Source organism: Paracoccus aestuariivivens (assembly GCF_009711225.1).
Lineage (GTDB): Bacteria > Pseudomonadota > Alphaproteobacteria > Rhodobacterales > Rhodobacteraceae > Paracoccus > Paracoccus aestuariivivens.
On record NZ_WMIE01000007.1, the window covers coordinates 57,439 to 170,211 of the forward strand.

114 protein-coding genes and 3 tRNA genes (2 of these 117 cut by a window edge) are annotated in these 112,773 nt (G+C 62.4%); 32 read left to right on the top strand and 85 right to left on the bottom strand.

Annotation, left to right across the window (positions count from 1 at the left end; translation table 11 throughout):
• The 7 genes from thrC to coxB all read right to left on the bottom strand — a co-directional run.
• Positions 1-1,227, bottom strand: the 5' portion of a protein-coding gene (thrC, locus tag GL286_RS12750; protein WP_155095958.1) for a threonine synthase. It extends 162 nt beyond the left edge of the window; 1,227 of the gene's 1,389 nt are visible here — the first part of the coding sequence; the start codon lies at positions 1,225-1,227; its stop codon lies off the left edge, out of view.
• A 9-nt stretch (positions 1,228-1,236) separates the two neighbouring features.
• Complete coding sequence (locus GL286_RS12755; protein ID WP_155095959.1) at positions 1,237-1,908, bottom strand: SURF1 family protein; 672 nt, start codon at positions 1,906-1,908, stop codon at positions 1,237-1,239.
• 100 nt (positions 1,909-2,008) lie between these two features.
• Positions 2,009-2,833, bottom strand: a complete 825-nt coding sequence (locus tag GL286_RS12760) for a cytochrome c oxidase subunit 3 (protein ID WP_155095960.1) — start codon at positions 2,831-2,833, stop codon at positions 2,009-2,011.
• Between the two features lie 33 nt (positions 2,834-2,866).
• Positions 2,867-3,448: a cytochrome c oxidase assembly protein gene (locus GL286_RS12765; protein ID WP_170295172.1), complete on the bottom strand. Its 582-nt coding sequence runs from the start codon at positions 3,446-3,448 to the stop codon at positions 2,867-2,869.
• The gene (locus GL286_RS12770; protein WP_246184941.1) at positions 3,445-3,720 is read right to left on the bottom strand and encodes a hypothetical protein; all 276 of its coding nucleotides are present in this window, start codon (positions 3,718-3,720) and stop codon (positions 3,445-3,447) included. The genes GL286_RS12765 and GL286_RS12770 overlap by 4 nt, the downstream gene beginning before the upstream one ends.
• Positions 3,714-4,631, bottom strand: coding sequence for a heme o synthase (cyoE, locus tag GL286_RS12775; protein WP_170295173.1), 918 nt, complete (start codon positions 4,629-4,631; stop codon positions 3,714-3,716). The genes GL286_RS12770 and cyoE overlap by 7 nt, the downstream gene beginning before the upstream one ends.
• 9 nt (positions 4,632-4,640) lie before the next feature.
• Complete coding sequence (gene coxB / locus GL286_RS12780) at positions 4,641-5,534, bottom strand: cytochrome c oxidase subunit II (RefSeq protein ID WP_155095961.1); 894 nt, start codon at positions 5,532-5,534, stop codon at positions 4,641-4,643.
• Positions 5,535-5,698: 164 nt separating this feature from the next.
• Between coxB and tldD the strand changes: the two genes are divergently transcribed.
• The gene (gene tldD / locus GL286_RS12785) at positions 5,699-7,120 is read left to right on the top strand and encodes a metalloprotease TldD (RefSeq protein ID WP_155095962.1); all 1,422 of its coding nucleotides are present in this window, start codon (positions 5,699-5,701) and stop codon (positions 7,118-7,120) included.
• A gap of 102 nt (positions 7,121-7,222) precedes the next feature.
• A complete protein-coding gene (gene dprA, locus GL286_RS12790) occupies positions 7,223-8,464 on the top strand; it encodes a DNA-processing protein DprA (RefSeq protein ID WP_155095963.1) in 1,242 nt (413 codons plus the stop codon).
• 20 nt (positions 8,465-8,484) lie between these two features.
• Here dprA and GL286_RS12795 read toward each other — a convergent pair whose 3' ends face one another.
• Both GL286_RS12795 and GL286_RS22535 read right to left on the bottom strand, forming a co-directional pair.
• Positions 8,485-9,693: an acyl-CoA dehydrogenase gene (locus GL286_RS12795; RefSeq protein ID WP_155095964.1), complete on the bottom strand. Its 1,209-nt coding sequence runs from the start codon at positions 9,691-9,693 to the stop codon at positions 8,485-8,487.
• Positions 9,694-9,804: 111 nt separating this feature from the next.
• A complete protein-coding gene (locus tag GL286_RS22535; protein WP_246184942.1) occupies positions 9,805-10,650 on the bottom strand; it encodes a hypothetical protein in 846 nt (281 codons plus the stop codon).
• On the opposite strand from GL286_RS22535, the gene GL286_RS12800 reads away from it, so the two are divergent.
• Positions 10,633-12,111 carry an OmpA family protein gene (locus tag GL286_RS12800; RefSeq protein ID WP_246184943.1) on the top strand — a complete coding sequence of 493 codons (1,479 nt, stop codon included), beginning with the start codon at positions 10,633-10,635 and terminating at the stop codon, positions 12,109-12,111. The two genes, GL286_RS22535 and GL286_RS12800, sit on opposite strands and share 18 nt — an antisense overlap.
• Positions 12,112-12,169: 58 nt before the next feature.
• Here GL286_RS12800 and phoB read toward each other — a convergent pair whose 3' ends face one another.
• The 7 genes from phoB to aroC form a co-directional block, all read right to left on the bottom strand.
• On the bottom strand, positions 12,170-12,859 hold the full coding sequence (gene phoB, locus GL286_RS12805) for a phosphate regulon transcriptional regulator PhoB (protein WP_155095966.1): 690 nt from the start codon (positions 12,857-12,859) through the stop codon (positions 12,170-12,172).
• Between the two features lie 3 nt (positions 12,860-12,862).
• Positions 12,863-13,585, bottom strand: coding sequence for a phosphate signaling complex protein PhoU (gene phoU, locus GL286_RS12810; RefSeq protein WP_155095967.1), 723 nt, complete (start codon positions 13,583-13,585; stop codon positions 12,863-12,865).
• A 22-nt stretch (positions 13,586-13,607) separates the two neighbouring features.
• The gene (gene pstB / locus GL286_RS12815; protein WP_155095968.1) at positions 13,608-14,405 is read right to left on the bottom strand and encodes a phosphate ABC transporter ATP-binding protein PstB; all 798 of its coding nucleotides are present in this window, start codon (positions 14,403-14,405) and stop codon (positions 13,608-13,610) included.
• Between the two features lie 21 nt (positions 14,406-14,426).
• On the bottom strand, positions 14,427-15,782 hold the full coding sequence (gene pstA / locus GL286_RS12820; RefSeq protein ID WP_155095969.1) for a phosphate ABC transporter permease PstA: 1,356 nt from the start codon (positions 15,780-15,782) through the stop codon (positions 14,427-14,429).
• A complete protein-coding gene (pstC, locus tag GL286_RS12825; RefSeq protein ID WP_155095970.1) occupies positions 15,779-16,969 on the bottom strand; it encodes a phosphate ABC transporter permease subunit PstC in 1,191 nt (396 codons plus the stop codon). The genes pstA and pstC overlap by 4 nt, the downstream gene beginning before the upstream one ends.
• Positions 16,970-17,032: 63 nt before the next feature.
• Positions 17,033-18,061, bottom strand: coding sequence for a substrate-binding domain-containing protein (locus GL286_RS12830; protein ID WP_155095971.1), 1,029 nt, complete (start codon positions 18,059-18,061; stop codon positions 17,033-17,035).
• 148 nt (positions 18,062-18,209) lie between these two features.
• The gene (aroC, locus tag GL286_RS12835) at positions 18,210-19,310 is read right to left on the bottom strand and encodes a chorismate synthase (RefSeq protein WP_155095972.1); all 1,101 of its coding nucleotides are present in this window, start codon (positions 19,308-19,310) and stop codon (positions 18,210-18,212) included.
• 423 nt (positions 19,311-19,733) lie between these two features.
• Between aroC and GL286_RS12840 the strand changes: the two genes are divergently transcribed.
• Both GL286_RS12840 and GL286_RS12845 read left to right on the top strand, forming a co-directional pair.
• On the top strand, positions 19,734-20,225 hold the full coding sequence (locus GL286_RS12840) for a BrnA antitoxin family protein (RefSeq protein ID WP_170295174.1): 492 nt from the start codon (positions 19,734-19,736) through the stop codon (positions 20,223-20,225).
• 185 nt (positions 20,226-20,410) lie between these two features.
• Complete coding sequence (locus GL286_RS12845; RefSeq protein WP_155095974.1) at positions 20,411-22,168, top strand: hypothetical protein; 1,758 nt, start codon at positions 20,411-20,413, stop codon at positions 22,166-22,168.
• 155 nt (positions 22,169-22,323) lie between these two features.
• Here GL286_RS12845 and carB read toward each other — a convergent pair whose 3' ends face one another.
• From carB to GL286_RS12895, 10 genes are all read right to left on the bottom strand, one after another.
• Positions 22,324-25,656: a carbamoyl-phosphate synthase large subunit gene (gene carB, locus GL286_RS12850; protein ID WP_155095975.1), complete on the bottom strand. Its 3,333-nt coding sequence runs from the start codon at positions 25,654-25,656 to the stop codon at positions 22,324-22,326.
• A 217-nt stretch (positions 25,657-25,873) separates the two neighbouring features.
• Positions 25,874-26,443 carry a hypothetical protein gene (locus tag GL286_RS12855; RefSeq protein WP_170295175.1) on the bottom strand — a complete coding sequence of 190 codons (570 nt, stop codon included), beginning with the start codon at positions 26,441-26,443 and terminating at the stop codon, positions 25,874-25,876.
• Positions 26,444-26,504: 61 nt separating this feature from the next.
• Entirely contained in the window at positions 26,505-26,729 is a 225-nt protein-coding gene (locus GL286_RS12860) for a DUF2798 domain-containing protein (RefSeq protein WP_155095976.1), read from the bottom strand.
• A 198-nt stretch (positions 26,730-26,927) separates the two neighbouring features.
• On the bottom strand, positions 26,928-27,647 hold the full coding sequence (locus GL286_RS12865; RefSeq protein ID WP_155095977.1) for a sulfate/molybdate ABC transporter ATP-binding protein: 720 nt from the start codon (positions 27,645-27,647) through the stop codon (positions 26,928-26,930).
• Between the two features lie 15 nt (positions 27,648-27,662).
• Positions 27,663-28,562, bottom strand: a complete 900-nt coding sequence (gene cysW / locus GL286_RS12870) for a sulfate ABC transporter permease subunit CysW (RefSeq protein WP_155095978.1) — start codon at positions 28,560-28,562, stop codon at positions 27,663-27,665.
• The gene (cysT, locus tag GL286_RS12875) at positions 28,555-29,397 is read right to left on the bottom strand and encodes a sulfate ABC transporter permease subunit CysT (protein ID WP_155095979.1); all 843 of its coding nucleotides are present in this window, start codon (positions 29,395-29,397) and stop codon (positions 28,555-28,557) included. Before cysT ends, cysW begins: the two co-directional genes overlap by 8 nt.
• Positions 29,398-29,400: 3 nt before the next feature.
• Entirely contained in the window at positions 29,401-30,378 is a 978-nt protein-coding gene (locus tag GL286_RS12880; RefSeq protein WP_155096090.1) for a sulfate ABC transporter substrate-binding protein, read from the bottom strand.
• Between the two features lie 452 nt (positions 30,379-30,830).
• Complete coding sequence (locus tag GL286_RS12885; RefSeq protein WP_155095980.1) at positions 30,831-31,193, bottom strand: cell division protein ZapA; 363 nt, start codon at positions 31,191-31,193, stop codon at positions 30,831-30,833.
• Between the two features lie 4 nt (positions 31,194-31,197).
• Positions 31,198-31,824 (bottom strand): hypothetical protein, encoded by a 627-nt coding sequence (locus tag GL286_RS12890; RefSeq protein WP_211596334.1) that lies wholly within the window; start codon positions 31,822-31,824, stop codon positions 31,198-31,200.
• 132 nt (positions 31,825-31,956) lie between these two features.
• On the bottom strand, positions 31,957-33,684 hold the full coding sequence (locus tag GL286_RS12895; protein WP_155095981.1) for a BCCT family transporter: 1,728 nt from the start codon (positions 33,682-33,684) through the stop codon (positions 31,957-31,959).
• A gap of 161 nt (positions 33,685-33,845) precedes the next feature.
• Between GL286_RS12895 and hisB the strand changes: the two genes are divergently transcribed.
• Positions 33,846-34,433 (top strand): imidazoleglycerol-phosphate dehydratase HisB, encoded by a 588-nt coding sequence (gene hisB, locus GL286_RS12900; RefSeq protein WP_155095982.1) that lies wholly within the window; start codon positions 33,846-33,848, stop codon positions 34,431-34,433.
• On the top strand, positions 34,433-35,062 hold the full coding sequence (gene hisH / locus GL286_RS12905; protein WP_155095983.1) for an imidazole glycerol phosphate synthase subunit HisH: 630 nt from the start codon (positions 34,433-34,435) through the stop codon (positions 35,060-35,062). Before hisB ends, hisH begins: the two co-directional genes overlap by 1 nt.
• A gap of 55 nt (positions 35,063-35,117) precedes the next feature.
• Here the strand turns inward: hisH and GL286_RS12910 are convergent, their stop codons facing one another.
• The gene (locus GL286_RS12910; protein WP_155095984.1) at positions 35,118-35,504 is read right to left on the bottom strand and encodes a DUF2147 domain-containing protein; all 387 of its coding nucleotides are present in this window, start codon (positions 35,502-35,504) and stop codon (positions 35,118-35,120) included.
• 165 nt (positions 35,505-35,669) lie between these two features.
• On the opposite strand from GL286_RS12910, the gene hisA reads away from it, so the two are divergent.
• The 3 genes from hisA to GL286_RS12925 are packed head-to-tail and all read left to right on the top strand — an operon-like array spanning position 35,670 to position 37,465.
• Positions 35,670-36,386 (top strand): 1-(5-phosphoribosyl)-5-[(5-phosphoribosylamino)methylideneamino]imidazole-4-carboxamide isomerase, encoded by a 717-nt coding sequence (gene hisA / locus GL286_RS12915; protein WP_155095985.1) that lies wholly within the window; start codon positions 35,670-35,672, stop codon positions 36,384-36,386.
• Positions 36,387-36,395: 9 nt separating this feature from the next.
• Entirely contained in the window at positions 36,396-37,157 is a 762-nt protein-coding gene (gene hisF / locus GL286_RS12920; protein WP_155095986.1) for an imidazole glycerol phosphate synthase subunit HisF, read from the top strand.
• Positions 37,154-37,465: a phosphoribosyl-ATP diphosphatase gene (locus tag GL286_RS12925; protein WP_155095987.1), complete on the top strand. Its 312-nt coding sequence runs from the start codon at positions 37,154-37,156 to the stop codon at positions 37,463-37,465. Before hisF ends, GL286_RS12925 begins: the two co-directional genes overlap by 4 nt.
• Before the next feature lie 52 nt (positions 37,466-37,517).
• On the opposite strand, the gene rnd is transcribed toward GL286_RS12925, so the two are convergent.
• From rnd to GL286_RS12940, 3 genes are all read right to left on the bottom strand, one after another.
• The gene (rnd, locus tag GL286_RS12930; protein WP_170295184.1) at positions 37,518-38,690 is read right to left on the bottom strand and encodes a ribonuclease D; all 1,173 of its coding nucleotides are present in this window, start codon (positions 38,688-38,690) and stop codon (positions 37,518-37,520) included.
• Positions 38,691-38,818: 128 nt separating this feature from the next.
• The gene (gene tgt, locus GL286_RS12935; protein WP_155095989.1) at positions 38,819-39,949 is read right to left on the bottom strand and encodes a tRNA guanosine(34) transglycosylase Tgt; all 1,131 of its coding nucleotides are present in this window, start codon (positions 39,947-39,949) and stop codon (positions 38,819-38,821) included.
• A gap of 44 nt (positions 39,950-39,993) precedes the next feature.
• The gene (locus tag GL286_RS12940) at positions 39,994-40,752 is read right to left on the bottom strand and encodes a GNAT family N-acetyltransferase (protein ID WP_155095990.1); all 759 of its coding nucleotides are present in this window, start codon (positions 40,750-40,752) and stop codon (positions 39,994-39,996) included.
• 112 nt (positions 40,753-40,864) lie between these two features.
• Here GL286_RS12940 and msrB point away from each other — a divergent pair, with 112 nt between their 5' ends.
• A complete protein-coding gene (gene msrB, locus GL286_RS12945) occupies positions 40,865-41,257 on the top strand; it encodes a peptide-methionine (R)-S-oxide reductase MsrB (protein ID WP_155095991.1) in 393 nt (130 codons plus the stop codon).
• A gap of 32 nt (positions 41,258-41,289) precedes the next feature.
• Here the strand turns inward: msrB and GL286_RS12950 are convergent, their stop codons facing one another.
• Complete coding sequence (locus GL286_RS12950; protein ID WP_155095992.1) at positions 41,290-41,745, bottom strand: outer membrane protein assembly factor BamE; 456 nt, start codon at positions 41,743-41,745, stop codon at positions 41,290-41,292.
• 112 nt (positions 41,746-41,857) lie between these two features.
• Here GL286_RS12950 and GL286_RS12955 point away from each other — a divergent pair, with 112 nt between their 5' ends.
• The gene (locus GL286_RS12955) at positions 41,858-42,379 is read left to right on the top strand and encodes a YceD family protein (protein WP_155095993.1); all 522 of its coding nucleotides are present in this window, start codon (positions 41,858-41,860) and stop codon (positions 42,377-42,379) included.
• A 1-nt stretch (position 42,380) separates the two neighbouring features.
• Here the strand turns inward: GL286_RS12955 and betA are convergent, their stop codons facing one another.
• The 3 genes from betA to betI are packed head-to-tail and all read right to left on the bottom strand — an operon-like array spanning position 42,381 to position 46,090.
• On the bottom strand, positions 42,381-44,033 hold the full coding sequence (gene betA / locus GL286_RS12960; protein WP_155095994.1) for a choline dehydrogenase: 1,653 nt from the start codon (positions 44,031-44,033) through the stop codon (positions 42,381-42,383).
• Between the two features lie 45 nt (positions 44,034-44,078).
• Positions 44,079-45,524, bottom strand: coding sequence for a betaine-aldehyde dehydrogenase (gene betB / locus GL286_RS12965; RefSeq protein WP_155095995.1), 1,446 nt, complete (start codon positions 45,522-45,524; stop codon positions 44,079-44,081).
• Positions 45,521-46,090, bottom strand: coding sequence for a choline-binding transcriptional repressor BetI (gene betI, locus GL286_RS12970; RefSeq protein WP_155095996.1), 570 nt, complete (start codon positions 46,088-46,090; stop codon positions 45,521-45,523). The genes betB and betI overlap by 4 nt, the downstream gene beginning before the upstream one ends.
• A 110-nt stretch (positions 46,091-46,200) precedes the next feature.
• On the opposite strand from betI, the gene choX reads away from it, so the two are divergent.
• The 4 genes from choX to GL286_RS12990 all read left to right on the top strand — a co-directional run bounded on the left by choX (position 46,201) and on the right by GL286_RS12990 (position 49,765).
• Positions 46,201-47,154, top strand: a complete 954-nt coding sequence (gene choX / locus GL286_RS12975) for a choline ABC transporter substrate-binding protein (RefSeq protein ID WP_155095997.1) — start codon at positions 46,201-46,203, stop codon at positions 47,152-47,154.
• A 160-nt stretch (positions 47,155-47,314) separates the two neighbouring features.
• Positions 47,315-48,166, top strand: a complete 852-nt coding sequence (choW, locus tag GL286_RS12980) for a choline ABC transporter permease subunit (protein ID WP_155095998.1) — start codon at positions 47,315-47,317, stop codon at positions 48,164-48,166.
• Positions 48,159-49,202, top strand: a complete 1,044-nt coding sequence (choV, locus tag GL286_RS12985; protein ID WP_155095999.1) for a choline ABC transporter ATP-binding protein — start codon at positions 48,159-48,161, stop codon at positions 49,200-49,202. Before choW ends, choV begins: the two co-directional genes overlap by 8 nt.
• Positions 49,203-49,540: 338 nt before the next feature.
• Positions 49,541-49,765, top strand: coding sequence for a hypothetical protein (locus GL286_RS12990; RefSeq protein WP_170295176.1), 225 nt, complete (start codon positions 49,541-49,543; stop codon positions 49,763-49,765).
• Here GL286_RS12990 and GL286_RS12995 read toward each other — a convergent pair.
• The 11 genes from GL286_RS12995 to GL286_RS13045 form a co-directional block, all read right to left on the bottom strand.
• Positions 49,762-50,673: a DMT family transporter gene (locus GL286_RS12995; RefSeq protein ID WP_246184944.1), complete on the bottom strand. Its 912-nt coding sequence runs from the start codon at positions 50,671-50,673 to the stop codon at positions 49,762-49,764. The genes GL286_RS12990 and GL286_RS12995 overlap by 4 nt on opposite strands.
• A gap of 112 nt (positions 50,674-50,785) precedes the next feature.
• Complete coding sequence (locus GL286_RS13000) at positions 50,786-51,526, bottom strand: YebC/PmpR family DNA-binding transcriptional regulator (RefSeq protein ID WP_155096001.1); 741 nt, start codon at positions 51,524-51,526, stop codon at positions 50,786-50,788.
• 69 nt (positions 51,527-51,595) lie between these two features.
• Entirely contained in the window at positions 51,596-51,841 is a 246-nt protein-coding gene (locus GL286_RS13005) for a ribbon-helix-helix domain-containing protein (protein WP_155096002.1), read from the bottom strand.
• Positions 51,834-52,028, bottom strand: coding sequence for a DUF4169 family protein (locus GL286_RS13010; protein WP_155096003.1), 195 nt, complete (start codon positions 52,026-52,028; stop codon positions 51,834-51,836). Before GL286_RS13010 ends, GL286_RS13005 begins: the two co-directional genes overlap by 8 nt.
• Position 52,029: 1 nt before the next feature.
• The gene (fumC, locus tag GL286_RS13015; protein WP_155096004.1) at positions 52,030-53,424 is read right to left on the bottom strand and encodes a class II fumarate hydratase; all 1,395 of its coding nucleotides are present in this window, start codon (positions 53,422-53,424) and stop codon (positions 52,030-52,032) included.
• Between the two features lie 84 nt (positions 53,425-53,508).
• The gene (locus GL286_RS13020; protein ID WP_155096005.1) at positions 53,509-54,063 is read right to left on the bottom strand and encodes a class I SAM-dependent methyltransferase; all 555 of its coding nucleotides are present in this window, start codon (positions 54,061-54,063) and stop codon (positions 53,509-53,511) included.
• Positions 54,064-54,127: 64 nt separating this feature from the next.
• A complete protein-coding gene (locus GL286_RS13025) occupies positions 54,128-54,607 on the bottom strand; it encodes an SspB family protein (RefSeq protein WP_155096006.1) in 480 nt (159 codons plus the stop codon).
• Positions 54,608-54,800: 193 nt separating this feature from the next.
• Positions 54,801-54,877 (bottom strand) — tRNA-Asp (locus GL286_RS13030).
• Between the two features lie 28 nt (positions 54,878-54,905).
• Positions 54,906-54,982: transfer RNA gene (locus GL286_RS13035), tRNA-Asp, on the bottom strand.
• 169 nt (positions 54,983-55,151) lie between these two features.
• Entirely contained in the window at positions 55,152-55,916 is a 765-nt protein-coding gene (locus GL286_RS13040) for a PRC-barrel domain-containing protein (protein WP_155096007.1), read from the bottom strand.
• 172 nt (positions 55,917-56,088) lie between these two features.
• Positions 56,089-57,219, bottom strand: coding sequence for an anhydro-N-acetylmuramic acid kinase (locus GL286_RS13045; protein WP_170295177.1), 1,131 nt, complete (start codon positions 57,217-57,219; stop codon positions 56,089-56,091).
• Between the two features lie 56 nt (positions 57,220-57,275).
• On the opposite strand from GL286_RS13045, the gene tyrS reads away from it, so the two are divergent.
• Positions 57,276-58,520 carry a tyrosine--tRNA ligase gene (gene tyrS, locus GL286_RS13050; RefSeq protein ID WP_155096008.1) on the top strand — a complete coding sequence of 415 codons (1,245 nt, stop codon included), beginning with the start codon at positions 57,276-57,278 and terminating at the stop codon, positions 58,518-58,520.
• A 60-nt stretch (positions 58,521-58,580) separates the two neighbouring features.
• Entirely contained in the window at positions 58,581-59,003 is a 423-nt protein-coding gene (locus tag GL286_RS13055) for a GFA family protein (RefSeq protein ID WP_155096009.1), read from the top strand.
• A gap of 73 nt (positions 59,004-59,076) precedes the next feature.
• Here GL286_RS13055 and GL286_RS13060 read toward each other — a convergent pair whose 3' ends face one another.
• Positions 59,077-59,670, bottom strand: a complete 594-nt coding sequence (locus GL286_RS13060) for a peptidylprolyl isomerase (RefSeq protein ID WP_155096010.1) — start codon at positions 59,668-59,670, stop codon at positions 59,077-59,079.
• Positions 59,660-60,169 (bottom strand): peptidylprolyl isomerase, encoded by a 510-nt coding sequence (locus tag GL286_RS13065; protein ID WP_155096011.1) that lies wholly within the window; start codon positions 60,167-60,169, stop codon positions 59,660-59,662. Before GL286_RS13065 ends, GL286_RS13060 begins: the two co-directional genes overlap by 11 nt.
• A 164-nt stretch (positions 60,170-60,333) precedes the next feature.
• On the opposite strand from GL286_RS13065, the gene GL286_RS13070 reads away from it, so the two are divergent.
• Positions 60,334-61,530: a phosphoglycerate kinase gene (locus tag GL286_RS13070; protein ID WP_155096012.1), complete on the top strand. Its 1,197-nt coding sequence runs from the start codon at positions 60,334-60,336 to the stop codon at positions 61,528-61,530.
• Positions 61,531-61,572: 42 nt separating this feature from the next.
• On the opposite strand, the gene GL286_RS13075 is transcribed toward GL286_RS13070, so the two are convergent.
• From GL286_RS13075 to GL286_RS13085, 3 genes are all read right to left on the bottom strand, one after another.
• On the bottom strand, positions 61,573-62,346 hold the full coding sequence (locus GL286_RS13075) for an isocitrate lyase/PEP mutase family protein (protein WP_155096013.1): 774 nt from the start codon (positions 62,344-62,346) through the stop codon (positions 61,573-61,575).
• Positions 62,343-63,416, bottom strand: coding sequence for a bifunctional transcriptional activator/DNA repair enzyme AdaA (locus GL286_RS13080; protein WP_155096014.1), 1,074 nt, complete (start codon positions 63,414-63,416; stop codon positions 62,343-62,345). The genes GL286_RS13075 and GL286_RS13080 overlap by 4 nt, the downstream gene beginning before the upstream one ends.
• Positions 63,417-63,576: 160 nt before the next feature.
• Positions 63,577-63,774 (bottom strand): hypothetical protein, encoded by a 198-nt coding sequence (locus tag GL286_RS13085; RefSeq protein WP_155096015.1) that lies wholly within the window; start codon positions 63,772-63,774, stop codon positions 63,577-63,579.
• 233 nt (positions 63,775-64,007) lie between these two features.
• Between GL286_RS13085 and GL286_RS13090 the strand changes: the two genes are divergently transcribed.
• Positions 64,008-64,937, top strand: coding sequence for a class I fructose-bisphosphate aldolase (locus GL286_RS13090; RefSeq protein ID WP_155096016.1), 930 nt, complete (start codon positions 64,008-64,010; stop codon positions 64,935-64,937).
• A 114-nt stretch (positions 64,938-65,051) separates the two neighbouring features.
• Positions 65,052-66,173: a signal recognition particle-docking protein FtsY gene (ftsY, locus tag GL286_RS13095; RefSeq protein WP_155096017.1), complete on the top strand. Its 1,122-nt coding sequence runs from the start codon at positions 65,052-65,054 to the stop codon at positions 66,171-66,173.
• A 49-nt stretch (positions 66,174-66,222) separates the two neighbouring features.
• Here ftsY and GL286_RS13100 read toward each other — a convergent pair whose 3' ends face one another.
• From GL286_RS13100 to hisS, 4 genes are read right to left on the bottom strand one after another with little or no spacing between them, the layout of a single operon-like run.
• Positions 66,223-66,591 (bottom strand): hypothetical protein, encoded by a 369-nt coding sequence (locus tag GL286_RS13100; protein WP_155096018.1) that lies wholly within the window; start codon positions 66,589-66,591, stop codon positions 66,223-66,225.
• 53 nt (positions 66,592-66,644) lie between these two features.
• Positions 66,645-67,322 carry an ATP phosphoribosyltransferase gene (hisG, locus tag GL286_RS13105; protein ID WP_155096019.1) on the bottom strand — a complete coding sequence of 226 codons (678 nt, stop codon included), beginning with the start codon at positions 67,320-67,322 and terminating at the stop codon, positions 66,645-66,647.
• Positions 67,319-68,386 (bottom strand): ATP phosphoribosyltransferase regulatory subunit, encoded by a 1,068-nt coding sequence (locus GL286_RS13110; protein ID WP_155096020.1) that lies wholly within the window; start codon positions 68,384-68,386, stop codon positions 67,319-67,321. The genes hisG and GL286_RS13110 overlap by 4 nt, the downstream gene beginning before the upstream one ends.
• On the bottom strand, positions 68,383-69,867 hold the full coding sequence (gene hisS / locus GL286_RS13115; protein ID WP_155096021.1) for a histidine--tRNA ligase: 1,485 nt from the start codon (positions 69,865-69,867) through the stop codon (positions 68,383-68,385). The genes GL286_RS13110 and hisS overlap by 4 nt, the downstream gene beginning before the upstream one ends.
• Positions 69,868-69,915: 48 nt before the next feature.
• On the opposite strand from hisS, the gene GL286_RS13120 reads away from it, so the two are divergent.
• Complete coding sequence (locus tag GL286_RS13120; protein WP_155096022.1) at positions 69,916-70,131, top strand: SlyX family protein; 216 nt, start codon at positions 69,916-69,918, stop codon at positions 70,129-70,131.
• 6 nt (positions 70,132-70,137) lie between these two features.
• Here GL286_RS13120 and GL286_RS13125 read toward each other — a convergent pair whose 3' ends face one another.
• The 5 genes from GL286_RS13125 to GL286_RS13145 form a co-directional block, all read right to left on the bottom strand.
• On the bottom strand, positions 70,138-70,626 hold the full coding sequence (locus tag GL286_RS13125; RefSeq protein ID WP_155096023.1) for a DUF4177 domain-containing protein: 489 nt from the start codon (positions 70,624-70,626) through the stop codon (positions 70,138-70,140).
• 118 nt (positions 70,627-70,744) lie between these two features.
• Positions 70,745-71,749 carry a DUF1254 domain-containing protein gene (locus GL286_RS13130; protein WP_155096024.1) on the bottom strand — a complete coding sequence of 335 codons (1,005 nt, stop codon included), beginning with the start codon at positions 71,747-71,749 and terminating at the stop codon, positions 70,745-70,747.
• Positions 71,750-71,896: 147 nt separating this feature from the next.
• The gene (gene gatB, locus GL286_RS13135; RefSeq protein WP_155096025.1) at positions 71,897-73,411 is read right to left on the bottom strand and encodes an Asp-tRNA(Asn)/Glu-tRNA(Gln) amidotransferase subunit GatB; all 1,515 of its coding nucleotides are present in this window, start codon (positions 73,409-73,411) and stop codon (positions 71,897-71,899) included.
• A 72-nt stretch (positions 73,412-73,483) separates the two neighbouring features.
• Positions 73,484-75,388: a monovalent cation:proton antiporter-2 (CPA2) family protein gene (locus GL286_RS13140; protein ID WP_155096026.1), complete on the bottom strand. Its 1,905-nt coding sequence runs from the start codon at positions 75,386-75,388 to the stop codon at positions 73,484-73,486.
• Positions 75,389-78,367, bottom strand: a complete 2,979-nt coding sequence (locus GL286_RS13145; RefSeq protein WP_155096027.1) for a hypothetical protein — start codon at positions 78,365-78,367, stop codon at positions 75,389-75,391.
• A gap of 189 nt (positions 78,368-78,556) precedes the next feature.
• On the opposite strand from GL286_RS13145, the gene GL286_RS13150 reads away from it, so the two are divergent.
• On the top strand, positions 78,557-79,357 hold the full coding sequence (locus GL286_RS13150; protein WP_246184945.1) for an SIMPL domain-containing protein: 801 nt from the start codon (positions 78,557-78,559) through the stop codon (positions 79,355-79,357).
• Positions 79,358-79,399: 42 nt separating this feature from the next.
• Here GL286_RS13150 and GL286_RS13155 read toward each other — a convergent pair whose 3' ends face one another.
• From GL286_RS13155 to GL286_RS13180, 6 genes are all read right to left on the bottom strand, one after another.
• Positions 79,400-80,698: an O-acetylhomoserine aminocarboxypropyltransferase/cysteine synthase family protein gene (locus GL286_RS13155; RefSeq protein WP_155096028.1), complete on the bottom strand. Its 1,299-nt coding sequence runs from the start codon at positions 80,696-80,698 to the stop codon at positions 79,400-79,402.
• 120 nt (positions 80,699-80,818) lie between these two features.
• Positions 80,819-82,423 carry a glucose-6-phosphate isomerase gene (gene pgi, locus GL286_RS13160; RefSeq protein WP_155096029.1) on the bottom strand — a complete coding sequence of 535 codons (1,605 nt, stop codon included), beginning with the start codon at positions 82,421-82,423 and terminating at the stop codon, positions 80,819-80,821.
• Between the two features lie 6 nt (positions 82,424-82,429).
• Positions 82,430-83,104: a 6-phosphogluconolactonase gene (pgl, locus tag GL286_RS13165; RefSeq protein ID WP_155096030.1), complete on the bottom strand. Its 675-nt coding sequence runs from the start codon at positions 83,102-83,104 to the stop codon at positions 82,430-82,432.
• Positions 83,101-84,552, bottom strand: coding sequence for a glucose-6-phosphate dehydrogenase (zwf, locus tag GL286_RS13170; protein WP_155096031.1), 1,452 nt, complete (start codon positions 84,550-84,552; stop codon positions 83,101-83,103). Before zwf ends, pgl begins: the two co-directional genes overlap by 4 nt.
• Before the next feature lie 81 nt (positions 84,553-84,633).
• Entirely contained in the window at positions 84,634-85,194 is a 561-nt protein-coding gene (locus GL286_RS13175) for an RSP_2648 family PIN domain-containing protein (protein WP_155096032.1), read from the bottom strand.
• Entirely contained in the window at positions 85,191-86,387 is a 1,197-nt protein-coding gene (locus GL286_RS13180; RefSeq protein WP_155096033.1) for an RSP_2647 family RNA methyltransferase, read from the bottom strand. Before GL286_RS13180 ends, GL286_RS13175 begins: the two co-directional genes overlap by 4 nt.
• Positions 86,388-86,502: 115 nt before the next feature.
• Here GL286_RS13180 and edd point away from each other — a divergent pair, with 115 nt between their 5' ends.
• The gene (edd, locus tag GL286_RS13185; RefSeq protein WP_155096034.1) at positions 86,503-88,305 is read left to right on the top strand and encodes a phosphogluconate dehydratase; all 1,803 of its coding nucleotides are present in this window, start codon (positions 86,503-86,505) and stop codon (positions 88,303-88,305) included.
• A gap of 18 nt (positions 88,306-88,323) precedes the next feature.
• Here the strand turns inward: edd and GL286_RS13190 are convergent, their stop codons facing one another.
• The 7 genes from GL286_RS13190 to GL286_RS13220 form a co-directional block, all read right to left on the bottom strand.
• Positions 88,324-88,830, bottom strand: coding sequence for a PAS domain-containing protein (locus tag GL286_RS13190; RefSeq protein WP_155096035.1), 507 nt, complete (start codon positions 88,828-88,830; stop codon positions 88,324-88,326).
• 75 nt (positions 88,831-88,905) lie between these two features.
• The gene (locus GL286_RS13195; protein ID WP_170295178.1) at positions 88,906-89,364 is read right to left on the bottom strand and encodes an arsenate reductase/protein-tyrosine-phosphatase family protein; all 459 of its coding nucleotides are present in this window, start codon (positions 89,362-89,364) and stop codon (positions 88,906-88,908) included.
• Between the two features lie 3 nt (positions 89,365-89,367).
• Positions 89,368-89,859: a UPF0262 family protein gene (locus GL286_RS13200; RefSeq protein WP_155096036.1), complete on the bottom strand. Its 492-nt coding sequence runs from the start codon at positions 89,857-89,859 to the stop codon at positions 89,368-89,370.
• Positions 89,856-91,166: a histidinol dehydrogenase gene (hisD, locus tag GL286_RS13205; RefSeq protein ID WP_155096037.1), complete on the bottom strand. Its 1,311-nt coding sequence runs from the start codon at positions 91,164-91,166 to the stop codon at positions 89,856-89,858. Before hisD ends, GL286_RS13200 begins: the two co-directional genes overlap by 4 nt.
• Before the next feature lie 148 nt (positions 91,167-91,314).
• On the bottom strand, positions 91,315-91,794 hold the full coding sequence (locus tag GL286_RS13210; protein ID WP_155096038.1) for a DUF2948 family protein: 480 nt from the start codon (positions 91,792-91,794) through the stop codon (positions 91,315-91,317).
• A complete protein-coding gene (murA, locus tag GL286_RS13215; RefSeq protein WP_155096039.1) occupies positions 91,787-93,070 on the bottom strand; it encodes a UDP-N-acetylglucosamine 1-carboxyvinyltransferase in 1,284 nt (427 codons plus the stop codon). The genes GL286_RS13210 and murA overlap by 8 nt, the downstream gene beginning before the upstream one ends.
• Positions 93,071-93,262, bottom strand: coding sequence for a hypothetical protein (locus GL286_RS13220; RefSeq protein ID WP_155096095.1), 192 nt, complete (start codon positions 93,260-93,262; stop codon positions 93,071-93,073). It lies immediately after the preceding gene.
• Between the two features lie 133 nt (positions 93,263-93,395).
• Here GL286_RS13220 and GL286_RS13225 point away from each other — a divergent pair.
• From GL286_RS13225 to GL286_RS13235, 3 genes are all read left to right on the top strand, one after another.
• Positions 93,396-93,470 (top strand) — tRNA-Thr (locus tag GL286_RS13225).
• A 463-nt stretch (positions 93,471-93,933) separates the two neighbouring features.
• Entirely contained in the window at positions 93,934-94,680 is a 747-nt protein-coding gene (locus GL286_RS13230; protein ID WP_155096040.1) for a sulfite exporter TauE/SafE family protein, read from the top strand.
• A 27-nt stretch (positions 94,681-94,707) separates the two neighbouring features.
• On the top strand, positions 94,708-95,058 hold the full coding sequence (locus GL286_RS13235) for a RidA family protein (RefSeq protein ID WP_155096041.1): 351 nt from the start codon (positions 94,708-94,710) through the stop codon (positions 95,056-95,058).
• Here the strand turns inward: GL286_RS13235 and lpxB are convergent.
• The 9 genes from lpxB to GL286_RS13275 all read right to left on the bottom strand — a co-directional run bounded on the left by lpxB (position 95,033) and on the right by GL286_RS13275 (position 105,148).
• Positions 95,033-96,196, bottom strand: coding sequence for a lipid-A-disaccharide synthase (lpxB, locus tag GL286_RS13240; RefSeq protein ID WP_170295179.1), 1,164 nt, complete (start codon positions 96,194-96,196; stop codon positions 95,033-95,035). The two genes, GL286_RS13235 and lpxB, sit on opposite strands and share 26 nt — an antisense overlap.
• Positions 96,197-96,284: 88 nt before the next feature.
• Positions 96,285-97,082, bottom strand: a complete 798-nt coding sequence (locus GL286_RS13245; protein WP_155096042.1) for an LpxI family protein — start codon at positions 97,080-97,082, stop codon at positions 96,285-96,287.
• Positions 97,079-97,864, bottom strand: a complete 786-nt coding sequence (gene lpxA, locus GL286_RS13250; protein WP_155096043.1) for an acyl-ACP--UDP-N-acetylglucosamine O-acyltransferase — start codon at positions 97,862-97,864, stop codon at positions 97,079-97,081. Before lpxA ends, GL286_RS13245 begins: the two co-directional genes overlap by 4 nt.
• Positions 97,857-98,336 (bottom strand): 3-hydroxyacyl-ACP dehydratase FabZ, encoded by a 480-nt coding sequence (gene fabZ, locus GL286_RS13255; protein ID WP_155096044.1) that lies wholly within the window; start codon positions 98,334-98,336, stop codon positions 97,857-97,859. The genes lpxA and fabZ overlap by 8 nt, the downstream gene beginning before the upstream one ends.
• 69 nt (positions 98,337-98,405) lie before the next feature.
• On the bottom strand, positions 98,406-100,511 hold the full coding sequence (locus tag GL286_RS13260; RefSeq protein WP_155096045.1) for a hypothetical protein: 2,106 nt from the start codon (positions 100,509-100,511) through the stop codon (positions 98,406-98,408).
• A complete protein-coding gene (locus tag GL286_RS22865) occupies positions 100,508-101,341 on the bottom strand; it encodes a DUF4159 domain-containing protein (RefSeq protein WP_343038893.1) in 834 nt (277 codons plus the stop codon). Before GL286_RS22865 ends, GL286_RS13260 begins: the two co-directional genes overlap by 4 nt.
• Positions 101,338-103,281 (bottom strand): BatA domain-containing protein, encoded by a 1,944-nt coding sequence (locus tag GL286_RS13265; RefSeq protein ID WP_343038894.1) that lies wholly within the window; start codon positions 103,279-103,281, stop codon positions 101,338-101,340. Before GL286_RS13265 ends, GL286_RS22865 begins: the two co-directional genes overlap by 4 nt.
• Positions 103,281-104,150, bottom strand: a complete 870-nt coding sequence (locus GL286_RS13270; RefSeq protein WP_170295180.1) for a DUF58 domain-containing protein — start codon at positions 104,148-104,150, stop codon at positions 103,281-103,283. The genes GL286_RS13265 and GL286_RS13270 overlap by 1 nt, the downstream gene beginning before the upstream one ends.
• Positions 104,147-105,148, bottom strand: coding sequence for an AAA family ATPase (locus GL286_RS13275; RefSeq protein ID WP_155096046.1), 1,002 nt, complete (start codon positions 105,146-105,148; stop codon positions 104,147-104,149). Before GL286_RS13275 ends, GL286_RS13270 begins: the two co-directional genes overlap by 4 nt.
• Positions 105,149-105,210: 62 nt before the next feature.
• On the opposite strand from GL286_RS13275, the gene GL286_RS13280 reads away from it, so the two are divergent.
• Together GL286_RS13280 and GL286_RS13285 are read left to right on the top strand one after the other, a co-directional pair.
• Positions 105,211-105,756, top strand: a complete 546-nt coding sequence (locus GL286_RS13280) for a DUF1285 domain-containing protein (protein WP_155096098.1) — start codon at positions 105,211-105,213, stop codon at positions 105,754-105,756.
• 1 nt (position 105,757) lies between these two features.
• Positions 105,758-106,513, top strand: a complete 756-nt coding sequence (locus GL286_RS13285; RefSeq protein ID WP_155096047.1) for a hydroxypyruvate isomerase family protein — start codon at positions 105,758-105,760, stop codon at positions 106,511-106,513.
• Here the strand turns inward: GL286_RS13285 and GL286_RS13290 are convergent.
• Genes GL286_RS13290 through GL286_RS13305 form a run of 4 tightly spaced genes read right to left on the bottom strand, consistent with a single transcriptional unit; the run spans position 106,510 to position 110,846 of the window.
• On the bottom strand, positions 106,510-108,849 hold the full coding sequence (locus tag GL286_RS13290; RefSeq protein WP_155096048.1) for an aldehyde dehydrogenase family protein: 2,340 nt from the start codon (positions 108,847-108,849) through the stop codon (positions 106,510-106,512). The genes GL286_RS13285 and GL286_RS13290 overlap by 4 nt on opposite strands.
• 7 nt (positions 108,850-108,856) lie before the next feature.
• Entirely contained in the window at positions 108,857-109,810 is a 954-nt protein-coding gene (gene deoC / locus GL286_RS13295) for a deoxyribose-phosphate aldolase (RefSeq protein ID WP_155096049.1), read from the bottom strand.
• Positions 109,811-109,828: 18 nt separating this feature from the next.
• On the bottom strand, positions 109,829-110,488 hold the full coding sequence (locus tag GL286_RS13300) for a DUF1523 family protein (RefSeq protein ID WP_155096050.1): 660 nt from the start codon (positions 110,486-110,488) through the stop codon (positions 109,829-109,831).
• A gap of 10 nt (positions 110,489-110,498) precedes the next feature.
• A complete protein-coding gene (locus GL286_RS13305; protein ID WP_246184946.1) occupies positions 110,499-110,846 on the bottom strand; it encodes a hypothetical protein in 348 nt (115 codons plus the stop codon).
• Between the two features lie 78 nt (positions 110,847-110,924).
• On the opposite strand from GL286_RS13305, the gene GL286_RS13310 reads away from it, so the two are divergent.
• The 3 genes from GL286_RS13310 to GL286_RS13320 form a co-directional block, all read left to right on the top strand.
• Positions 110,925-111,218: an FtsB family cell division protein gene (locus GL286_RS13310; RefSeq protein WP_155096052.1), complete on the top strand. Its 294-nt coding sequence runs from the start codon at positions 110,925-110,927 to the stop codon at positions 111,216-111,218.
• A 136-nt stretch (positions 111,219-111,354) separates the two neighbouring features.
• Positions 111,355-112,368 (top strand): pyruvate dehydrogenase (acetyl-transferring) E1 component subunit alpha, encoded by a 1,014-nt coding sequence (gene pdhA, locus GL286_RS13315; RefSeq protein ID WP_155096053.1) that lies wholly within the window; start codon positions 111,355-111,357, stop codon positions 112,366-112,368.
• A gap of 13 nt (positions 112,369-112,381) precedes the next feature.
• On the top strand, positions 112,382-112,773 hold the 5' end (the start) of the coding sequence (locus GL286_RS13320; RefSeq protein WP_155096054.1) for a pyruvate dehydrogenase complex E1 component subunit beta. 973 nt of this gene lie beyond the right edge of the window; the window shows 392 of its 1,365 coding nt (coding positions 1-392); its start codon is at positions 112,382-112,384; the stop codon falls past the right edge of the window.

Here is a 112,773-nt window from a genome sequence, read left to right on the forward strand (position 1 = left end):
GGCGGTCGAGAGCGTGATCATCGGGACGCCCTCGCGCAGGTGTTCGCGCGCGACCTTCACGGCAACGGCCGTATGCGGACAGATCACCTCGGCGGTTTCGCTCCGGATGGTTGCGATCATCACCGTCGTTTCGGCTTCGGACGCACGGCCCGAGACGAAGGTCTCGCGCAGATGCTCAAGCGCGCCCTGACTGATCGAGAAGCCGCCGGATTTCAACTCGTCCATAAGTTGCGTGACCGCAGCACCGTCCTGACCGTAAGCCAGCCACAATGCGCGTTCGAAATTCGAGCTGACCTGAATGTCCATCGACGGGCTGATCGAGGGTTCGACCGTTCCGACGCGGTATTCGCCCGTGCTTAGCGCGCGGTGCAGGATGTCGTTCTGGTTCGTCGCGACGATCAGCTTACCAATGGGCAGCCCCATGGCCTTGGCAATGGAGCCGGCAAAGATATCGCCGAAATTGCCTGTCGGGACGGTGAAATCGACCTCGCGAGCCGGAGCACCCAGACTGACTGCAGCGGTGAAATAATAGACGATCTGCGCCAGAACACGCGCCCAGTTGATCGAGTTCACACCGGCCAATCCCACCGCATCGCGGAATTCGTGGTCGTTGAACAGATCCTTCAGACGGGCCTGACAATCGTCGAAAGTGCCATCGACGGCCAGCGCATGCACATTGGCATCCGAGGGCGTCGACATCTGACGACGCTGCACTTCGCTGACGCGACCATGCGGATACATGATGAAGACGTCAACGTTGGAAAGACCACGGAACGCCTCGATCGCGGCCGAGCCGGTATCGCCCGAGGTCGCGCCAAGGATGGTCACGCGGTCGCCGGACTTCGCCAAGGCCAGCTGGAACAGCTGACCGATCAGCTGCATGGCGAAGTCCTTGAAGGCCAAGGTCGGGCCGTGGAACAGCTCCAGCAGATGATGTCCGGGGGCAAGCTGGACCATCGGCGCGCGGGCAACGTGGTCAAAACCCTGATAGGCCCGGGCGATGGCACCCTTGAGTTCATCCTGCGAGAAGCAATCGCCAACAAAAGGCGTGATGACACGCAAGGCGACTTCTTCGTAGGACAGACCTTCCAGTGCGGCGATTTCCTCGGCGGTGAAGGTCGGGATCTGCTCTGGCAGGTACAGCCCCCCGTCGCGGGCAAGCCCTGTCATCATGGCCTGCTCGAAATCCAGAACCTCTGCCCGGCCGCGGGTCGAAACGTAGCGCATCGTGATCCTCTAGAATTGTCGCTGCCTGATACGCCAGATCAGCGCAACTGTCATCCCTGCCCAGACCGCCGCGATCATGAACCATTGCATCGCGTAACTCAGGTGGTTGTTCGGGATGCCCTGAATCGCCACCGGAATGGGATCGACACCCTGAGCATCACCCCGAACTTCGGCCGCAACGACCAGCACCGGCTCGGTTCCCAATTGTTGCGCCATGGCGGGCACGTCGCGGGCGAACCAGATGTTCTCGGCCAGATTAGGTTCGGGCGTAGCCGAGCCCTTTTCGTCGGGCCAGTGCAGATTTCCGATCACGTCAAGCCGCGTGGCAGGACGCGGGGCGTGCCTGTGGTCCTGATCGACGAACCCCCGATCCAGCAGGATGCGCCGCCCGTCATCTGTCACAAAGCCCGAGACGATCTGATAGCCGCCGCCACGCTCTTTCGTGCCGGACAAAACGTCGATTTCCTCGCCCGTGGTCACGCCCGAAACCGTTACGGGCATGTATTTCATCGAAACATCCTCGATCGCGGGCAATGGCACCGCCACGCCCGTGATCTGGGTTTGGATCTGCGCCAGCATCGCCTCTTTCCATGCGAGTCGGTCAAGCTGCCAGAACCCCAGAAAAATCAGGATGCCGCATCCGAGAATTCCGATGAGCAAAGGAAATATGTAGCGTTTCATCAGTCGCGTTCTTGCGGAATTGCCGCGTCACTTAGGGAACGGGTCCCCTAGATAGAAAACGCGCGGGGATGTCCCGCGCGTCATTCGGAAAATCGTGGGATCAGCGACCCCAGATGTAGACGACGACGAACAGGAACAGCCAGACCACGTCCACGAAGTGCCAGTACCAGGCAGCGGCCTCGAAGCCGATATGTTGTTTCTGGGTCATCTGGCCGCGCATCAGGCGGATGAGGCAGACGAACAGGAAAATCGTGCCGATGATGACGTGGACACCGTGGAAGCCGGTCGCCATGTAGAAGGCGCCGGCATAGACCGTATCGGCCAACCCGAAAGCGGCGTGGCTGTATTCGTAGGCCTGCAGCGCGGTGAAGCACAGGCCTAGGATGACGGCGACGATCAGCCCGTTGATCGTGGTCTTGCGGTCACCTTCATGGACAAAGGCATGGTGCGCCCAAGTGACGGCCACGCCCGACAGCAGCAGGATCAACGTGTTGATCAATGGCAGGTGCCACGGATCGAAGGTCACGATTCCTTCGGGCGGCCAGACGCCGTCCTTGATCGGGCTATCTGGCCCCATCGGATACATGGCGTTCTTGATAAAGGCCCAGAACCAGGCGACGAAGAACATCACCTCGGACATGATGAACAGGATGAAGCCGTATTGCAGGCCGATCCGCACGACCGGAGTGTGTTCGCCCGATTCACCTTCAGTGATGACGTCCGCCCACCAGCCGAACATCACGTAAAGCACAGCCACGAAGCCGATCAGGAACATCCACGGCCCCTCGATCGGCGCGCCGAAGAAGGTGATGCCCTTCATCCATGCGACCGCGCCGGTCAGCATGACAAAGGCACCTATAGCGCCGAGGAACGGCCAGATCGAAGGCGGAAGGATCTGGTAGTCGTGGTTCTTTACATGGGCCATGGCTGCGTTCCGCTGTTGCTGCGTCTTGTTGCTTTAGTTGACGGGACGGTCCGTTTTCACTTCCAGCGCCGCCTGTTTCGGCGCTGCAGGCTCGGTCCGGTGGAAAGTATAGGACAGGGTAATATCGCGGATTCGCCCCGCGTCGCGATCATCGACCAGCCCCGCATCGACAAAGAAGCTGACCGGCATCTCGACCCGCTCGCCGGGTTGCAGGGTCTGCTCGGTGAAGCAGAAGCATTCGATCTTGTTGAAATAATATCCGGAAATATCGGGCGCGACGTTGTAGCTGGCAGTTCCGGTGATCGGCTGGTCCGTGGTGTTCACGGCCTCATAAAAGGCGATGGCGTTCTCGCCTATACGCAGTTCCATCTCGCGCTGCATCGGTCGGAAGGTCCAGCCCATATCGGGATCGACATTCGAATCGAAACGCACCCGGATCTTTTCGTCCAGCACCACGTCTGACGCACGCTCGGCGACGTTTGTGGTGCCGCCATATCCCGTGACCTTGCAGAACCAGTTGTAGAAAGGCACCGCGGCCCAGGACAATGCCCCCATCACGACCACAACGCCGATCAGCATTCCGACCGTCTTTGTGTTCGAGCGCGACTGGTTCACTGGCTAGCCCCTGGCTGCTGGCTCATGGCCTCGGCTGCAGGTGTTCCGGGTGCTGCGACCGGCGCCGTGCGTGCCGGAGGGTTCGGATCCTTCGGCAGAATCGAGGCGCGGGGCTGGTGGTCATACCCCTCCATCATGTCGCCGCTGGTGATCTTGGCGATGGACAAGCCAAAGACCAAGGCAACGAAGGCCAGCAACACGACCAGAAGGCCCAGATTCCGGCTGCGGCGGCGCTTGTGAAGTTCATGCTCGACCTGCGGCAGCATCACCATGCCCCCACCCAGTGCTGAACCAGAAGCGCAAGGAAATGCAGGAACAGATAGTACAGCGACAAGCGGAAATAGCGCTTTTCGACCTTGTGATTGTCGGCGCGGGATTGTTCGTCCGAACGGCGCAGGATCTGCCAGCCTCCCGCGATGAACAGCGCGTTCAGCACCGCTGATACCGCCAGATAGACCCCGCCACCGACCGAGGTGAATCCAAGCCAGATCGCGAAGGGCGTAAGCACAAGCGTGTAACCGAAGATATGACGGCGCGTGACCTTGCGACCATGCGTGACCGGCAGCATCGGCACACCGGCATTCGTGTAGTCGTTGTTCATGAACAGGGCCAAGGCCCAGAAATGCGGCGGCGTCCAGAAGAAGATCAGCGCGAACATCAGAAGCGACTCGATCCCGATACCGCCGGTCGCACAGGCCCAGCCGATCATCGGAGGGAAGGCCCCGGCAGCGCCGCCGATGACGATGTTCTGCGGTGTCGAGCGTTTCAGCCAGATCGTATAGACCACCGCGTAAAAGAAGATGGTGAACGCGAGGAAGCCGGCTGCAAACCAATTCGCGGCCAGCCCCAGCATCATGACCGACAGGCCCGACAAGGCGATACCAAGCGCCAGAGCATCGCCCTTGGGCACCAGCCCGGACGGAACGGGGCGTCCCGCCGTGCGCTTCATCACCGCGTCGATATCAGCGTCATACCACATGTTCAGCGCGCCCGACGCGCCGCCTCCAAGGGCAATGAACAGGATCGAGCAGAAGGCCACGAAAGGATTCATCGGCACGGGTGCGATCCACAACCCGACAAAGGCCGTGAACACTACCAGCGACATGACACGCGGCTTGAGCAGCGCGACATAGTCCCCGAATCCGGCCTCTGCTGGCCCCTGATATGCGTTGATGTCGGTCACATTCGGTCCTTATTCGACCAGCGCCAGCTTCACCGGCTGCGCAGGCAGGTAATCGGATGCATCAGCCGCGAACTCTTCTTTGGCACCCGCAAGCCATGCATCGTATTTCTCTTGGCTGACCGCTTTGACGACGATCGGCATGTAGGCGTGGTTGATACCACAAAGCTCGGAGCACTGGCCGAAATAGACGCCTTCCTTGTCCACTTCGAACCACAACTGCGCGATACGGCCCGGCACGGCGTCCTGCTTCACGGCAAAGGCGGGAATGGTCCAGCTGTGGATCACGTCGGTCGCGGTGACCTGCACCAGAACTTTTTTGCCGATCGGCACGACAACCGGATTGTCGGCGGCCAGCAGATATTCGTCTTCGGAGTAACCGGCATCGGCCAGCGCGTCCTTTTCCAGCATCAGCGCGTCGAATGCAACGCCGTCATTGGGGTACTCGTAGGACCAGTACCACTGGTGACCGATCGCCTTGATCACCAGGTCGGGATTGTTCGGCATTTCCTGGCTGCGAAACAGCGCCGGAAGCGAGAAGACGCCGATACCGACAAGGATCAGGACCGGAACCAGCGTCCATGCAATCTCGATTGGGGTGTTATGGGTGAAACGCGCCGGGACGGGATTCGCCCGCTGATTGTAGCGCAGGATGCAGATCAGCAGCAGCAAGCAGACAAAAATCGTGACCGCGGTAATGATATACAGCACGAAATGATCCAGCCATTGCTGGTCATGGGCCAGCGGGCTGGACGCGGGCTGAAATCCCATTCCCCCGTTATGCGGCTTGCCGATCACGGGCAGATCGCCCAGCACTTCTTGTGCAGCCGAGGGAAGCCCCGCAACTGCCGCAAGTCCAAGGCCCGTTCCCGCCGCCAGAACGCGGCGCATCGTCGCAAATGCCATTATCCCATCCCGTTGCCTACAATCCCGTCGGCGGGTCTCGGTCCTCCTGCCCAGCCGACATCGGTATAGGTTGACAACCATATCTTCCATTGTCGGGCAAGTCATACCTATCGACTTACGACCAAAAAACCCGTAGGCGAGGCCTTCTGGCAAAGGACTTTGGGATGACCGACTCGACGTTTTCGCCCTTTGAAACGCATCTGGACCGCAACCGGGCGTTGCAAACACTCAAGAACGCACTGGCCGGGGCCGATGATGGCGAGCTGTTTCTGGAACGCTCGCGCGCCGAAACGCTGGTCTTTGACGATGGCCGCTTGCGCACCGCCAATTATGATGCCGAGCAAGGTTTCGGATTGCGCGCCGTGCGCGGCGAAGTCACCGGCTACGCCCATTCCACCGAAATCAACGAAACTGCATTAACAAAAGCGGCCGAGACGGTCCGGCTTGCCGTCGGTGATGGCGGCGGGACTTTGGCTCTGCCCCCTGCCGGCAAGATCAATCCGCTTTACCCCGCCATAGATCCGGCCGAGGGGATCAGCTTTGCGTCCCGCGTGGCTATCCTGCGCGAGATCGACGCCTTTGCCCGCGATCTGGACCCGCGCGTGGTGCAGGTTTCGGCCAGCATCTCGACCTCGGTTCAGGAGGTTGCAATTCTGCGTCCCGAGGGCGGGCTTGCCACCGACATCCGCCCGATGGCGCGGATCAATGTCTCGGTCATCGTGGAATCGAACAGCCGCCGCGAATCAGGCAGCGCCGGTGGCGGCGGGCGGATTCCGCTGGACGGGCTGATCGCGCCGGACCATTGGCAGGCTCAGGTCCGCGAGGCATTGCGGATCGCGCTGGTCAACCTGCGTTCGGTTCCCGCGCCTGCCGGAGTGATGGATGTCGTGCTTGGTCCTGGCTGGCCCGGCATCCTTCTGCACGAGGCTGTCGGCCATGGGCTCGAGGGGGATTTCAACCGGAAAGGCCACTCGGCCTTCGCAGGGCTGATGGGCCAGCGCGTCGCGGCCTCTGGCGTCACGGTCATCGATGACGGGACCATTCCGGATCGTCGCGGCTCGATTTCGGTCGATGACGAAGGGAATGCCCCCGCCCGCAATGTCCTGATCGAGGACGGCATCCTTGTCGGCTATATGCAGGACCGCCAGAACGCCCGTCTCATGGGGGTCGAGCCGACCGGCAACGGTCGCCGTCAAAGCTATGCCCATGCGCCCATGCCGCGCATGACCAACACCTTCATGCTGGCAGGATCGGAAGATCCGGCCTCGATCCTGTCCGGACTTGACGACGGAATCTACGCGGTCGGCTTCGGGGGCGGTCAGGTCGACATCACCAACGGGAAATTCGTCTTCTCCTGCACCGAGGCCTATCGCGTGAAAAATGGCGTCGTGGGTGATCCGATCCGTGGAGCAACCATTATCGGCGACGGCGCGACCGCGCTGCAAAAGATCCGCGCCATCGGCAACGATCTGGCGCTGGACCCCGGCATCGGCAATTGCGGCAAGCAGGGTCAATGGGTTCCGGTCGGCGTTGGCCTGCCCAGCCTGATGATCGGCGGACTGACCATCGGCGGATCGGCGGCATAGGCAATCCGCCAGTTATTGTGGCCGGTGTCTTCGGGCGGCTAACCCATTTTTAACCAGATCCATGCCATCACCCGCCTGACGGGTGAGGCAAGGGCATGGATCATGGCAAGACTGCTTCAGGACAGACAGGTTTATGGTCCGCCCTCGGCCAATCCGGACAAGTGCCTGGCCAATCTGCGGCTGATCCGGTCGCGCAGGGTCGGGCCAGCCACCTTTCACCGCCTTCTTGCCGAACACGGCAATGCCGAGGCGGCGCTTGATGCCCTGCCCGCCCTTGCCCGTGCGGCCGGACTTGACGACTACGAACCCTGCCCCATCGAGGCCGCTTTGGCCGAGATGGATGCAGGACGACGCGCGGGTGCCCGTATGATCATCTGGGACGACCCTGACTATCCCGAGCGATTGCGCGAGATCACCGACGCACCTCCGGTTCTATGGGTTCGGGGAAAACTGTCGGTCCTTGAAAACCTGCCCGTCGCAGTGATCGGGGCGCGAAACGCCTCGTCCCTAGGGTTGCGCATGGCGCGGGGGCTGGCCATCGGGCTAAGCGAAGCGGGCGCGGCAATCATTGCGGGACTTGCGCGCGGCATCGACACCACTGCGCATGAAGCATCGCTGGGCAGCGGCACCGTGGCGGTCATGGCCGGAGGGATAGACCAGATCTACCCATCCGAAAACGCTGCTCTTGCCGAAGCCATTTGCGAAACCGGCTTTCTGGTCACCGAACAGCCACCCGGCACGGAACCTGTCGCCCGCCATTTTCCCGCCCGCAACCGGATCATCTCGGGACTTTCGCGCGCCGTCGTGGTGATCGAGGCCGCGCAAAGATCAGGCAGCCTGATCACCGCGAAAGCCGCATTGGATCAAGGCCGCGAGGTGATGGCAGTCCCCGGCCATCCGATGGATGCCCGCGCCTCGGGCTGCAATGCGCTGATCCGCGATGGTGCCACGCTGGTGCGCAATGCGCAGGACGTGCTGACCGCGCTCTCGGTGGACTTGCCAGAGCCATTCCCGCAGAAGTCGCTGGCACTGGTAGAAACCCCGTTGCCGGAACCTATCCGCGCGACAGGGCCAGACAGTAATAATAACGCCCGCAGACTGGCGCAGTTTCCGCAGGGGACGGTCGCGGGCCTAAAAGCGATCACCAGCAGTGATCGCGGCGGTCCCGCCCAGCTTGAGGCGCGTATCCTTGCCCGCCTCGGCCCCAGCCCAACGGACGAAAACCACGTGATCCGCGATCTTGGCCTGCCAGCGGCGGCGCTAGCCCCCGCGATCCTGTCGCTTGAGCTTGCCGGACGGGTCCAGCGCCTTGCCGGCGGGCGCATCGCGCTGGTGCAAGACTGACGATCCGTCCGACCTGTTGCCTAGAAGAACGCCTGCAAACCGGTGATCGCCCGACCAAGGATCAGCGCGTGAACATCATGCGTACCCTCATAGGTGTTCACCGTCTCGAGATTCGCGGCGTGGCGCATGATCTGGTAATCCTCCTGGATACCGTTGCCACCATGCATGTCGCGCGCGATACGAGCGATATCCAGCGCCTTGCCGCAATTGTTGCGCTTGACGATCGAGATCATCTCGGGCGCGGCCAAAGCCTCGTCCATCAAGCGGCCTACCCGCAGGCTAGCCTGTAGCCCCAACGAAATCTCGGTCATCATATTCGCGAGCTTCAACTGGAACAGCTGCGTATTCGCTAAGGGACGCCCGAATTGCTTACGGTCAAGACCGTATTGCCGCGCAGCCTGCATGCAGAATTCGGCCGCACCCAGAACCCCCCAACTAATGCCGTAGCGCGCGCGGTTAAGGCAACCGAACGGACCTTTCAGCCCCTCGACATTCGGCAGAAGCGCGTCCTCGCCGACCTCGACTCTATCCATGACGATCTCGCCGGTGATCGAGGCACGCAACGACAGTTTGCCGCCGATCTTGGGGGCGGACAGGCCCTTCATGCCCTTTTCCAGCACGAAGCCGCGGATCTTGCCGCCATGTGCCTCGGACTTGGCCCAGACAACGAAAACATCGGCAATCGGCGAATTCGAGATCCACATCTTGGAACCCGAGATCGTATACCCATCCGCCGTCTTCTTCGCGACAGTCTTCATTCCGGCGGGATCGGATCCGGCATCGGGCTCGGTCAGGCCAAAGCAGCCGATCCATTCGCCCGACGCGAGCTTCGGCAGATATTTGCGCCTTTGGTCGTCGGAACCGTAGGCATAGATCGGATACATCACCAGCGACGACTGCACGGACATCATGCTGCGATAGCCTGAATCGACCCGCTCGACCTCGCGGGCGACTAGACCGTAAGCGACGTAAGATGCACCAAGGCCGCCAAATTCTTCGGGAACGGTGACCCCCAGAAGCCCCATCTCGCCCATTTCGCGAAAGATTTCAGGGTCGGTGACTTCATCGCGGTAAGCTGCAATGGCGCGAGGCTGCAACCGGTCCTGCGCATAGGCGCGCGCCGCATCCCGCAGCATCCGCTCTTCCTCGGATAGTTGCTGATCCAACCGGAACGGATCCTCCCAATCGAAAGATCCCAGATCGGGGCTATCCTTAGGTTTCAACGCCATAACGTCCTCCTGCTAGGCGGGTCTTCGCCGGTTTCCCTTTCCTGAGCGGAATGCGGCTTGTTCGCAGCTTGGTCACAAGCTTGTTCAGGAACCGGGCATCCGTGGGTCGGTTTATGGTGCGACCGACTTTACGCGTCCATCGGAAAAGGAACCGACATGCGTCGCATATTGAAGACCACAACGGCCATTGTGACCAGCATCTCGCTGATCATCCCGCAAATCGTTGTTGCACAGGCAGATCCGCAGCAGCAGCAGATAATTCTGCAGCAGAAGAAGCAGCAACAGCAAAAAGAGCAGCAGGAAAAGCAGCAGCGTCAGCAAGAACGGAAGAAAGAACAACAGGCTGACAACCACAACGAAAAGCCGCGCCAACAAAACGCACAGCCGAAGCCGAATCGTGAGCAGCCCCGCAACGAGGCGCAGCAGAACCAGAAACCCAAGCCCCAGCGAGAAGCCCAGCCCGAACAGGCGCAAAAAAAGCCGCAGCACAAACAGCAGCCGCAACCCGAGGCTCAGCACCAGAAACCGAAGGCGCAGCGTGAGGCGCAGCCCGCGCAAGCGCATGAAAAGCCTGCCCCTCAACGCGAGAAACAGGCCGACACCCCCCCGAAGCCTCAGCGGCAGGAGCAACCCGAACCGCGCCGCCAAGATCAGCGCGAGGCGGATCAGCGCAACGCCCCAAAACATAACCCTCCAGAACGTCGCGATGCCGAGCAGAACGGAAATGCCGGCAAAGCTGCCGCCGCTGCGACGGCCGCCGCTGCGGCAAACGAAGCCGCGCGTCCGCGCAAACCGCAGCCCGACAACGCGCCCGCACCACAGCGGGAAATCCAGCGTGACGGCACACCTGAAACGCCTCGGGCGAATGGCGACGCGCGTCCGCGCCCAGCGAATGACGACGCCGCCCCGCCCCGCGACGCGGACGAATTGCGTCGAGCCATGCAGCAGAAAGAGCAAGGCGGCCAGCGCAAGCCCGACAACCAAAACCAGCCCCCGCGAGCAGAGAATGACGGTCGCCCACACGAAGGCAACCGTCGCCCCGAGCCCGAGCAGGCCACGCGGGACATCCAGCAACCGCGCGAAAACCTGACTTCGGACGAGTTGCGCCGTCGTCTGGATCGCGGAAATGGCGAGGCCAAGATCGCCCCGCCGGAAGCCCGCCATCGCCCCCAGAACGAAGTGGCCAAACGCGCCGCCGAGGATACGTCACAGGCAAAAGCCGCAGCGGCGCTTGCCGCTGTGGGTGGAGGCAAGGTCACCGAACGCAAGATCACCGAACAGAACGCCCGCCGTTCGGATCAGGACTTCCGGACTCCGATCCGCGACGGCTTGGATAATCGCAATCGCCGCCTGAGCGACGAAGAGTTGCGCCGTGATCTTGATCGCCGCGAACGCGAATTGCGCGAAGACGAGCAGCGGGCCGACCGTCGCGACCGTCAGCTTGATCGCCGCGACGAAGAACTCGAGCGCGCCCGCGAACGTGCCCGTGAAGACCGTCGCGACGAGGCACGCGACGATGATGACGACGATAACGATACGCTGAAAACCGTCGGCGCTTTGCTGCTGGCAGGCGCTGCCGGCATGGCTGTCGGCAAACTTCTGGACGGAAACCGGCAGGTGGCGCTGAACACCGGAGACCGTCTGGTGACGACCCTTCCCGACGGCAGCCAACAGGTCGTGCGCGACGACAACGCGCTGCTGTACCGCCCCGGTTCGGACGTCCAGACCGAGACCTTCCAGGACGGCTCGACCCGCACGACCGTGCTGCGCGCCGATGGTAGCCGTGTCGTCACGATCCGCGACGCGAACGCGAATATCCTGCGCCGCACATTAGTGCGTCCGGATGGTTCGCAAGTGCCGCTGATCAACGACACGGTTGCGCAGCCGGTGCGCGTCTCGACCCTGCCAGCCCCACAACCGGTCGAATATTACAACCGTCCCCTACAAGAGGACGAGTTGCGCACGGCCCTGCTGCGGGAGTCCGCGGCAGATCGCCGGTTCACCTTGGGTCAGGTCCGCGACATTCCCGAAGTCCGCTCGCTTGTTGCTCCGGTGAACGTGCCGCAAATCACTTTCGATACAGGTTCGGCAGCAATGAGCTCGGATCAGGCCGAGCAGCTTTCGACTTTGGGCAAGGTGATCCGTGACGCCGTCGATCAGAACCCGAACGAGGTGTTCATGATCGAAGGCTATACCGATGCCGTAGGATCGACTGCAGCGAACCTCGCGCTATCGGATCGTCGCGCGGAATCGCTGGCGCTGGCTTTGACCGAGTATTTTCAGGTTCCGCCGGAAAACATGGTCGTTCAAGGCTATGGTGAGCAGTTCCTGTTAGTCCCGAGCGACGGGCCACAACGCGAAAACCGTCGCGTTGCGGTGCGCCGCATCACCGACCTGCTGGAGCAAAGCGGTTCGTAGAACCGAAAGCCGCAGCCAGTTTCCGGAACGCAGTCTGCTGCGTTCCGGTTTTTTAGGCTCAACCCAAAGAATAACCCGTGCCACGCACGGTCCGCACCGGATTGTCGCCGCCGTTCACCATCAGCGCCTTGCGCAGACGACCGACATGGACGTCGATTGTGCGGGTATCGACATAGATGTCGCGGCCCCAGACCCGATCCAGCAACTGTTCACGCGTCCAGACCCGACCCGGCTTCTCCATCAATGTTGACAGCAGCCGGAACTCGGTCGGGCCAAGATGCAGCGTCTGTCCGCTGCGAAAGACGCGATGCTCTCCGGCGTCAAGGATGATGTCCTCGAAGGAAAGACGCTCGCCCATGGTGGCCGGACGGGTGCGGCGCAATTGCGTGCGCAAACGGGCCATCAATTCCACAACCGAATAGGGCTTCACGACGTAGTCGTCAGCACCGGTTTCCAGTCCGCGCACCCGATCCACCTCCTCGGAGCGCGCCGACAGCATGATGATCGGGATCTGGCGGGTGGCGGGATCGGCCTTGACGCGACGGCAGACCTCGATGCCGCTGACATTCGGCAGCATCCAGTCCAGCACGATCAGATCGGGCTGTTCCTCGGCGACAAGCAGCATGGCCTCGTCGCCGTTTTCCGCCATAACGACCGTAAAACCCTCGGCCTCGAGATTGTACTTCAGGACTTCACGCTGCGCGCCCTCGTCCTCGACGACCAGCACACAAGGTTGCGTCTGAGCCATGGATCAATCCTCGCCCTCGTTCAGGGTCGCACGGGTGACGCTGTCGCTTTTCGGGCGGGCGTCTTCGGGCAACTCGCCGGTCGCCAGATAGATGACCTGCTCGGCGATGCCAGTGGCGTGGTCGCCCATGCGTTCGATGTTCTTCGCGATGAAGTGCAGATGCATGCAGGCGGTGATGTTGCGCGGATCTTCCATCATGTAGGTCAGGAATTCGCGGAACAGCGCGTTATACATCTGGTCGACTTCCAGATCGCGCTTGCGCACATCGGCGGCCAGCGCCGCATCGCGCTGGATATAGGCGTCAAGCGCATCCTTCATCATGCCCTCGACGGTCTGGGACATGCGGCGCAGCGCCATGCCCGAGCTTTCGACGGCGGGCATATGCACAAGCACATGGCTGCGCTTGGCGATGTTCTTGGCGTAATCGCCGACACGCTCCAGAATGGTCGAGATCTTGATCACCGTCAGCGCGGTCCTCAGATCGGTCGCGCGCGGCGCGCGCAATGCGATCAGGCGGGCCGCCTCTTCGTTGATCTGCAACTCGAGTTCGTCAACGGCCTTGTCGCGGCGACGCACGTCCTCGGCCAGTTCCTCGTCGCGGGTTTCCAAAGCGATGGCAGCGTCGTGGATCGCGGTTTCGACCATACCGCCCATTTTGACGACCAGCGCCTGGACGGTCTCCAGATCGCGGTCGAAAGCCGACATGATATGACGTTCGGTAGTCATCGAAATTCCTTTCAGGACCGGCTCAACCGATGCGGCCAGAGATATAGCTTTCCGTGCGCGGATCGCGCGGTCGGGTGAAAATGTCGTCGGTGTCGGCATATTCCACCAGATTGCCAAGGTGGAAGAAGGCGGTCTTCTGGCTGACACGGGCGGCTTGCTGCATCGAGTGGGTCACGATCACGACCGAGAACTGCTCGCGCAGGTGGTCGATCAGATCCTCGACCTGACTGGTCGCAATCGGATCAAGCGCCGAGCAAGGCTCGTCCATCAGCAACACCTCGGGCTGGGTGGCGACGGCGCGGGCAATGCACAGACGCTGCTGCTGGCCACCCGAAAGGCCGGTTCCCGGCTCGGACAGGCGGTCCTTGACCTCGTTCCAAAGCGCGGCCCCACGCAGCGACTTTTCGACAATCTCGTCAAGCTCAGCGCGATTGCGGGCAAGGCCGTGGATGCGCGGACCATAAGCAACGTTGTCATAGATCGACTTCGGGAAGGGGTTCGGCTTCTGGAACACCATGCCGACGCGGGCGCGAAGCTGGACGGGATCGACGCGCTTGTCGTAGATATCCTCGCCGTCCAGCGCGATCCGTCCGTCGACGCGGCAGCTGTCGATCGTGTCATTCATCCGGTTCAGGCAGCGCAGGAAGGTCGACTTGCCGCAACCCGACGGGCCGATAAAGGCTGTCACGGTCTTGTCCAGAATGTCGACATCGACATCCTTCAGGGCGTGTTTCTCGCCGTAATGGACCTGCACCTTGCGGGCAGAGATCTTGATATCGGTCTGCTCCACGGCACGCTCCAGAATTCTCATGTCGTTCATATTGGTAACTCTCTTCTGGATTTACCACCGCCGCTCGAATTTGCGACGCAGGAAGATGGCGATTAGGTTCATGCACAGCAGGAAGACCAGCAACACGATGATGGCTCCCGAGGCGCGTTCCATGAAAGCGGGGTCGGCACGCTGGGTCCAGTTATAGACCTGTACCGGCAAGGCAGAGGCAGGATCGAACAGCCCTTCCATCGGTGCGGCCGGGAAGTTCTTGACGAAGGCAACCATGCCGATCAGCAGCAGCGGTGCGGTTTCGCCCAATGCCTGCGCCAGACCGATGATGGTTCCCGTCAGGATGCCCGGCATGGCCAGCGGCAGGACGTGATGGAAGACCGACTGCATCTTGGATGCTCCGACCCCCAGTGCAGCATCTCGGATCGAGGGCGGAACGGCTTTCAGCGCGGCCCGCGTCGCAATAATGATCGTCGGCAGGGTCATCAGCGTCAGGACCAGACCTCCGACGATAGGTGCCGATTGGGGCAGTCCCGCGAAGTTGATGAAGGCGGCAAGGCCAAGGATACCGAACACGATCGACGGCACGGCGGCGAGGTTCGAGATGTTCACCTCGATAATGTCGGTCAGGCGGTTCTTGGGGGCGAACTCCTCGAGATAGATCGAGGCGGCGACGCCAATCGGCACGGCCAAAAACAGGACAACCAACATCATGTAAAGCGAGCCGAGGATCGCGACACCGACACCGGCCGCTTCGGGACGTTGGTCCGAGGCATCGGGATTGGTCAGGAAGGACCAGTTCCACTCGGTCGAGAGCATTCCCTTGCCCTTCAGCGCATCGGCAAGCTGCAACTGGGCGGGCGAGGTATTGCTGTCACGCGCCGCGCTCTCCATCGAAACGCGGCCTTTGTAATAGCCGTCAACCCGACCGTTCACCAGAACGCGGGCGTCGATGGTCTGGCCGACCAGATCGGGGTTGGCCAGCACCCGATTGCGAAGCTGGGCCGACGCCTCTTTCGAGATCAGGTCCGACACGTCCTTCGCAGCGATGCCTTCGATGGTGATCCCGTTCTGGGTCATGACTGCCTGAAGCGACTGGTCCAGCAGCTTGCCGTAAGTCGTGGTCAGGACTTTCTTGATGTCCTCGGGGTTCCGGTTGCCGTTCTTGTCGAGCTGCGCCGCATCTAGCGTGACCGGAATTTCCAGATAGGTCTGGCGGAACGCTCCGATGCCATCGCTGAAGATCGAGTACATCAGGACGACCAGCGCGATCAGCGCGATCGCAATGGCGCTGAGGCCGTAGGCGCGGAAGCGTTTCTCGGCGGCGTTGCGCTTGCGGGTCCGCTCATCGACGACCAGCAACGAAGATTTCGATTGCGGTGCTGCGGCAGAAGCCGGGAAGGTTGCGTCGGTCATTCGTACTGCTCCCGGTATTTGCGCACGACGTAAAGGGCAACGATGTTCAGGCCCAACGTGACCACGAACAGCGTGAGGCCAAGGGCAAATGCGACAAGCGTCTCTGGTGCGGCAAAGTCGGTGTCACCGGTCAACTGGCTGACGATTTTGACGGTTATTGTCGTCATCGCCTCGAAAGGGTTCAGGTCCATGCGTGCGGCGGCCCCTGCCCCCAGCACCACGATCATCGTCTCGCCGATGGCACGCGACGCGGCCAGCAGGATCGCCCCGACGATGCCCGGAAGCGCGGCTGGCAGCACGACATTGCGCACCGTTTCGGACTGGGTCGAGCCAAGCCCCAGCGCCGCATCCCGCAGCGACTGCGGTACGGCGTTGATGATGTCGTCGGACAGCGAACTGACAAAGGGGATCAGCATGATGCCCATGACCAACCCTGCCGTCATGACTGACGAGCCCGAATTGCCCAGACCCAGCGGTTGGGCGAAGTAGTCCCGCAGCATGGGTCCGACGGTGATCAGCGCGAAAAGACCGTAAACAATGGTCGGGATACCGGCCAGGATCTCAATCATTGGTTTCGCAAAGCCGCGCATCCGGGGCGAGGCGTATTCGGACATGTAGATCGCCGCAAAAAGACCGATCGGGATCGAGACGGCCAGCGCGATAAACGAGATGTAAAGCGTACCCCAGACCAGCGGCAGGATGCCAAGCTGCGAGCCGCCGCCAAAGCGCGGCGACCATGTGGTTCCGAAGAAGAAGTCCTGCCACGGATACTGGCTGAAGAAGTTCCCCGTCTCGAACAGCATCGAAAAGACAATCCCGGCCGTGGTCAGGATGGCAATGCTGGAGCACATGATCAGCAATCCGCGCACAAAGCTTTCGACCGCATTGCGGGCGCGAAAATCGGGGGCGGTCCGCTGCAACGACCAGATCAGACCAACTGCGGCAACGGCCAATGCCACGCCTGCGACCAGAATGCGGTTCGCGCCGGGCTGCGCAAATAGCCAGATGGCGATCAGAAACAAGGCAGGCACCGCAGTATAAAGTGCGATGTTCCAGCCGTAATAATTAGTGCGCGAATGTAGCAGACGGGAATCGCCACCCGCTGCCGCAAGTACGCGGGAGCGACCGATGACGAAGCCGGCGACTGCCATGGCCAGGACGAGCAGCAAGGTCCAGGAGACAGGCATGTGAGCCTCGGATTACGGGATGAGGAAAGCGGCGCGGAGGACTACCTCCGCGCCGATCGGAACTTAGTTGGTCAGGGTCGTTTCGCTTGCGACAGCCGCTTGGGTCGCTGCAAGCTCGGGGTCCGAAACCAGACCGTAAGCTGCCAGCGGGCCTTCCGGACCGGCCAGCTCATCCGAGACGAAGAATTCGACGAATTCTTTCAGGCCCTGGATTTCGCCGATATGGGCTTTCTTCACATAGAAGAACAGCGGGCGCGAAACCGGATATTCGCCTTTGGCGATGGTTTCGGTCGAGGGCGTGACGCCAGCAAAGGTGCCGACTTTCAGCTTGTCGGTGTTGTTTTCATAGAAGGACAGACCGAAGACGCCGATACCGTTCTTGGCCGACTGGATGCGGGCCAGGGTTTCGGTGTAGTCGCCGTCAATATCGACAGATTTGCCATCGGTGCGCAGCGCCATGCAGGCTTCCTCGGCGGCTTCTTCGCCCAGTTCGGCCTTGAAGGCTTCGGCAGCGCCCGATTCCTCGCAACCGGCTGCGATCACTTTCTCTTCGAAAACTTCGCGGGTGCCGTGCTTTGTGCCGGGAACGAAGGCCAGGATTTCTTGATCCGGCAGATCGGCGCGGATCTCGTTCCACTTGGTCGCGGTGTTGTCGACGACCTTGCCGTCTTTCACGACCTTGGCGGCCAGAGCGTTGAACCAGTCGGCAGCGGTGTACTGGAAGTCATTGCCTGCGATGTCGCTGGCGAAAACGATCCCGTCATAACCGATGCGGACTTCCATGATGTCGGCCACGCCAGCGGTTTTACAGGCCTCGACTTCCGACGATTTGATCGGACGCGACGAGTTGGCGATGTCGATGGTGTTCTCGCCGACGCCTTCACAGAATTTCTTCAGACCAGCCGAGGAACCGCCCGATTCCACGACCGGAGTAGGGAAGTCCGTGTTCTCACCAAAGGCCTCGGCAACGATGGTGGCATAGGGCAGCACGGTCGACGAACCAGAAACCTGGATCTGGTCACGGGCAGAGGCGACGGTCGCCGAAGCGGCGATCATCGCAAGGGCCGACACGGCGAGTTTCGCGGATTTCATAGGATCACTCCTGAACATTTCCTGATGGCCGGGATCGGCCTGCCCGATCCCTTAGTGTCGTGATGCGACGCTTATGCGAAGGAAGTGTAACAGTATGATGACAATGCCACGGAGTCGGGCCGGACAGCAAGATTCCTGTGGAGAACCCTTATCCGATCCGGCCGCGTTGACCACCCGTCTGGGCGCGATCCAGCAAAAGGTGGTCCAGTATGACGCAAGCCGCCATCGCCTCGGCGATCGGAACGGCGCGGATGCCGACGCAGGGATCATGGCGGCCCTTGGTAATCAGTTCGATCTCTTCGCCCTTCTGGTTGATCGTCTGGCGCGGCGTCAGGATCGAACTGGTCGGCTTGACCGAGAAGCGCACGGAAATATCCTGACCCGTTGAAATTCCGCCCAGAATTCCGCCAGCATGGTTTGACAGGAACCGTGGCCCCTCATTCCCCATACGGATTTCATCGGCGTTCTCGGTGCCCGTCAAAGCAGCCGCAGCCATCCCCTCGCCGATCTCGACGCCCTTCACGGCATTGATCGACATCATCGCGGCGGCAAGGTCGGTATCAAGCTTGGCATAGATCGGGGCGCCCAGTCCCGCAGGACAGCCCTGAATCAACACCTCAAGCGCCGCACCGACGCTGTTCTGGTCCTTACGGATTGCGTTCAGATAGTCCTCCCATGCCGGAACCGCCGAGGCGTCGGGCAGGAAAAACGGATTGTTCGGGATCTCGGCCGCATCGAATTTCGTGCGGTCCAGATGCAACGCCCCCATCTGGACCATGTAACCGGTGATTTTCAGATCGGGGACCAATTCCCGCAGAACCGCCTGCGCGACACCGCCCGCCGCGACCCGCGCCGCAGTCTCTCTCGCGCTGGAGCGCCCACCGCCGCGATAGTCGCGAATGCCGTATTTCAGGTGATAGGCAATATCGGCATGACCCGGCCGGAACGCTTGGGCAATGTCGCCATAATCCTTGCTGCGCTGGTCGGTATTCTCGATCATCAGCTGGATCGGCGTGCCTGTGGTCTTGCCCTCGAATACACCTGAGAGGATTCGGACCTGATCTGGCTCTTGCCGTTGGGTGGTGAATTTCGAGGTTCCCGGACGACGCCGGTCCAGAAATTGCTGGATAAAACTCGCCTCTAGCGGGATTCCAGGGGGGCAGCCATCAACCGTAGCACCCAAGGCGGGGCCGTGGCTTTCGCCCCAGGTGGTGAAGGTGAAAACGCGGCCGAAGGTGTTGAAGCTCATGGTTCTGCCCCTTTTTTGGCTGCGATAAACGGGTCCGGAAGATCAGGCAACGGGAAATACCGCAAACCCCATGCCGAATTCCGACCTGACGATTCTGGCAGGTCCGAATTATTCCATTTTACATCATGTATTTGCTAAAATCTGAAGCGCGGCGCATGCTTTTGTGCGAATATGCGCCGCGCGACAACCGCCGTATTGCGGTTGAGAGACACCCGCTCTTTCGTGCTTGTGGTGGGGTGCGTCAGGGTGGTGAGGGAGGGCGCGGGCCGGAGACACCCGCGCCCTTTCCCTTTGCCCGCACAGCCCGTCCCCCGCGCGTACACAACCTGTACACCGCGCGTACACCGGCAACGCACTCCGCGTTCAGGGGTGGTTAACCAAGATTGTCGGATGATGTCGACGGGTTTGGGGCGGATGTGTGTGATGGTTAGCAAGGCGGAAGTACAGCGGCGGGTGAATTACCACTACATGGCGGATGCCATGCGGATGCTGGAATGGGATCTGCATCAGCGGCTGATGGCCGATCTGCGTATCCCCGAGGAATGGCACGAGATTGCACGTGACAAGGGTGAGCGGAAAAAGACCCGTGTGACAATCCGGTTGGATGACGAGATCGTGCGGTTCTTTCGCTCGACCGGGGCGGATTGGCAGCCTCGGATGAACCGGGTGCTGTCGGTCTGGGTCCATGCGCGGCTGGCGGGGTTGATCCGGGGGGCCGAGACGATGGATTACATGAAGCACCGGGTCGAGGAAGGGCTGGACGGCCCCCGCCCGCGCTGGGGCGATTTGCAACGGCTGGAGGACGAGGTTCTGGGTGATGAGGCCATGAACTGGGACGAGCCGGGTGTGCCGCTGGGCGAGGAACGTGTGGCCTCGGTCGTGCGGCGGGTGGAGTTGGATGGGCGGAAGGGGTGAGGTTTAGGGCAAACTATAGTGGCCCTTGACCTATCGCCAACTGGATCATGCCTTCACAATCCGGTAGACAAACCAACAAAGAGCAAACGCGCAACAGTTTGTATTTATTTAATAAATTTAATTGACCAGCCAATCGGCAGCGCATTACGCCACAGCCCGAAACGTGCGATTGGGGACATTACGGAATGCGCAGTATCGTGGAGTGGGAAGCCCTGACGGGCGCTGACAAATTAACTGCGGCAGAAGTTCGACTAATCGAAGCCGTACGCAAAGGACGGCCTTGCGCAATTGGCATAAAGGCCCCCACCGAGAAAACACCCGACAACCGTATCCGCGCTAATTTCTTACGCATGCTGATCCTGGGCGCGACGCCGGCGTGCGGACTGCACGAGAGCGGCGTTCAACTTGCAGGCGCGTGGGTGGACGGGAAGCTTGACCTATCGTTTTGTACCGTTCGAGGACAGGTATTGCTCCAAAATTGCACTTTTGCGGAGCGTCCGAATTTCAGCAATGCAAGGCTCGCCCAGTTTGATTTGATCGGCAGCGATTTGAGAGCAGGCCTGCTTGCAACTCATATGTGTGTCGAAGGCAGCTTCCACCTTTCTAAAATTGTGTCAGCGAGAACGGTTGATCTGCGCGGCGCCACAGTCAGAGGGAGGCTTGCTTGCTCCGATGCAAAAATTACTTGCGTAGGCCGCGAAGCCCTGAATTTTTCAAACGCCAGTATCGGAGCATCCCTGTTCCTAAGCCGCGTCAGAATTACCGGAGTGGTCAGACTTAACGGAGCTGAGATCGGGGGCCAACTCGAGTGCACGGGCGCGAGTTTCAACTCTGCAAGCAGCGACGCGAACGCCGCGTTAAACGCCGACTCGATGAAAGTCCGCCAATCCGTATTTCTTAGGAACATCACGGCCAAAGGTAGGGTCACGTTGTCAGCCGCAAAAATCGGTGGGATGTTGGGAATAACTGAAGCCGAATTTCACGCCGAAAAAGATTATGAGAAAGTCGCACTAAACTTGCAGTCCACACAAGCTAGGATCTTGTACATCCGCAAGCTGTCGATTCTTGAGGGTAAGTTAACGCTCAACGGCGCGCGTTTCGAAATTCTCACCGATGATGGGCAGTGGCCGCTTGAAAGGCATTCACTTGTTCTGAACGGGCTACACTACGAACGCATTGCTGGCAAGGCGGCTCCAACAACCGCCACTGCACGCAGGTCATGGTTAGAGACGGGTTCAACGCAGGATGATAGGTTTTTCCCGCAACCGTATACGCAGCTTGCAAAGGTCTTACGCGCAATGGGTCATGATACCGAAGCACGTAAAGTGCTGATTTGGCGTGAGCGAAGGTTGCGTTCACAAGCACGGCAAGACCTGTTAATTGCACGTGATGACACACGTTGGCCAGCGGCACACAGGCAATGGCAAATTCTCAATGCGGGCATTCATTGGATCGGCGACAAGCTGTTCGATGGGATCGCAGCCTTCGGCTACCGTCCATTTCAAACACTAATCAGCGCATTTATCCTGTGGTTGGTCGCTTCTTGCGTTGCACAATTTACTTGGAGCGAGGGCTCTTTTGCTCCGAATTCCGACGTGGTCCTCACATCGTCCGCTTGGCAAAATCTGCTTCTGGAGGACTGTATTCCTGAGATTGGGGAAGCAGCCAAATCGGAGTGCGTCGCCAATCCAGCGGATACGTGGTCGCGCGTGGGGAAACCGGGCATGGACTGGGAGTCATTCTCGTCATTGGGTTACGCTCTCGATCTGGTTGTGCCGGTACTTGACCTTGGGCAAACGTCTGCGTGGGCACCGTCGAAAGACCGCGGTCCATGGGGACGGGGATTATGGTGGGGACGGTGGGTGCTTCAAGCACTCGGCTGGATGATCGTTCTGGTATTCGCTGCCGCCGTTTCCGGGATCATGCAACGTGACCAAGAATAGAAATCCGGAATGCAGGTAAATACAGGGATGCTCGCCTTTTCGACAAATCGAGCGTCAGAACTCGAAGACAAAAAACCTTCATCAGCACACTGAAAGATAAAGGGCCTCTCAAGCGAGAGGCCCCTTCAGTTGTTCCTAGGATCGGTCTACGGGCATCACGCCTGCAGCGAACGCACCCCGACCTCACCTTCGCCACGCGACTTGATCGCCGCCACTGCCGCGATGCTGCCTGCGGCGGTGGTGTAATAGGGAATCTTGTCGTTCAGGGCGACGGCGCGGATTTCGCGCGAGTCGGCGATGGCTTGCGCACCTTCGGTCGTGTTCAGGACCATCACGATCTCGCCGTCCTTCAGGCGGTCGACGATGTTCGGGCGGCCCTCGAAGACCTTGTTCACGGTCTCGGTCTCGACGCCTGCCGCTTTCAGGAACTCGGCCGTGCCACGGGTCGAGAGCAGGCGGAAGCCCATCTCGGTCAGGTCACGGGCGGCGGTGGCGAAGGCCTCGGACTTGTCGGCATCCTTGACCGAAACGAAGACCAGACCGCTTTCCGGCAGTTGCGTGCCGGCACCCATTTGCGACTTGAGGAAGGCGCGGGCGAAGGTGCGGTCCCAGCCCATGACTTCGCCGGTCGAGCGCATTTCCGGGCCGAGGATCGTGTCGACGCCGGGGAAGCGGGCGAAGGGCAGAACGGCCTCTTTGACCGAGTACCAGGGCGTGTTCGGATCGGCCAGCGTCAGCGGGTCGGCGAAGGGCAGCGCGGTTTCCGGGCCGACATTGGCCGGATAGGCCTCACGCGCGGGGAAGTTCGACATCGGCTCGCCCGCCATCAGGCGTGCGGCGATCGAGGCGATGGCGCTGTCGGTGGCTTTGGCGACGAAGGGCACGGTGCGCGAGGCGCGCGGGTTCACCTCGAGGACGTAGATCACGCCGTCCTTGATCGCGAATTGCACGTTCATCAGGCCGACGACGTTCAGCGCCTTGGCCATGGCCACGGTCTGCACCTTGATCTCGGCGATGATGGCCGGGTCCAGCGTGTGGGGCGGCAACGAGCAGGCCGAGTCGCCCGAGTGGACGCCAGCTTCCTCGATATGCTCCATGATGCCCGCGACATGGACGTTCTTGCCGTCCGAGAGGGCGTCGACGTCAACCTCGATCGCGCCCGAGAGGTAGCTGTCGAGCAGGACGGGGCTGTCGCCCGAGACCTTCACTGCCTCGCGGATGTAGCGGTGCAGCTGGTCCATGTCGCGCACGATCTCCATCGCGCGGCCGCCCAGAACATAGGAGGGGCGGATGACCAGCGGGAAGCCGATGCGGCCCGCGATCTCGATCGCTTGCGCGTCGGTCGAGGCGATGCCGTTGATCGGCTGCTTCAGGCCGAGATCGTTCAGCAGCTTCTGGAAACGCTCGCGGTCTTCGGCCAAGTCGATCGCGTCCGGCGTGGTGCCGAGGATCGGGATGCCTTCCTCTTCCAGCGCATTGGCCAGTTTCAGCGGGGTCTGGCCGCCGAACTGGACGATGACGCCGTGCAGCGTGCCATTTTCCTGCTCGATACGCAGGATTTCAAGGACATGCTCAAGGGTCAGCGGCTCGAAATACAGGCGGTCCGAGGTGTCGTAATCGGTCGACACGGTCTCGGGGTTGCAGTTGATCATGATCGTTTCGTAGCCGGCTTTCGTCAGCGAGAAACAGGCGTGGCAGCAGCAATAGTCGAACTCGATGCCCTGACCGATGCGGTTCGGGCCGCCGCCAAGGATCACGACCTTTTTGCGGTCGGAGGGGCGGGCTTCGTTTTCCACGTCGCCCATCGCGGGGGCTTCGTAGGTCGAGTACATATAGGGGGTCTGGGCCTCGAACTCGGCGGCGCAGGTGTCGATGCGCTTGAAGACCGGATGCAGGTCATGGGCGCGGCGCGATTTGCGCACGGCGGCTTCCGACTGGGCCGAAAGGGTCGCCAGACGCGCATCGGTGAAGCCCATCATCTTGAGCTTGCGCAGCGCGTCCAGATCCTTGGGCAGGCCGTTCGCGCGAACCTCGTTCTCGGCATCCACGATCTCGCGCAGGCGCGACAGGAACCACGGATCAAACGCCGTGGCGTGCTGGATCTCGTCGTCGGTCAGCCCCTCGCGCATGGCTTGCGCGATCAGGCGCAGGCGGTCGGGAGTCTGAGCGCTGATCGCCTTGATGACGGCGGATTTCTCGGGCGCGCCGGGGATCTCGATCTCGTCGAGGCCGGTCAGGCCGTTCTCCATCGAGGTCAGGGCTTTTTGCAGCGATTCGTGGAAGGTGCGGCCAATGGCCATGACCTCGCCCACGGATTTCATCGCGGTGGTCAGTTCCGGCTTCGAGCCCGGGAATTTCTCGAAGGCGAAGCGCGGGATCTTGGTCACGACATAGTCGATCGAGGGCTCGAAGGACGCCGGGGTGACTTTGGTGATGTCGTTGTCGAGTTCGTCCAGAGTGTAGCCGACGGCCAGTTTCGCGGCGATCTTGGCGATCGGGAAGCCGGTCGCTTTCGAAGCCAGCGCCGAAGAGCGCGAGACGCGCGGGTTCATCTCGATGACGACCATGCGGCCGTCCTTCGGGTTCACCGCCCATTGCACGTTCGAGCCGCCGGTTTCGACGCCGATTTCGCGCAGCACGGCGATCGAGCCGTTCCGCATGTCCTGATATTCGCGGTCGGTCAGGGTCAGCGCGGGCGCGACGGTGATCGAGTCGCCGGTATGCACGCCCATCGGATCGACGTTCTCGATCGAGCAGACGATGATGGCGTTGTCGGCACGGTCGCGGACGACCTCGAATTCGTATTCCTTCCAGCCGAGCAGCGATTCATCGACCAGAACCTGCGCGACGGGCGAGGCTTCCAGACCCGAGCGCACGATGCGCTCATAGTCGTCACGGTTATAGGCGACGCCGCCGCCGGTGCCGCCAAGGGTAAAGGCGGGGCGGATGATCGCGGGCAGGCCGATCTCTTCCAGATCGGTCAGGGCCTGCGCGATGCCGGCCTTGATGTCATATTTGCCGTTGGCGAGCTTCGGCGCGGAAACGATGGTCGCGCGCGGGTTTTCCAGCCCGATGCGGTCCATGGCCTCGCGGAACAGCTTGCGGTCTTCGGCCATTTCGATGGCGGCGCGCTGCGCGCCGATCAGCTCGACGCCATAGCGGTTCAAGACGCCCATATCGGCCAGAGCCAGCGCGGTGTTCAGACCAGTCTGGCCGCCCATGGTCGGCAGCAGCGCGTCGGGGCGTTCCTTGGCGATGATCTTTTCAACGATCTCGGGGGTGATCGGCTCGATATAGGTCGCGTCGGCCATTTCCGGATCGGTCATGATTGTCGCGGGGTTCGAGTTGACCAGAATGACCCGATAGCCTTCTTCGCGGAGCGCCTTGCAGGCCTGTGCGCCGGAATAGTCGAACTCGCAGGCCTGACCGATGACGATGGGTCCGGCGCCGATGATCAGGATGGATTTGATATCGGTTCTTTTCGGCATGACGGCATCCTCGGGCTGGCGGCTGATAAATCGATCGGGGTTATAGCCATGGCAAGCCAAGGCGCAAGGGTCGCAAACGTCCTCGTGCCAAAAATCGCCTTCCTGTCGGGGACGGAAGTTATCGGCTGCGTCATGGCGGAGTGCCCCCCTTCGCGCAGAATCAAGACCCTAGAGTCGAGAGTGTGGGAACTGCAAGCGGAAAGGTTGCCGCGCGGGATCAATCCAATCCGTCATAGCGGCGGATGATCCAGACGAGGTCATAGACCAGCCACAGAAGCCCGATCATCCCGACCCGCCGCATGTCGCGCGCACGCCATGCCAGCAAGGCGGCCAGCACGCCCAGCGCCAGCCGCAACGGGTATTCCGGCCCCAATGCCCACAGGTGATCACTGCCCTTCATCAATGTGTCGATCAGGTCGAAGGCAAAGGACAGTGCGAAGAGACCGAAGAACCCTGCCCTGCGCCGCATGAAGAACTGTTCGCTTTCGGCATGGTCCGGCACGGCATCGGGATAAAGCAGCGTCGCCATCAGGAAATGCAGCGAGGCGTAGGACAGAACGAAGACATAGACCCCGAAATGCCATGCCCCGACATTGCGCAGGGCGAACTCCCACCACCAGAAATGCACCGCGCCCAGCAGCAGGACAACGGACCAGACAATCTGGGCGAACATCCCTTCGGTTCGGACAGGTTGTTGAAGGCGGCGCGACAGGCCCGACAGGACACGGGTGATCGCAAGGCCCAGAACCAGGCTGATCAGGATCTTGAGATGGGGAAAGGCGTCCACGGGCTGCTCCGCATCGTTTGAAAAGCAGCCTATGCGATCAGGTGAACCCGCCGAAACGAAATCAGCCGAGCAAACGACTCAGTCGTGCCGCAAGCGGAAACGCGATACGGCTGACGCCGAGTGTCAGGGCAAAGGCGATGGGCCATGCGATCAGAAACTGATGGGGCCAGCCGTGCAGCCATTCGGCCGTTGGTCCCAGCACGATCAGTGACATGATGCCCGACATCAGCAAGGCCATCATGCCGGTCATCAGGGCTTGGGCAATCAAAAGGGTTTTCCGGTCCATGTATAGCTCGTTCTCATAGGGGTGGCCGAGCGATCAGAACTTCACCACGGCAGCACCAGCATCAAAGGTTGGTGCCGTGGGTTCGCGCCAAGGCGCGACTAGATCCCGCCAAGCGGGGGCCGGAATAACCTGACCGACCTGAAATCTTTTCGACCCGACCCGGATAGAGCCGGGACGGATCGGGGTCAAGGAAATGGTTCAGGCCGCAATGAACTCGCGCACGAAAGGCGTGGCAGGACGGGCGCGGATGTCCTGCGGGCGACCAACTTGCTCGATCTTGCCCATGGACATGACGACGACCAGATCGGCCAGTTCCATCGCCTCGTCCTGATCGTGGGTCACGAAGACTGTGGTCAGACCGGTGGTGTCATGGATCTCGCGCAACCCGTGGCGCAATTCCTTGCGGACGCGGGCATCCAGCGCGCCGAAGGGTTCATCGAGCAACAGCATCCGCGGCTCGATGGCAAGGGCACGGGCCAGAGCGACCCGTTGGCGCTGACCGCCCGACAACTGGTTCGGGAAGCGACCGGCGATCTGCGGCAACTGGATCAGTTCCAGCAGCTTGGTCACGCGGCGTTCGATCTCGGCCTCGGGCGGACGGCTGCGGCGCGGGCGGGCGCGCAGACCGTAGGCGATGTTCTCGAATACGGTCATGTGCTTGAACAGGGCATAGCTTTGGAACACGAAGCCCGCGCGGCGGTCCTGCACCGACAGGCCGGTTGCGTCCTGCCCGTCAAACAGCACCCGCCCCGAGGTCGGGAACTCCAGCCCGCCAAGGATACGCAGCAGCGTCGTCTTGCCCGAGCCGGACGGACCCAGCAGCGCCACCAGCGCCCCCGAAGGGATGGGCAGGCTGACCGGATGCAACGCGGTCGTCGCGCCGAAGGTCTTGGCGATTTCGTCGATCTCGATATGCATGATCAGGCTCCGGAATTAATGGCGGCGGGTGGCGGCAAGCTGGTCGGCATGGCGCCATTCCAGCATGGTTTTCAGGGCAAGGGTCAGCAGCGCCAGCGCCGCAAGCAGGGCGGCAAGGCTGAAGGCCGCGACCGAGAGATATTCGTTATAGAGCATCTCGATGGTGATCGGCATGGTCGCGGTCTGGCCGCGGATCTTGCCCGAGACGACGGCGACCGCGCCGAATTCGCCCATGGCGCGGGCGTTGCACAGAAGCACGCCGTAAAGCAGTGCCCATTTGATATTCGGAAGGGTCACCGTCAGAAAGACCCGCCAGCCCGAGGCACCAAGGGTCAGCGCGGCTTCTTCCTCGGTGCGGCCCTGTTCGATCATCACGGGGATGAGTTCGCGGGCGACAAAGGGGAAGGTCACAAAGACCGAGGCCAGCACGATCCCCGGCAACGCGAAGACAATCGGAAAGCCCGAGGCCACCAGCCAGCCGCCAAGTACGCTGTTCGCACCGAACAGCAGCACCAGCGCAAGGCCCGCAACGACCGGCGAGACCGAGAACGGTAGGTCGATCAGCGTGATCAAGAAGGCTTTGCCACGGAAATCGAACTTGGTGATCGTCCATGCGGCAGCGATGCCGAACACCGCGTTCACCGGAACCGACACCGCCGCGACGATCAGCGTCAGCTTGATCGCCGACCATGCCTCGGGCTTGGTCAGCGAGGTGACTGCCGCAGCGGCCCCCTTGGCCAGCGCCTCGGCAAAGACGACGGCTAGCGGGGCCAGAACCAGCACCGCAAGTCCGCCTAGCGCGATGGCGATCAGGACCAGCTTGGTCAGCGGGCTTTCATCGGTCACCGGACGCCATTTCGGCGCGGCATGTTCGGCGGGGCTGAGCAAAGGCTCGTTGAGCGTGCTGTCATACATGGCCAATCCTCCGGCGGCTCCAGATCTGGATGAGGTTGATCACCAGAAGCATCGTGAACGAGATCAGCAGCATGGCGATGCCGATGGCCGCCGCGCCGTCATAGTCGAACTCTTCCAGCTTGATCACGATCAGCAGGGGCGCGATCTCGGTTTTCATCGGCAGGTTGCCCGCGATGAAGATGACCGAGCCGTATTCGCCAACCGCCCGCGCCAGCGACAGGGCGAAACCGGTCAGCGCGGCAGGCAGAAGCATCGGCAGGATCACCCGACGCAGGGTGTAGTACCGCCCTGCCCCCAAGGTGGCCGAGGCCTCTTCGACCTCTTTCTCGATCTCGGCAATGACCGGCTGCACCGTGCGGGTGACGAACGGCAGGCCGACAAAGATCAGCGCGATCAGGATACCCCATTCGGTATAGGCGATCTTCTGGCCCATCGACTTGGCAAGCCCGCCGAAGACGCCGTTCGGCGCATAAAGAGCCGTCAGCGCGATCCCCGCCACCGCCGTCGGCAAGGCAAAGGGCAGATCGACGACCGCATCGACCATACGGCGACCGGGAAACTCGTAACGTGCCAGAACCCATGCCAGCAGGGTTCCGAAGATCAGGTTGAAGACCGCCGCAATGAAGGCCAACCGGAACGAAAGATACAGCGCAGCCCAGACCCGTGGCGTGTTCACCGTGGACCAGACCCCTGCCGGACCATAGCTTGCCCCTTGGGCCAGCAGCGCTCCGACCGGCAGGATCACGATCAGCGACAGCATGGTCAGGGTAATCCCCATGCCGAGCCCGAAGCCCGGCATGGGGGATTTCTGCGCGCGGAACATCGCAAGCGCCATGGATTACATCCCCGTGTAGATTTGGTCGAACACGCCGCCGTCACCGAAATGCTCGGGCTGCGCTTTCTTCCAGCCGCCGAAATCGGCGATGGTCACCAGATCCAGTTTCGGGAAGCGCTTGACGTCCTCGGGGTTCGCGGCGCTTTCATCCCATGCGCGGTAGTAGTGCTTGAAGGCCAGCGCTTGCCCTTCCGGCGAATAGAGGAAAGCCAGATAAGCATCGGCCAGCGCCTTTTGCTCATCATCCGCAATGTTCTTGTCCACCACGGCGACCGGCGGTTCGGCAAGGATCGAAACCGAGGGCACCACGATATCGAACTGGTCATCGCCAAGTTCGTTCAGCGCCAGATAGGCCTCGTTTTCCCATGCCAGCAGCACATCGCCGATCTCGCGCTGGGTAAAGGTCGTGGTCGAGCCGCGCGCACCGCTGTCCAGCACCGGCACATGCTTGTAGATATCAGCCACGAATTGCTTCGGGTCCTTGCCGTTCTTTTCGGCCCAAGCCCAAGCGGCCAGATAGTTCCAGCGCGCCCCGCCCGAGGTCTTCGGGTTCGGGGTAATGACCTCGATGCCCTCTTTCACCAGATCGTCCCAATCCTTGATGCCCTTGGGGTTCCCTTCACGGACAAGGAAGACGATGGTCGAGGTATAGGGCGACGAGTTATGCGGCAGGCGGGACTGCCAATCCTCGGGCAGAAGGCCCTTTTCGGCAACCTTGTCGATATCCGAGGCCAAGGCCAGCGTCACCACTTGCGCCTTGAGCCCGTCGATCACCGAGCGGGCCTGCGCACCCGAGCCGCCATGCGAGGTTTCGATCGTCGGGGCCTTATGTCCGTCCGCTTCCCATTTGGCGGCGAAGGCGGCGTTCACGTCGCGGTAAAGCTCTCGCGTCGGATCGTAGCTGACGTTCAGAAGCGTGTTTTCTGCCTGCGCCTGACCACCTGCCAGCGTCAGCCCGCCCACGGTCAGCATCACGGCCATTGCACGACGGGCAGCAAAACCGAAGCAGCGATTCAGAAGGCTGGGACGCAGCGGCACACCCGTCATCGATTTGGTGCCGTCCTGAATTGTCACGCGGCCATCCAGATGGCGGCGGACGACGCGGCCATGGGCCAGTTGGGTGTCATTCACGCGAATCGTGCGGATCATGGCGATCTTCCTTCTCCCGGCGAGGTCCAAGCCTCATCGCCACAATTACGACAGGGTTAGTCGTTTATTTCAAGATAAAAGACGAATAAACCAATCGTTTTTATTGCGTCTTATTTTCAAAGGCTTAATTCGAAAATATCCAGCGGATGAGTCGTATTTGAAGGATCCCGGCGCAATGGAATGCCAGACCGGAGCGGAATTTGCGGAGAATCAATTTCTCTTTCAGGCATGAAAAAGCCGCGCATCCTGACGGAGGCGCGGCGATAATCCGGCTTAGCCGACACTTACCCGACGAGCTGGTCTTCGGCCTTCTGGGCCAGCGCCTCGGCGCGGGCCGCCAGTTCGGCCATGCCTTCTGACAGGCTGGCCGGAACCACGGGGACTTCGACCCGCTGTGGATTGTTCTTGAGACGGTGGATTTCCCGTTCCGCCGAGGCCAAGCGATCCTCGAGCGCGGTGGTGCGATCCGCCAGCATCAGCCCCGCAAGCAACAGCAACCGCGGCTCGGGCATCCGCCCCGCCTGCGACAAAATCGCCTGCGCTTCGGTATCCAGCATACCCGCCGCACGTTTCAGCAGACGTTCTTCGCCCTCTTGGCAGCTCAGGGTGTAGGATTTGTGTCCAATCGAGAATTCGACCTCGGCCATCGTCTTAGCCCCTTTGCTCGTCAGTCGCGTCACTCATCTCGGCGGGCTCGCTTTCCGCCGTCATGCCGGTATCAAGCGGCATCGGCGTTTCAACCACGGCGGGCCGGACCGGTTCGGGCGGCGGCGCAAGATCGGGCGCATCGCTGCCGGTCACTCCCAGCAGGCGATCCAATGTATCGACTATCTCGCCCAGCTTGCCGCGCTCGGCATTGCGCGCCGAGCGAAGCGATTCGATCTCGGCTTCGAGAGCGCGATAGGTCGCGCCGCTCAAGGTCGCGGGATCGGTATCGAACAGGCCGCGGTTCGCCGCTGACAGCGCCTCATTCGCGGCGACAAGATCAACGGCGCGATCTTCGGCTTCGGCCAGCCGTTCGTTCATCACCTTCAAGCGGGCCTCGAAGCCGGCAACCGTTGAACTGTGGCTGGCCCGCAAGGCGGCAAGCTCGTCGGACAGGCGCTGGTTCAGCGCCTGACTTTCGAGAAGCTCGGCCGGAGACGCGCTTTGCGATGCGCTGTCGGGCAGGATCGTCGGCACTGCCATCCGGAGTTCGGCCGTCCGGTCGATGAAGCTGTCGATCCGGTCCAAAGCCGCGATCAATCGCTTTTCGCTGGCATTCAGGTCGTCTTTCATCGGCCGGAATTCCTTTCGGGGTAGCTGGTCAAGGGCACGCGCTTGTGACTTTTTCGCATCGCTTGGCCTTTATGACAAGAACAGGCAAGGATTTGCATTGTTCCTTCGCGTTTTTGTGCCGCCGCATTGGGCTCAGGCATTTACGATTTCGCGCCTTTCCTCGATCAATCCGCGGATTATCGCCCAAACCGCACCCAAAAGCACGATCGTAAACGGCAATCCGGTCGAAACCGCCATGGCCTGCAAAGCGGTCAGACCACCGCCCAGAAGCAGCGCGATGGCGACCAGCCCCTCGAATCCGCACCAGAAGATCCGTTGCGGCGTCGGCGACTGGACTTTGCCACCCGAGCAGATGGTGTCGATCACCAGCGAACCGGAATCGCATGAGGTGATGAAAAAGACGACCACCAGCACGATCCCGACAAAACTGCTGATGGCGTGCATCGGGAGATGGCTGAGCATCTCGAACAATTGCAACTCCAGCGCCGCATTCGCGACCTGATCTATGCCGGCCTGAAACTGCGAGATCGCGGTCCCGCCCAGCGCTGTCATCCACAGGACCGAGATGAACGAGGGCACGATCAGCACCGCCAGCAGGAATTCGCGGACCGTGCGACCGCGCGAGACCCGCGCGATGAACATGCCGACAAAGGGCGACCAACTGATCCACCACGCCCAGTAGAAGGCCGTCCAGCCCTCGCGGAAGGCATCGTCCGTGCGCCCGAAGGGGTTGGCCAAGGGAACAAAGTCGCGGGTATAGGCGCCAAGATTGCCGAAAAAGCCCTTGAGGATCTGCACAGTCGGTCCGGTCAGGATGACGAACAGCAACAGCAGCAGCGCCAGCATCATGTTGGCCTGCGACAGCAATTGCACGCCCTTGTCGACCCCCGAGATCACGCTGATCGTCGCAATCGCAATGATGATCAGGATCAGAATGATCTTGGTGCTGGTACCGTCACCGATCCCGAACAGGAAATGCAATCCGGCCGTCGCCTGCTCGGCCCCGAAACCCAGCGAGGTCGCAAGGCCGAACACCGTGGCGAAGACGGCAAGGATGTCGATGACATGACCAGGCCAGCCCCAGACCTTCTCTCCGAAGATCGGATAGAAAACGGAACGCATGGTCAGCGGCAGGCCCTTGTTGAAGCTGAACAGCGCCAGCGACAGTGCGACCACCGCGTAGATTGCCCAAGGGTGCAGCCCCCAGTGGAAGATCGTCGCGGCCATCGCAAGGCGCCGCGCTTCCAGCGCATCGCCCGGCGCGCCGTTCAGAGGGGCGGAATCGATGCGGACCCCGTTCTCGATGACAGGGCCGGTAAAGGCGGCGCTGTAATGGCTTAACGGCTCGGAGACGCCGTAGAACATCAGGCCGATGCCCATGCCCGCTGCAAACAGCATGGCGAACCAACCCATGCGGCTGAAATCCGGCGTCGCGTGCGGCCCGCCCAAACGCACGCTTCCCAAGGGCGAAACGATCAGCGCAAGGCACAGCACAACAAAGACGTTGCCAGCCAGCATGAAGAACCAGTCAAGGCTGTTCGTCAGCCAGTTCCTGAGGCCGGTAAAGAACACCTCCGAACCACTGGGCTGGATCTCGCCGTTGATCGGGGCGTGAGCGGTGAAATATTGCAGCGCAAGCGTCAGCACGGTGAAGGTCACGATGGCCACGGCAGAAACGGTGAAGACCATATGATGGACGTCAAAGGGGATCACGCCCTCGCCCTGGATATTGTCCTGCCCGATCTCGTAATCGGTGTCGATGACTGCCGTCGGCCCTTCGGGAGCGGGAAGTGCTTCCTCCTCGGGGGAGGTTGCGTCTGCGGAGGAATCCTTGAACGTGCCGTCGGTCGGATCAGTCATGCGCTTTCCTCTTTGGGTCGTAGCAGCCAAGGAACGAATGCGGTCCCGGCATCGAAAGGGTCGGCTTTTCGACAGGTTATCATTGCATCCTAGTCCTGCTGCGACTTTTCAGTCAAAGGATGCTTGCCTATAAGGCTTGGGGTCCAGAACGGAGAAACCAGATGCGCCGCGCAACCATCACCCGCGACACGGCCGAAACCCAGATCGTGGTCGAGCTGGACCTTGACGGCACCGGCACATACGACAACCGGACGGGCGTCGGCTTTTTCGATCACATGCTGGACCAGCTTTCCCGCCATTCGCTGATCGATCTGACCGTCCGCGCCAAGGGCGATCTGCATATCGACGATCACCACACTGTCGAGGATGTGGGCATCGCCATCGGTCAGGCCTTGACCAAAGCATTGGGGGACAAAAAGGGCATCCGCCGCTATGGCAGCTTCCATCTGGCGATGGACGACAGCCTGATCCGCGCGGCGCTGGACCTGTCGGCGCGGCCCTTCCTGATCTGGAACGTCGATTTCCCGACCCAGAAGATCGGGACATTCGACACCGAACTGGTGCGCGAGTTCTTTCAGGCCCTTTCGACCCATGGCGGCATCACGCTGCATGTCGACCGGCTACACGGGTTCAACTCGCACCACATCGCCGAGGCCGCCTTCAAGGCCGTCGCCCGTGCATTGCGCGAAGCGGTCGAGCCCGATCCGCGCATGGCGGGCGTGCTGCCCTCGACCAAGGGGGCGTTGTGATGCGCGTCGCACTGGTCGATTACGACAGCGGAAACCTGCATTCGGCTGAAAAGGCCTTTGCCCTGATGGGCCGCGAGGCAGGAGCCGAGGTTTTTGTCACCAGCGACCCTGAACAGGTCGCGGCCGCCGACCGGATCGTCCTGCCCGGCGACGGTGCCTTTCCGGCCTGCCGCACCGCGTTGGATGCCGTGCCCGGCATGGTCGAGGTTCTGCGCGCCGCCGTGCTGGAACGCGGCGTGCCCTTCATGGGCATCTGCGTCGGCATGCAGATGCTGGCCGAAATCGGCCACGAATACCGCGACACAGATGGTCTGGGCTGGATCGGTGGCGAGATCGATGCGATCGACGCTCCCGGTCTGAAAGTGCCACATATGGGCTGGAATGACCTGACCGTCCTGCAACCACATCCGGTTCTGGAAGGGATCTCGTCCGGCGATCACGCCTATTTCGTCCATGGCTGGCAGTTTCAGGTCCGCGATCCCGCGCATTTGCTGGCTACCGTCGATTATGGCGGGCCGGTCACGGCGGTTGTCGGACGCGACAATATCGTCGGCACACAATTCCATCCCGAAAAATCTCAGGATGTCGGGTTGCGGATCATCGCGAACTTTCTGCGCTGGCGGCCATAAGCGGCATCGGAGCCGGGGGCGCTGCCCCCGGACCATTAATGCTTGATGAGCTAACCTATTTTAGTCGCGTCCAAGTCTGGGTTTTGCAGAAGACCGCGACGCAGCCGGAAACATTTAGCTTATCCCCCTCAAGTTGCATCTTCGATTTGTAGGTCTTCCCCGATCCGGGGTCCCAGATCGTACCGCCCGAGAACTTGCCGCCACCCTGATCCGACATATCCGCGACGATATTGCGGCCAGTATTCGGCGAGGAGATCGGCTTGCCGGCCTTGTCGAACGAGCGCACCAGCTTGCCGCACAGCTTGCCGCCACAATCCAAAAACTGGACATGGCCCACCTGTCCGTAATCATTGGGCTCGGTCTGATAGGTTCCGTCGATCCCGTCAGCCTGCACTGTAGCCGCGTATAGGACGATAGCGGCTGCAATGGCCGGTAGTTTCATTGTGATTTCCTCCCATTGGGCATGGCCCTGCGGAAATGATTGCAAGGCGGCACCGCTTCCGATCAAGCATGACGTGGCGTTGCGCCACAGGGGGCAAGGCTCGCCCTGCCTCTTTCCGTCCGCGCCGCTCTGTGGCAAAGGAGCGCGAAATACAGGAGAGACGCGATGATCCTATACCCCGCCATTGACCTCAAAGACGGTAATTGCGTGCGCCTTCTGCGTGGTGACATGGACGCGGCGACAGTCTTCGGCACCGATCCCGCAGCGCAGGCCAAGGCCTTTGAAGATGCAGGGGCTGAATGGGTGCATCTGGTCGATCTGAATGGGGCCTTTGCCGGTCATCCTGTCAATGCCGAAGCCGTCGAGGCAATTCTGGCCGGTATCGGCATTCCCGCGCAACTGGGCGGTGGCATTCGCGATATGGCGACCATCGAAAGCTGGCTCGAGCGTGGCCTGTCCCGCGTCATTCTGGGCACGGTTGCTGTGGAAAACCCCGCATTGGTCCGTGAGGCCGCGCTGGCCTTCCCCGGCAAGATCGCGGTCGGGATCGACGCGCGTGCAGGCAAGGTCGCGACCCGTGGCTGGGCCGAGGAAACCGACGTCAACGCAACCGATCTGGCGCGTCAGTTCGAAGACGCGGGCGTTGCCGCGATCATCTATACCGACATTGACCGCGACGGTGCGATGCAAGGCCCGAATATCGCCGCGACCGAGGCCTTGGCGCGCGCCGTGAACATTCCGGTCATCGCCTCGGGCGGGGTCAGTTCGATGCAGGATCTGCTGTCTTTGCGTGATACGCGCGTGATTGCGGGTGCGATCTCGGGTCGCGCGCTTTACGATGGCGCGATCAATCTAGGCGAGGCGCTGCGCGCGCTGGCATAAGGGGGCGAGATGCTCAAGACGCGGGTGATCCCTTGCCTCGACGTGGCCGATGGCCGTGTCGTCAAGGGCGTGAATTTCGTCGATCTGGTGGATGCGGGCGATCCGGTCGAGGCCGCTCGCGCCTATGACGCGGCGGGCGCGGACGAGATCTGCTTCCTCGACATCCATGCCACGCATGAAAATCGCGGCACGATGTTCGATCTGGTCACCCGCACCGCCGAGGCCTGTTTCGTGCCCCTGACCGTGGGTGGCGGCGTGCGCAGCCACAATGACGTGCGCGCGCTGCTGCTGGCAGGCGCTGACAAGGTCAGCTTCAACTCGGCCGCCGTGGCTGACCCGAATGTCATTGCCGAGGCAGCTGATCGCTTCGGCAGCCAATGCATCGTCTGCGCCATCGACGCCAAGACCGTCGCGCCCGGCAAATGGGAAATTTTCACCCATGGCGGGCGCAAGCCCACCGGCATCGACGCGGTCGAATTTGCACGCACCGTCGCCGCCAAAGGCGCGGGGGAAATCCTGCTGACCAGTATGGACCGCGACGGCACGAAATCGGGCTTCAACATCCCGCTGACCCGCGCGGTCGCGGACGCGGTCAATATCCCCGTCATCGCCTCGGGCGGCGTCGGCGCGTTGGAGCATCTGGCCGAGGGTGTCCTTGAGGGGCACGCCTCGGCGGTTCTGGCGGCCTCAATCTTCCATTTCGGCACCTTCACCGTGCGCGAGGCCAAAGAACACATGGCCGCCGCAGGCATTCCGATGAGGCTGACATGAGCGCGATCGATCGACTGGCCGCGACAATCGAGGCCCGCAAGGGCGCGGACCCCGAAACCAGCTGGACCGCCAAGCTGCTGTCCAAAGGCCCCGAGAAATGCGCCGAGAAGTTCGGCGAGGAAGCCGTCGAGGCGATCATCGAGGCCGTCAAGGGCGACCGCGAGAAGCTGATCAGCGAGGCCGCCGATTCGCTTTATCACCTGCTGGTGATGTTGGCCGCGCGCGATGTGACGCTGTCCGATGTCGAGGCCGAACTGGACCGGCGAGAGGGCCGCTCGGGCATCGAGGAAAAAGCCTCGCGGAAATGAAGAACGCCCGGCCTTGCGGTCGGGCGTCATCGTTTGGGTCGAACCGCGACGATCAGCTTGCGACCAACACGACCTTGACCGCTCCGTTCTTGGCGGAAAGGGCGATTTCGCCACCCGCCAGACGCAGCGCATCCTGACCAAAGACCTCGGCGCGCCAACCATGCAGCGCAGGCAGATCGCGCGCGCCCGAAGCGATGGCATCCAGATCCGAGGCCGAAGCGATCAAGCGCGGCGCGACGCCAGCCTCGTCCGACTTGGCTTTGAGCAGGACACGCAGCAACTCGGCCAAAGCGGCGTTACCCGGACGCCCCGGCTCTTCCGGTGCGGGCTTGGGCAGGTCTTTGGTTTCAAGTCCGGCTTTTACCGCAGCAAGGATTCCGTTCGCGATCTCGCCACGACGCGCATCGCGCAGCAGCAGCCGCGATTTGCCGAGATCATTTTCCGATTGCGGCTTGGTCGATGCCAGTTCGATCAGCGCGTCGTCCTTGAACACGCGGGCGCGCGGGATGTCGCGCTCTTGCGCGAATGTCTCGCGGAAACGCGCCAGTTCACGCACCACGGCAAGAAACCGCGGCGAGCCCGAACGGGTGCGGATGCGCTGCCATGCCTCTTCGGGGCGGGTGATATAGGTTTCCGGATTCAGCAGAACAGCCGCTTCTTCCTGAAGCCACGGGGCGCGACCGGTCTTGGTCAACTGCTCGGACAGGAACTCGTAGATCGAACGCAAATGCGTCACATCGGCCAGCGCATAGGATGCCTGAGCATCCGAAAGCGGGCGGATCGACCAATCAGTGAAACGCGAGGATTTGTCCAACGGCTGGCGCGCGATCTTTTTGACCAGCGTCTCGTAGCCGACCTGTTCGCCGAAACCACAGACCATCGCGGCGATCTGCGTGTCGAACAGCGGATCGGGCAGAACGCCCGCATCATGGAAGAAGATTTCCAGATCCTGCCGCGCGGCGTGGAACACCTTGACCGTCGCCTTGTGGCGGAACAGGTCATAAAGCGGCTCCAGCGACAGCCCTTCGACCAGCGGGTCGATCAGCACGGCGGGGCCGCCCTCGCCCCCTTTGGCAGAGGACGGAGGCAAGGCCGCCTGAATCAGGCAAAGCTTGGAGTAATAGGTGCGCTCGCGCAGGAATTCCGTGTCGAGCGTCACATAGGGCTGCGTCTTGGCCAGTTCGCAGAACTCGGCCAGTTCGGCCGTCGTCGTGATGGTGCGAATCTCTTCCTGGCGGGCGGTCTTTGGGCTGGCGGACATCGATTTCTTTCAGGCATGGGCGGGGCATCCGCCGAATCTCAGTACCGGCCTTCCATCAGCCGCGACGGAAAATCAAGGCGCGATGTGACAGATCATAACGGTTCTATGTCACCCTGTGCCCGCTGCGCCTCGAATTGCGCGACGAAATCGGACAAACGGCCAGCAGCGATCGCCGCACGAAGTCCTGCCATTAACTCTTGGAAGTAATGTAGGTTATGCCAGGTCAGCAACATCCCCGAGATCATCTCGCCCGAGCGCATGACGTGATGCAGATAGGCGCGGCTATAGCCCGTGCATGCCGGACATGTGCATTCCGCATCCAAGGGACGCGGGTCGTCGGCATGCCGCGCATTCTTGATATTGACCTGCCCGCGACGGGTCCAGGCCTGTCCCGTGCGCCCCGATCGCGAGGGCAGCACGCAATCCATCATATCGACGCCGCGCACCACCGCGCCGACGATATCATCGGGCTTGCCGACGCCCATCAGGTAGCGCGGCTTGTCCTCGGGCAGGAAGCCGGGGGCATAGTCGAGAACGCCGAACATGGCCTCCTGGCCCTCGCCCACGGCAAGGCCGCCAATGGCATAGCCCTCAAAGCCGATGGACTTCAGCGCCTCGGCGGATTCCTCGCGCAGTTCCCGCGTGACGCCGCCCTGCATGATGCCGAACAGCGCATGACCCGGACGGTCGCCGAATGCGTCGCGGCTACGCTGCGCCCAGCGCATCGACATGCGCATGGATTTCGCGACCTCATCATCGGTCGCGGGCAGAGCGGGGCATTCGTCGAACGCCATCACAATATCCGAGCCAAGCTGGCGCTGGATCTCCATGCTGGTTTCCGGCGACAGGAAGTGCTTGCTGCCATCGATATGGCTGGCGAAGGTCACGCCTTCTTCGGTGAGCTTGCGCAGGCTGGACAGCGACATCACCTGGAAGCCGCCCGAATCAGTCAGGATGGGGCGTTCCCAGTTCATGAACTTGTGAAGGCCGCCCAAGCGGGCCACCCGTTCCGCGCCGGGGCGCAGCATCAGGTGATAGGTATTGCCCAGCAGGATATCCGCTCCGGTCGCGCGGACCGATTCGGGCATCATCGCCTTGACCGTCGCGGCGGTGCCGACGGGCATGAAGGCCGGAGTGCGGATCTCGCCACGCGGGGTCTGGATCACACCGGTACGGGCACGGCCATCGGTGGCCGAGACGGAAAACTGGAATTTGTCGCTCATGCGGGGGCTATTAGGGGTTTTGGTGCGGCTTTGCAAAGGGGCGGTTATGCGCCGGCAGCGCGAAGCAGCCTTGCCCTTGCCGGAGGAATGGCGCGGATCTCGAGTCCGGTGAAGACATGCAGCGTGTTCAACTGCTGATCGACCACCGCGTGATCGCTGACCCAGCCCCCCATGGCCAGATAGGAACGCAGCAGCGGCGGCATTGCCGCCATGGCCCGTCGCGGGTCGGGTTTGCGCAGGCGCAAGGCACGCGCAAAGCGGAAAACATTAGGCGCCTTCACCCGCGGCAGCCAGCGCTTCGGGGCAAGGTGACGTTCGCGCAACATGGCGAACGCGTCTTCGTAACCATGCGTATCGGTCCCGATGAAACTTGAACAGCCGAACAGCATTTCGACGCCCTGCTCATCGACATGTCGTGCCAAAGCCCCCCAAGCCAGTCGCAGGATATCGGGGTCCTGACGTTCGGGATGGATGCAGAAACGCCCGATCTCGACCATCTTGCCGTGGAAATCCTGCAATCGGGACAGGTTGTAATAGCGCGCCGAATAGCTTTCGCCGATCTGCGAGCCGCCCGACAGCGTCAGCATCCGGAAGCAGGCCACCAATTGACCCGAGCCTTGCTCGCGAATCAGGACATGGGTGCAGCGGCTGTCGTAATCATCGGCGTCCAGCTGATCACCTGCTGGTTCAAGGTCGCCGCGACGGCCGACAAAACACAGCCAGCGCAGCCTTTGCGCCTCGCGGACATCATCGGGCCCTTCGGCAGTCCGAACTTCGTAACGGCCTTTACGCAATGCCATCATGGCACTCCTGCCCAATTCCCAGAAGACGACGGCGGGCCTGACCGCAACCGTCTTGTTCCTGTCCTCCCTGCACCTATCTTGTAACAGCGGCGCTACATATTGAAGGGCAAAGATGACCGATCACGTGATCAAATCAGACGCAGAGTGGCAGGCCGAACTTGACCCCGAAACCTATCGCGTGACGCGGCAGGCCGGAACCGAACGCCCGTTCTCGCATCCGGGTTTCCCCAAAGGTCCGGGTCGTTACGAATGCGTTTGCTGCGGCGCAAGGCTGTTCGACGGCGATGCCAAGTTCGAAAGCTATTGCGGCTGGCCAAGCTTCTCGCGCGCAGGGGGCGCTATCGACGAGCTTCGCGATAGCAGCCACGGCATGATCCGGACCGAGGTCCGCTGCCACCGCTGCGACGCCCATCTGGGTCATGTTTTCCCCGACGGTCCACCGCCGACGGGCCTGCGTTACTGCATCAACGGTGTCGCGCTTAGCTTCGTTCCCGACGCCGTGTGACGGAAAGGGCGTCTCCGCGACGCCCTTTCCTGTTATTGCTGAATGATGTCGCTGGCCTGTACGCGACCAACGTTACCCATCAGCTGGCGCACAAGCCCGAGGCTTGAGATTCCGCTGTCGGTCACGCGCCGCGACAACACCACGACCTGACCACGCTCGAGGCCGAAGCGTTCGACATTGGTGACGGTTCCGCTTTCCGCAAAGCTGATCGCGACGACTTCGCGATTGATCTCGGCTGGCTCTCGCGCCCCGTAATATTCCCAGCGCGAGCCGACGTAATACCATGCCGACCCGGTCAACAGCCCTTGCGAGCTGGGGCGACCGATCAAGCCTTCCAGTTCGGACTGGTTGGTGCGACCAACGACGACTTGCATAAGCTCGTCGTCAGGTGGCACATAGCCGTGGTTGCGATAGGTCGGAGCGCAAGCGGAAACTATAACGGGAACAGTCAGCACAAAGGCCATGATCTGTCTCCGGGAAATCTTCATCTTGCACCTGTCCCTTACGCGCCTGTTGACGCTGCGCGACTGACTTAGCAAACTCATGCCCCGCGCTCAAGAATATCCAAATAACGGCTGCACCAGCGCCGGAAAGGCCACCATGACGCAATCCGCCCGCTCTCATAACCGCTACCGGGTGGCTCAGTTGAACCCCCGACAGCCCACATCCTTCGAACTCGCCCCCGATGCCGACACGCGCGCCGCCATCGCCACCGAGTTACAACTCAGCGCCCTGTCCGCCCTGCGCTTCAAGGGCGAGATCCGCCCCGTCCAAAGCGACGCATGGGAGGTGACAGGCCGCCTTACCGCCAAGGTCGTGCAACCCTGCGTGGTCACACTGGCTCCGGTCAAGACCTCACTGACCGAGAACGTACATCGTATCTTCTCGCCACATGTCACCGCGCCCGAAGGCGACGAGGTCGAGATGGGCGACGATGAAACCGAACTGCTTGGCCAGTTCATTGATGTCGAAGCCATGATGATCGAGACTCTGAGCCTTGCGCTGCCGCTTTATCCGCGCGCCGAGGGGGCCGAACTCGATACCCCCGAAGACGAGGCCGAAGAAGAAACCCGCAAACCCTTTGCAGGGCTGGCCGATCTTTTGAAGGGCTCGGACAAGTAACTCACCGGGAACGCTGGCTTTCCTGCCAATTGGCCGCGACTTCGGGACCAAGATTCAGCGGGGCCAGCATCCCTTCTCCAAGAATATGGTCGGCGGCCTTTTCGCCCACCATGATCGAGGGCGCGTTCAGGTTCCCGTTCGTGATCCGTGGAAAAACCGAGCTATCGGCAACGCGCAGCCCTTCAACGCCGATCACACGCAATTCCGGATCGACCACGGCAAGCGGATCATCCGCGCGCCCGATCCGCGCCGTTCCGCAGGGATGGAAGGCCGATTCGGCGTGTTCACGAATGAAGGCGTCGATCTGCTCGTCGCCCCTGACGCCGTCACCCGGCTGGATCTCGGACCCCTTGTATTCCGCCATGGCGGGCTGCTCGAAGATCTCGCGGGTCAGCCGCACACAGGCACGGAACTCGGCCCAGTCATCAGGGTGCGACATGTAGTTGAAACGAATCTCGGGTGCATCCTTTGGGTCAGCCGAATTCAGCCGCACCGATCCGCGCGATTTTGACCGCATCGGCCCGACATGGACCTGAAAACCATGCCCCTCGGCCGCCGCCTTCCCGTCATAGCGGACCGCGAGCGGCAAGAAGTGATACTGGATATCGGGATATTCGACCCCCGCGCGCGAACGGATGAAGCCGCAGCTTTCGAATTGATTCGAGGCCCCCAGCCCCGTTCCGGTCGCCATCCATTGCGCACCGATCGAGCCTTTGCCCCACAGGTTCCAATGCTTGTACAATGTCACCGGTTGGGTAGCGCTATATTGCATGTAGATTTCAAGGTGATCCTGCAGGTTCGACCCGACCCCCTGCCGATCCGCCAGTACGCCGATCCCGTGTTCGGCCAGATGACCAGCCGGACCGATACCGGACAGCATCAGAAGCTTCGGCGTATTGATCGAACTTGCCGACAGGATCACCTCGCGCGTGGCGCGAAACACGTTGACCCCGCGCGAATTGCGGACCTCAACCCCGACCGCGCGTCTATCCTCGAACACGACCCGCTGGGCAAGGCCACGGCGCAGGCGCAGCCGTCCGGTTTCCTGCGCGGGGCGCAGATAGGCATTGGCGGCGGACCAGCGGCGCCCCTCCCAGATGGTGGCCTCCATTGCGCCGAAACCTTCCTGAGACGCGCCGTTATAATCGTCGGTGACAGGATAACCCGCCTCGCGCCCTGCCCTGATAAAGGCATTGAACAACGGATTCTTGCGCGATCCCCGTGTGACATGCAGCGGGCCTTCCGTCCCGCGATAGTCGCTGACCGCGTTATGCGAGCTTTCCATCCGTTTGAAATATGGCAGGACATCGGCATAGCCCCAGCCATCAGCGCCGGATTCCGCCCAGAAATCGAAATCCTTGGCATGGCCACGGACGAAAACCATCCCGTTGATCGACGACGATCCGCCGATCACCTTGCCGCGGGGCGTGACCAGCCGCCGTCCGCCCAGAAATGGCTCCGGCTCGGAGGAGAACCCCCAATCGTAGCGCCGCATATTCATCGGATAGCTAAGGGCGGCAGGCATCTGGATGAACGGCCCGACATCGGACCCGCCATATTCGATCAGATCGACTCGCTTGCCCGCCATGACCAGCCGATAGGCCAGCGCGCACCCCGCCGACCCCGCACCGACAATGATATAATCCGGTGTCATGCGAGCGCCCTGCCTGACTTTGCGGTACGGCGTTCACTTTTTCGCTCAGTAAGGCGCATCGACGCCCCCCATCCCGACATAGACCGATTTCAACTGCGAATAATGCTCGATCGCCGCCGCCGAGTTCTCACGCCCCAAGCCGGAAAGCTTCACGCCGCCGAAAGGTGCCTCGACCGGAGTCAGATTATAGGTGTTGATCCATGTCGTCCCCGCCCGAAGTGCCGCCGCAACGCGATGACCGCGGGACAGATCGCGGGTAAACACACCAGCGGCCAAGCCGTAGTCCGACGCATTGGCCCGCTCGATCACCTCGGCCTCGGTCGCGAAAGTCAGGACCGTCATCACAGGGCCAAAGATTTCCTCGCGTGCGATCCACATCTCGTCGGTCGCATCGGCAAACACGGTCGGCGGCACGAATGCTCCCTCGCCCGGTCCGCCACAGACCAGCCGCGCGCCCTCGGCCAAACCGGTCCGAATCGCGTCGCGGATCTTGGCGGCCTGCGCCGCGCTGACGATGGGGCCGTGCTGGGTCTGATCGTCCAAAGGATCGCCTAGGCGTGCCTTGCTGGCCCGCGTTGCCAAACGATCAAGGAAAGCAGGCAGGATGCCGGCCTGCACATAAACGCGCGTTCCATTGGAACAGATTTGTCCCGAGGAATAGAAATTCGCCAGCATCGCCGCTCCGACCGCATCCTCATGCGAGGCATCGTCGAAAACAATCAGCGGAGACTTGCCGCCCAATTCCATCGTGACGTGACGCATCCCCGCAGCAGCGGCAGCATAGACCTTTTGCCCCGTCGCAACCGACCCCGTCAGCGAGACCTTGGCCACGCGCGGATCGCTGACTAGCGCCGCACCCACTGCGCCACGTCCCTGCACCACGTTGAAAATCCCTGCGGGCAATCCCGCCTCGGTCAGGATCTCGGCCAGTTTGAGCGCGCCGAGCGGAGTTTCCTCGCTGGGCTTGAAGACCATGGCGTTCCCCATCGCCAAGGCCGGAGCCGCCTTCCAGCAGGCGATCTGGCTAGGGTAGTTCCACGCTCCGATTCCGGCGCAGACACCTAAAGCTTCGCGGATCGTATAGACGAAATCGCCGCCCAAGGGGATCATCTGGCCAGTGACCGTCGACGCAAGACCGCCAAAATATTCCAGCGCATCCGCGCCAGACGGCCAATCCGCGACTCGCGTTTCCTGAATGGGCTTGCCGGTATCCAGCGTTTCCAGACGCGCCAGTTCCTCGGACCGTTCGCGGATGATCGCAGCAGCGCGAAGCAATACCCGACCGCGCTCAATGGGGCGTAAACCCGCCCATGCCGGCTGGGCAGCGGCGGCAACCTTGGTCGCTTCGGCCACCTGATCGACGCTCGCCTCGTGCAGGCGCGCGATCACTTCGCCGGTATAGGGATAAAGCACTGCCAGTTCCGTCCCCCGCCCCTCGACCGGCTCGCCGTTGATGTAAAGGCTGGCGGCAGGTTGGACGGAATGGGTCATGGCAGGACGTTCTCCAGATAATCCAGTGTCAGTCGTTCGGCGGCGGCACCGTCGTATTCCTCGACAATCGCCGCCCGCAAATAGACGCCATCGATCAGCGCCCCCAAGGTGCGAGCAATCGTTTCGGCCCTTCCCCCCACCAAAGGCCGCAGCGCGACCATCAAGTTCGAATGCAGGCGCCGGTGATAGACCGTCAGCAATCGCGCCGCGTCGGCATCGACCAGCGCAAGCGCGTAGAAACTAAGCCATGCGGCCACGGTTTCATGCTCGAAATGGATACGGTCGAAGCTTGCCCGCAGGATCGCTTCCAAACGCGCGCGCGGATTTTGCGCTGATTTCAGCGCGATAGAGGTTGTCAGTCTGTATTGGCTCAGGATATGCCGCATGGCGGCAAGAAACATCCGCTCCTTGGAGCCAAAATAATGATGGGCAAGAGCAGTGGACATACCTGCTTCGCGCGCGATTTGCGCGACGGTGACATCCAGCGAACCTGCACGGCCGACTGTCGATATGGTGGCGTTGATTAACGCCGCCTTTCGGATAGGCTCTGCACCAAGCTTGGGCATTTGGGTACCCCCGCAATGTCTGCAACTTGAACGCAAGCGGAGATAGCCGCGTTTTGATTGACTCGTCAATCAATAAAAAACTTACTGATACCGAAAACCGGGAGAACACCATGACCAGACGCAGCAGAACTGCAGCTATCACCACCGGATTTATCCTTAGCCTGACCGCAATCGGCCCCGCACTGGCCGCAGATCCGGCCTCGTGCAACAAGGTCGTGTTCTCGGATGTGGGCTGGACCGACATCACCGCAACCACGGCGCTGACGACGACGGTGCTTCAGGCATTGGGCTACGAAACCGAGATCAAGATCCTGTCGGTGCCCGTGACCTATACCGCCATGGCGCAGGGCGATATCGACGTGTTCCTTGGCAACTGGATGCCGACGCAGGAAGCCGACATCCGCCCCTATCGCGATTCCGGCACGGTCGAGATTGTCCGCACCAACCTGACCGGCGCCAAGTACACGCTGGCGACCAACGAAGCCGGAGCAAAGCTGGGCATCGACGATTTCTCGAAGATTGCGGCGCAACAGGACGCCCTTGACGGCAAGATCTATGCCATCGAGCCGGGAAATGACGGCAACCGCCTGATGCTGGAGATGGTCGCCGAGGATAGGTTCGGTCTGGGGACTTTCGCGGTTGTCGAAAGTTCGGAACAGGGCATGTTAGCGCAGGTCGCGCGCGCCGATGGCGCAGGCGAGCCGATCGTCTTCCTTGGCTGGGCCCCCCACCCGATGAACGAGCAGTTCAAGATGACCTATCTTGCTGGCGGCGATGACATTTTCGGACCGGATTTCGGCGGTGCGCGCGTCGATACCAACACCCGCGCCGGTCTTGCGACGGAATGCCCGAATGTCGGGAAGTTCCTTGCGAATCTGGAGTTCAGCCTGCCGATGGAAAACGAGGTCATGGGCAAGATTCTGAACGATGGCGAGGAACCCGCCAAGGCCGCCAAAGACTGGCTGGTCGCCAATCCAGATGCCGCGAAACCGTGGCTGGCCGGAGTGACCACGGCAGACGGCGGCGATGCGGCGGCCGCGCTCGAAAAAGCGCTTTCCGAATGAGAACCAGCGGGCAGACGGAAATCGCTCTGCCCGCGCCACACGGATTGCAGGGTGGCTTTCCCCCGTGCCGGACCGCCCTGTCCGCAGGGTCGGCGGGCGGATTCAGGTATCGGGACAAGCCCGAGACTGACAGCCCCGCACGGCAGAAAGAAAAAGACGCATGGACCAACTGACCGCGCTTCTGACCGGAACCAAGATTCCTGTCGGCAAGACAGCCAAGGCCGTGTTCGACTGGCTGAACGCCCATGCCGCGTTCATCTTCAACGCGATTTCGGCCGGTATGGAATGGCTGATCAACGGCATTCTGGCCACGCTGGAGTTTCCACCCCCTCTTATCTTCACCGCCATCATGGTCGCCCTGACCTGGATGTTGCAACGCAACTGGAAGACCTGCCTTCTGATCGGCGCGGGTTTCCTGTTCATCCTTAATCAGGGGTACTGGGACGAGACGATGCAATCGCTGACGCTGGTGCTAGCGGCCTGCGTCGTCTGCATGGCCATCGGTGTTCCCCTTGGCATCGCCGCCGCCCACAGGCCCAGACTTTACGCGTGGATGCGGCCGGTGCTTGATCTGATGCAAACCCTGCCGACCTTTGTCTATCTGATCCCGGCCATCGTCTTTTTCGGCATCGGCATGGTCCCCGGACTGATCGCCACCGTGATCTTCGTCCTGCCCGCTCCGATCCGGCTGACGCATCTGGGCATCAGTTCGGCCCCGCCCGCTTTGGTCGAGGCCGCCACCGCCTTTGGCGCCACACCGCGCCAGCTTCTCTGGAAGGTCGAACTGCCCTCGGCCATGCCGCAAATCATGGCAGGATTGAACCAGACGATCATGCTGTCGCTATCCATGGTGGTGATCGCGGCACTGGTCGGCGCTTCGGGGCTGGGCGTGCCGGTGGTGCGGGCGCTCAACAGCGTGAACACCGCACTGGGTTTCGAAAGCGGATTCATCATCGTGGTCGTCGCGATCATGCTGGACCGGATGCTACGGGTGGGCAAAGGCCATGACTGATCACAACGCCGTCGAATTCGACAACGTAAACATCGTCTTCGGGGACAAACCGGAAGCCGCGCTGCCCCTGATGGACGAGGGGCTCGAACGGGGGCCGATCAAATCCGAAACCGGTCAGGTCCTTGGCGTCCATAACTGTTCGTTGACGGTCCGCGAGGGCGAGATCCTTGTCCTGATGGGGCTGTCGGGTTCGGGCAAATCGACCCTGCTGCGCGCGGTCAACGGCTTGAATACCGTCTGCCGCGGCGAGGTGCGGATCTGGGACGGCGACCGCATGGCTTCCGTCACCAAGGCCAGCGACGCCGAGTTGCGCCGGTTGCGCCGCAAACGCGTCGCCATGGTCTTCCAGCAATTCGGCCTGCTGCCATGGCGCTCGGTCCGCGAGAATGTCGGTTTGGGGCTGGAACTGTCCGGCGTTCCCGGTGCCGAACGTCAACGTCGCGTCGAGGCGCAATTGGCCACCGTCGGCCTGACCGACTGGGCCGACCGCAAGGTCGGCGATCTTTCCGGAGGAATGCAGCAGCGGGTCGGTCTTGCCCGCGCATTCGCGACCGAAGCACCGATCCTGCTGATGGACGAGCCCTTTTCGGCGCTTGATCCCCTGATCCGGAACCGGCTTCAGGGCGAGCTTCTGGAACTGCAGAAGCAGGCCAGACGCACGATCATTTTCGTCAGCCACGATCTGGACGAGGCGTTCCGCATCGGAAACCGCATCGCATTGATGGAAGGTGGCCGTATCGTGCAGATCGGCACCGCGCGAGAAATCATCGCCAAACCCGTCAACGCCTATGTCGAGGATTTCGTGGCCCATATGAACCCCTTGGGCGTCCTGACCGCCGAGGATATCGCCGAACGCCAGGACGCGTCCGGCACACCGATCCCACGTGACACCCCGATCCGCGAAGCCATCAGGATCATGAACGAAACCGGCCTCGACACCCTGCCACTGTCGGGCGGCGGTCGGATCACGCAGAATGGCGTCATGCAAAAGCTGATCTCGCCGGGTGGGCGGAGCGCTGATCCATCCGGACTGTAGCGGAAAAAACACCTCCGGCCATTTCCCGCCCGAGCTTCATCGGGCGGGTTGATCCGAATCGCGGGCTGTGCCTAATTATCACTGTTTCGTAACCCCAAGCAGAAAGGGCACTGGCATGACTGATATGTTCGCCGTTCCGGCCGCCCTTTCCAATGTTCGTCGATGGCTGATCAGCTATCAGCGACGCGGCTGACGGAACCCGATCCAAGCTGCCCGTTTAGGGTATTCCCAAGATCATAATCGACGCTGACCGACCGCGTATCCGCGCGGAACGATGCGTCACCTCCAAACCACTTCAACACAAGGGCCAATCTGAGCAATCAGCTGGCATAAATAGAATGAGTGTGACTGTGCCTCGTCCCGCACGCGACCTGCGTGCGCCTTTGAACGACCTGATCGACGATCACGGGCTGATCCGCGTCAGTCTTGCCCTGATGCGTGCCGTGCTGGGACGTGGTAAAAACCGCGCTCCACCACTGGACGGTCTGTCGCCGCATCTCAAACGCGACATCGGCCTCGAGCCGGATCGCAGAGGCCCGACCAATTACTGGGATCTGCGCTAAAGCTCTTTGTCGGCATCGGGCGGCGGGGTCACTCCCCGCCGCAACCGCGCCTCGCGCAAGGTGATGTAGCAGATCGAACCTATCATGGTCGCGCCTCCGACAAGCACCCAGACATCGACCGGCTCGGCAAAAATGACCGCACCCAACAGGCTGGCCCAGATCAGCTGCAGGAACACGACCGGCTGCGTCACCGTCAAAGGCGCAGCAGCGAAGGCCCGCGTCATCGCGTAATGCCCCGCAGTGGCGAAGAATGCGGTACATGCCAAAACGGCGCATTGCAGGGCGGTCGGCGCGACCCAGTTCATCGCCGCAAACGGGGCAAGCCCGACGCATACCGTCAGCGACATCATCGCCACCACGACCGAGGCGGGAACCTGCTCGGACAGGCGCTTTGCCACCAGATAGGACGCCCCGAACGTGACCGAAGCGCCGAGTTGCGCAATATGTCCCGGCTCAAGCACACGCAGGCCCGGACGAAGCACGATCATCGCCCCCGCCAATGCCACCGCAATCGCCAGCGCCCGCCGCCACGAGATCTTTTCGCCCATCAGCAGCGCCGCTCCGACAGTCACGACAATCGGGTTGAGAAAGCCGATCGCAGTCACCTCGGCGACCGTGATCCGCGCCATGGCAAAGAACCACAGGATCACGGCGACGGTGTGCAGGCCGCCGCGCAGAACGAACAATCCCCAGACCTTCGGGGTAAATCCGCGCTGCAAAGCAGGAACCAGCATCGGAATCAGGAACACCAGCCCAAAGGCGAACCGGATGAACGCGCCCTCGGCGGCAGGTAGGGCCTGCCCCAACCATCGCACGGTCCCGTTCACCGCAACGAAGCTCAGACCTGCGGTCAACATCCAGACGATGCCGATCAAATCCCGGCGGGTGGCAGCACTCATATCGCTCATGCGCCAAGCCATGACGGGTTGCCCCGGCTTGCACAAGCCCGCAGCGTCTGGCGGACAAGAAAAAGGGCCGCAGCAAAACTGCGACCCTTGAGTGCGTCAGTTGTCGCGGGACTTACAGTTGCGCCGCAACTTCTTCCGGAATGTCGAAGTTGCCGGTGACGTTCTGCACATCATCGTCTTCCTCAAGCGCGTCCAGCAACTTCATCAGCTTCTGCGCGGTTTCCAGATCGATCTCGGTCGGGGCCTGCGGCTTCCAGATCAGCTTGGAATGCTCGGATTCGCCCAACGCCGCTTCCAGCGCGTTCGAGACCTCGGCCAGATCGGTATCCGAGGTGTAGATCCAGTGGCCGTCCTCGTCGCTTTCGACATCCTCGGCACCGGCTTCCAGCGCGGCCATCATCACCGTGTCGGCGTCACCGGCAGTGGCCGGATACATGATCTCGCCTTTGCGGTCGAACATGAAGTTCACCGAGCCGGTCTGGCCCAGATCGCCGCCATGCTTGGTGAAATAGCTGCGCACGTTCGATGCCGTGCGGTTGCGGTTGTCAGTCATCGCCTCGACGATGATCGCGATGCCGTTCGGGCCGTAGCCCTCATAGCGGATCTCGTCATAGTTCTCGGCGTCGCCGCCCTGCGATTTCTTGATCGCGCGGTCGATCACGTCCTTCGGGACCGAGCTCGACTTGGCTTCCTTGACCGCCAGACGCAGACGCGGGTTCTTGTCGGGATCGGGATCGCCCATCTTCGCGGCGACGGTGATTTCTTTGGCCAGTTTCGAAAACAGCTTGGAACGGAGCTTGTCCTGCTTGCCCTTCCGGTGCTGGATGTTGGCCCACTTGGAATGGCCTGCCATGGTTCTACCCAATATCTGCTGCGGATTGTTGTGGGCGCTTGTAGTCACCAAGCGCCCGCGCCGCAAGCACTACGGCTGAGAGGGGCGCTTCAGGACTTCTGACAGGATATAAAGTCGCAATGCGGTGGCCAGTCCGACTTCTGGCGGGCGCTTGCTGTCGATCTCGGCGATCAGGCTGGCTGCAGTTTCTTCGCGCGCGCGCGCGATTTCGCGCAATTCACGCCAGAAGGCATCTTCCAGACTGACCGAAGTGCGGTGTCCGCCAATGGTGACCGAGCGTTTCACGGGCGGCGACATCGCGGGCAGATCAGTCATCGCCATCCTCGCGCTTGTGCCGGTCCAGAATATGGCTGACGCGGCTGCGGTCGGCATCCTCGACCTCGCGTTGCGCCTTGGTGCGGCCGAATTTCGCTGCGTTTTCATCGCCCTGTTTACGGGCGGCGTCACGGGCGGCGCTTTTACGCGCCGCCCGCAGGTTGATGATTTTGCCGTTACCGGTCAAATCAATCCTCCGGCCCGATCATTTGTTCGGGACGAACCACACGGTCGAAGGTCTCGCCATCGACCAGACCCAGTGCAATGGCTTCCTCGCGCAGCGTGGTGCCGTTCTTATGGGCGGTCTTGGCGACCTTGGTCGCGTTGTCATAGCCGATGGTCGGGGCCAGCGCCGTCACCAGCATCAGCGATTCTTTCATCAGCTTGTCGATGCGCGGCAGGTTCGCTTGCGTACCGACAACCATGTTGTCCGTGAACGAGCCAGCGGCATCGCCCAGCAGCTGCATCGACTGCAGCACGTTATAGGACATCATCGGATTGTAGACGTTCAGCTCGAAATGGCCTTGCGAACCGGCGAAGCCAATGGCCGCGTCATTGCCCATGACATGGGCGCAGACCATGGTCAGAGCCTCGGCCTGGGTCGGGTTGACCTTGCCCGGCATGATCGACGAGCCCGGCTCGTTTTCCGGCAGGATCAGTTCGCCCAGACCCGAGCGCGGGCCCGAACCCAGCAGACGCATGTCGTTGGCGATCTTGAACAGCGACGCCGCAACGGTTTTCAGCGCGCCCGAGAAGAAGACCATCGCGTCATGCGCGGCCAAAGCCTCGAACTTGTTCGGAGCGGTGACGAAGGGCAGGCCCGAGATCTTGGCGATTTCCGCCGCGATCGCCGTGTCCCAGCCTTTTTTGGTGTTCAGGCCGGTGCCAACGGCGGTGCCGCCCTGCGCCAGTTCGTAGATGTCACCCAGCGCCAGTTTCACGCGCTCGATGCCCTTGGCGACCTGATGCGCGTAACCGCCGAATTCCTGACCAAGGGTCAGAGGGGTCGCATCTTGCGTATGGGTGCGACCGATCTTGATGATGTCCTTGAATTCCTCGGACTTGGCGACCAGCGCGGCGTGCAGCTTTTCCAGACCCGGGATCAGGACGTCGCGCGCCTGCATGGCGATGGCGACGTGCATCGCGGTCGGGAAGGTGTCGTTCGACGATTGACCCATGTTCACATGGTCATTCGGGTGAACCGGCTTTTTCGAGCCCATCACGCCGCCCATAATCTCGATCGCGCGGTTCGAGATGACCTCGTTCGCGTTCATGTTCGACTGGGTGCCCGAGCCGGTCTGCCAGACGACCAGCGGGAAGTTGTCGTCGAACTTGCCCGCCGCGACTTCGGATGCCGCCTGAACCATGGCATTGCCCAGCGACGCGTCCAGATTGCCGGTGGCCATGTTCACTTGGGCGGCGGCCTGCTTGATGATGCCAAGCGCGCGGATCATCGGGACCGGCTGCTTTTCCCAGCCGATCGGGAAGTTCATGATCGAACGCTGCGTTTGCGCGCCCCAATATTTGTCGGCGGGTACTTCCAAGGGGCCGAAGCTGTCGGTCTCGGTGCGGGTATTGGTCATGTCAGGTTCCCTCGCGGTTTTGCCGGCGTTCTACCGCCGACGCGCCGGATTCGCAAATGGTATACGAATGTATGCCGTTAGCGTTCACAGTTTCTGGCGAAAGACATAGACCCGCGCGGGCGGCAGATTCGCCCAGATCCGGCGGCTTTTCTCATGGCTCAGACCAAAGCGCGCGCGAACTGCCTCCGACAACGGTACGACCGGTCCGTAAGTTATTTGCACGAATGGCGCACCGGGCTTCATCGCCGACAGGGCTGCCCCGACAATCGCGGTCTGCAACTCGTCCGGCATCGGCAATGTCGGCACACCCGAGATCACCGCATCCAGATCGCGCCGCCCGACATTCACCATTTCCTGCGCAGGAAGGTTATGGATCTGCACCATCGGGAACCTTTGACGCAAACGGTCGCAGAACGCGGCGTTCAGTTCGTACAGTTCAAGCCGCTCGGGTGGCAGTCCTCGTCCCAGAATGGCCTGTGTGATCGTTCCCGTTCCGGAACCGATTTCGGCCACGGCTTCCATATCCGGCGTAATCAACCGCGCCATTTCGCGAGCCGTTGCCCGTCCGGTCGGAGCAATCGCGCGAATCTCGGAAGGTCGACGCAGGAACTGGCTCAGAAACAGCGACAGATCGGACAAGGCGGCCTCCAGCTATCATGCCGAGACCGCCTCTATTTTCTTCCGGTGACAAAGGTATGACGCGTTATTTGCGCCACTTGTCCAGACTGACAACCTCGGCGCCGCCCTTGGGGGAATCGTCGCCGCCATCATCATTGTCGGTTTCGTCAAGGTCTTCTTCGTCCTCTTCCTCGTCCTCGTCGTCGCTGTCAGGCTGATTCTCGAAGCGCAGACCGAATTCGACCGACGGATCGACAAAGGTACGGACCGCATCGAAGGGGATGTAAAGCGGCTCGGGCGAGTTGCCGAAATTCAGGGTGATGTTGAACCCGTCCGGGGTCACTTCCAGATTGTCGAACCAATGCTGGATCACGATGGTCATCTCGTCGGGATAACGCTCGCGCAGCCAGTCGGCCATCTCGACATCCGGATCATGGGTATCGAAGGTGATGAAGAAATGATGCTCGCCCGGCAGGCCTTCATCCGCCACGGCAATCAGGACATCCGCGATCAACCGCTGCATGGCCCGGTGCATCATCCCGCCGTAATCGATTCCTCGCGCCATCGGCGTCCCCCTTCTTCCTGTCGGCCAGCATAGGGGATTGCACCCCGATGAAAAGCCCTTAGCACCCCGAACGGACGGAAGCCAATCGGCCGCGCCCGTGACGTCCTAGTTTCTTGAATATCCGTGCAAACAGCCGCCCAAAAGCCAAAGGCGCCCAAGGGCGCTTATGACTTTCAGTGCTGAAAGGAAGCGATGGCGCGGTTGACGGGGCTCGAACCCGCGACCCCCGGCGTGACAGGCCGGTACTCTAACCAACTGAGCTACAACCGCGCATCGTTTTGGCGATATCCGAAAGTAGTGGCGCGGTTGACGGGGCTCGAACCCGCGACCCCCGGCGTGACAGGCCGGTACTCTAACCAACTGAGCTACAACCGCTCGCTACTACTTTCTCCAGATCGCCTCTGGAGTGCGCGCTGTTTACGTATGCCAGCAGGTGGCGTCAAGGCACTGTTCAAGGAAAAATGCATCGCGATGAAATTCTTTTCTTCCAGACAGAAACGGGCGCCCCGAAGGACGCCCGCGAAAGCCTGACCTGGCCTATATATTACTTGCGGACGGTCTTTTCGTCGAAGTCCGGCAGGGCCTTCAATTCTTCCTTGGTATAGTTGGTCGCAAAGAACGTGTCGTTGCCCACCGTGACAAGGTGAATCGCGTCCTCGCCCAGAAGCACCTTCTTGGCACCGATTCCAAGGAAGCCCCCGATATCGGCAATATAGCCCACGACCTGCGCCGAATCGTTCAGCACGACATCATTGACCTTGGCGATGTCCTGCCAATCGGCGGGACGTTCATCCAGCGTCTCGGGCTGACTCCAATCGGTCGATGACGGCTGGTTCGTGGTCCAGATCCGGCGGCTGGTCACCCATGAGCCCAGCAGCCCCGGATCAGCCTCGGAGATCGCCGGCGGGTTCACATCAGGGGCTTTGACCGGAGCCTCGGCTGCGGCCTCGACTGCCGAATCTGCGGCGTCAGAGGCTGCCGCCTCGGCATTTTCGGCGGCATCGGCTGCGTCGTCGGCTGCGTCATTCCCCATGTCTTGCGCGGCAGTCGCTGCATTGTCGGCAGCCTTGGCTGCGGCGTCCGCTGCGGCATCCGCCGCGGTTGCAGCTTCGTCCACGGCTTGCTCGGCCGCGGCTCCGGCCTGTTCGGCAGCGGCATCCGCCGCAGCTTCGGCATTCTCGGCGGCCGTCTCGGCGGTTGCCGCAGCCGACTCGGCTGCCTGCTCGGCCGGCGCAACAGGCGCGGTGGTCTGGGCATATGCCGGAGCTACCAAAGCCAATGCGGTAGCGGCAATGACAAGAGGTTTCATGGACATTGTCCTTTCCGGTTGTCGTTTGTGTCACTGGCGACGGCGGTTGCCGTCATTATGCGTTCCAAACGTCACAGAATCCGTCATCGTTCCGTCCCGGACTCGGGTTTTTTGTTCACGAAAACGTAGACGCAACAAGCAATTGCGCAATTACCGTAAGCGTTCGCATGATTTATCCGCGCGATGCGGGATAGCTGATCCTGCCACCGCAAACCGGCTCGGGTGCTCCGGTCGTTTCCGGCCCCGATGTCGGCAGGCCCCGCAGCACCCGCACGGCCAACCATGCAAAAGCCTGCGCTTCCAGCATATCGCCGTCGAGTCCCGCCACTTCGACCGGAGCGACCTTGCACGGCAATCGCGCCGCCAGCGCAGCCATCATCGCCGCGTTATGGCGTCCTCCGCCGCAAACCAGCACCAGTTCGGGCGCCTCGGGCAGCATCGCGACCCCTGCCGCAACCGCAGCCGCCGCCGCATGGGTCAATGTCGCCGCCGCATCCGCATCGGGCAATCCGGCAACCCCCGCTAGCAGGTCCGGAAAGGCGTCGCGATCCAGAGACTTCGGCAAGGCGCGGGCAAAATGCGGATGGGTCAGGAAATCGGCGATCACGGATTCATCGGGCATACCCTGCCCTGCCAATATGCCGCCCTCGTCTCGCAACACCCCACGCCGAGCGCGCATCAGATCATTGATCGGCGCATTGGCAGGGCCGGTGTCAAAGGCAATGCAGGCCCCAGCCGCATCAGGCGATCCGGCAGCCGGATCGACGAAAGTCAGATTGCCGACCCCGCCAAGATTCAGAAACGCGACCGGAGCGCGTGGCAAAAGCCCCTGCCCCATCGACCATTCCGCGCAGGCCCAATGGAAGAAAGGTGCGAGCGGCGCGCCCTCTCCTCCCCGACGCACATCCTCGGAGCGGAAATCCCAGACAACGGGGCGGTCCAGCTTGCGGGCCAAGGCCGCGCCATTGCCCGCCTGATGGGTTCCCCGTCCTTGGGGATCATGCGCCAAGGTCTGGCCGTGATAGCCGACCAACTCGGCCTCGGGGAAAGTCTCGGCCAAAGCGGCATGGGCGGCGACCGAAAGCGCGGCTGCCTCGGGAACAGCGCTACCTTCGGGCCATTGCCCAAGGGCCGAATGCAGCATGGCGGATTCGTTGCCACTATAAGCGCGGTAGCCGCTGCGACCGAAATTGCCGATCCGCGTGCCGTCGGTCAGAACCAGAGCCGCATCGACGCCGTCCAGAGACGTTCCCGACATCATGCCCAATGCGTGGACCATTCCGGCTGTCACTTTATGCCTCATCGCTTTCCCTTTGCCGCATTGACCGGTATATCCGCGCCATTCGAAAGGAAAAGCTCATGACCTACCATGCCAAATCCGAATTCCTCCACGTGATGATGGAACGCGGCTATCTGGCGGACTGCACCGATCTGCAGTCGCTGGACGACGCGCTCATCGAAGGCCCGGTGACGGCATATATCGGTTATGACGCGACTGCGGCCAGCCTGCATGTCGGCCACCTGCTGAACATCATGATGCTGCGCTGGTTCCAGAAGACCGGCAATCGCCCGATCACCCTGATGGGCGGCGGCACGACCAAGGTCGGCGATCCCAGCTTCCGCAGCGAGGAACGCCCGCTGCTGACCCCCGACGCCATCCAGTCGAATATCGACGGCATGGGTCAGGTCTTTGCCCGCTACCTCGATTACGGCGAGGGCAAGGCCAAGATGCTGAACAACGCCGAGTGGCTGGACAACCTGAACTACCTTGAATTCCTGCGCGACATCGGGCGGCATTTCAGTGTCAACCGGATGCTGTCGTTTGAATCGGTGAAGTCGCGGCTGGATCGCGAGCAGTCGCTGTCCTTCCTTGAGTTCAACTACATGATCCTGCAGGCCTACGACTTCCTCGAACTGTACCGGCGTTACGATTGCCGCCTGCAAATGGGCGGCTCGGACCAGTGGGGCAACATCATTAACGGGATCGACCTGACCCGCCGTGTCCTGGATGGAGAGATCTTCGGCCTGACCTCGCCGCTACTGACCACCTCGGACGGGCGCAAAATGGGCAAGTCGGCGGGCGGAGCGGTCTGGCTGAACGGCGCGATGCTGTCGCCCTACGAGTTCTGGCAGTTCTGGCGCAACACCACCGACGCCGATGTCGGACGCTTCCTGAAGCTTTATACCGAGCTGCCGGTTGACGAATGCAACCGCCTTGGCGCGCTGTCGGGTTCGGAAATCAACGCGGCCAAGATCATTCTGGCCAACGAGGTCACCACCCTTCTACACGGCGCAGAAGCCGCCGCCAGCGCCGAAGCGACGGCCCGTCAGGTCTTTGAACAGGGCGGTGCAGGTGGCGATCTGGAAATCGCGACCATCGCAGCCGATGCGCTGACCAGCGGGCTGACCGTGACGCAGCTTCTAGTCCAGACCGGAATCACCGGCTCGGGCAAAGAGGCCAAGCGCCTGATCACCGAAGGCGGCCTGCGCCTGAACAACGAGGCGGTGACGGACCCCCAGCTCGTTGTCGACACCGCCCTGATCGGAGACGGGCTGAAAGTGTCGGTCGGGAAGAAAAAGCATCGCATGGTGCAGATTGGTTAAACGAAAGGCCGGGGAAATCCGGCCTTTTTCATTTCCGCAAAGCTAACAGGACCAGATGAAATGCCAGATGATACCGACCTGCTGAGTGCCGCCTGCCATTGCGGAGCCGTCCGGTTTCAGGTGCGATTGAGCGACGGGTTCAAGACCGCCCGCCGCTGCAACTGCTCGTATTGCCGGATGCGGGGCGCGATTGCCGTCTCGGCCCATCTGGACGATATGCAGATCGTCGAGGGCGAGGAAAACCTGACGCTGTATCAATTCAACACCGGCACGGCGAAGCATTACTTTTGCAAGATCTGCGGCATCTATACCCATCACCAGCGCCGGTCGGACCCGACCCAGTTCGGGGTCAACGTCGCCTGCCTCGAGGGCGTCAGCCCCTTCGACTTTACCGAAGTGCCAGTGCTCGAAGGTGTCCGGCATCCCTCGGATGGACGAACCGGCTCGGGCCTTGCAGGCGTGCTGCGCTATACGTCCAGCTAAGCCGAAGCCGTTGCACCAAACAAAAATGGCCCCGCTTGAACGCGGGGCCATTGATTTTTCCGTCGGGTCGGGATCACTCGGTAACGGTGACTTTGACCATGTAGTCCGGCTCGACCACCGAACCATTGGCTGCGGGATCGCCCTTCTTGATGGCGTTCAGCACGTCCCAGCCATCGACCAACTGGCCGACGACAGTGTACTGGCCGTCAAGAAACTCGGCCGGAGCCAGATCGATGAAGAACTGACTGTTGGCGCTGTTCGGGTCCTGCGAGCGGGCCATGCCGACAGTGCCGCGCTGGAAGCTGACATCGTTGAACTCGGCCGGAAGATCCGGCATCGACGAGCCGCCCATCCCCGCACGCGCGGTATCCGCGCCGTGCTTGCCGAACTCGACATCACCGGTCTGGGCCATGAACCCGTCGATGACACGGTGGAACACCACGCCGTCATAGGCCCCCGATTTTGCCAGCGACAGCAGACGCTCGACATGCTTGGGCGCTTTGTCCGAATACAGGTCCAGAACGATCCTGCCTTTGGCCGTACCTGCGGTGTCGGCAACCTCGATCACAAGGTTCGGACCCGCGCCGTCGGTGACACCCGGCAAACCCTCGGCATGGGCTGCGCCCGCTGCCAGCAGCAAGGCCGGGACCAGCGCCTTATTCAACATCCGCAGCCACCTTGACCGAGATCATGCGGTCGGGGTTTGCTGGCGGCTCGCCACGGACAATCTTGTCGACGAATTCCATGCCGGACAGAACGCGGCCATAGACCGTGTATTGACCATTCAGGAAGCTGTTATCGCTGAAGTTGATGAAGAACTGGCTGTTGGCCGAGTTCGGGTTCATCGAGCGTGCCGCACCCAGCGTGCCACGATCATGTGGCAGGCGCGAGAATTCGGCCGGCAGGTCCGGCAGGTCCGAACCGCCCGTGCCGGCGCGGCCCGGATTGTAATTGTTTTCCATGTTGGCGTGTTCCACATCGCCGGTCTGGGCCATGAAGCCGTCGATCACGCGGTGGAAGGCCACATTGTCGTATTTCCCGGCGCGGGCCAGTTCCTTCATCCGCTCGGCGTGCTTGGGGGCAACGTCGGGCAGCAGCTCGATCACGACCGGACCGTCTTTCAGCTCGATGATGACCGTGTTTTCGGGATCTTTGATCTCGGCCATGGCGGGTCTCCTTCTAATGGCTCGGGGCACAGGCATACGCATTTCGTGTGCTGCACACAACGCCGCCATTGCCGCGCGGTTCACCGCCGGTGCAGGTTGACGAAAATATCAACTTGCGTGACAACCCCGCACGACAGCGTGAACGGATCAGGAAAGGATCATACATGGCGGATTTCAACACGATCGATGACCTTGACCTAGACGGCAAGGTCGTGCTGACCCGCGTGGACGTGAACGTTCCCGTCGAGAACGGTCAGGTGACCGACGCCACGCGGATCGAAAAGATCGTGCCGACGGTCAAGGATATCCAGGCCAAAGGCGGCATTCCAGTGCTATTGGCGCATTTCGACCGCCCCAAAGGCAAGCGCGTCGACAGCATGAGCCTGAAGATCGTCATCCCCGCGCTGGAAAAGGCCTTGGGCCAACCGGTGAAATTCGCGGACGAAGCCATCGGCGGTCCGGCCAAACGGGCCGTTGCCGATCTGAAGGCAGGCGATGTCCTGCTTCTGGAAAACACCCGCTTCTATCCGGGCGAAGAAACCAATGACCCGACTTTCGCGGCTTCGATCGCCGCTTTGGGTCAGGCCTATGTCAATGACGCATTCTCGGCCGCGCATCGCGCCCATGCCTCGACCGAGGGAATCGCCCGTCTGCTGCCCGCCGCTGCGGGCCGCCTGATGGAAGCCGAATTGAAGGCGCTGGACGCGGCCCTTGGCGCTCCGCAGCGTCCGGTCGTGGCCGTCGTCGGCGGGGCCAAGGTATCGACCAAACTGGAACTGCTGTCGAACCTGATCACCAAGGTCGACCATCTGGTGATCGGTGGCGGCATGGCGAATACCTTCCTTGTTGCGCAAGGCATCGAGGTCGGCAAATCGCTGGCAGAACGCGACATGGCCGACACCGCGAGCAAGATCCTTGCGGATGCGACGGGCGCAGGCTGCACCATCCATCTGCCGGTCGATGTCGTCGTCGCACGCGAGTTCAAGGCCGGAGCCGAGAACGAGACCGTTGCCGCCGATGCCTGCCCCGCCGACGCGATGATCCTTGATGCCGGTCCCGAAACCGTTACCCGCATCCAGTCGGTGTTCGAGCAATCGCGCACCCTGATCTGGAACGGTCCGCTGGGCGCATTCGAGATCCAGCCCTTCGACATGGCCACCAACGCAGCCGCCCAGATCGCCGCGCGCCTGACCCGCGAGGGTAAGCTGATCTCGGTCGCAGGCGGTGGCGACACCGTCGCAGCGTTGAACAAGGCTGGCGCCTCGGATGACTTCACCTTCATCTCGACCGCCGGTGGCGCTTTCCTTGAATGGATGGAGGGCAAAGAATTGCCCGGCGTCGCGGCACTGCAAAAACGCTGAACGAGCCAAAGGAAGGGCCCCGAAACCGGGGCCCTTTCCGTTTCAGGCAACCGGAACGAGCGCCCTTGCCTCTTGCTCCAGCGCCGACATCAGGCCGATATAGGGCGCTGGCCCGAAACTGACCCGCGCGACCCCGAGTGTCGTCATATCGCGCACATCCTGAACCGTTCCCCGTATCATCACATTGACGGGCAGCGTCGCTGCCTCGCAAATCCTTCGGATCAAGGCCTTGTCGGTCAGCCCCGGAACGAAGAACCCGTCCGCACCAGCCGCCGCATAGGCCGCTTCGCGGGCCAATGCCTCGTCCAGCAAACCGGCGTGATCCACCGTGGGTGCTGCCTTCAGGAAGACATCCGTACGGGCGTTGATAAATGCGGGAACGCCCGAGGCGTCCGTCGCTTCGCGAACCGCGCGCAACCGCGCCACCTGATCCTCGATGCTGTAAAGGCCGGGACCGTCGACGACTTGATCCTCGAAATTCAGCCCCGCGACGCCAAGCGCCAGAAGATCGCTGACGTTCTGGCGCAGCTCATGCAGATCGGATGCATAGCCACCCTCGAAATCCACGCCGACCGGCATATCGACGCTGTTCACGATCCGCGCGACTGCCCTTAACGCATCGTCCAAAGGCAGTTTCTCGCCGTCAGAATAGCCCTGAGCCGCGGCCATCGCCCAACTACCCGTCGCAATCGCCTTTGCCCCGCCGCGGGCCACAGACAGGGCGCTGCCGGCATCCCAGATATTGTAAAGCACAAGCGGGTCACGCGGGACATGCAGGCTGCGGAACAACCGCACCTTCTCGATTTGGGAGGTCATGCGATTTGTTCCAATGCTGTTGATTTAAGTTGCCGCTCGATCTCGATCAGGCGTTGCTTGCGCCAAAGTCCGCCGCCATATCCGGTCAATGATCCATCCGCCCCGATGACACGATGGCAGGGAATCATCAGCGCGATCTGGTTCGCGCCATTGGCACGCGCCACAGCCCGTGTTGCCGTGGGTCGGCCGATCCGGCGCGCGATATCGGAATAGCTTCGCGTCTCGCCAGCCGGAATCTCGCGCAGGGCTTCCCAGACATGCTGGGTGAAGGCACTTCCGGCCACTGCAAGCGGGGTCGTGAAACGGGCCGAGCGCGCCGCGAAATAGTCGCCCAGTTCCGCCGCCGCCTGTTCGGACGGCGGCATCGGGCCAATCCCGATCCCCTGCCGGTTGCCCTCCTGCAGCCGCTTCAATTCGGCGGGCAAAGCCTTGCGGTCCAGAAACTCCAGCAAATGCAGGTGATGGCGGCTGCTGACCGCGATCATGTCCCCCAATGGAGTAGGTATCCACATCGCCCGCAACAGCCCTTCGGAGCGAAGCTCGGCAGGCGCACAACCCAGCAAACGGGCAAAGGCGGCCCGAAACGCGCTGGCCGATTCAAAGCTGGCTTCGTGTTGCGCGGTGATGACCTTGCCGCCCGCAGCCAAGGTTTCGAAGCCTTCGCGCAGGCGGCGTTGGCGGGCCATTTCCAGAAACGTCATCCCGAACTGCCTTTTGAAGCTGCGCCGCACGGTGGAAAGGTCATAGCCGAGCTGCTCGACATCGCCTTCGGTCCAGCGCTGATCGGGGCGTTCGTCCAAAGCCTGCAAAAGCGCCGCAATGACCGGATCTGCCAACGCCGCCGCCTGAAGCGGATGACAACGCTTGCAGGCCCGAAAGCCCGCTTCGATGCATTCGCCGATGGTCGGGTAGAAGGTGCAATTCTCGGGCTTTGGCTTACGCGCCGGACAGGTCAGGCGGCAGAACACCCCTGTCGAGGAAACGCAAACAAAGGCCTGTCCGTCGAAGCGATCATCGCGGGCAAGCAAGGCGGCATATAGGGTGTGATGGTCAGGAAGGTCGAACAACATGCGCAGGTTCTACTTTCGCATGAAACGCTACGCCGCCGCTTTTCGGGCGTCTATTCTTTTTTCTCCGCAAAGATCCCGTCTGCCCGGAAGCCACCACCCGCGCCGCCATGACTTTCATGCGGCGACACATTGCAGGTCAGTCATCCCGTCCAATGCGTCCCTACTTCGCGGGCGCTTCAACCGGAGCCGTCGCGGCGGCAGGCGGCAGGTTCCGTTCGATGTCGCGAGACTCGGTGTCCCGCGAGAGGATGTACAGGAATGTGCCAAGCGCGATCACGAAAGCCAGCGCGAACACCATGAAGAACGGCCGGTTCTGGCGGAACTGTTCGGGAATGCTGTCTGGGTCTTCGTTGGCCATGGGAATTTCCCCCATATGGATGGCATGCACATAACGCGCGTCGCGATTTGCGGTTCCTGACCTGCTTGACGGCGCGGCAGCCATGCCTAGGGTCGCACCGTGACGCTGTGTTTTAACCAGAATGACAAGATTTCGGGTTAGGCACTGAAAAGACGGGCTCTCTGTTAGCGCAACCCGAATTGCCCTTGGCGGTGGTTTTGCTAAGTCACGCCCAAACTGGATTGGAGTTTCAGATGACAATGACCGATACCGTCCGCAAGATCCTCGCCAACTACGAAGGCGAGAACCCCGGCGTAAAGGCCCAACTGGCCCGCATGCTGATGACCGGCAAGCTTGCGGGCACCGGCAAGATGATCATCCTGCCCGTGGACCAAGGCTTCGAGCACGGCCCGGCGCGGACCTTCGCTGCGAACCCGGCGGCTTACGACCCCCATTACCACTACCAGCTGGCGATCGACGCGGGCCTGAACGCCTATGCCGCACCGCTGGGCATGATCGAGGCTGGCGCCGACACCTTCGCCGGTCAGATCCCGACCATCCTGAAAGTGAACTCGGCGAACTCGCTGATGTCGGACACTGCCGGCAAGAACCAGGCTGTCACCGCATCGGTCGATGACGCGCTGCGTCTGGGCTGCTCGGCCATCGGCTTCACCATCTATCCGGGTTCGGACATGGCGCTCGACATGTTCGAAGAGATCGTCGAGATGCGCAAGGAAGCCGCCGCGAAAGGCGTCGCGACCGTGATCTGGTCCTACCCGCGCGGCGAAGCGATCACCAAAGACGGCGAGACCGCCATCGACGTGGCTGCCTATGCCGCACAGATCGCTGCCCTGATCGGCGCGCACATCATCAAGATCAAGCTCTCGACCGATCACCTGATGTTGCCGGAAGCGAAAAAGGTCTACGAGGACAAACAGATCGACATCGCGACCCAAGCCAAGCGCGTCGAGCACTGCATGCAGTCCTCGTTCAACGGCCGTCGCATCGTCGTCTTCTCGGGCGGTGCCGCAAAAGGTGCCGATGCCGTCTATGACGACGCCCGCGCGATCCGCGACGGCGGCGGCAACGGCTCGATCATCGGCCGCAACAGCTTCCAGCGTTCGCGCGAAGACGCGCTGGAAATGCTGAACAAGCTGGTCGACATCTATCTGGGCAAAGCCTGATCGCTTTTCCCGCAAGGGAACACGCCAAGAAACAAGGAGGGCGTCCGCAGGGGCGCCCTTTTCCTTTTGGGCAATAAAGCCTAGTTTCCCCGCCAAAGAATGAAGGATGGGTGCATGTCGTTTTTCTCGAAGCTGCGCGACCGGCTGACGCGGTCCTCGTCGAAGATCGGCGCGGGGTTGGACGATATCGTATCGGATGGGGCGGTCGAGGCCGCGACGCCCGTCAGCCATAGCGAAATCGCCCCTGCTGCGACGCCCGAGACACCACCAGTCACGCCGCCAGCGACACCGCCTGCTCCGATCCAGATCCCCGACGTCGTCCCCGCGCCGGTGCCGGAAGCGCCAGCGCGCTCCGGTATCATCGGACGGATGTTCGGGCGCAGTGGCGATAGTTCCGAGCCTCGCCGCGAGTTGGACGACGCGATGCTCGAAGATCTGGAGGAGATGCTGATCCAGTCCGACATGGGCGTCGAAACCTCGCTTCGGGTCACTGCCAATATCGCCGAGGGCCGGATGGGCCGGAAGGTTTCCTCGACCGAGTTGAAGGAACTTCTGGCCGGTGAAGTCACCCGCATCATGACCCCCGTGGCCAAGCCGCTGCCGATCTATCCCAAGCGCCCGCAGGTGGTGCTGGTAGTCGGCGTGAACGGCTCGGGCAAAACCACGACCATCGGCAAGCTCGCGAGCCAGTTCAAGGCGGCGGGCAAGAATGTCGTGATCGCGGCGGGCGATACCTTCCGCGCTGCTGCGGTCGAGCAGCTTCAGGTCTGGGGCAAGCGCGCCGGTGTGCCGGTGATGACCGCGCCCGAGGGTTCCGACCCCGCGAGCCTTGCCTTTGACGCCATGGCGCGCGCCGAGGCCGAGGGCGCCGACCTGCTGATGATCGACACCGCCGGGCGGCTGCAGAACCGTCAGGACCTGATGGAAGAACTGGCCAAGATCGTCCGCGTGATCCGCAAAAAAGACCCCTCGGCCCCGCATAATACCCTGCTGGTGCTGGACGCGACCACCGGCCAGAACGCGCTGAGCCAGGTCGAAACCTTCCAGAAGCTCGCCGATGTCTCGGGTCTGGTGATGACCAAGCTCGACGGCACGGCGCGGGGCGGCGTGCTGGTCGCGCTGGCAGACCGCTTCGGCCTGCCGATCCATGCCATCGGTGTGGGCGAGCAGATCGACGATCTGGACGCGTTCGACGCGCGCGATTTCGCCCGCGCGCTTGTCGGCTTGGGGGAATAATCCCTTTCGACAAGGGAAAGGCCGTGACGCGCTGCGCCACGGCCTTTTTTCATGGCTTCACGATATGCGACTCAGACTTGGTCGTCTCTTCGATCTCGACATTCCCTGCCGCATCGGCTGCCGGCATCGAGACATCTTTCGGCGGCACGAAGGGCGCGGTGAGTTCGGCCTTTTTCGTCTGCTTGTCATAGATGCAGACATAGCGATCCGCCCCGCCATCGGGCAGCGTCGTGATCAGCAGCGCCGCGCCAAAATGCTCTGAGCCGAAAGGGTTCACCTCGATCCCGGTTTCGCCCTCGGCGGGCGCAAGGGCGGTGCAGGCCTTTTCGACATCGGCTTGGAATTCCTTCCATGCCTCGTCGGTCGAGGCCAGCGCAGGTGTCGCGGCAAAAGCAAGAAGCAGAAGGGGCAGGCGCATTGTCGGTCTCCTTCGAAAGGTCCGACCCAACGCCCCTGCCCCGTGAAGGGTTGCTAAAGCCCCAGCCGGGTGGCGAAAACCCGCACTTCATCCTCATCCCCGGCGGCGATCGAGCGCAGAAGCGTTGCCTGACTGCGCAGGATCGGTTCCTCGGCGAGGATCTTCAGGTGGTTCGCGCGCAGCGTCTCACCCGAGGAGGTGATATCGGCAATCGCCTCTGCGGTCAGGTTCGCGACCGTGCCTTCGGTCGCGCCTTGGCTGTCCACCAATTGGTAATCGGCCACCTCGTGATCCGAGAGCCATGCCCGCACCAGCCGGTGATACTTGGTCGCGATCCGCAGGCGGAAGCCATGCTCGGCGCGGAAATCGCGGGCGATGGTGGCGAAATCGTCCAGATCGTCGCAATCGGCCCAACAGGAGGGCACCGCCAAAATCAGATCGGCATGGCCGAAGCCCATCGGGGCCAATTCCTCGACATGGCTGCGCCAGCCCGCCAGCTTCTCACGGATCAGGTCGGTGCCGGTCACGCCCATATGGATACGGCCCGCTTTCAACTCGCGCGGGATTTCGCCCGCCGAAAGCAGCACCAGAGAGACGTTTTCCGCCCCCTCGACCCGCCCGGCATATTCCCGTTCCGAGCCTGCGCGCGATAGCTTCACGCCGCGCTCGGCAAACCAGTCAAAGGCCTGCTCCATCAGCCGCCCCTTGGACGGCACGCCCAGCCGGATCATGCGAGCCCCCCGAGTTCGTAGACAAGGCCTGGACGGATGATCCCGCCCACCGCCGGGATGGAACGTCCCTTGGCCTGCCCCAGCACCGCGGCCAGCGCGTCATAGCGCCCGCCCGAGGCGACCGGCGGCCAATCGGCGCGACCGGCAGCGGCAAAGCTGAAGGTCATGCCGTCGTAATATTCCATCGTATGGCGACCGTGGCTGGCGTCGAAATGGATCGCATCCGTGTCGATGCCACGGCGCGCGAGGTCCGCAAGGTTGCGTTCCAGCCGGTCCACCGCCTCATGGATATCGGGGATCTCAGTCGCCAGTTGGCGAAGCTGTGCCAGTGCCTGCGGGGCCGGGGCTTGGACGGCGAAAAGCCGCTCCAGCCGCTCGACCCATTGCGAGGACAAGGGCTGCTCACCCGCATCCGCTTGCAGCCGGTCGATGCGTTCCTGCATCTCGTCAGGCGAGCGCAGACCGGTCCATGTGGTCGGCGATTCCGAGAAATTCCGCCCCTCGGCAGGCGCGCTGAAGCGCGCGAGCAGACGGGCGAAACGTCTGGGCCGCCAGATGTGATGCAGCAGCGCCGCGCGGCGGGCGCCGGACAAAGGCAGCGCGCGGACGGCATCCATCAGCAGGTCCATATCGCCCATGCTCGCCTGTAAGTTCAGCGGCGCGAGGATGCCGTGGAAAAGCGCGAAGACCTCGGCATCGGCATCCGGATCGCGGGCGAAAAGCTCGAAACCGGCCTGCAAATATTCATTGTCGCGCGGATGCTCGGGCTGGTTTTCGCCGTGGTCCTGCTTGCGGAAGACCTCACCCAGATAGCAATAGCGCGCCGGCTCTGCGCCGTTTTCCATATGCATCTGGACGACGGGAACGGTGAAATCCGGGCGCAGCATGACCTCGCCCCGGATCGGGTCCTGCGTGACATAGGCGCGGGCGCGAATGTCCTCGCCATACAGATCCAGCAGCGTCTCGGCGGGCAGGAGAAGATCGGGCGCGACCTCCTCGGCCCCGGCGGCGCGAAACGCCGTCAGGATCTGCTGGCCGATCGCCTGTTTCTCGCGCTTGCTCATCCCAAGATGCGCCGGACTTCGGCGACCAGATCGCCGCGCGCCACCTCGGTCTGAGCAGGCTGAGCCTTCCATTCCTCATGGCTGGCTTCGGCTGCGATTTTCGCGCCAAGGATCAGGTCCTTGACCTGCACGACGCCGCGCAAAGCCTCATTTCCGCCTTGGATAATGGCGACGGGCGAGTTGCGCTTATCGGCATATTTCAACTGGTTGCCGAAGTTCTTCGGGTTGCCCAGATAGACCTCGGCGCGGATGCCCGCAGCGCGCAGTTCGGATGCCATGGCGTAATAATCCGCCATGCGGTCGCGATCCATGACCGTGACGACGACTGGGCCCTGCTCGGTCCCGCCCATCAAGCCCTTGGCGCGCAGCGCGGCCAGCAGGCGGTCAACGCCGATGGATACGCCCGTCGCCGGGACCTTCTGTCCGGTGAAACGCTCGACCAACCCGTCATAGCGCCCACCGCCCGCGACCGAGCCGAATTGCCGCTTGCGGCCTTTTTCGTCAAGGATTTCAAAGGTCAGTTCGGCCTCGAAGACCGGGCCGGTGTAATAGCCAAGCCCGCGCACGATCGAGGGGTCGATCACCGCGCGATCCTCGCCCACACCCATCGCCGCCAGCATGTCGCTGATCTGGGCCAGTTCCTCGACCCCCTCGGCGCCGGTGACTGATGCCCCGACGGCGGCGCGCAGGTTGGCCAGCGTCGCGGCATTGTCCGCGCCCTTCGAGGTCAGGAAGGCGATGACCGGATCGGCCTGTTCGGGGCGCAGGCCCACCCCCTCGATCTCGGCCCCGGATTCGTCCTTGCGGCCGGTGGTCAGAAGCTGACGCACGCCCTCTTCGCCGACCTTGTCGAACTTGTCGATGGTGCGCAGAACGTCATCGGCGGGCTTGCCGCCCTCGACGCCCATGGCTTCCAGAATGCCGTTCAGCACTTTGCGGTTGTTGATGCGGATCAGGTAATCGCCGCGCTGGATCCCTGCATGCTCAAGCGCACCGGCCAACATGCCGCAGATTTCCGCATCCGCCGCGACCGAGGCGCTGCCGACCGTATCGGCATCGCATTGGTAGAACTGGCGGAAACGACCCGGCCCCGGCTTTTCATTGCGCCAAACCGGGCCCATCGCATAGCGGCGATAGGGGCTGGGCAGATCGTTCCTGAACTGCGCAGCGACCCGCGCCAAGGGCGCGGTCAGGTCATAGCGCAGCGCCAGCCAATCGCCCGCACCGCCGCCGGGCACCTCGGCCTCTTGCCATGCGAAGACGCCCGCATTCGGGCGGTCCACGTCGGGCAGGAACTTTCCCAGCGCCTCGACGGTCTCAACGGCACTGGTTTCCAGAGGCTCGAATCCATGTCGATGGTATACTTCGGCGATACGGTCGAGCATCTGCTTGCGCTCGGTCACGTCTGCGCCGAAATAGTCACGAAACCCCTTCGGCGTCTCTGCCTTGGGGCGTGGTTGCTTTTTCTGATCTTTCGCCATGGTATGCCTCGGGCTTTTCCATGCGGGGGTCTAACGGATGGAGGATGCATGGACAAGCAGACGCTGGAAAGAACCGAGCGGCTGGAAGAGGCTGTCGCCCATCTGACGCGGATTGCGGATGATTTATCGTCTGTCGTTGCCCGGCAAGAGGCCGAAATCGCCCGACTAGCCCGCCGTATCGGCATGCTGATGGAGCGCGAAGCCGAGCGCGAGACGGAAAGCGGAACGATTCCCCTTGCCGACCAGCGCCCGCCGCATTGGTAAGACCGCTTAGCGGGCCGGTCCCAGACGCGGGCCGGTCTGCGGCGCGGGTTCGGGCGCGGTCAGCGGAGGTTCGCTGCTACGGGCCTGTTGGGCCGGACGCGGCATGGCGCGCATCGGCTGGCTGAAAGGCGCACGAACGGGGGCATCATCGGGCGCCTCGAGCGGACTGTCCTCGGGCAATTCGTCCTCGGCCACGGACAGATTCGCAGGCGCTGCGGGTGCGACATATTCCGCCACGACGGCAGGCTCGGCAGCCTGCTCGGGCTCGAGCGAGCGGCGGAACACCAGAACATTGTGATAGACCGTGGTGCGGCTGGTCAGGCCGGAACGCTCCTCGGCAGGAAGCGTCTCGGCACGGACATATTCCCAGCCATCGGCGGCCATTTCGTTCAGCGCTCCGGCCAGGGCGACCGAGAAACGCTCGATTCCGGTCTTTGCGCCCTTGGCCTTTTCACCGCGCGATGGGGCGGGAATGACGGTGTATTCGTAAACCATTGGAACGTCCTGACTGTTCTGTAACCAAAGAGTTACGCCAGAAGCGCCCGCAAGAAAAGCGCGACGGCCAAGGTTTGCGTGTGTCGGCGGTTTCCTGTGACCGCGTGACGCGTTTCGGCTATTCGACCGGCTCGGGCGCAGGGAAGGTCCATTTGCCATCCAGAACTTCAGGCTTTGGACGGTAAAGGCGCACCAGATAGTTCCAACCCTCGGTCACCGGCAGGCAGTTCACCACATCCACCGCGCAGCCGCCAAACTGGATCGTGGTGCTGCCATCCCCGGCCTGCTTGGCGGTCAGATTGTTGAGCGTGTAGGCGTTCAGATCGTTCGGGTGGTAGTAACCGTCCGCGCCATAGGCCGAAACCGACCAGAAGCCATCCACCGGAACCTCACCCACTTTCAAGCGATAGACAGTCTTGCCGTCGTTTTTCTCGGGAAAGAAACTCAGATACAGCGCGTCTTTTTCTGGATTGCCCCCCCAGCCATAGGCGGCTCCGATCAAGTGGCGGATCGGATCGACTTGGTCCTTGGCCCCGAACATGCCGCGCGTATCGGGTAGAAGCGCCGAAAGCGAAAGCAGCGCCGCACGGGTTTTATCCTGACTGACCTTGTCCCATTCGGGGATCACAAACTCCCCCTTCGATGCCTGTTCGATGGTGATTCCGTCCTGAACGGCATGGGCCTGTTTCATATCCTCGGGATCATTCGGATTGGCCAGAACGCGGGCTGCGATGGTCGCATAGCGCGTTCCGGTATCCTCCTTGGTCAGTTCGAATGTCCCCGGCAGGTAATGGACCTGCGGGGCATAGTGGTCCTCGGTGATGACCTGCAACGAGACGAAGCGTCCCCCCGTTTCAGGCAGCGTGATCTTGGCAGGACCAGCCTCAAGATCGATCACGGCCGAGGAATAGAGCGTGTCGCGATTCTGGCGGATGACTGTCTGGTGATCGATCGGGCTGAGTTCGCGGAAATGCGTAAACTCGCCGATCTTCCCGCCTTTGAGCAGCCCGGCCATGTAAACATCCGACTCGGCCCGAACGAAATTGTCGGTTGAGACATGGATCGGCTCGGCAAATGCGGCAAAAGGTAGGGCGGCAAGGGTCAGGACAGTCCGTATCGACATGAACAAACCTCAAAGGGTGGAACGGCCTACCGCATTGTCTCCGGAGTGGCAGACAAATCAAATGATTTCCGCCTCGTGACTTGTCGCCCAAAGAAAACCACCCCCGAAGCAAAACTTCGCGGGCGGTTTGAATGCGTGTCTAAGGGCTTACTGGCCCAGTTTCTGGCTGACCAGATCCTGCACGGCGGCGGGGTTCGCCTTGCCGCCGGTGGCTTTCAGCACCTGACCGACGAACCAGCCCGCAAGTTTCGGGTTGGCCTTGGCCTTTTCGACCTGAGCCGGGTTCGCGGCGATGATCTCGTCGACGGCCTTTTCGATCGCGCCAAGGTCGGTGACCTGCTTCATGCCGCGCGCCTCGACAATGGCGGCGGGCTCACCGCCCTCGGTCCAGAGGATCTCGAACAGGTCCTTGGCGATTTTGCCCGAGATCGAGCCATCCGCGATCAGGTCGATCACGCCGCCAAGCTGCGCCGAGGAAACCGGCGAGGTCTCGACGCTGAGCCCCTCTTTGTTGAGGCGGCCGAACAGCTCGTTGATGACCCAGTTCGCGGCCATCTTGCCGTCGCGACCCTGCGCCACGGCCTCGAAGAAATTCGCATTCTCGACCTCGGCGGTCAGCACGCCCGCGTCATATTCCGACAGGCTTAGTTCCTGAACGAAGCGCGCCTTCTTTTCATCGGGCAGTTCGGGCATGTCAGCGGCGATGCCGTCGACCCAAGCCTGTTCGATTTCCAAGGGCAGCAGGTCGGGATCGGGGAAGTAGCGGTAATCGTGGGCTTCTTCCTTCGACCGCATGGAACGCGTCTCGCCCTTGTCCGGATCGTAAAGGCGGGTCTCCTGCACGATTTTGCCGCCATCCTCGATGATGGCGATCTGGCGGCGGGCCTCATATTCGATGGCCGCTTGGATGAAGCGCAGCGAGTTCATGTTCTTGATCTCGCAGCGGGTGCCCAGATGGCTGAAATCCTGCGTTTCCTGATAGCGCTCATAGGCGCCCGGCGCACAGACCGAGACGTTTACGTCGGCGCGCAGGTTACCGTTCTGCATGTTGCCGTCGCAGGTGCCCAGATAGCGCATGATCTGGCGCAGCTTGGCGACATAGGCGGCGGCCTCTTCGGGGCCACGGATGTCGGGACGGCTGACAATCTCCATCAGCGCGACGCCGGTGCGGTTCAGGTCGACGAAGGACATGTTCGGGTCCATGTCGTGGATCGACTTACCGGCATCCTGTTCAAGGTGGATGCGCTCGATCCGGACGCGGCGGGCGACGCCGGGGGCCATGTCCACGATCACTTCGCCCTCGCCCACGATGGGGTGATAAAGCTGGCTGATCTGGTAGCCCTGCGGCAGGTCCGGGTAGAAATAGTTCTTGCGGTCGAAGGCCGAGCGCAGGTTAATCCCGGCCTTCAGGCCCAGACCGGTGCGGACGGCTTGCGCCACGCAGAATTCGTTGATGACGGGCAGCATTCCCGGCATAGCCGCGTCGACGAAGGCGACATGGCTGTTCGGCTCGGCGCCGAAGCCGGTCGAGGCACCGGAAAACAGCTTGGCGTTCGAGGCAACCTGAGCGTGGACCTCAAGGCCGATGACCAGTTCCCAGTCCTGTTTCGCACCCTGAATGACTTTGGGTTCGGGGGAGGTATAGGTCAGATGGTCAAGCATGGCATTTCCTTTGGCAAGGTTGCTGCGCTTCTAGGCGCTTGGGACGCGGGTCGCAAGGGTTAGGGGCGTGTCTCAGCGCCCGCCGGGGCGGCCGCGCTCGACGTAATGCGGGATGTCGTCTTCGTTGACTGCGATCGGACCGGCGCTGGGACCGTGGGCAAAACGCTCCATCAGGGCGTTTTCCAGCTGGCGGTTCAACTCGCGAGAGCGGGCGATGTATTCGGCGTTGGATTCCAGCGGCACGCCCGGTTTCCAGACCTCGGCCAATTGGCGCAGACCCGCTCGGTCCATCTGGTAGTAGACCCGCTCAAGCTCGGCCGCCTCGTATTCGGTCAGACCCGCGCGTTCCAGCACATAGCGCCCTGCCCGCAGCGAACTGTCAAAAACCTCGCGGACGATGTGATCCACCTTGGCGTCGTAAAGCTGGTAGACATTCACCCGATCATAGGCGCGGGCGACGATGACGATATCGGGCCGGATTTCGCGGGCGATGTGGATCAGACGCAGGTTCGCCGCGGGATCATCGAGGGCCGCGACGAGGATCTGTGCCTTGTCGATACCTGCCGCGCGCAGGATCTCGGGTCGGGTCGGATCGCCGAAGTAACCCTTGAAGCCAAAGCGGCGCATCACCTGGATCACCTCAAGATCGTGATCAAGCACCGTGGTCTGAAAGCCCGACATGGTGACCAGACGGTTCACCACCTGCCCGAAGCGCCCGATCCCCGCGACGATGATCGGCTGCTGTTCCGCAATCTCGTCCGGTGGCTCAGAGGCGCGGTCCTCGGCGATCCGGCGTGAGATGTAATCCGACAGGATGAACAGAAGCGGCGTCGCCAACATGGACAGCGCAATGACCAGCAGCATCGCCTGCGCCAGTTCGCGCGGCAGGATCGCCAGCGTGACCGCGAATGAAATCAGCACAAACCCGAACTCGCCCGCCTGCGCCAGCGATAGGGTGAACAGGGTGCGGTCGCGTCCCTTCAGGCCCGTGACACGGGTGATGACGTAAAGCACCAGCGATTTGATCGCCATCAGCACCACGGTCATGCCGATGATGGTGACGGGCCGGTCAAACAGCGTCTGGAAGTTCATCCCCGCCCCGACAGTGATAAAGAACAGCCCCAAAAGCAGCCCTTTGAACGGGGCGATCTGGGCTTCGAGGTCGTGGCGGAATTCGGAACCGGCCAGCACCACTCCGGCAAGGAAAGTACCAAGCGCAGGGGAAAGCCCCACCATCTCCATCAGCGAGGCAATGCCCACGACGATCAGCAGCGCAAGTGCGGTGTCCAACTCGCCGACGCGCGACGAGTTGACATAGCGAAACGCGGGACGGACCAGATACTGGCCGATCAGCACGACGATGGCGACCGCGCCCAGCGTCACCAAGGCCAGCGCCCAGCCCGGTAGCCCATGCAGAAGCGAGGCACTGGCGTGACCTTCTTCGCCGCCTGTGGCGCCGTGCACCGCCAAAAGCGGCATCAGCGCGATCATCGGGATCACCGCGATGTCCTGCGTCAGCAACACGGCGAACGCGCTGCGCCCGCCTGCCGTCTGCATCAGCGATTTCTCGGACAGGGTTTGCAGCACGATGGCGGTCGAACTCAGCGACAGGATCATGCCCAATGTCAGCGAGACCTGCCATGTCTGCCCCATCAGCAGCGCAACGCCCGCCAGCAGGGCAACCGTGCCAAGGATCTGCATACCGGCCAGTCCCAGCAGCTTGTGGCGCATTTGCCAAAGGGTCCGAGGATCAAGTTCGAGCCCGATCAGGAACAGCATCATCACAACGCCGAATTCGGCGAAATGCTGCAGGTCGGCCATCTCGGTGGCGCTGCCTGCCAGTCCCAGAACCGGCCCGATCAGGATCCCCGAGATTAGATAGCCCAGAACCGATCCCAGCCCCAGCCGTGCCGATAAGGGCACGGCGATCACCATGGTCAGCAGATAGACCGTGGCTGCCGGGAGAAAGGATTCCATCTACCGGCCGTCCAGCAGCCGCAACTCGCGCGTCCTGCCCGCTTTGACATAGGTAAGCCGTCCGTTGCCGATGGAGTTGATCGTGCCGCCGTCGATCTTGTCGCCCAAACGCACGGTCACGACCTTGCCGCTGCGCAGACGGATCAGCGCCCTGCTGGCATTCCCCGCTCCGATGATGCCGATGATCGTCGTACGACCGGTATCCATGCCGCGTTTCTGCGTCGCGTTTCCGGCGACGGTGGCCGAGGTCGTGCCACCACGTGCAGCGTTCGAGGCAACTTCCGGCTCGTCGTCGATCTCTGGCGGCTTGTATTCCTGCTTCCTTGCGCGGGCGGCGCGTTCCTCGGCGGCGGCTTGGGCGCGGGCGCGGGCTTCGGCCTGAGCGCGGGCCTGAGCCTCGGCGGCGGCATCGGCCTGAGCACGGGCACGGATGCGGGCTTCGGCCTGCGATTGCAACTGCTCGTCAAGGGCGCGACGGGCCGCCATCTCGGCCTCGCTGGGACCGGGAACGGCGGCGGCAACGACGGCAGCAGCGGCAGGGGCAGCCGCAGTTGCCGCAGGCGCGGCTGCCTCGACGGCCCCTGCCGCTTCGGATGCAGCCGAAGCCACCGAGCCCGAGCGGCGCGGAGGCAGCGGCGACGAAGCCAGCTTGACCGAATTCGGTATCGCAGGCGAGGCATCGACCGCGGCCGCAATCGCCTTTTCGACCGCCTCATCCGAAATTCTGGCCGTCGAGGCACGGTTGCCCGGACGGGCCGAAGGTCGCGACGATCCATTCAAAAGCCCGCCGGAATTGCGGGCGGGCGGAGCTTCGGTTGCCGACTTCAAGGCCGCATCCACGGCCGAGGGCGAGACCGCATCGCTGACCGTCTTGGCACCGGTTGGCTTACGCTTGGGGCGGACCTCGGCATAACGCGGACCGAAACCATCCGGAACCGATGCCTTGGTCGTGATCAGCCCATGCCCGCGAAGATCAAGGATCAGGGCCTCGAGCTGGCGCTGTTCGGAAACATCAAGGGCGGCTTCCTCGTCGATTTCGGGGGCCGATCCCTCGGGACGCTGTGGCGGGCGGCTGCCCGAGGCCGCGATGGGGCGTGCGCTTTCGGGCGCGCTCGCGCTCTCGCGCTCGGGCAGCGGACGCTTGGTCGCGCCCGACCGGTCGACGCGTTTGCGCTGGGGCGGACGGGCACTATTCGCGGGCTGACCGGATTTCTGGCTGGCGGTATAGGGAAGCGGGCTTTCCGGCACGCGCGGAGCGGTATCGGCACGCGGCTCCGAGGTCTGGGGTGTGCTGCGACGCGGAGAAAGCTGCGGCCGCACCGAATTCGTCAGGCGGGTCTGGACGACAGCGGGGGCTTTCGGCTGGGCACGGGCCGGAGTCTCGGCAACCGCAGGCTTGGACTTGGGGGCCGGACTTACGGCGACTGCGGCGGGTTTCGCCGCTTCGGGGGGCACCGGCACAACGGCTGGCGCGGGCGCAGCATCGGCGACTGGCGCTGGCTTGGGCTGGCCCGGATCGCCAGACAGCACAACGGCGGCAGCGGTGGCCGAGGCCGCGACCAGAACCCGACGGGCATGTTCGGGCGGCAGATCCGACACCATCACCTGCTGTGCAGCGGGCGCGGGCGCGGGTTTTTCGGGGCTGGCGGTCTCGGGCGCAGGTGTGGTGACCGGAGCGACGGGGGCCGCCACAGCGGCATCCGCTTCGCGCGAGGGACTTTCGACATCGGGTGCCGTCAAAGCCGAAGCCTCAGAGGTTGTCGTGATCTCCTCGACCACAACCGGATCAGCCTCGACCGGCACGGGGGGCGAGTCCGTTTTCTCGACGACCGCTGGAGCGGCAGCGATCTGGGTGGGTTTTCCCTGCGGACCAAGGAAGGCCCAGATAAGTACCAGACCCACGACCAGCGTCACCATCATCGCGGCAAGATTGCTAAGCCCCCTGCGATGCGGCGCGGCCGCGCGGGCCGGAGCGGATGGCGCCGCCGGTGCGGCGGTACCGTGCGACTTGGCCAATCGGGCCTCTGCCGCGCGTTTGTGAACCGCGCGGGCGCGCTGGCTCAGCAGCGGCGAGGGGGCTTGCGGTGCTTCAGGCGCGGAATGGGCCACAGCCGCCGGTCGGGCTGGCGCATGACGCACCACCGGCGGGGATGTCGGCTGCGGCGCGACCGGAGCCGCAACCTCGGTCACCGGAGCGACGGAAGCGGCTGCAGGCGTTTGCACACCTGCGCCTGTCACTTCGTCCGGCACCTGCTCAGGGGCGGGTTCCACAGATGCCGCAACGTCAGGTGGCGCGTCGGTGGGCACGTCGGATGCGATCTCGGCAGGCTCGGAAGCAGGGACGGCTTCGGGAGCGGTTTCAACCGGAGTCTCCACAGGCGCTGCGACCGGTTCTTCCTCGATCATCAAGCCGCCCAGAGTGACACCCGCCGAGCCCAAATTCACCACCGGACGCAGACGTGGTTGCGCCTCCAGTACGAAGACCGGCTCGCCCGAGAACAAACCTTCCTCGGGGTCCGCGCAAAACCCATCGCCCTCGAACCCGTACTGGGCTGCAAAATCGCGGGCTTCACGCAGGGTCTGGCGGGCCACGGCCGCGACGCGAACGCTATCGCCCTCGCCGCGCCAGTCGAAAGCAAGTTCCTCGATGGCATAGGGCGTCAGCCCGTCAAGGGCGCGGGCCACCATGCGGTCGCGGTCACCCGAGGGCACAACGGTCAGCGTCGTGTAAAGGATCTGGTCGTCGGGAATGACCAGCGAAACGGTCAAGGGAACATCGGCCGGCTCGCCGGTCGCCATCGTCCGCAGGTTGATCAGAACTTCACGGAAATCGGGCTCGTCGAAATCGACGGAGCCCAGATGCCGCCATGCCGGTTGACGCCCCCGCGCCTCGCTGGTCGAGGGGCGGTCCCGCTTTTGCAGGTGCACGGCATCCCCGCCAAATGACAGGGCATATTCAGTTGCGGAATCAAGCGACATTTGGCGGCTTTGCCTTGCAGTCCCGGGCGCGTTCGCGCGTGTTTATATTATCCCTATGGACTACCGCAGAACGCGACGTGTGAAAAGCCAAACACCTCAATGTGAGGGATCTGATCGGCGGAAATCGCGTTAGATGGGTTCGACTGGAATCTACCGCACCGTTAACGCCGATGCGCCAAGGAGAATTTGATGATGATCCGACTACGTCCGACCCTGACGGCGGCCTCGATTGCCCTGATGGCCGGTCTTCCCGCGCTGGCCCAATCTCCGGCCCCCGCACCGGATGCTCCGCCGCCTCCGGCCATGATGGGTCATCACGGGATGCATCCCCATGCCGCGAAGCTGACCGTCACCGGAGAGGCCAGTTCGAGCGCCGAGCCGGATCTGGCCATCATCACCCTTGGCGTCAGCACTGAAGCCGAAACCGCCGCCGCCGCGATGTCCGAGAATTCGACCCGCCAGAAGGCCGTCATCGACGCCCTGCAAGCCGAGGGAGTCGAGGCACGCGACATCCAGACCTCGGGGCTGAACCTGTCTCCGAAGATGGAGTACAATAACGGGCAGGCGCCGAAGATGGTCGGCTATCAGGCGCAAAACACCGTGACGGTCCGCGTGCGCGACATCGCCGGTCTGGGCGGGGTATTGGACAAGCTGGTCGCCACCGGCGCGAACGAAATCAGCGGCATCAGCTTTGCCCGCGAGGACATGGCCGAGGCGCAGGACAAGGCCCGTGCCGATGCGGTCAAGGACGCGCGCCGCCGCGCCGAACTGATGGCCGAGGCCGCTGGGCTTAAACTGGGAAATATCCGTGCGCTGAGCGACAGCCCTATCTCGGAAGGGCCTCGCCCCATGATGGCGATGCGCGCCGAGGCGAAATCAGATAGCGCCGTTCCGATCGCGGCAGGCGAGGTCGAGGTCAACGCCCGCGTGTCGGCAGTCTTCGATCTGCTGCCGCTGGACGCACCGGACGCGCCTGCACCCGCCAACTGATTTTGAAGAAGCCGGCGGAACCCTTTCCGCCGGCTTCATTCTTTATCCCGAAGCCGCCGCCAGCGCCTGATCAAGATCCGCGATCAGATCATCCGCATCCTCGATCCCGATCGACAGCCGAACCACGTCCGGCCCCGCTCCGGCGGCAATTTTCTGCGCATCGCTCAACTGGCTGTGCGTGGTCGAGGCCGAATGGATCACCAGCGACCGCGCATCGCCCAGATTGGCGACGTGGCTGAACAGCTTGAGGCTATCGACCAGCTTCACCGCCGCGTCATAACCACCCTTGATCGAGAACGTGAACAGCGCCCCCGCCCCTTTCGGATAGACCCGTTTCGCCGTCGCGTTCCATGGCGATGAGGCCAGTCCGGCATAGGTCACCGAAGTCACGCGCGGATCGTTCTGCAACCACTCCGCGACCTTGCCGGCATTGGCGACATGCTTCTCCATCCGCAGGCCAAGGGTTTCGATCCCCATCAGGGTGTAATGCGCGCCCTGCGGGTTCATCGTCATGCCCAGATCGCGCATGCTGACGGCGATGCCATGGAATGTGTAGGCGAGATTGCCGAATGCCTGATGGAAGTTCAGGCCGTGATAGGCGGGCTCGGGCTGGGACAGACTGAGAAATTTGTCCGAAGCCGACCAGTCGAACGTCCCGCTATCGATCACGACGCCTCCTGTCACCGTGCCGTTGCCGGTGATGTACTTCGTCAGGCTATGGACAACGAGCGTGGCTCCCATCTCGATCGGCTTGCACAGCCATGGCGTTGCAAGGGTGTTGTCGACAATCAGCGGCAGGCCCAGTTCGGTCGCGATTTTCGCCACCGCCGGAATATCGGTGACATAGCCACCGGGATTGCTGATCGATTCGCAAAAAATCGCGCGGGTGTCGCCATCTACAGCGGCGCGAAGCGCCTCCAGATCGTCCAGATCGACGAATTTCGCGCCCCAGCCGAAACGTTTGATGGTTTGGCTGAACTGCGTGATGGTTCCGCCGTAAAGCCTTGTCGAGGCGACGATATTCTTGCCCGGTCCCATCAGCGGAAACAGCGCGAGGATCTGCGCCGCATGTCCAGACGAGCAACAGATCGCCCCCGCCCCGCTCTCGAGTTGCGCCAGACGCGTTTGCAGGGCCGAGACCGTCGGATTGGTCAGGCGGGAATAGATGTAGCCCACTTCTTGCAGGCCGAACAGCCGCGCGGCATGGGCAGCGTCTTTGAAGACATAGGCTGTCGTTTGGTAGATCGGAACCTGACGCGCGCCAGTGGCCGGATCGGGGGCTGCCCCCGCATGGATGGCAAGCGTGTCAAAGCCCCAGTTTGCGGGATCGGTATCGGACATGGCATCCTCCGTTTTTCCTGAACGGAGACTAGCGGGCGGATGACCACGGGAAAGAGAAAACTTCGCCGCCGAAACAATGGTCCGGCGGCGAGCGGGTCATTTCAGGGCAAGAACGCCGGATCAGGCGCGGAGTTCACGGATCAGCGCCGCCAGATGTTCGGTTGACGGGTCATGGCCGGGTGCGGGCTGATCCGAGAGCAGCGGCGCGACCTTGAGCGCAAGTTCCTTGCCCAGTTCGACACCCCATTGATCGAAGCTATTGATGCCAAGGATGACGCCTTCGACAAAGACGCGGTGCTCGTAAAGCGCGATGATCTGGCCAAGACTGCGCGGCGAAAGCTTTGGGATAAGCAGCGTGGTCGAAGGGCGGTTGCCCGGAAAGACCCGATGGCGGGCCTGACGGTCCAGTTCAGCCCCTTCCAATCCCTTGGCCCGCATCAGGTCGCGGGCCTCGTCCAGCGATCGACCTCGCATCAGCGCCTCGGACTGAGCAAGGCAGTTCGCCGCGAGAAGCAGGTGGTGATGGGCGAGCTCGGGCTCGTGGCCTTGGGCCGCCAGCATGAACTCGCAGGGGATCACGGCCGTGCCCTGATGGATCAGCTGATAGAAGGCGTGCTGCCCGTTCGTTCCCGGCTCGCCCCAGATCACCGGACCCGTCGGATAGGGCAGATCGCTGCCATCCATCGCAACACGTTTGCCGTTGGATTCCATTTCAAGCTGCTGGAGATAGGCCGGCAACCGCGCGAGGCGATTGTCATAGGGCAGCACGGCGCGGGTGCCGTAGCCGCAGATCTGGTGGTGCCAGATCCCGATCAGCGCCAGCATTACCGGAAGGTTCGCCTGCATCGGAGCGGTGCGGAAGTGGTTGTCCATCGCCAGCCCACCGGCGAGGAAGTCATCGAACGCCTCGGGACCGATGGCGATCATCAGGGACAGACCGATCGGCCCCCACATCGAGTAGCGACCGCCAACCCAGTCCTCGAACCCGAAGACGCGGTCGGGCGAGATGTTCCATTCGCTGGTTCGGGCGGGTGCCGAACTCAGGGCGACGAATTGCGCGGCAGGTTCCTTGACCGAGCCCGCCATCCAGTCCCGCGCAGTCGCGGCATTGGTCATCGTCTCGATTGTGGTGAAGGTTTTTGAGGCGACAATGACCAAAGTCGTGGTCGGATCCAGATTTTTAAGCGTATCCGCGATATCCGCGCCATCGACGTTCGAGACGAAGTGAACACGCGGCCCGTCATGCCAAGGCGCAAGCGCACGGGTCGCCATGGCAGGCCCAAGATCCGATCCGCCGATCCCGATATTCACGACATCGGTGAATTTACCGCCTTGCCCCGCAAAGCTTCCATCGCGGACGGTACGGGCAAAGCCGGACATGCGGCGATGGGTTTCGCGCACGTCGGGCATGACATCGCGGCCATCGACAAGGACGCTGCCTTGCAGGTTGCGCAGCGCGGTATGAAGAACGGCCCGATCCTCGGTTTCGTTGATCCGCGCACCTGCAAACATGGCGTCGCGACGGGCGGCGACCGGCACGGCAAGGTCCAGCAGCAGCTTGACCGCTTCCGCGTCGATTGTGGTCTTGGACCAGTCCAGCACCAGACCATCCGCCGAAGTACAAAAGTCGGTGGCGCGGTTCGGATCAGCCCCGAAGAGATCCATAATATGCAGATCGCCCTGTGCGCGACGATGAGCGGTCAGGCCACTAAAAATTTCGGTCATATGAGGTCACTCTGCCCAATGGACGGTAATATCGCCAAGAAATGCTCGGATCGGGGCGGCTTTGGGATCCAGCGTCTGGGCGCGTTCCAACGCGTCGCGCTTGTCCGCCCCGGTAATCATCAGATGCGTGTGGATAGCCTTTTGCAAAACCGGAGCGGTCAAGGTGATGCGCGGCTCATCCTTGAGGTTGTTCACAGCTATGACGGCGGGCGCATCGGGGGCCAGCGCGGCAACCGTCTCGGGCGCTTGGGGGAACAGGCTGGCGGTATGCATATCGACGCCCATGCCCAGAAACAGCACGGTGATCGGCAAGAGCGGCTCGATCGCGGCGGACAGCGCGGGGACCGCATCCTCGGGGCGGGCGTCGCCGGTATAAAGGTCGATATAACTGGCAGCAGCGGCCTTGCCTGTCAGCAAATGCCGGCGCAGTAGGCGGCTGTTCGAGCGGGTATGTTCGCCGTCCACCCAGCGTTCATCGTTCAGAAAAACGGTGACCTTTGACCAGTCCAAATCACTGCCCGACAAGGTGTCGAACACCGGAGCGGGGGTCGTGCCCCCCGGAACGCACAGGCTGGCGTGTTCGGCGGTACGCAACTGCTGGGCAAGCTGGCCCGCGATCTTGTTGGCCAAGGACAGGCCAAGCATCTCGCGGTCGGGATATTCGATGAACTCCAGCGTCATGCCCTGATCTCCCTCCAGCGACGATTGTCGCGGTGAAGCAGGCGCAAGGCCTCTTCGGGTCCGCTCGAGCCTGCATCATAGGGTTCGGGACGTTTCGAGCCAGCCTCCCATTCGGCAATGATGGGATCGGTCCACGCCCAAGCCGCCTCGACTTCGTCGCCGCGCATGAACAGGGTCTGGTTGCCACGGATCACGTCCATGATCAGGCGTTCGTAAGCGTCGGGCATGTCGGTTCCATTGGCCCCCAGCGCATCGGCAAAGCTCATGTCCAAGGGAACCTGCACCAGACGCATACCGCCGGGGCCGGGTTCCTTGATCATCACCGTCAGGTCCATGCCCTCGTTCGGTTGCAGCTTGATGACAAGCTGGTTCGAACGGGGCCCGTCCGTCTCGTCGAAGATCGAATGCGGCGGTGCCTTGAAGGTCACCACGATCTCGCTGGTGCGGGCGCGCAACTTCTTTCCGGTGCGCAGATAGAACGGCGTACCGGTCCAACGCCAATTCGCGATATTCACCTTGAGCGCAACATAGCTTTCCGTGCGCGAATCCGGATTTTCGACGTCTTTCAGATAGTCCGATCCGTCGGGCCCGTCGCGATACTGGCCGCGCACGATATCGCCCGGAGAAAGCGGCTCCAATGCGCGGATCACCTTCAGCTTTTCGTCGCGCACGGCATTCGGATCGAAGTGATAGGGCGGCTCCATCGCGATCAGGCACAGAAGCTGCATCATGTGGTTCTGGACCATGTCGCGGATCGCGCCGGAATGGTCGTAATATTCGCCGCGACCGCCGACACCCACCGTCTCGGCCACGGTGATCTGGACGTGATCGACATATTGCGCGTTCCAGAGCGGCTCAAACAGCATATTGGCAAAACGCACCGCCATCAGGTTCTGGACGGTTTCTTTCCCCAGATAATGGTCGATGCGGTAGATCTGGTTTTCGGTGAAGTGCTGCGCCAGCGTCGCGTTCAATTCACGAGCAGTCGCCAGATCACGACCGAACGGCTTTTCGACCACGATCCGGCTGTTTGCGTTCGCGATGCCGTATTCCGACAAGCGATGCGCTATATCGCCAAACAATGCCGGAGCAACCGAGAAGTAGAACGCGTTGACGACATCGGGCCGGATCAGCGCCTTGAGTTCGGTCCAGCCATCAGTCCCACGCGCGTCGATGGGGACATAACGCAGATGGTTCAGGAATTCCTCAAGATGGGACAGGTCATCGCTGGGACCGGCAAATTCGCGGATCGCCTTGCGCGCCTCGTCACGAAAGGCGGTATCGTCCTGTTTCGTCCGCGCCGCGCCGATAATTTGGGCAGATGGCGGTATCTGTTCCGCCACATAACGGCGATACAAGCCGGGAAAAATCTTGCGATGGGCCAGATCGCCCGTCGCGCCAAAGACCACAAGATCAAACTCGTCCACCGGAATGATGCGCGAAACCATCAGGCCCTCCTCATCTTTCGGCTCGGGATTATCGTTTGTTAGCGATAACATCAACCCTGACCTTCTCACAGTCCATGCCTTCTACGCCCCGGTCCTCGGTGCGCTACCGGACCCTGCCAGCCGATCCATCGCCTTGGCAAGTCGAGGCAGTCTTGCGCGGCGCATCAACTCCTTGCGAGACATCCGACTGCCCGCTTGCTGGGCGCGGATTTCGGTGGCCTCGATCGCGGCGATGACCGGTTCCGGAGATGCCAGATAGATGTCGCGCAGAAACTCGTCGGGATGGATCGCCTGCAAACCGACAGCGGCCAATGTCCCGCGCGGGAAGTCACGCAGATTCGCGGTCACGATCTGCGTGGCGTTGGCGGCAAGCGCGGTTTCAAGGACGTGACGGTCCGCGGGATCGGGAAGATCCAGCCCTTCGGCCCCGCCCGAGCCTTGCGTCATGGCCTGCGGGAAGCGGGCCTGAAGCAAGGCGATCTCGACTCCGGCGGAAACCCCATGCCGGTCAGCGGCGCGCCGCCATTCTTCCAGGATACGCTCCGACCAGATTGGCTGGAACAGACCTGCGTCCGCGACATCTGCCAGAATCTCTCTCAGCACTGTCGGATAAAGGACGCAGGCATCCAGAACGGATTTCATCCGTCGAGCCGGAAGAACAGAGCCTTCAAATAGCCCGTCTCGGCCAGTTGCGGCAGCGTCGGGTGGTCAGGTCCGGCCTGCCCCGTATGCAACAATTGCATCCGGCGGCCGCCTCGACCGATGCCGCGCGCGCTGGCATTGCGGAAGGCCGACAGATCGGCGGCATGGCTGCACGAGCAAAGCCCCAGATAGCCCCCCGGCGCAACCAGCGGTGCGGCAAGCTTGGCGACCCGCTCATAGGCACGCAGACCGGCTTCAAGCGCGGGCTTCGACGGCGCAAAGGCGGGCGGATCGCAGATCACCACGTCGAATTGCGCACCTTCGGCCAGCAATTCCTCCATCTGGGCAAAGGCATCCCCTTGCCGCGTCGTGAGGCGGTCATCGCAGCCCATGGCCTTGGCCCCGCCGTGCGCCAGTTCCAGCGCCGCAGCCGAGCCGTCAACGCAAGTCGCATGGGCAGCACCGGCAGCCAAAGCCGCCAGCCCGAAGCCGCCAACATGGGAAAACACATCCAGAACCCGCGCACCTTTGGCCAGACGCTGTCCGAAGGCATGGTTCGGGCGCTGGTCATAGAACAAGCCGGTCTTTTGGCCTTGGGTCAGATCGGCCAGATAGATCGCACCGTTCATCTGGACCTGAACCGGCCCCGAGACCTCGCCGGACAGAACATCCGTGCGCTCCTCCAACCCTTCGAGCGAGCGCGAACGCCCCTGCCCGTTCAGGATCACGGTCGTCACGCCCGTCACCTCACGCAGCGCATCCGCGATATCGGCAATCATCCGGTCCGCCCAAGCGGCGTTCGGCTGGATCACGGCGGCGTCTCCGAAACGATCGATGATCGTGCCGGGAAGGCCATCGGCCTCGGCATGGATCAGGCGGTAAAACGGCTGATCGAACAGGCGCGAGCGCATCTCGTGGGCGCGGGCGATCTTGGTGACGATCCAATCGCGGGTGATCAGGGCCTCGGGATCGGGGTCCATGATGCGGGCGATGATCTTGGAGTTCGGATTCACCGTGGCAAGGCCAAGCGGCTTGCGCTCGGCATCCTCGAGCAATGCGAAGCTGCCGGCGGGAATGGCGCGGGTGCGGCGGTCCACCACCAGTTCATCCGCGAAGACCCATGGAAATCCATGGCGAATGGCCTGCGGTTTCGATTTCGGGCGCAAGCGGATGATGGGCAAATCAGTGGTCATACGGGGCCTCATTAGAACGGAGGCAGGATTGGCACGCAACTGCCTGCGGGGCAAGAGTGCTACGGTTGTGTCGTTACCGCTAACGGACTATACAGCTGTCAGGAGGACGCCAGCCATGACCCTGCACGCCACCGTCGACCGCGTTACAGATCGCATCCGCGAACGCTCGACCAAAAGTCGAACCGCCTACGAGGCCAAGATCGCCCGCGCAGCCGAGGATGGCCCCCGTCGCGCGCATTTGTCCTGCGGTAATCAGGCACATGCCTATGCGGCCATGCCCGACAAGGCGGATCTCGCGACAACGCGCAAACCCAATATCGGTATCGTGACAGCCTATAATGACATGCTGTCGGCGCACCAGCCCTATGAGCATTATCCCGATATCATTCGCCGCGCCGCGCATGCCGCAGGTGCCACCGCGCAGGTTGCAGGGGGCGTGCCCGCAATGTGTGACGGAGTGACGCAGGGTCGCCCCGGCATGGAGTTGTCGCTGTTCTCTCGTGACGTCATTGCCTTGGCGGCAGGTGTGGCGCTTTCACATGACACGTTCGACTCGGCGCTGTATCTGGGTGTTTGCGACAAGATCGTTCCGGGGCTGATCATCGCGGCGGCGACCTTTGGCCATATTCCGGCGGTATTCGTGCCTGCGGGGCCAATGCCCTCGGGCCTGCCCAATGACGAGAAGTCCAAGGTCCGCCAGCAATTCGCGACAGGCGAGGTCGGGCGCGAGGCCCTGATGGCCGCGGAAATGGCCAGCTATCACAGCCCCGGCACCTGTACATTCTACGGAACCGCGAATTCGAACCAGATGCTGATGGAGTTCATGGGCCTGCATCTGCCGGGTTCGAGCTTCGTCAATCCCAACACGCCATTGCGCGAGGCGCTGACTTCGGCAGCTGTTCAACGTGCGGCCAGCATCACCCGCCTTGGCAACGATTACCTGCCCGCAGGCGAGGTTCTGGATGAACGCGCCTTTGTGAACGGCATTGTCGGGCTGATGGCGACGGGCGGTTCGACCAACCTGATCCTGCACCTGCCCGCCATGGCGCGTGCCGCAGGTGTCCTGCTGGATCTCGAGGACTTCCACGATCTTTCCGAATGCGTGCCTCTGATGGCGCGGGTCTATCCCAACGGTCTGGCCGATGTGAACCATTTCCACGCCGCAGGTGGCCTTGGCTTCATGATCGGCCAGTTGATCGAGTCCGGTCTGCTGCACGCCGATGCCCGCACGATAGCAGGCGGAGGTCTGGACCAATACGCACAGGAACCGAAACTGCGCGACGGACAGGTTCACTGGGTCGAGGGCGCGCGCGAATCGCTCAATGACAAGATCCTGCGTCCCGTTGCCGATGCCTTCGCGCCGATCGGCGGGCTGAAACAGCTGGTAGGCAATCTTGGCCGTGGGGTCATCAAGGTATCGGCCGTCGCGGCGGACCGCCACATCATCGAGGCCCCTGCCCGCGTCTTCTCGGATCAGGAAGAGGTCAAGGCCGCGTTCAAGCGCGGTGAGTTTACCGAAGACACCGTGGTCGTCGTCCGATTCCAAGGGCCAAGCGCAAATGGAATGCCCGAGCTTCACTCGCTGACCCCGACACTGGCGGTCCTGCAAGATCGCGGCTTGCGCGTCGCGCTGGTGACGGATGGCCGAATGTCTGGAGCCTCGGGTAAGGTTCCGGCAGCGATCCACATCTCGCCCGAGGCGGCGCATGGCGGGCCGCTGGCGCGGGTTCAGGACGGCGACGTGATCCGGCTGGACGCAACCAATGGCACATTGGAATGTCTGGCCAACGACTTTGCCACGCGGGTTCCGGCGAGCTTCGATCCCGAGACATCGTCGGAAGGCATGGGGCGCGAATTGTTTCGCGCATTCCGTGCCCATGTCAGCCCTGCGACCGAAGGGGCCGCGCTGGTCGTTTGATCCGGCCCGTTCCTCGCTTCAGTGCCGGACCGGTTGCAAGCGTCCCGCAGCAACGTGCAAGGGAATCGGCTTGCGGGCCGGTGTCGATGCGGCCTTGGCCGCTGGCCAATCGCGCTGCTGGATAAAATTGCCAAGGCTGATCACGCCGCCGGTTTCTTCCGGTCGGGCGAAAACCATACGCAGATTCGCCCGTCCATCACTGCCCGCGATCACGAAAACGCGGGCATCGACCCGATAGCGCCGACCGCATTTCGAGACATGGGCCAGTTCGGGCAAGTGGTTGTCTCTTCCCTCGGGCAGATCGAGCAAGTGGCTCAGACGACCCGCACAGCGTTCGGCGAGGTCCAGCAATTTCCAGACCGGACGATTGATCAACTCATGCCGATCATATCCGGTCAGACGAAGATAGCTTTGATTGATCGCGACAATCCGGCCAACTCCGTCCAGTGCGAGGATGGCACGATGCGTGTCGACGGCGGGCAATATGGCGTCCATCCCGCAGTCCAGCGACTTGTCTTCGGTCATGGGCAAACTCCGTTCGGGTTCACCAAGACATAGACCACAGCCCCTAATATTCGGTTAGCGCGCGCGGCATTCCGATTATCCGGTCTTCGGAGGCCCGAAACGGTCGATCATCCGGTCACGGATCTGGTCGCGGATCTGCCGGTAAAGCGCCAGCTTGGCCTCGCGCTCCTCAGCCAGACCGGTCGGGTCCATGATGGGCCAGTACTCGACATCGAGATGCGAGATTCGGGTCAGTTCCAGCGCCTGACGCTGGCTGGCGGGGGACAGCGCGACGACCAGATCGAAACTACCCAGATCATCGCCCCATTCTTTCATCTCGTCGAAGGATCGCGAACGGTGCTGCGAGATCTCGACCCCGATTTCGTTACAGACCGCGATGGCAAAGCCGTCCACCTCCATGTCGTTCTTGACGCCCGCCGATTGCACATAGGCGACGCGGCCGTAATAGTGCTTCATCATCCCCTCGGCCATCGGCGAACGGATCGCGTTGTGATCGCAGCAGAACAGCACCGAGCCTGGAATCTGCCCTGCCACGAATTACTCCGGGATCAGGGCGCAGATCAGGGTGAACAGGCGTCTGGATGTGTCGATGTCGATGATGGCCTTCCCTTCAAGCCGCTCCTGAAGGGTGCGCGCCCCTTCATTATGAATGCCGCGCCGCGCCATGTCGATTGCCTCGATCTGGGCGGGCGGCAGGCGTTTGACCGCGTCGAAATAACTGGTGCAGATCTGGAAATAATCTTTGACCGTCTGGCGGAACGGACCAAGCGCCAGATGGAATTCGGCGACCCGTTCACCGCCTTCGGTCGAGATGTCGAACACAAGGCGGCGCTCGCGCAAGGCAAGGATCAGCGCATATGGCCCCACGGGTGCCGCCTGCCCTTCCCGACCGGGCAGACGGAAGCTGTTTTCCTCCAGCAGGTCGAAAACGGCAACGCGGCGGTCCTGCTCCATCTCGGGCGAGGGCGGCGGCAGCGCGCTGTCATCAATGGCGATACGGATCAACCGCCCCGGAGGAGGTTGCTTCATTCGCTTCCCCTGTTCAGGGATTTGATACGGGCCGCAACGGAAAGCCCGTGTGCCGAAAGCCCTTCGGATGCGGCCAAGCGCACGGCAGCGGGACCGATTGCCACCAAAGCGTCAGGCGTCAGGCGCGCAAGCGTCGTCCGCTTGAGGAAATCCATCACCGACAGCCCCGACGAGAACCGCGCCGAGCGCGCGGTCGGCAGGACGTGGTTCGGGCCGCTCACATAGTCACCGACCGCCTCGGGGGTCCAGCCGCCAAGGAAGATCGCGCCGGCGTGGTGGGTCTTGCGCGACAACGCCTCGGGATCATCCACGCAAAGCTCAAGATGTTCGGGCGCGATGCGGTCGGACAAGGCAGCCGCTTCGTCCAGATCTTTTGTCACGATGACCGTGCCGTAATCACGCCAGCTGGCACCGGCGACGGCAGCGCGCGGCAGCGTCGGCAAGATCCGCTCGACCTCGGCCACGACGGCGCGGGCCAGCGATTCGTCGGGAGAGATCAGGATGGATTGGGCATCGGCATCATGTTCGGCCTGCGCCAGCAGATCCAGCGCCAGCCATTCGGGGTTCTGCGCGCCTTCGGCAATGATCAGGACCTCGGACGGACCCGCGATCATGTCGATGCCGACACGTCCGAAAACCTGCCGCTTGGCAGCGGCCACATAGGCGTTTCCGGGGCCGGTGATTTTATCCACCGGACGAATGGTTTCGGTGCCATAGGCCATTGCCGCAATCGCCTGCGCGCCACCGATGCGATAGATCTCGTCCACTCCGGCAAGTTCGGCGGCCAGCAGGACCAGCGGATTGACCACACCATCGGGCGTCGGCACGCAGATCACCAGCCGCTCGACCCCTGCCACGCGGGCGGGAATGGCATTCATCAGGACCGAGGACGGATAGCTTGCCTGCCCGCCCGGCACATAAAGACCCGCCGCCGAAACCGAGCTCCAGCGCCAGCCCAAGGTTGCCCCTTCGGGATCGGTCCATTCGGCATCTGCGGGCATCTGTCTGGTGTGATAGGCGCGGATGCGTTCGGCGGCCAGCGTCAGCGCCGCGCGATCCTCGGGCGAGACTTTTGCCGTCTCTGTTGCGATCTCGGCTTTCGAGAAGGCAAGGGTATCAGGCGTCAATGCCAGACGGTCGAAACGCCCGGTCAGATCGACCAGCGCCTCGTTACCGCGTTCGCGCACATCGGCAATGATGGCCGTGACCGCGTCATTCACATCGACCGCATCCTCGCGCTTCATGGACAGCATCTGGATGAAACGCTGCTCGAAATCGGGTTGGGCGGTCGACAGGTGAAGGGTCATGGCACACTCGCAATGTTGAACCTTGTTAGCCGCTGCCCGAACGTCTCTCAAGCAGTGATCACAAGGGAAATCGGCAAGCGCAGTACCGGACCGCGCCGCCGTGATGGCTATCTGTAGAACAAGGACACGACTGTCTGCAGCGCGGCAATCAGTCCTCGGGGTGTTCGGGTGCGCGGCGCGACGGCGCGATATAAGGGCGCGTCACATCACGAAGTTCCAGATTGAGGCATTCGGCCTCGATCGCGAGGGTTCCGTCTCCGGCAAATTCCAGCATCAGGCGGCCGGTGCCATCGGCACCCGCCTCCCAACGCACGGCCAGAAGTTCGAGAATCAGATCGGTGTCCGCGCGATCGATGCCATCGCTTTGCACGCGCTGGACATCCGAGATCAGCAGAACCGAGCGTACCCGTTCATATGGACGCTCGTCGCGGCGGGCCTGATCCGCATCCTCCCAGCGGAAACGGTTCAGCAGCAGCGCAAGCTGGCGGTGCCGCATGTCATAGGAGATTTCGGTGACCGGCAGGACCGAATCCTGCACCAACGTCGAAATCACCGTCAGATCATCCGCGTCTTGTGCGATCAGCGCCAATGGCGCCGGATCGGCATCGCTGAAGCTTGCGTCATTCATCAGAGGCATCCCCTTTGATGCGTTCGATATCGGCACCAACGCCGCGTAGCTTGCGCACGACTTTTTCATAGCCACGATCGAGATGATAAACGCGGCTGACCACGGTTTCCCCTTCCGCAGCAAGACCGGCAAGTATCAGACTGACCGAGGCCCGCAGGTCGGTCGCCATGACCCGCGCACCACGCAGCTTGCTCACGCCGTGAACCGTGGCATGACCGCCATGTACATCGATACGCGCACCCATGCGGATAAGTTCCGGCGCATGCATGAAACGATTCTCGAAGATTTTTTCTTCCAGCACCGAAGTTCCCTCGGCCGTGCAAAGCAGCGCCATCATCTGCGCCTGCAGATCGGTCGGGAAGCCGGGGAAAGGCTCGGTGACCACATCGACGGCGCGGACCCGACCGTTCTTGCGGGCGACCTTAAGGCCGCGGTCGGTCTCGGTGACTTCGATTCCGGCGGCATCCAGCTTTTCGCAAAAAGCCGCGACCAGATCGATCCGCCCGCCGAGGCATTCGACCTCGCCACCGCAAATCGCGGGCGCAAGCATATAGGTCCCAAGCTCGATGCGGTCGGTGACGACCGGATGGGTCGCGCCACCCAGCGACTGCACACCCTCGACGGTGATCGTCGAAGTGCCCTCGCCCTCGATATGGGCACCCATGCGGCGCAAGCACTGGGCAAGATCGACGATCTCGGGTTCGCGGGCGGCGTTCTTGATCACGGTGGTTCCGCGCGCAAGCGTCGCGGCCATCAATGCGTTCTCAGTAGCACCGACGGAAACGATGGGGAAGTCGATGACAGCGCCCTTCAGACCGCCCGCCGGAGCCTTGGCGTGAACGTAGCCATCGCGCAGATCCAGCGAAGCGCCCATGGCCTCGAGCGCGGTCAGGTGCAGGTCGACCGGACGCGCGCCGATCGCGCAGCCGCCGGGAAGCGAGACGATCGCATGTCCGTCGCGCGCCAGCATCGGCCCCAGCACCAGAATCGATGCGCGCATCTTGCGAACGATATCGTAATCGGCGGTGTGGTTGTTCACGTCATGGCTGGACAACGCGAGAACCTGACCTTCCTGCAGACTGGCGACCTCGGCCCCCAGCGATTGCAGCAGCGCGGTCATGGTGCGGATGTCCGACAGCCGCGGCGCATTGGTCAGCGTCAATGGCTGGTCGGTCAATAGCGTCGCCGGCATAAGCGTCAGACAGGCGTTCTTGGCACCTGCGATCGGGATCTCGCCTTTGAGCGGCCCGTTCCCCCTTACGATGATCTGATCCATCTATTCCTCGTTCTCGGGGCTTTGACCGGCTTGCGGTGCACCTTGCCCTTGCTGCTCGTCATCGGGAAGATCCTCAGGCACGGCACGCGCACGACCCTGAGCCTTTCTACGGGCCAGATTCGCGCGCAAGGCAGCTTTAAGCCTTGCCTCGCGGCCAGTTTCGGCTTGCGGTTTTCGAGGTCCCTTCGTCATGGGCATCTGTTAACCTTTGCGCAGGCTTGCGTCCAGCGCGGCGCGCAATCGCGAAGTGAGAGCTGTTTTTGATTTTTTTCGATTTCCCCTCTTGCGCCCCCCGAACAGTCGGTCTAAACGCCCCTCCAACGGCGCTGCGGTAGCTCAGTGGTAGAGCACACCCTTGGTAAGGGTGAGGTCGAGAGTTCAATCCTCTCTCGCAGCACCACCTTCCCCCTTGATCAAAAAATTCTACGATTTTCGGTGATTAGCGTCATTCGCACTGCACATAGCAGTCTACGAATGCAATGAAGTTCAAGCGGTCGGGTCCGGTATCCGAAGGCTATGGGCAATCGCCCGACTTGCTAACCGCATCGCCAGCAAGTTCGGCAGTGGATGAGCGCAATTTGCCGCCCGCGCTCGGCATTGCCAGCACGGCGGTTGTCGCTGGCGGCCAAAATCTTCATGCATCCAGCGGCCGCGATCCCGCTCTCCGTCATCAAGCTGTTGTATGTGGCGGGCATATTCCAAGCCGCAGTCCCCCAATCAAGACGGCCGCGCCCGACAGCCCCCTGTCGGGCGCACTTCGTTCGGGATGGACCTTCCCGCACCAACTGCCTAAGCATCCCGCAACAGCGACCCTTTGAGGAGGGGGCTCGGCTGTTTCCCACACCATCGCTTCGGGGGAGGCCATGACCGATTCACTGATTATCCTTGGCGCCGGATTTCTCGGCGGCGTGCTGAATGCCGTCGCGGGCGGCGGAACCTTCATCACCTTCCCCGCCCTTGTTGCAAGCGGCATTCCGGTCGTTACCGCCAACGCCACCAGTACGGTCGCCGCCCTGCCCGGTTATCTTTCAGCAGCCATCGGCTTCCGGCACGAGATCGCGCAGGTCGATCGCCGGTTGATCCTGCGCCTCACGCTCCAGACGCTTCTGGGAGGGGTAATCGGATCTGCCCTGCTTCTGGTTTCGTCCAATCAGGCCTTCGCGGTTCTGGTGCCCTTTCTGCTGCTGGCAGCCACGGCAATTTTCCTGTGGGGCGGCAAGGTCCGGCAATGGGCCGGCGAGCATCGCAACGCGGTCGTGCCCTTCGGCGCAGGCACGATGATTCCGGTGGCGATCTATGGCGGCTACTTCAACGGTGGGTTGGGAATCATCTTGCTGGCGCTTTTCGCGCTTTGGGGGATGACCGATCTCAACAGCATGAACGGGCTGAAAAGCTGGCTGTCCTTTGCGCTATCGTTAATCGCGCTATGGATTTTCGCGGTCGGCGGCCAGATCGCATGGGTGCCCGCCGCGATTATGAGCATCGGCACGATCCTTGGCGGCCTGATTGGCCCACATCTGGCCCGCCGGATCCCGATAAGGGTGATGCGGGCATTGATCGCGGCCGTCGGCTTTGGCATGACGGCGCTGTTCTTCTGGCGGCTCCTCTGACGCCAGACCAAACCGAAAGGAACTCCAATGTCCGAGATCAAACGCGTCGAGACCGGTGCCCGCATGAGCCAGGCCGTCGTCCATAACGGCATCGTCTATCTTGCCGGTCAGGTCGGCAAGCCGGGTGAAAGCGTGACCGATCAGACCAAAGAGGTTCTGGCCCAGATCGACCGCCTTCTGGCCGAATGCGGTTCGGACAAGACCCGCATCCTGTCCGCGCAGATCTGGATGGCCGACATGGCGAACTTCGCCGAGATGAACGCCGTCTGGGACGCATGGGTCCCGGCTGGCCACGCGCCCGCCCGTGCAACCGGCGAATCCGCGCTTGCGACCCCCGACTACAAGGTCGAGATCATCGTGGTTGCCGCTCAGAACTGAGCACATTCATGACGGAGCGCGCGGCGCGCAGGCCCGGAGCCTCGCCGCCGCGCCCCAATCGCTGCATAGTCAGCGCCATCGCCTCGTGCTGGGCGGCTTGGGCGGCCTGGTTTTCGATCAGTTCGTACAGCGCCTTGGACATTGGTCCGGCCTGACATTTGCGCCCCAGAAATTCCGGCACGACACGGGTCTCGCTGACAAGGTTCACCAATGTCACCGTATCGGTCTTGAGCAGGAAACCTATGATGGCCCGACTGATCGGAGCGACATCATAGCCGATCACCATCGGCACATCATTCGCCGCCAGATCCAGACTGACCGTCCCTGAAGCCGCCAGCGCCAGATTCGCAGCGGCAAAGGCGGCGCTGCGTTCTTCTGGACTTTCCACCACGACCGGAGCCGTCGGCCAACGCTTGGTCATATCCCGCACCAGATTTGCCACCCCGCGCACAGTCGGAATGACGACGCGAATCTCGGGCACACGGTCGCGCAACTGCATCAAGGCCTCGTCGAAACGCGGTCCCAGACGGGCCACCTCGCCCCGACGGGAGCCCGGCAGGCAAAGGATCAACGGCGCGTCCGGCGCGATCTCATGCGCTTCGCGGAAAGCCCTTCCATCGGCGGCAGAGGCCACGGGTTCGGCGGCGATGGGGTGTCCGACGAAATCGCAGGTCATGCCCGCGGCCTGCATATAGGGCGGCTCGAACGGCAGAATCGCAAGGACGTGGTCAATGACCTTGGCCATCTTCTGCGCGCGCCCCGACCTCCATGCCCAGACCGAGGGCGCGACATAGTGGATGGTCCGCAGGCTAGACATCAAGGCCCGCGCCTCGCGCGCGACACGCAAGCAGAAATCCGGACTGTCGATGGTGATCAACACATCGGGTTGCGCTTCCGCGATTGCCAATGCGGTCTGGGAAATACGGGCATTGAGCTGACGGTATTTCGGCAGCACCTCGACCAGACCCATGACCGACAGTTCTTCCATGGGGAACAGGCTGTCCAGTCCCTGCGCGGCCATGGACGGCCCCCCGACCCCGATAAAACCGGCCTCCTGATCGAGGCTTTTCAGGCCGGCCATCAACGGCCCGCCCAGATTATCCCCCGAGGGTTCGCCCGCGATCAGGAAGTATTTCACAAGGCATCTCCGGTTGGAACGCTACCGAACGGGTATTCGTGAAATGGCAACATAGGCTTGCGTGCTTCCGGTTTGCCCCCCGCGCACCTCACGCCCTCGCCCACAGGAACAAGCCCGCGTCATTGGCATGGCGCACGGCCGTATCGCGCTCGAGCAGGATGACGCTACCGGCTTCCCAGACAATGCCGCCCAGCCCCGCATCTGCAGCCTGAAGAACGGTATCGGGACCGATGGTCGGTAGGTCGATACGCCGGTCCTGACCCGGTTTGGGCGCTTTGAACAGTACGCCTTTCGCCCCGTTCGGGTCTGGCTTGAGACCGGAATGCAGCTTTGCGAATTCCAGCATCGCCTGCGTACCGGGCAGGGCCTCGATGGCAAGGCAAAGGCCCTGTGCCACGACCGCCCCTTGCCCCACATCCAACGGGCCAAGCCCGTGGACGATCTCGGCGGCGCGGGCCGCGTCTTTCTGATCGCGGGCAGACGGTTCGCCCGCAAGATAGCCTTCACCCGGAACGAGTTCGGGCAGGATCTTGTCAACCGAGGTGATGCTGATCCCCGCCTCTTCGAAGACATCCAGCACCGCGCGCAGGGCCGCGTCGTCACCGGACTGCATTCCCATCAGGATGCGGGGAACGATGGCCATCGTGCGCTGGTCGAACAGGTCAGGCTCGATGCGTGGGCGACGGATAGCTCCGGCGAAAACCGCTTGCGTCACCCCTTGATCGGTCAGTTCGTCAAGGAAGGGAACAAGGCGCTCCAGACGAAACGGCTTGGCGTCAACCTCAGGGGAAAGATGGTCCAGCGCGTAGACCAAGGGTTCGTCCAGCGCGGCGGCAATGGCCGAGGCGAGACGCCCCTCGCCAGCAATCAATGCAATACGGCTCATGAATGGGGGGCCAAAAAGCTGCGGTCCGAGGGACCAAGGATGAAATCAAGCACTTCGCGCACCATCGGACCGGTCTGGTCACTGGTCATCTGGCGCGCTGTGTCACGGAAGCTGCCCTGCCCCAGCTTGCCCAGCATGTCACGCAGCGCGAAAATTTCCTCGCGCGACGCACCGCGACGCTTGAGACCGACAAGGTTCAACCCGTCCAGATGGCCGCGCGGCCCCTGCACCAGACCAAAAGGGATCACATCGGCCGTGACCATCGTCACCGCGCCGATCATCGCACCACGACCGATGCGGACGAACTGGTGCACGCCGGACAGGCCGCCCACGATGACATCGTCTTCCAGAACGCAGTGACCCGCGACCGATGCGTTATTGACCAGAATGACGTGATTGCCGATCTGGCAATCATGCGCGACATGGCTGCCTGCCATGAACAGCCCGTCGTCACCGATGCGGGTGACGCCGCCGCCGCCCTCGGTGCCCGGGTTCATCGTCACATATTCGCGGATGCGGTTGCGCGCGCCGATTTCGAGCCGCGTGCTTTCGCCCCGGAACTTCAGATCCTGCGGCACCTCGCCGATGGAAGCGAAGGGAAATACCATCGTTTCGTCGCCGATCGAGGTCTTGCCCGTCACCACGACATGCGACCTGAGCACAACGCTGCGGCCCAATGTCACATCGGGTCCGACGACACAGAACGGCCCGATCTCGCAGCCCTCGCCGATTGTCGCGGCAGGGTCGATGACGGCCGAGGGATGGATCACGGGATCAGCCATTTTCGCCACGGGTCAACATGGCCATGACCTCGGCTTCGGCGGCCAGCACGCCGTTGACCATGGCACGACCTTCGAATTTCCAGACCTTGCCGCCACCTCGCAGGGTCGTCATGTGCAATTCCAGCACATCGCCCGGAACGACCTTGCTGCGGAAACGGCATTTGTCGATCGACATGAAATAGGTTCCCATGCCTTTGCCTGCCAGATCAAGGCTGACGCCGACCAGAACCGCAGCAGATTGCGCCATGGCCTCGATGATCAGCACGCCCGGCATGACGGGCTCCTGCGGGAAGTGACCTTCGAAATGCGGCTCGTTCGAGGTCACGTTCTTGATGCCGACGCAGCTTTTGCTGGGCACGATGTCACGGACTTTGTCGACCAGCAAAAACGGGTAACGATGCGGCAAGATGCGCTTGATCATGGCCAGATCGACTTCGGTCGGCGGGATATAGGCTGTCACGTCGGCGGCCATCGGAAGGTCCTCATGAGTAGTTTTGATTTGCCTAGCAACGCTCGACGGGCTTGGCAAGTTTGGCCGAGGTCACGCCCGCCGCAGCTTCCAACCCCGTCCTTCGGCCAACCAACCGGTCAAGGCCAACCCCGCGACCAGCAGAAGCCACGCCCAACCGGGCAGCAACGGGCGATGCGTCACGCCTGAAGTCGAAGTGGCGTGGCGCGGCGTGATCGCGATCCAATCACGCGAAACACCCTGCCCATGCGCGGGCCGCCCCTCACGGACAGTACGAACGGCCGGGATGCCATCGGACAGCCGCAGCACCGCGCCTTGTGTCGCCTGGGCCAGCGGTCCCAGCTTGTCACCCGAAGCCACTGTTTCCTCGAATTCGCGCGGGGCCGAGGGGCCAAGCGCCATCACCCGCGTGATCTCGCCATCGGTCATGCGATACAGCCCCGGCCCCGGTGGCGTCCAACGCTCCGAGAACCGCCCCGGACCGGTCTGCGCCAGATTGACGGTTTCGGTTTCACCATCCGGTCGGGTGATGCGGATCGGTTTGGCTTCGGCAGCCATGGTGCGGCGCGTGATGGTCACCGATAGATCGCCCGCGACATCGGCCAGCAGGGCCTCTTCCTCAAGCTCGGGTTCCTTCATCGACCAATGCGCGATGCGGCGCAGCAATTCCAGCTGAGGACCGCCGCCCTCGAACCCGCGCCCCCAAAGCCAGACCTGATCCGAGTTCAGCATCGCCACCCGCCCCTTGCCGACGCGGTTCATGATCAGAAGCGGCTGGTCTTCGGCTCCGGTCATCACGACTTGCGCATTCGGATCGGGAATGACCTGCGACATGCGCAGCCAACGGCCCCAATGTTTTTCCTGCCCCTCGACCGGCGCACCGGGCAATCCCGCCGTGACCGGATGACGCTGACCTTCGTCGGTCAGTTCGGGCAGGAAAGGTTGTTCATAGATACGCCCCGTCGGACGACCCGGCAGGATCGAGCCCAAGGGTGACAAGTTCAGGCTTTCTACCGTCGACATCTCGGGTCCAGCCGAGACCAGCACCGCCCCGCCCTCTTCGACATAGCGGCGGATATTGTCGAAATATTGCGGCATGAGGATACCGCGCACGCGGTAGCGGTCGAAAATGATCAGGTCGAAATCGCGGATCCGGTCAAGGAACAGTTCCTGCGTCGGAAAGGCAATCAGCGACATCTCGTCCACCGGAACGGCGTCCATCTTGTCTGGCGGACGCAGGATGGTGAAATGGATCAGATCGACATTCGCATCCGATTTCAGCAGATTGCGCCATGTCCGCTCACCGGCATGGGGCTCGCCAGAAACCAACAACACCCGCAACCGGTCCCGTACACCAGTGATCTGGATCGCTGCCGAATTGTTGCGGTCGGTCAGTTCCGGCGTCGATGTCTGCGGCGCATCGAACCCGATCGAGATCACGTTCTGTCCGGCATGTTGCGGCACGACCGGCAGATCAAGGGGAACGCCGGGAGGCAGGTCCAGAGTGCGGGTTTCCTCGCCATCGACAAGGATACGCAGGCGGGCGGGACTTTGCGCGATCTCGGCGGGAACCGCGCCCTGATCCTCGATGCGCAGGCGGATGATGACGGGTTGGTCTATCAGGCCATAGGCCGGCGCCTCCTCGATCACCAGACGGCGATCCCAATCCGTCTGCTCTCCGGTCAGCAGGACGTGAACGGGAGCAGGCGCGCCGGAAGGCAGCATCGCGGGATCATGGCTTTGACCATCGGTCAGCAGCACGACACCCGCGACCCGCGTCTGCGGTTCAGCCGCCAACGCACGGGTCAGCGCCGAGCCGATCAAGGTTCCATCGGAATCGTCGGTCACGGTGACGCGCCGGATCTCGGTATCGGGCAGTGCCCCGATCTGGCGGGTCAGATCATCCAACGCGGCATCTGTTTGCGCCGCGCGCCCCGGCAAGGACTGGCTGGCACTGCGGTCATCAAGCAGCACGACAATATCCGACAACTTGTTGCGGATGCCGGACTCCAACGCGGGTCCGGCGAGTGCCGCCGCTGCCGCAAGCCCCGCGAGACCACGCAACGGCCATCCGCGCAGACCCCGCCACAAGGACCAGACGGTCACCAGCAGCGCGAGGATTGCGGCGCTTATGATCAATGGCCACGGCAGCAGCGGATCAAAGGACAAGCCGGTCATTGCATCACCTCTTCGCGCCGCAAGCGGTCCAGCAACGCGGGTACATGCACCTGATCGGACTTATAATTGCCGGTCAGGACATACATGATCAGGTTGATGCCAAAGCGGTAGGCCATCTCGCGCTGGCGCTCGCCGTCCAGCCCCGAGCCGACGCTATAGATCGGAAGGCCGTTCTCGCCGATGGCCCATGCCTCGGACCATGAATTGCCACCGATGATCACCGGCGAGACACCATCGTTGAGATTGCGGAACGGCACGCCCTCGGCCGCTTCGGCGCCGGCGGGCGGGGCTTCGGCCCAGACCTCGCGGCCCTGATAGCGGCCCGGAAAATCGTGCAGAAGATAAAAGCTGCGGGTCAGAACGTGATCGACAGGGATCGGCGCAAGCGGAGGAATGTCCAGCGGAGCCGCCAACTGCCTTAGCACACCAGCACCTTCGGGGCCACCAAGTCCCGCGATATCTCCGTCGCGGGTATCGAACAGGATCATCCCGCCCGAACGCAGGAAATGGTTCAGCCGGACATAAGCCTGCGGGGTCGGTGGCGCTTGCGTCTCGGTCACGGGCCAATACAGGAATGTCAGAAGCGACAGATCATCGCGGTTCAGGTCGATACCGATCGGCTCACCCGGCTCGACGGTCGTACGGTCGGTCAGAACCTGTGACAGCCCCCGCAATCCGGCTTCGGAGGCCGAATCCACGTCACCCTCGCCGGTAACGACATAGGCCAGCGCGACCTCGTCAGCCGCCTGAATCAGACGCGGATCGGGATCGACCTGCGCTTGCGCGACCGTGGCAACCAACAGACCCGCAACCAGCAAAAGCCACCTCATGCCGTGGCCCCCCGATTCCGGTGTCGGCCGCGCGTGCCACGCGCCAGCCACGCGCTGCCCACTGCGTCCAATCCGAAAAGGGCCGCGGCAAGCAGGATCAGCCAGCCCGCCAGCTCGACACCGGGGGCCTGCGAGGCCGCTTCGATCGAGGCTCCGGGCCATGTTGCGGGCATCATCGGCCCGCCCGCATTCAACGCTGCGGTCCGTTCAGCCGCCCGATACAGCCCCGCCGGAGCCCCCGGAGCCGGCCCTTTGCCAAACTCCGTCGCCGGGACCGGCACAGGATCTTGCGGTTCGGACAAGCGTCCGAAACCGTCCAGCACCTGAACCGGAGTCCAGAACAACTCATCCGTTGTCTCCACCTCGGGCTGCGTGGCGCTGGCGCGGGCGGTCAGAACCAGCCGGTCAAGCATCTCGACGAATAAACCCGAGATCGCAAGGTTCGACCACTCCGCATTGGCGGTCGTATGGAACAGCACGATCTGCCCCTGCCCCAGCGCCTGTCGCGTCACCAAAGGCGTGCCATCGCTCAATTGGGCCAGAATGCGTCCCGCCAGTTCCGGCGAGGGCTCGGCCAAAAGCTGGGCGCGGATCGTCGTATCTGGCGGCACCGAAAGCCCCGAGAACGGCCCGTCGGTCGGGAATGGCGCAATCGTGCGCGGCTCGCCCCAACTTAGCGCGCCGCCGATATCGCGCCCCCCCGGACGCAAACGCACCGGCAACAGGGGTTCATCGGTCAGCATTTCATAACCCGCCATGCGCGGACCACCAAAGCGGATCAGCAAACCGCCTTCATCGACCCAATTCTGCAACTCCTGGTCCTCGGGCAGCGCGATCTGGTCGGCCAGCACGATGACGTCAGGCGAGGCTTGCAGCACATCGCCCAAGCCCCCCTCGATCAGATCGGTGCGTGCGGCCAATGCCCTGCGCAGATAATGCATCGGAGACAGCAGCCGTTGGCCTTCGCTGGCACGGTCATCACCGACCAGCGCCACCTTGCGGCGGCGAAGACTGTCATCGGCCAGAACAATCGCACCCGCCGAGTCCTGACCCTCGATCTGGAAGCGCGAAATGCGGTTGCGCAATTCCGAAGGCAGATCAATCGGCACGAGGCGGCTGGTAACGCCGTTCTCGTCCTGCGCCTCGCCAGCGGTCAATCTTGCCAGTTCCCTTGGTGCGCCTTGCGGATCGGTACCTATGGCCAGAATCTCGGGTGGGTCGGTCCGGTTCGTGGTCCGCAGTCGCAATGCGGGCTGATCACCCGCGACCAATTCAAGGGATTGGCGCGGCCCGACCGGAGCGACAACCGTCACCATTCCGCGCGCGTCCAGCGCCGAAAGCAGCGCCGTCCGGCCGGGATGATCGATCCCGTCGGTCAGCCACAAGACCGACAGACCGGATTCCGGTGTTTCGGCCAGCAACGTGTCAAGATCCTGCGGATACCGCGTTTCCCATGCCGCCGGACGGATCGCACGCAATTGCGCCGCAAGCTCGGTCGCAGGGACAAAGGGTAGTGCGCCTTCGGTCTGCCCATCCGCCACCAGAAGCGCGGCAGGCTGGCCATTGGCCGCGGCGCGATCCAGCGCGCGCAAAGCACGCGCCTGCCGCTGCGGCCAGTCGGGCGCAGCCGCCCAGCCCGCATCCATCACGACCATAAGCGGCCCCTGTCCCGCCTGTTCGGGCGCGGGCTTCCAGATCGGACCGGCAAAGCCAAGGATCAACGCGGCAAGCGCCAGAATCCGCAAAAGCAGCAGCCACCATGGCGTGTGCCGCGCGACGGGCTTCGGATCGCGCAACCCCAGCAAAAGCCGCGTTCCCGGAAACCGGACCAGTTTGGGCGAAGGCGGCATCACCCGCAAAATCAGCCAGATGGCTGGCAACAGGGCTAGGCCGGCCAGCAGCCAAGGTATCATGAAGCCAAGTGGACCCAGTACCAGCATCACCCCTCCAGCACGGACCAAAGCCAGAGCAGCGCCTGCGCGGGCGCCGATGCCGTATCATGTGTTCCGAAGTTCCATCCCGCATTCAGCGCAGCGCGGCCCAGAACCTCGCGACGTTCGGCCAGCCGCGCCAGGTAGGCATCACGCAAGCCGCCCGCATCGCGGGTATCATGGCTCAGCGCCCCGCCAGCCGAGCGAAACAGAACTGCCCCGCCATAGGGAAACGCCTCTTCGTCGGGATCAAGGATCTGCAACATCGCGCCGCGTATGCCCGAGCCAGCCGCCCGATCCAGATAGGCAAGCATCGGGGCAGGATCGCCCAGAAAATCGTCGATCAGGATCAACCGCTGTCCGCTGCGCAGCAATTCCGGCGCGGGAGTGTCATCATCTCCGGATATCGACAGGCGGCGAACCAGATCGTCGGCCATGCGCTCGGCCTGCATACGCCCCGCCCGCGGCAAGTGTCCGGCGATGGCGACACGCTCGCCTCCGTTCAGCAGCGCCATACCCAGCGCCAGCGCCAATAGATCCGCCCTGTCGCGTTTGGTCGGTCGGTCCGGCCCTCCGGCGAAATCCATGCCAGCTGCAGCCGAGACCCAGATCACCGCCGACTGTGCCATCTCGGCCTCGCGGTCGCGTACGAACTGGCCGTCCGAGCGCGCAGACCGCCGCCAGTCTATGCTGCGCGCGCTATCGCCGGAGGTTGCAGGGCGATACTGCCAGAAATCCTCGCCCATGCCGGCGCGACGCTTCCCGTGAACACCAGCGGTCACGCTGGCCGCCAACCGTTCGGCAGAAAGCATCAGGGCCGGAAGCCCTGCCGAGGCCTCCTCGGCGCGTGCGCGAAGCTCGGCGGGCGAAGGTGTCACGCCGCAGCCTGCATCCGGTCGCCAAGCAGGCGTGAGATGACCCCCTCGACGGTCTCGCCACGCGCGCGGGCGGCAAAGCTCAGCGCCATGCGGTGGCGCAAGACCGGCGCGGCCATGACCTCGACATCCTCAAGCGTCGGCGCGAAGCGGCCGTTCAGCGCGGCGCGGGCGCGGGTGACCAGAGTCAGGGCTTGCGCGGCACGCGGTCCGGGGCCCCAGACCAGCGTTTCGGACATCCATGCCGGTGCTTCGGGCGCTCCGGGGCGGGCAGCACGGACCAGATCCAGAATCGTGTTCAGAACGCTTTCGCCCACCGGCATCCGGCGGATCAGACCCTGCGCGGCGATAAGCCCAGCGGCGTCAAAGACCGGATGCGCCGCGCCGTGCTCGGTGCCGGTTGTGGCCAGCAAAATCGCGCGTTCGGTTTCGCGATCCGGGTAATCCACGTCGATCTGCAAAAGGAAGCGGTCCAGCTGTGCCTCGGGCAAGGGATAGGTTCCCTCTTGCTCGATGGGGTTCTGGGTCGCCAGAACGTGGAACGGGCGACCCAGCGGGCGATGCTCTCCTCCTATGGTGACTTCACCTTCCTGCATGGCCTGCAACAAGGCCGATTGGGTGCGCGGGCTGGCACGGTTGATTTCATCGGCCATCAGAAGCTGGGTGAAAACCGGCCCCTCGATAAAGCGGAACGCACGACTACCATCGGCAAGGACATCCAGCACCTCAGAGCCAAGAATATCCGCAGGCATCAGGTCTGGCGTGAACTGCACGCGGGCACTGTCCAGACCCAGAACCGTCGAAAGCGTATCGACCAGCATCGTCTTGCCCAGACCCGGTTGCCCCACCAAAAGGGCATGCCCGCCGGACAGGATCGCCGATAGAACCTGTTCAACTACTGCGTGTTGGCCGACGAAGCGCCGCTCGACACTGCTGCGCGCCTCGGCAAGCCGGGCGGTCAGTGTCTGGATGTCGGAGACAAGTTTATCATCCACGGTCATGACAATGCCTCTTTTCTGATCTAGGACAGCATAGGATGAGGAATGACGAGGCTCCACTGGTAATGGGTGGAAACACTGACAATCCCGTGAGGGATACCGCCGGACTGGCTGCCGCTGCCGCGCGTGCCTCAAAAAAAGGCCCGCCGCCGGTTCATCTATGGAATCCACCCTTTTGCGGTGATCTTGATATCGAAATCCGCAAGGATGGCAGTTGGTTCTACCTTGGCACTCCTATTGGCAGGCCCGAACTGGTGCGCCTGTTCGCCTCGATCCTAAAGCTCGAGGATGATGCCTATTTTCTTGTGACGCCAGTTGAAAAGGTGGGCATCCGGGTTCAGGACGCGCCTTTCATCGCGGTCGATGCCGAAATCGGGCAGGACATCGTCTTTACGACCAATGTCGGCGACGTGGTCACGGCCGGACCTGACAATGCGATCGTCTTACGCGGAACTTCTGACGCGCCACGGCCTTATGTGCATGTGCGGCGCGGTCTTTTTGCGCTGATCGACAGAAAGACCTTCTATCGACTTGCCGAGGCAGCCGCGCCCGATATTGATGGCCGCATGATCCTGCGCTCGGGCGGGACGAACTTTCCGCTGGAGCCTTGATATGGCGCGTTTTGCAGCCAACCTGACCTACCTGTTCACCGAGCTGCCCATGCTGCAGCGATTCGCCGCTGCCCGTCGGGCCGGATTTGACGGGGTCGAGATCCTGTTCCCCTATGACCTGCCGGTGAAAGATTTGCAGCGTGCCGCCGAGGCCGAGGGACTGGAATTCATCTTGATGAACACACCCCCGCCGAACTGGGCGGGTGGCCCGCGCGGCTTTGCTGCAAAACCCGGAAACGAGGGCCGGTTCCGCAGCGATTTCGACCGCGCCTTGCGCTTTGCCGCAGCGTTGAAGGTCAAGCATCTGCACGTGATGGCCGGACGCGCAAAGGGCGCAGCGGCACGTCAGACCTTGGTCGATAACCTGAAATGGGCCGCAGCCCGCGCGCCCCGTATCAGTCTGACCATCGAGCCGATCAACACCCGTGACAATCCGGGCTATTTCCTGAACAGCTTCGATTTGGCCGCCGAGGTGGTGACCGAAGTCGGGGCAGCCAATGTGGGGCTGCAATTCGACGCCTATCAGGCACAGATGATCCACGGCCATGTCCTGCCGCTATGGGAACAGTTGTCGCATCTGACGCGCCACGTCCAGATCGCGGGCTGCCCCGGCAGGCACGAGCCAAGCTCGGGAAATTTCGAGTTCACGCAATTCCTGCGCGCGCTCGAAGCCAGCAATTACGACGGCTGGATTGGCGCGGAATACCTGCCGAGCACATCCACCAACGCGGGCATCGGCTGGTTGCGCTCGGCCTAATAGGCCGAGCCTCCGGTTCCGGCTGGCAGTGCGCCATAAGGCAGCCAGATCGTTTTCGTCCGGCTGGCGGCGCGCAAGAAACTGCGACCCTGCGCTTCGGGCGCGGTCCATTCACAGGCAGGTGGCGTCCAGACCGGAATCAGGGTGCTCGCCGCCGCGCGTTCTGCGACGGTCAATCCTTCGCCCTGCCCCGCATGCCAGATCGCGTTGACGCCGTCATGGCTGGCCAGCGCTTCGCCCAATGGATCGCGTGGGCCGGTCACAAGGTTGACGACACCCCCCGGCACATCCGAGCAAGCCAGCACTTGTGCCAGCGTCAGCGCCGCCATCGGTCGATCCTGCGATGGTATCGTAACGACCGTATTGCCCATCGCAATCGCCGGCAGAACCAGCGACAGCAGCCCCGCAAGCGGTGATCCGTTCGGAGCGATTATGCCCATCACGCCATGTGCCTCGGGTTGGACATGAGTCAGATGACCGGGTTTGGCCGAGACGGTCGCGCCATCGTATTTGTCGGCAAAACCCGCATAGAAGAAGCAACGCCGGATCGCGGCCTCGACCTCGTCTGAACTGGCAAAGCCCGCGAATTCCGAGCGACGCAAGGCAAGGTTCTCGGCCAGAAAATACAGCACCTGCGCGCGGCCATGGCCACCCAGACCCTGCCACTTGCCCACAGCCCCCTGTGCCGCCTCGACCGCGTTGCGTATGTCCTTGCGACTGCCGATCGGGATCAACTCGTCTTGCGCCAGATAGCTCGCCCCACCATCGGGACGCTTTTGCGCGCCGCCGATATACAGCTTCACGGTCCGGTCGATCCCGTCGGGATCTTTGGTCAGCCCGTCAGGTACCGCCGAAATTGCGGCAGGCTGAGGGTCTTTGACGCCAGTCAGCGTCGGGGCCGAAAGGTAATCCAGCATCCCCTCGCGCCCGCCTTCACGGCCATAGCCGCTGTCGCGCACACCGCCAAACGGGGCGCTCGCATCGAAAATATTGGCGCAGTTCACCCAGACCACACCCGCCTTGATTCGCGATGCCAGATCCGTCGCCACCGTGGCGCTTTCCGACCAGACCGAGGCCGCTAGTCCATAGGCGGTGTTATTGGCCAGATCGACAGCCTCATCCACCGTGCGGAATGTCGAAAGCGTGGCAATCGGGCCGAAAATCTCTTCGCGCATGGCGGGATTGGCCGGAGCGATGTTCCGAAGATATCCCGGCGCGATGAAACAGCCCTGTTGCGCTTGGCCACCGATCAATTCGGCCCCAGCAGCGGTCGCTCGGTCCAGAATGCCGGTGATGCGGGTCTTTTGCACCGGATCGACGATCGCACCGATATCGGTTGATTTATCCAGCGGCGAGCCAAGGCGCAGCTTCTGCATCCGGCGGCGCAACAGCGTTTCGAACCGCTCGGAAATCGCCTCGGCCACCAGAATGCGCGACCCCGCGCAGCAGACCTGCCCCTGATTGAACCAGATCGAATCGACCACGCCTTCGACCGCTGCGTCCAGATCGGCATCGGCCATGACGACGAAGGGTGACTTCCCGCCCAGTTCCAATGTCAGCTTCTTGCCCGACCCTGCCAGATTCCGCGCAATCTCGCGGCCCACTTCGGTCGAGCCGGTAAAGGCGATCTTGTGGATAGGAGCCTCGACCAGCGCCGCCCCTGTCGCGCCATCCCCTGTGACAATGTTCAAAACGCCCGCGGGCAATCCGACATGGGCGCAAATCTCGGCAAAGGCCAAAGCCGTCAGCGAGGTATATTCCGCAGGCTTCAGCACGACCGTGTTTCCGGCGGCCAAAGCAGGCGCAACCTTCCACGCCAGCATCAGAAGCGGGAAGTTCCACGGAATGATCTGCCCCACAACACCCAAGGGCGTGTGGCCCGGAAACTCGGTCGCGGCAATCTCTGCCCAACCGGCATGATGATAGAAATGGCGGACGACGAGCGGAATATCGATATCGCGGCTTTCGCGAATGGGCTTACCGTTATCCAGCGTCTCGAGCACGGACAGAAACCGCTCGCGTTTCTGGATGGTGCGGGCGATTGCGTAAAGAAACCGCGCACGGTCATGCCCCGCCATTGCGCCCCAGCCCCGCGCTGCTCGCCGTGCTGCGCGTACGGCCTTGGCCACATCCCGCGCCGTTCCTTGCGAGATCTGTGCCAAGGGCTGACCGGTCGAGGGATCACTGGTCACGAATGTCTCGACAGGCTTCGTAAAGCGTCCCGCGATGAAATGACCGAAGCTGCCCCGCGCGGTCAGCCAATCGCGCACAGCCGAGGGATCCTCGGTCGCGGGCCCGTATTCCATGCTTTCCATGATCTCGCCTACGCTTGGCATAATCGTCTTATCCTGCTGCCAGCCGGTGCGAGGCGGCATAGCGCCCCGTCACGTGATGGGAAATCTGCCGCTCGATATCGCCAAGCAGCGATGATGCGCCAATGCGGAACAGGTCCGGACGCAACCAGTCTCGGCCCAGTTCCTCAAGCATCAGAACCTGCCAGTTCAGCGCATCCTTGGCCGTCCGAAGCCCGCCCGCAGGCTTGAACCCGACATCGAAACCCGTGTGATCGCGATAGTCGCGTATCGTGCGCAACATGGTCAGGCTGACCGGCAGGGTGGCGTTGACGGGCTCTTTTCCAGTCGAGGTCTTGATGAAATCCGAACCCGCCTGCATCGCGACATGGCTGGCCTTGGCGACGTTCTCCAGAGTTTTCAGCTCGCCTGTCGCCAGAATGGATTTCATCAACGCCGGGCCGCACGCTTCGCGCATCGCGCATAATTCGTCATATAGGGCGGACCAGTTTGCCTGCAGGACAAGCGCACGGGAAATGACGATGTCGATTTCATCCGCGCCCTGATCCAAAGCATAGCGGATCTCGGCCAGCCGCAGATCCAGCGGCATCAGCCCTGCAGGAAAACCCGTCGCAACCGAAGCCACCGGAACGCCCGAGCCTTCGAGCACCCGCTTTGCTGCGGAAACCATCGTCGGATAGACGCAAACCGCTCCGGTCGTCAGGCGATCGATACCCATCGCCTCCAACAGATCGGCCTCGATCGGCTGGCGGGCCTTGGCGCAAAGACGCGCGACGCGGTCGGCCGTATCGTCGCCGGACAAGGTGGTCAGATCGATGCAGCGCACCGCATTCAACAGCCACGCCGCCTGCCATTCCTTTTTCAGACTGCGCCGCGCAGGCAGACTTGCCGCGCGCCGCTCACTGGCCGGAGTGTTGATGCGGATGCTTTCGAACCATTCGGTACGAAGCGGAGTACCTGCATTGCGGCGGCTTGGCTTGTCCATGTTGTCCCCCTTCGCGGTCTAGCGCCCCCACAGCCCGTTCCACCAGCGGCGAATCCGACCGCTGGCCCGGTCCCTTGCTGCGTCGGCGCTGGCATCGATGCGGTCCCACGCCTCGTCAGCCGAGCGGATCGCTGGTTCGATGCTGCGCTCGTGGAACTGGTTCCACATCCGCCAGATCAGGAACAGCAGCAGCCCGAGGATCAGCAGGATGACCATCGCGGGCCAGTTCAAGGGCTTCACATCGGGACCGGCCACCGGCCTGACCGAAATGGCGTTAGGATAGATCGACAGCCACGACACCCGCCAGCCATAGGACGTGACGCTGACCCATTCCGGACTGGCCGAGGTCGATTTCATATCGGTCGCCTGAGCGTGCAGGTTCGAGCTGTCATATTTGAAATAGGGCGGCCAGATCCAGCCGGTGTCCTCGTTGCGATAGACATAGGGCTTGCCGTTCGGACGCAGCGTGTCAATGAACCGCACGTCGCGCTGGCCCTGCGCGTTCTGCACCGTTCCGGTATCGGGCGACGCGTAGAAAATCGCGTTCGCCCCGATATCGGTCAACCTGTTGTAGGTGTTGGTAATCCGAACGGTCTGCTTCGAGGGCAGAGCGTAATCCAGAAACAGAAAAACAGTGATGCCGAACAGCACACCAAGAACAGTCAGAAACCAGCGCATCGGCGCCCTCTCAATTGTAGTTCACCAATATGACGATCACGACGATTGCGACCACCGGCAGGACCAGCACCAGACCGACAAGCCGCGCCCGTAGGGTCTTGCTGAATCCGATCATCGAACGCCGCACGAACTCGCGTCGTTCCGGCGAAGGCCCCGTTTTTTCAGGATGACGTCTATCCCATTCGTTTTCCAAGGCCTCGCGCCTCGTGCTGCGGATATAGACCGTGAGCAGGAAATAGAAAATCAGCTCGACCACCAGCACCAGCCCGATCAGTCGCAACAACGCCAGCATGGTCAGGTTCTTTTCCGCAAGGACAGGATATGGCTCATCGCGCCATGGAAGGCGTTGGGACGGCAAGTGTCAATCGCTTGCGATTGGGATTCCCCGATTGGCAATGCTGTGGCATGATCCCCCAAAACCAAGGGGAAACGCCCGATGTCCGAACGCCTGTCGATCAGCGCTCTGGTCTTTTTCGTGATCATGATCCTGCTGGGGATCTATTTCGCCTTTGCCGCCGTGCAGGGTCCATCGGGTGTGCTCAGGCGCGAGCAGCTGAAAGCCGACACCCGCGAACTGGTCACCCAGCGAGACAAACTGCAAGCCGAGGTCGACCGGATGCGCAACCTGACGCGCCGTCTGTCAGACGATTATCTGGATCTGGATCTGCTGGACGAACGCACCCGCGACGTCCTGGGCTATTTGCGGCCCGACGAAATCATCATACGCTGAGCGCCATTCAGGCAGCGTTTATCGGGATGCGGCCATTTTATGCATGGCCCGCAGATCGCAGGTTTACTTTTCCCGGAACTCCGCCTTAGAAGTAGTTTAACGCTGAACTATCCTGCGCCTAGGAGGAGGACCACCCATGGTCAGAAAGCCCGCCGCCAAGGAAGTCCCGTCCAACGTATCCAAGGACGAGCTTCTCAAATACTATCGTGACATGCTGCTGATCCGCCGATTCGAGGAAAAGGCCGGCCAGCTTTATGGCATGGGTCTGATCGGTGGGTTCTGCCACCTCTATATCGGCCAGGAAGCCGTCGTCGTCGGCCTCGAGGCCTGCTCGAAAGAGGGCGACAAGCGCATCACCTCGTATCGCGACCACGGCCATATGCTGGCCTGCGGCATGGAGGCAAACGGCGTGATGGCCGAGCTGACCGGGCGCGAGGGGGGCTACTCCAAGGGCAAGGGCGGCTCGATGCACATGTTCAGCCGCGAGAAGCATTTCTACGGCGGCCACGGCATCGTTGCGGCGCAGGTTCCGCTGGGCGCGGGTCTGGCCTTCGCCGACAAATACCTTGGCAATGACAACGTGACCTTCACCTATTTCGGTGACGGCGCGGCGAACCAAGGTCAGGTCTACGAGACCTACAACATGGCCGAACTGTGGTCGTTGCCGGTGGTTTTCGTGATCGAGAACAACCAATATGCCATGGGCACCTCGGTCAAACGCTCGACCAAATCGACCAGCTTCTTCGGTCGCGGCGCGGCCTTCGGCATCCAAGGCGAGCAGGTCGACGGCATGGACGTTCTGGCCGTGAAAGCGGCGGGCGAAAAGGCGGTGGCGCACTGCCGCGCGGGCAAAGGCCCCTATATCCTCGAAGTGATGACCTATCGCTATCGCGGCCACTCGATGTCCGACCCCGCGAAATACCGCTCGCGCGAGGAAGTGCAGAAGATGCGCGACGAGCGTGACCCGATCGAGAACGTCCGCGAGCTGCTGCTGACCGGCAACCATGCCAGCGAAGATGACCTCAAGGCCATCGACAAGGAAATCAAGGATATCGTGAACGAATCCGCCGAGTTCGCCAAGGAAAGCCCGGAACCCGCGCTTTCGGAGCTTTGGACCGATATCTACGCCGAACTGCCGGCCAACGCGTAAGGGGAAACAAGACATGGCAACCGAGATTCTGATGCCCGCTTTGTCGCCGACCATGGAGGAAGGCACCCTTGCGAAATGGCTGAAAAAAGAAGGCGACACGGTCAAGTCAGGCGACATCATCGCCGAGATCGAGACCGACAAGGCCACGATGGAGTTCGAGGCCGTCGATGAAGGCATCCTTGGCAAGATCCTGATCGCCGAAGGCGCGCAGGGCGTCAAAGTGAACACCCCCATCGCCGTTCTGGTCGAAGAGGGCGAAAGCGCCGACGACATCAAGCCCGCCGCTACCGCCGCTGCCCCGGTCGAAGCGAAAGCCGAAGCCCCCGCCGCTGCCGTCGCCGCCGCGCCGGTCGCCGTTAAGGTGAGCCGCTCGCCCGACTGGCCGGAAGGCACCAAGATGAAGAC

Bases quoted from the DNA above. Each gene is read 5' to 3' on its own strand.
- GL286_RS12755 (WP_155095959.1), bottom strand. From the start codon at position 1,908: ATGAAACGCTACATATTTCCTTTGCTCATCGGAATTCTCGGATGCGGC.
- GL286_RS12760 (WP_155095960.1), bottom strand. From the start codon at position 2,833: ATGGCCCATGTAAAGAACCACGACTACCAGATCCTTCCGCCTTCGATC.
- GL286_RS12770 (WP_246184941.1), bottom strand. From the start codon at position 3,720: ATGGTGATGCTGCCGCAGGTCGAGCATGAACTTCACAAGCGCCGCCGC.
- coxB (WP_155095961.1), bottom strand. From the start codon at position 5,534: ATGGCATTTGCGACGATGCGCCGCGTTCTGGCGGCGGGAACGGGCCTT.
- tldD (WP_155095962.1), top strand. From the start codon at position 5,699: ATGACCGACTCGACGTTTTCGCCCTTTGAAACGCATCTGGACCGCAAC.
- dprA (WP_155095963.1), top strand. From the start codon at position 7,223: ATGGCAAGACTGCTTCAGGACAGACAGGTTTATGGTCCGCCCTCGGCC.
- GL286_RS12795 (WP_155095964.1), bottom strand. From the start codon at position 9,693: ATGGCGTTGAAACCTAAGGATAGCCCCGATCTGGGATCTTTCGATTGG.
- GL286_RS12800 (WP_246184943.1), top strand. From the start codon at position 10,633: ATGCAGCAGAAAGAGCAAGGCGGCCAGCGCAAGCCCGACAACCAAAAC.
- phoB (WP_155095966.1), bottom strand. From the start codon at position 12,859: ATGGCTCAGACGCAACCTTGTGTGCTGGTCGTCGAGGACGAGGGCGCG.
- phoU (WP_155095967.1), bottom strand. From the start codon at position 13,585: ATGACTACCGAACGTCATATCATGTCGGCTTTCGACCGCGATCTGGAG.
- pstB (WP_155095968.1), bottom strand. From the start codon at position 14,405: ATGAACGACATGAGAATTCTGGAGCGTGCCGTGGAGCAGACCGATATC.
- pstA (WP_155095969.1), bottom strand. From the start codon at position 15,782: ATGACCGACGCAACCTTCCCGGCTTCTGCCGCAGCACCGCAATCGAAA.
- pstC (WP_155095970.1), bottom strand. From the start codon at position 16,969: ATGCCTGTCTCCTGGACCTTGCTGCTCGTCCTGGCCATGGCAGTCGCC.
- GL286_RS12830 (WP_155095971.1), bottom strand. From the start codon at position 18,061: ATGAAATCCGCGAAACTCGCCGTGTCGGCCCTTGCGATGATCGCCGCT.
- aroC (WP_155095972.1), bottom strand. From the start codon at position 19,310: ATGAGCTTCAACACCTTCGGCCGCGTTTTCACCTTCACCACCTGGGGC.
- GL286_RS12840 (WP_170295174.1), top strand. From the start codon at position 19,734: ATGGTTAGCAAGGCGGAAGTACAGCGGCGGGTGAATTACCACTACATG.
- GL286_RS12845 (WP_155095974.1), top strand. From the start codon at position 20,411: ATGCGCAGTATCGTGGAGTGGGAAGCCCTGACGGGCGCTGACAAATTA.
- carB (WP_155095975.1), bottom strand. From the start codon at position 25,656: ATGCCGAAAAGAACCGATATCAAATCCATCCTGATCATCGGCGCCGGA.
- GL286_RS12860 (WP_155095976.1), bottom strand. From the start codon at position 26,729: ATGGACCGGAAAACCCTTTTGATTGCCCAAGCCCTGATGACCGGCATG.
- GL286_RS12865 (WP_155095977.1), bottom strand. From the start codon at position 27,647: ATGCATATCGAGATCGACGAAATCGCCAAGACCTTCGGCGCGACGACC.
- cysW (WP_155095978.1), bottom strand. From the start codon at position 28,562: ATGTATGACAGCACGCTCAACGAGCCTTTGCTCAGCCCCGCCGAACAT.
- cysT (WP_155095979.1), bottom strand. From the start codon at position 29,397: ATGGCGCTTGCGATGTTCCGCGCGCAGAAATCCCCCATGCCGGGCTTC.
- GL286_RS12880 (WP_155096090.1), bottom strand. From the start codon at position 30,378: ATGGCCGTGATGCTGACCGTGGGCGGGCTGACGCTGGCAGGTGGTCAG.
- GL286_RS12885 (WP_155095980.1), bottom strand. From the start codon at position 31,193: ATGGCCGAGGTCGAATTCTCGATTGGACACAAATCCTACACCCTGAGC.
- GL286_RS12890 (WP_211596334.1), bottom strand. From the start codon at position 31,824: ATGAAAGACGACCTGAATGCCAGCGAAAAGCGATTGATCGCGGCTTTG.
- GL286_RS12895 (WP_155095981.1), bottom strand. From the start codon at position 33,684: ATGACTGATCCGACCGACGGCACGTTCAAGGATTCCTCCGCAGACGCA.
- hisB (WP_155095982.1), top strand. From the start codon at position 33,846: ATGCGCCGCGCAACCATCACCCGCGACACGGCCGAAACCCAGATCGTG.
- hisH (WP_155095983.1), top strand. From the start codon at position 34,433: ATGCGCGTCGCACTGGTCGATTACGACAGCGGAAACCTGCATTCGGCT.
- GL286_RS12910 (WP_155095984.1), bottom strand. From the start codon at position 35,504: ATGAAACTACCGGCCATTGCAGCCGCTATCGTCCTATACGCGGCTACA.
- hisA (WP_155095985.1), top strand. From the start codon at position 35,670: ATGATCCTATACCCCGCCATTGACCTCAAAGACGGTAATTGCGTGCGC.
- hisF (WP_155095986.1), top strand. From the start codon at position 36,396: ATGCTCAAGACGCGGGTGATCCCTTGCCTCGACGTGGCCGATGGCCGT.
- GL286_RS12925 (WP_155095987.1), top strand. From the start codon at position 37,154: ATGAGCGCGATCGATCGACTGGCCGCGACAATCGAGGCCCGCAAGGGC.
- tgt (WP_155095989.1), bottom strand. From the start codon at position 39,949: ATGAGCGACAAATTCCAGTTTTCCGTCTCGGCCACCGATGGCCGTGCC.
- GL286_RS12940 (WP_155095990.1), bottom strand. From the start codon at position 40,752: ATGATGGCATTGCGTAAAGGCCGTTACGAAGTTCGGACTGCCGAAGGG.
- msrB (WP_155095991.1), top strand. From the start codon at position 40,865: ATGACCGATCACGTGATCAAATCAGACGCAGAGTGGCAGGCCGAACTT.
- GL286_RS12950 (WP_155095992.1), bottom strand. From the start codon at position 41,745: ATGAAGATTTCCCGGAGACAGATCATGGCCTTTGTGCTGACTGTTCCC.
- GL286_RS12955 (WP_155095993.1), top strand. From the start codon at position 41,858: ATGACGCAATCCGCCCGCTCTCATAACCGCTACCGGGTGGCTCAGTTG.
- betA (WP_155095994.1), bottom strand. From the start codon at position 44,033: ATGACACCGGATTATATCATTGTCGGTGCGGGGTCGGCGGGGTGCGCG.
- betB (WP_155095995.1), bottom strand. From the start codon at position 45,524: ATGACCCATTCCGTCCAACCTGCCGCCAGCCTTTACATCAACGGCGAG.
- betI (WP_155095996.1), bottom strand. From the start codon at position 46,090: ATGCCCAAGCTTGGTGCAGAGCCTATCCGAAAGGCGGCGTTAATCAAC.
- choX (WP_155095997.1), top strand. From the start codon at position 46,201: ATGACCAGACGCAGCAGAACTGCAGCTATCACCACCGGATTTATCCTT.
- choW (WP_155095998.1), top strand. From the start codon at position 47,315: ATGGACCAACTGACCGCGCTTCTGACCGGAACCAAGATTCCTGTCGGC.
- choV (WP_155095999.1), top strand. From the start codon at position 48,159: ATGACTGATCACAACGCCGTCGAATTCGACAACGTAAACATCGTCTTC.
- GL286_RS12990 (WP_170295176.1), top strand. From the start codon at position 49,541: ATGAGTGTGACTGTGCCTCGTCCCGCACGCGACCTGCGTGCGCCTTTG.
- GL286_RS12995 (WP_246184944.1), bottom strand. From the start codon at position 50,673: ATGAGCGATATGAGTGCTGCCACCCGCCGGGATTTGATCGGCATCGTC.
- GL286_RS13000 (WP_155096001.1), bottom strand. From the start codon at position 51,526: ATGGCAGGCCATTCCAAGTGGGCCAACATCCAGCACCGGAAGGGCAAG.
- GL286_RS13005 (WP_155096002.1), bottom strand. From the start codon at position 51,841: ATGACTGATCTGCCCGCGATGTCGCCGCCCGTGAAACGCTCGGTCACC.
- fumC (WP_155096004.1), bottom strand. From the start codon at position 53,424: ATGACCAATACCCGCACCGAGACCGACAGCTTCGGCCCCTTGGAAGTA.
- GL286_RS13025 (WP_155096006.1), bottom strand. From the start codon at position 54,607: ATGGCGCGAGGAATCGATTACGGCGGGATGATGCACCGGGCCATGCAG.
- GL286_RS13040 (WP_155096007.1), bottom strand. From the start codon at position 55,916: ATGAAACCTCTTGTCATTGCCGCTACCGCATTGGCTTTGGTAGCTCCG.
- GL286_RS13045 (WP_170295177.1), bottom strand. From the start codon at position 57,219: ATGAGGCATAAAGTGACAGCCGGAATGGTCCACGCATTGGGCATGATG.
- tyrS (WP_155096008.1), top strand. From the start codon at position 57,276: ATGACCTACCATGCCAAATCCGAATTCCTCCACGTGATGATGGAACGC.
- GL286_RS13055 (WP_155096009.1), top strand. From the start codon at position 58,581: ATGCCAGATGATACCGACCTGCTGAGTGCCGCCTGCCATTGCGGAGCC.
- GL286_RS13060 (WP_155096010.1), bottom strand. From the start codon at position 59,670: ATGTTGAATAAGGCGCTGGTCCCGGCCTTGCTGCTGGCAGCGGGCGCA.
- GL286_RS13065 (WP_155096011.1), bottom strand. From the start codon at position 60,169: ATGGCCGAGATCAAAGATCCCGAAAACACGGTCATCATCGAGCTGAAA.
- GL286_RS13070 (WP_155096012.1), top strand. From the start codon at position 60,334: ATGGCGGATTTCAACACGATCGATGACCTTGACCTAGACGGCAAGGTC.
- GL286_RS13075 (WP_155096013.1), bottom strand. From the start codon at position 62,346: ATGACCTCCCAAATCGAGAAGGTGCGGTTGTTCCGCAGCCTGCATGTC.
- GL286_RS13080 (WP_155096014.1), bottom strand. From the start codon at position 63,416: ATGTTGTTCGACCTTCCTGACCATCACACCCTATATGCCGCCTTGCTT.
- GL286_RS13085 (WP_155096015.1), bottom strand. From the start codon at position 63,774: ATGGCCAACGAAGACCCAGACAGCATTCCCGAACAGTTCCGCCAGAAC.
- GL286_RS13090 (WP_155096016.1), top strand. From the start codon at position 64,008: ATGACAATGACCGATACCGTCCGCAAGATCCTCGCCAACTACGAAGGC.
- ftsY (WP_155096017.1), top strand. From the start codon at position 65,052: ATGTCGTTTTTCTCGAAGCTGCGCGACCGGCTGACGCGGTCCTCGTCG.
- GL286_RS13100 (WP_155096018.1), bottom strand. From the start codon at position 66,591: ATGCGCCTGCCCCTTCTGCTTCTTGCTTTTGCCGCGACACCTGCGCTG.
- hisG (WP_155096019.1), bottom strand. From the start codon at position 67,322: ATGATCCGGCTGGGCGTGCCGTCCAAGGGGCGGCTGATGGAGCAGGCC.
- GL286_RS13110 (WP_155096020.1), bottom strand. From the start codon at position 68,386: ATGAGCAAGCGCGAGAAACAGGCGATCGGCCAGCAGATCCTGACGGCG.
- hisS (WP_155096021.1), bottom strand. From the start codon at position 69,867: ATGGCGAAAGATCAGAAAAAGCAACCACGCCCCAAGGCAGAGACGCCG.
- GL286_RS13120 (WP_155096022.1), top strand. From the start codon at position 69,916: ATGGACAAGCAGACGCTGGAAAGAACCGAGCGGCTGGAAGAGGCTGTC.
- GL286_RS13125 (WP_155096023.1), bottom strand. From the start codon at position 70,626: ATGGTTTACGAATACACCGTCATTCCCGCCCCATCGCGCGGTGAAAAG.
- GL286_RS13130 (WP_155096024.1), bottom strand. From the start codon at position 71,749: ATGTCGATACGGACTGTCCTGACCCTTGCCGCCCTACCTTTTGCCGCA.
- gatB (WP_155096025.1), bottom strand. From the start codon at position 73,411: ATGCTTGACCATCTGACCTATACCTCCCCCGAACCCAAAGTCATTCAG.
- GL286_RS13140 (WP_155096026.1), bottom strand. From the start codon at position 75,388: ATGGAATCCTTTCTCCCGGCAGCCACGGTCTATCTGCTGACCATGGTG.
- GL286_RS13145 (WP_155096027.1), bottom strand. From the start codon at position 78,367: ATGTCGCTTGATTCCGCAACTGAATATGCCCTGTCATTTGGCGGGGAT.
- GL286_RS13150 (WP_246184945.1), top strand. From the start codon at position 78,557: ATGATGATCCGACTACGTCCGACCCTGACGGCGGCCTCGATTGCCCTG.
- GL286_RS13155 (WP_155096028.1), bottom strand. From the start codon at position 80,698: ATGTCCGATACCGATCCCGCAAACTGGGGCTTTGACACGCTTGCCATC.
- pgi (WP_155096029.1), bottom strand. From the start codon at position 82,423: ATGACCGAAATTTTTAGTGGCCTGACCGCTCATCGTCGCGCACAGGGC.
- pgl (WP_155096030.1), bottom strand. From the start codon at position 83,104: ATGACGCTGGAGTTCATCGAATATCCCGACCGCGAGATGCTTGGCCTG.
- zwf (WP_155096031.1), bottom strand. From the start codon at position 84,552: ATGGTTTCGCGCATCATTCCGGTGGACGAGTTTGATCTTGTGGTCTTT.
- GL286_RS13175 (WP_155096032.1), bottom strand. From the start codon at position 85,194: ATGAAATCCGTTCTGGATGCCTGCGTCCTTTATCCGACAGTGCTGAGA.
- GL286_RS13180 (WP_155096033.1), bottom strand. From the start codon at position 86,387: ATGACCACTGATTTGCCCATCATCCGCTTGCGCCCGAAATCGAAACCG.
- edd (WP_155096034.1), top strand. From the start codon at position 86,503: ATGACCCTGCACGCCACCGTCGACCGCGTTACAGATCGCATCCGCGAA.
- GL286_RS13190 (WP_155096035.1), bottom strand. From the start codon at position 88,830: ATGACCGAAGACAAGTCGCTGGACTGCGGGATGGACGCCATATTGCCC.
- GL286_RS13200 (WP_155096036.1), bottom strand. From the start codon at position 89,859: ATGAAGCAACCTCCTCCGGGGCGGTTGATCCGTATCGCCATTGATGAC.
- hisD (WP_155096037.1), bottom strand. From the start codon at position 91,166: ATGACCCTTCACCTGTCGACCGCCCAACCCGATTTCGAGCAGCGTTTC.
- GL286_RS13210 (WP_155096038.1), bottom strand. From the start codon at position 91,794: ATGAATGACGCAAGCTTCAGCGATGCCGATCCGGCGCCATTGGCGCTG.
- murA (WP_155096039.1), bottom strand. From the start codon at position 93,070: ATGGATCAGATCATCGTAAGGGGGAACGGGCCGCTCAAAGGCGAGATC.
- GL286_RS13220 (WP_155096095.1), bottom strand. From the start codon at position 93,262: ATGACGAAGGGACCTCGAAAACCGCAAGCCGAAACTGGCCGCGAGGCA.
- GL286_RS13230 (WP_155096040.1), top strand. From the start codon at position 93,934: ATGACCGATTCACTGATTATCCTTGGCGCCGGATTTCTCGGCGGCGTG.
- GL286_RS13235 (WP_155096041.1), top strand. From the start codon at position 94,708: ATGTCCGAGATCAAACGCGTCGAGACCGGTGCCCGCATGAGCCAGGCC.
- GL286_RS13245 (WP_155096042.1), bottom strand. From the start codon at position 97,082: ATGAGCCGTATTGCATTGATTGCTGGCGAGGGGCGTCTCGCCTCGGCC.
- lpxA (WP_155096043.1), bottom strand. From the start codon at position 97,864: ATGGCTGATCCCGTGATCCATCCCTCGGCCGTCATCGACCCTGCCGCG.
- fabZ (WP_155096044.1), bottom strand. From the start codon at position 98,336: ATGGCCGCCGACGTGACAGCCTATATCCCGCCGACCGAAGTCGATCTG.
- GL286_RS13260 (WP_155096045.1), bottom strand. From the start codon at position 100,511: ATGACCGGCTTGTCCTTTGATCCGCTGCTGCCGTGGCCATTGATCATA.
- GL286_RS22865 (WP_343038893.1), bottom strand. From the start codon at position 101,341: ATGAGGTGGCTTTTGCTGGTTGCGGGTCTGTTGGTTGCCACGGTCGCG.
- GL286_RS13265 (WP_343038894.1), bottom strand. From the start codon at position 103,281: ATGCTGGTACTGGGTCCACTTGGCTTCATGATACCTTGGCTGCTGGCC.
- GL286_RS13275 (WP_155096046.1), bottom strand. From the start codon at position 105,148: ATGACCGTGGATGATAAACTTGTCTCCGACATCCAGACACTGACCGCC.
- GL286_RS13280 (WP_155096098.1), top strand. From the start codon at position 105,211: ATGGGTGGAAACACTGACAATCCCGTGAGGGATACCGCCGGACTGGCT.
- GL286_RS13285 (WP_155096047.1), top strand. From the start codon at position 105,758: ATGGCGCGTTTTGCAGCCAACCTGACCTACCTGTTCACCGAGCTGCCC.
- GL286_RS13290 (WP_155096048.1), bottom strand. From the start codon at position 108,849: ATGCCAAGCGTAGGCGAGATCATGGAAAGCATGGAATACGGGCCCGCG.
- deoC (WP_155096049.1), bottom strand. From the start codon at position 109,810: ATGGACAAGCCAAGCCGCCGCAATGCAGGTACTCCGCTTCGTACCGAA.
- GL286_RS13300 (WP_155096050.1), bottom strand. From the start codon at position 110,488: ATGCGCTGGTTTCTGACTGTTCTTGGTGTGCTGTTCGGCATCACTGTT.
- GL286_RS13310 (WP_155096052.1), top strand. From the start codon at position 110,925: ATGTCCGAACGCCTGTCGATCAGCGCTCTGGTCTTTTTCGTGATCATG.
- pdhA (WP_155096053.1), top strand. From the start codon at position 111,355: ATGGTCAGAAAGCCCGCCGCCAAGGAAGTCCCGTCCAACGTATCCAAG.